Source organism: Parabacteroides sp. 52 (assembly GCF_010500925.1).
Taxonomy (GTDB): domain Bacteria; phylum Bacteroidota; class Bacteroidia; order Bacteroidales; family Tannerellaceae; genus QVMG01.
Window position 1 is genome coordinate 1 of record NZ_QVMG01000005.1, and the last position, 115343, is coordinate 115343.

At 42.7% G+C, this 115343-nt stretch carries 92 protein-coding genes, 1 tRNA gene and 1 pseudogene (1 of these 94 running past the window's edge); 46 read left to right on the forward strand and 48 right to left on the reverse strand.

Going from position 1 to position 115343, the window contains the following annotated elements:
• Positions 1 to 100: 100 nt before the first annotated feature.
• Both D0T51_RS04625 and D0T51_RS04630 read left to right on the forward strand, forming a co-directional pair.
• Positions 101 to 850 (forward strand): annotated as a pseudogene (locus tag D0T51_RS04625) (efflux RND transporter permease subunit); the annotation flags it as partial.
• Positions 851 to 854: 4 nt separating this feature from the next.
• Complete coding sequence (locus D0T51_RS04630) at positions 855 to 2126, forward strand: TolC family protein (protein ID WP_163725834.1); 1272 nt, start codon at positions 855 to 857, stop codon at positions 2124 to 2126.
• A gap of 166 nt (positions 2127 to 2292) precedes the next feature.
• Here the strand turns inward: D0T51_RS04630 and D0T51_RS04635 are convergent, their stop codons facing one another.
• Entirely contained in the window at positions 2293 to 3561 is a 1269-nt protein-coding gene (locus tag D0T51_RS04635; protein WP_163725837.1) for a hemolysin family protein, read from the reverse strand.
• A gap of 165 nt (positions 3562 to 3726) precedes the next feature.
• Between D0T51_RS04635 and pheS the strand changes: the two genes are divergently transcribed.
• From pheS to D0T51_RS04650, 3 genes are all read left to right on the forward strand, one after another.
• Positions 3727 to 4746 (forward strand): phenylalanine--tRNA ligase subunit alpha, encoded by a 1020-nt coding sequence (gene pheS, locus D0T51_RS04640; protein WP_163725839.1) that lies wholly within the window; start codon positions 3727 to 3729, stop codon positions 4744 to 4746.
• Positions 4747 to 4837: 91 nt separating this feature from the next.
• Positions 4838 to 5476, forward strand: coding sequence for an endonuclease III (gene nth / locus D0T51_RS04645; RefSeq protein ID WP_163725842.1), 639 nt, complete (start codon positions 4838 to 4840; stop codon positions 5474 to 5476).
• Complete coding sequence (locus tag D0T51_RS04650; RefSeq protein WP_163725845.1) at positions 5473 to 6360, forward strand: hypothetical protein; 888 nt, start codon at positions 5473 to 5475, stop codon at positions 6358 to 6360. The genes nth and D0T51_RS04650 overlap by 4 nt, the downstream gene beginning before the upstream one ends.
• 8 nt (positions 6361 to 6368) lie before the next feature.
• Here the strand turns inward: D0T51_RS04650 and murB are convergent, their stop codons facing one another.
• Positions 6369 to 7379, reverse strand: a complete 1011-nt coding sequence (gene murB, locus D0T51_RS04655; protein ID WP_163725847.1) for a UDP-N-acetylmuramate dehydrogenase — start codon at positions 7377 to 7379, stop codon at positions 6369 to 6371.
• Between the two features lie 85 nt (positions 7380 to 7464).
• Here murB and D0T51_RS04660 point away from each other — a divergent pair, with 85 nt between their 5' ends.
• From D0T51_RS04660 to D0T51_RS04675, 4 genes are all read left to right on the forward strand, one after another.
• Complete coding sequence (locus tag D0T51_RS04660; protein ID WP_203583322.1) at positions 7465 to 9561, forward strand: M3 family metallopeptidase; 2097 nt, start codon at positions 7465 to 7467, stop codon at positions 9559 to 9561.
• A gap of 98 nt (positions 9562 to 9659) precedes the next feature.
• Positions 9660 to 10094, forward strand: coding sequence for a dCMP deaminase family protein (locus D0T51_RS04665; RefSeq protein ID WP_163725850.1), 435 nt, complete (start codon positions 9660 to 9662; stop codon positions 10092 to 10094).
• A gap of 8 nt (positions 10095 to 10102) precedes the next feature.
• Complete coding sequence (locus D0T51_RS04670) at positions 10103 to 11827, forward strand: S41 family peptidase (RefSeq protein ID WP_163725853.1); 1725 nt, start codon at positions 10103 to 10105, stop codon at positions 11825 to 11827.
• Positions 11784 to 12314 (forward strand): 5-formyltetrahydrofolate cyclo-ligase, encoded by a 531-nt coding sequence (locus D0T51_RS04675; protein ID WP_239056684.1) that lies wholly within the window; start codon positions 11784 to 11786, stop codon positions 12312 to 12314. Before D0T51_RS04670 ends, D0T51_RS04675 begins: the two co-directional genes overlap by 44 nt.
• Positions 12315 to 12374: 60 nt before the next feature.
• Here the strand turns inward: D0T51_RS04675 and D0T51_RS04680 are convergent.
• Positions 12375 to 12445: transfer RNA gene (locus D0T51_RS04680), tRNA-Gln, on the reverse strand.
• A 218-nt stretch (positions 12446 to 12663) separates the two neighbouring features.
• Here D0T51_RS04680 and rsfS point away from each other — a divergent pair.
• From rsfS to D0T51_RS04695, 3 genes are read left to right on the forward strand one after another with little or no spacing between them, the layout of a single operon-like run.
• The gene (gene rsfS / locus D0T51_RS04685) at positions 12664 to 13023 is read left to right on the forward strand and encodes a ribosome silencing factor (RefSeq protein WP_163725859.1); all 360 of its coding nucleotides are present in this window, start codon (positions 12664 to 12666) and stop codon (positions 13021 to 13023) included.
• A 28-nt stretch (positions 13024 to 13051) separates the two neighbouring features.
• On the forward strand, positions 13052 to 15094 hold the full coding sequence (gene ftsH / locus D0T51_RS04690; protein ID WP_163725861.1) for an ATP-dependent zinc metalloprotease FtsH: 2043 nt from the start codon (positions 13052 to 13054) through the stop codon (positions 15092 to 15094).
• A 48-nt stretch (positions 15095 to 15142) separates the two neighbouring features.
• Complete coding sequence (locus D0T51_RS04695) at positions 15143 to 15976, forward strand: phosphatidate cytidylyltransferase (RefSeq protein WP_163725865.1); 834 nt, start codon at positions 15143 to 15145, stop codon at positions 15974 to 15976.
• Here D0T51_RS04695 and D0T51_RS04700 read toward each other — a convergent pair.
• On the reverse strand, positions 15963 to 16610 hold the full coding sequence (locus D0T51_RS04700) for a porin family protein (protein WP_163726114.1): 648 nt from the start codon (positions 16608 to 16610) through the stop codon (positions 15963 to 15965). The two genes, D0T51_RS04695 and D0T51_RS04700, sit on opposite strands and share 14 nt — an antisense overlap.
• Before the next feature lie 207 nt (positions 16611 to 16817).
• Between D0T51_RS04700 and D0T51_RS04705 the strand changes: the two genes are divergently transcribed.
• Positions 16818 to 16985: a DUF362 domain-containing protein gene (locus D0T51_RS04705; RefSeq protein WP_163725868.1), complete on the forward strand. Its 168-nt coding sequence runs from the start codon at positions 16818 to 16820 to the stop codon at positions 16983 to 16985.
• A gap of 108 nt (positions 16986 to 17093) precedes the next feature.
• Here D0T51_RS04705 and D0T51_RS04710 read toward each other — a convergent pair whose 3' ends face one another.
• Entirely contained in the window at positions 17094 to 17444 is a 351-nt protein-coding gene (locus D0T51_RS04710) for a DUF3276 family protein (RefSeq protein WP_163726117.1), read from the reverse strand.
• A 221-nt stretch (positions 17445 to 17665) separates the two neighbouring features.
• On the opposite strand from D0T51_RS04710, the gene nusB reads away from it, so the two are divergent.
• The 5 genes from nusB to D0T51_RS04735 all read left to right on the forward strand — a co-directional run bounded on the left by nusB (position 17666) and on the right by D0T51_RS04735 (position 21077).
• Entirely contained in the window at positions 17666 to 18592 is a 927-nt protein-coding gene (gene nusB, locus D0T51_RS04715) for a transcription antitermination factor NusB (RefSeq protein WP_163725871.1), read from the forward strand.
• Between the two features lie 59 nt (positions 18593 to 18651).
• Complete coding sequence (yajC, locus tag D0T51_RS04720) at positions 18652 to 18975, forward strand: preprotein translocase subunit YajC (RefSeq protein WP_163725874.1); 324 nt, start codon at positions 18652 to 18654, stop codon at positions 18973 to 18975.
• A gap of 10 nt (positions 18976 to 18985) precedes the next feature.
• Positions 18986 to 19990 (forward strand): YbbR-like domain-containing protein, encoded by a 1005-nt coding sequence (locus D0T51_RS04725; RefSeq protein WP_163725877.1) that lies wholly within the window; start codon positions 18986 to 18988, stop codon positions 19988 to 19990.
• Positions 19983 to 20567, forward strand: a complete 585-nt coding sequence (gene coaE / locus D0T51_RS04730) for a dephospho-CoA kinase (protein ID WP_163725880.1) — start codon at positions 19983 to 19985, stop codon at positions 20565 to 20567. The genes D0T51_RS04725 and coaE overlap by 8 nt, the downstream gene beginning before the upstream one ends.
• An 84-nt stretch (positions 20568 to 20651) precedes the next feature.
• A complete protein-coding gene (locus D0T51_RS04735) occupies positions 20652 to 21077 on the forward strand; it encodes a DUF5606 domain-containing protein (protein ID WP_163725883.1) in 426 nt (141 codons plus the stop codon).
• Positions 21078 to 21202: 125 nt separating this feature from the next.
• On the opposite strand, the gene lon is transcribed toward D0T51_RS04735, so the two are convergent.
• Positions 21203 to 23659: an endopeptidase La gene (gene lon / locus D0T51_RS04740; protein ID WP_163725886.1), complete on the reverse strand. Its 2457-nt coding sequence runs from the start codon at positions 23657 to 23659 to the stop codon at positions 21203 to 21205.
• A gap of 196 nt (positions 23660 to 23855) precedes the next feature.
• Here lon and D0T51_RS04745 point away from each other — a divergent pair, with 196 nt between their 5' ends.
• Complete coding sequence (locus D0T51_RS04745; RefSeq protein WP_163725889.1) at positions 23856 to 24569, forward strand: tRNA1(Val) (adenine(37)-N6)-methyltransferase; 714 nt, start codon at positions 23856 to 23858, stop codon at positions 24567 to 24569.
• Here the strand turns inward: D0T51_RS04745 and D0T51_RS04750 are convergent.
• Positions 24554 to 25525 (reverse strand): diacylglycerol kinase family protein, encoded by a 972-nt coding sequence (locus D0T51_RS04750; protein WP_163726120.1) that lies wholly within the window; start codon positions 25523 to 25525, stop codon positions 24554 to 24556. The genes D0T51_RS04745 and D0T51_RS04750 overlap by 16 nt on opposite strands.
• A 191-nt stretch (positions 25526 to 25716) precedes the next feature.
• On the opposite strand from D0T51_RS04750, the gene D0T51_RS04755 reads away from it, so the two are divergent.
• Positions 25717 to 26904 carry a pyridoxal phosphate-dependent aminotransferase family protein gene (locus D0T51_RS04755; RefSeq protein WP_163725892.1) on the forward strand — a complete coding sequence of 396 codons (1188 nt, stop codon included), beginning with the start codon at positions 25717 to 25719 and terminating at the stop codon, positions 26902 to 26904.
• Between the two features lie 356 nt (positions 26905 to 27260).
• Here the strand turns inward: D0T51_RS04755 and D0T51_RS04760 are convergent, their stop codons facing one another.
• Positions 27261 to 28106, reverse strand: a complete 846-nt coding sequence (locus tag D0T51_RS04760; RefSeq protein WP_163725895.1) for a phospholipase A — start codon at positions 28104 to 28106, stop codon at positions 27261 to 27263.
• A 152-nt stretch (positions 28107 to 28258) separates the two neighbouring features.
• On the opposite strand from D0T51_RS04760, the gene D0T51_RS04765 reads away from it, so the two are divergent.
• Complete coding sequence (locus tag D0T51_RS04765; RefSeq protein ID WP_163725898.1) at positions 28259 to 30055, forward strand: DNA mismatch repair protein MutS; 1797 nt, start codon at positions 28259 to 28261, stop codon at positions 30053 to 30055.
• A 22-nt stretch (positions 30056 to 30077) separates the two neighbouring features.
• On the opposite strand, the gene D0T51_RS04770 is transcribed toward D0T51_RS04765, so the two are convergent.
• Positions 30078 to 30869 (reverse strand): M48 family metallopeptidase, encoded by a 792-nt coding sequence (locus D0T51_RS04770; protein ID WP_163725901.1) that lies wholly within the window; start codon positions 30867 to 30869, stop codon positions 30078 to 30080.
• Positions 30870 to 31028: 159 nt separating this feature from the next.
• Here D0T51_RS04770 and D0T51_RS04775 point away from each other — a divergent pair, with 159 nt between their 5' ends.
• A complete protein-coding gene (locus D0T51_RS04775) occupies positions 31029 to 32300 on the forward strand; it encodes a mechanosensitive ion channel family protein (RefSeq protein WP_163725904.1) in 1272 nt (423 codons plus the stop codon).
• Positions 32301 to 32419: 119 nt separating this feature from the next.
• Here D0T51_RS04775 and D0T51_RS04780 read toward each other — a convergent pair whose 3' ends face one another.
• The gene (locus D0T51_RS04780; protein ID WP_163725907.1) at positions 32420 to 33370 is read right to left on the reverse strand and encodes an NAD-dependent epimerase/dehydratase family protein; all 951 of its coding nucleotides are present in this window, start codon (positions 33368 to 33370) and stop codon (positions 32420 to 32422) included.
• 185 nt (positions 33371 to 33555) lie between these two features.
• Between D0T51_RS04780 and kbl the strand changes: the two genes are divergently transcribed.
• Complete coding sequence (kbl, locus tag D0T51_RS04785; protein ID WP_163725911.1) at positions 33556 to 34746, forward strand: glycine C-acetyltransferase; 1191 nt, start codon at positions 33556 to 33558, stop codon at positions 34744 to 34746.
• 69 nt (positions 34747 to 34815) lie between these two features.
• Complete coding sequence (locus tag D0T51_RS04790) at positions 34816 to 35664, forward strand: histidinol-phosphatase (protein ID WP_163725914.1); 849 nt, start codon at positions 34816 to 34818, stop codon at positions 35662 to 35664.
• Between the two features lie 45 nt (positions 35665 to 35709).
• On the opposite strand, the gene D0T51_RS04795 is transcribed toward D0T51_RS04790, so the two are convergent.
• From D0T51_RS04795 to D0T51_RS04890, 20 genes are all read right to left on the reverse strand, one after another.
• Complete coding sequence (locus D0T51_RS04795; RefSeq protein ID WP_163725917.1) at positions 35710 to 36705, reverse strand: glycoside hydrolase family 130 protein; 996 nt, start codon at positions 36703 to 36705, stop codon at positions 35710 to 35712.
• The gene (locus D0T51_RS04800) at positions 36702 to 38594 is read right to left on the reverse strand and encodes a sodium:solute symporter family protein (protein WP_163725920.1); all 1893 of its coding nucleotides are present in this window, start codon (positions 38592 to 38594) and stop codon (positions 36702 to 36704) included. The genes D0T51_RS04795 and D0T51_RS04800 overlap by 4 nt, the downstream gene beginning before the upstream one ends.
• Positions 38595 to 38649: 55 nt before the next feature.
• The gene (locus D0T51_RS04805; RefSeq protein ID WP_163725923.1) at positions 38650 to 39534 is read right to left on the reverse strand and encodes a hypothetical protein; all 885 of its coding nucleotides are present in this window, start codon (positions 39532 to 39534) and stop codon (positions 38650 to 38652) included.
• Between the two features lie 124 nt (positions 39535 to 39658).
• The gene (gene lsrF, locus D0T51_RS04810) at positions 39659 to 40531 is read right to left on the reverse strand and encodes a 3-hydroxy-5-phosphonooxypentane-2,4-dione thiolase (RefSeq protein ID WP_163725925.1); all 873 of its coding nucleotides are present in this window, start codon (positions 40529 to 40531) and stop codon (positions 39659 to 39661) included.
• A gap of 72 nt (positions 40532 to 40603) precedes the next feature.
• Positions 40604 to 41218, reverse strand: a complete 615-nt coding sequence (locus tag D0T51_RS04815) for a DAK2 domain-containing protein (RefSeq protein WP_163725927.1) — start codon at positions 41216 to 41218, stop codon at positions 40604 to 40606.
• Between the two features lie 4 nt (positions 41219 to 41222).
• Positions 41223 to 42236, reverse strand: coding sequence for a dihydroxyacetone kinase subunit DhaK (locus D0T51_RS04820; protein WP_163725929.1), 1014 nt, complete (start codon positions 42234 to 42236; stop codon positions 41223 to 41225).
• Between the two features lie 30 nt (positions 42237 to 42266).
• Positions 42267 to 42581 carry a hypothetical protein gene (locus D0T51_RS04825; protein ID WP_163725932.1) on the reverse strand — a complete coding sequence of 105 codons (315 nt, stop codon included), beginning with the start codon at positions 42579 to 42581 and terminating at the stop codon, positions 42267 to 42269.
• A gap of 43 nt (positions 42582 to 42624) precedes the next feature.
• Positions 42625 to 45075 (reverse strand): cytochrome c biogenesis protein CcsA, encoded by a 2451-nt coding sequence (ccsA, locus tag D0T51_RS04830; RefSeq protein ID WP_163725934.1) that lies wholly within the window; start codon positions 45073 to 45075, stop codon positions 42625 to 42627.
• 95 nt (positions 45076 to 45170) lie between these two features.
• A complete protein-coding gene (locus D0T51_RS04835) occupies positions 45171 to 49148 on the reverse strand; it encodes an SUMF1/EgtB/PvdO family nonheme iron enzyme (protein WP_203583325.1) in 3978 nt (1325 codons plus the stop codon).
• Between the two features lie 69 nt (positions 49149 to 49217).
• Positions 49218 to 49928, reverse strand: a complete 711-nt coding sequence (locus D0T51_RS04840) for a hypothetical protein (protein ID WP_163725940.1) — start codon at positions 49926 to 49928, stop codon at positions 49218 to 49220.
• Between the two features lie 41 nt (positions 49929 to 49969).
• Positions 49970 to 51064 carry an endoribonuclease L-PSP gene (locus D0T51_RS04845; RefSeq protein ID WP_163725942.1) on the reverse strand — a complete coding sequence of 365 codons (1095 nt, stop codon included), beginning with the start codon at positions 51062 to 51064 and terminating at the stop codon, positions 49970 to 49972.
• A 57-nt stretch (positions 51065 to 51121) separates the two neighbouring features.
• Entirely contained in the window at positions 51122 to 52897 is a 1776-nt protein-coding gene (locus D0T51_RS04850) for a YncE family protein (RefSeq protein WP_163725945.1), read from the reverse strand.
• Between the two features lie 9 nt (positions 52898 to 52906).
• On the reverse strand, positions 52907 to 53716 hold the full coding sequence (locus tag D0T51_RS04855; RefSeq protein ID WP_163725948.1) for an IclR family transcriptional regulator: 810 nt from the start codon (positions 53714 to 53716) through the stop codon (positions 52907 to 52909).
• A gap of 152 nt (positions 53717 to 53868) precedes the next feature.
• Entirely contained in the window at positions 53869 to 55179 is a 1311-nt protein-coding gene (gene thrC / locus D0T51_RS04860) for a threonine synthase (protein WP_163725951.1), read from the reverse strand.
• Positions 55176 to 56384 (reverse strand): cofactor-independent phosphoglycerate mutase, encoded by a 1209-nt coding sequence (locus tag D0T51_RS04865; protein ID WP_163725953.1) that lies wholly within the window; start codon positions 56382 to 56384, stop codon positions 55176 to 55178. The genes thrC and D0T51_RS04865 overlap by 4 nt, the downstream gene beginning before the upstream one ends.
• Before the next feature lie 101 nt (positions 56385 to 56485).
• Positions 56486 to 56830: a four helix bundle protein gene (locus D0T51_RS04870; RefSeq protein WP_163725956.1), complete on the reverse strand. Its 345-nt coding sequence runs from the start codon at positions 56828 to 56830 to the stop codon at positions 56486 to 56488.
• A 122-nt stretch (positions 56831 to 56952) separates the two neighbouring features.
• A complete protein-coding gene (thrA, locus tag D0T51_RS04875) occupies positions 56953 to 59394 on the reverse strand; it encodes a bifunctional aspartate kinase/homoserine dehydrogenase I (RefSeq protein ID WP_163725959.1) in 2442 nt (813 codons plus the stop codon).
• 340 nt (positions 59395 to 59734) lie between these two features.
• Entirely contained in the window at positions 59735 to 60664 is a 930-nt protein-coding gene (locus tag D0T51_RS04880; RefSeq protein WP_163725961.1) for a DMT family transporter, read from the reverse strand.
• Between the two features lie 380 nt (positions 60665 to 61044).
• Entirely contained in the window at positions 61045 to 61518 is a 474-nt protein-coding gene (tnpA, locus tag D0T51_RS04885; RefSeq protein ID WP_163725963.1) for an IS200/IS605 family transposase, read from the reverse strand.
• A gap of 342 nt (positions 61519 to 61860) precedes the next feature.
• Positions 61861 to 62457, reverse strand: a complete 597-nt coding sequence (locus D0T51_RS04890) for a hypothetical protein (RefSeq protein ID WP_163725965.1) — start codon at positions 62455 to 62457, stop codon at positions 61861 to 61863.
• Positions 62458 to 62723: 266 nt separating this feature from the next.
• On the opposite strand from D0T51_RS04890, the gene D0T51_RS04895 reads away from it, so the two are divergent.
• Positions 62724 to 63779: a mechanosensitive ion channel family protein gene (locus tag D0T51_RS04895; RefSeq protein WP_163725968.1), complete on the forward strand. Its 1056-nt coding sequence runs from the start codon at positions 62724 to 62726 to the stop codon at positions 63777 to 63779.
• A 118-nt stretch (positions 63780 to 63897) separates the two neighbouring features.
• On the forward strand, positions 63898 to 64641 hold the full coding sequence (locus tag D0T51_RS04900; protein ID WP_163725971.1) for a copper homeostasis protein CutC: 744 nt from the start codon (positions 63898 to 63900) through the stop codon (positions 64639 to 64641).
• On the opposite strand, the gene D0T51_RS04905 is transcribed toward D0T51_RS04900, so the two are convergent.
• Positions 64625 to 65911, reverse strand: a complete 1287-nt coding sequence (locus tag D0T51_RS04905; RefSeq protein ID WP_163725975.1) for a serine dehydratase subunit alpha family protein — start codon at positions 65909 to 65911, stop codon at positions 64625 to 64627. The two genes, D0T51_RS04900 and D0T51_RS04905, sit on opposite strands and share 17 nt — an antisense overlap.
• A 154-nt stretch (positions 65912 to 66065) precedes the next feature.
• On the opposite strand from D0T51_RS04905, the gene D0T51_RS04910 reads away from it, so the two are divergent.
• Entirely contained in the window at positions 66066 to 67121 is a 1056-nt protein-coding gene (locus D0T51_RS04910) for a class I fructose-bisphosphate aldolase (RefSeq protein WP_163725978.1), read from the forward strand.
• Between the two features lie 75 nt (positions 67122 to 67196).
• Here the strand turns inward: D0T51_RS04910 and D0T51_RS04915 are convergent, their stop codons facing one another.
• A complete protein-coding gene (locus D0T51_RS04915; protein WP_163725981.1) occupies positions 67197 to 69305 on the reverse strand; it encodes a M3 family metallopeptidase in 2109 nt (702 codons plus the stop codon).
• Between the two features lie 244 nt (positions 69306 to 69549).
• On the opposite strand from D0T51_RS04915, the gene D0T51_RS04920 reads away from it, so the two are divergent.
• On the forward strand, positions 69550 to 71322 hold the full coding sequence (locus D0T51_RS04920) for a glycosyltransferase family 39 protein (protein WP_163725984.1): 1773 nt from the start codon (positions 69550 to 69552) through the stop codon (positions 71320 to 71322).
• A gap of 96 nt (positions 71323 to 71418) precedes the next feature.
• Here D0T51_RS04920 and D0T51_RS04925 read toward each other — a convergent pair whose 3' ends face one another.
• Positions 71419 to 72795 carry a DUF1080 domain-containing protein gene (locus tag D0T51_RS04925; protein WP_163725987.1) on the reverse strand — a complete coding sequence of 459 codons (1377 nt, stop codon included), beginning with the start codon at positions 72793 to 72795 and terminating at the stop codon, positions 71419 to 71421.
• Positions 72796 to 72974: 179 nt separating this feature from the next.
• Between D0T51_RS04925 and D0T51_RS04930 the strand changes: the two genes are divergently transcribed.
• Positions 72975 to 73613, forward strand: coding sequence for an HAD family phosphatase (locus D0T51_RS04930; protein WP_163725990.1), 639 nt, complete (start codon positions 72975 to 72977; stop codon positions 73611 to 73613).
• A 66-nt stretch (positions 73614 to 73679) separates the two neighbouring features.
• Here D0T51_RS04930 and D0T51_RS04935 read toward each other — a convergent pair whose 3' ends face one another.
• The 3 genes from D0T51_RS04935 to D0T51_RS04945 form a co-directional block, all read right to left on the reverse strand.
• A complete protein-coding gene (locus tag D0T51_RS04935; protein ID WP_163725994.1) occupies positions 73680 to 74180 on the reverse strand; it encodes an outer membrane beta-barrel protein in 501 nt (166 codons plus the stop codon).
• Positions 74181 to 74208: 28 nt separating this feature from the next.
• Positions 74209 to 75861, reverse strand: coding sequence for a C69 family dipeptidase (locus D0T51_RS04940; RefSeq protein ID WP_163725997.1), 1653 nt, complete (start codon positions 75859 to 75861; stop codon positions 74209 to 74211).
• Between the two features lie 377 nt (positions 75862 to 76238).
• Positions 76239 to 76778, reverse strand: a complete 540-nt coding sequence (locus D0T51_RS04945) for a pyruvoyl-dependent arginine decarboxylase (protein WP_163726000.1) — start codon at positions 76776 to 76778, stop codon at positions 76239 to 76241.
• 252 nt (positions 76779 to 77030) lie between these two features.
• On the opposite strand from D0T51_RS04945, the gene D0T51_RS04950 reads away from it, so the two are divergent.
• A complete protein-coding gene (locus tag D0T51_RS04950) occupies positions 77031 to 77606 on the forward strand; it encodes a superoxide dismutase (protein WP_203583323.1) in 576 nt (191 codons plus the stop codon).
• Between the two features lie 106 nt (positions 77607 to 77712).
• Here the strand turns inward: D0T51_RS04950 and D0T51_RS04955 are convergent, their stop codons facing one another.
• The 4 genes from D0T51_RS04955 to D0T51_RS04970 all read right to left on the reverse strand — a co-directional run bounded on the left by D0T51_RS04955 (position 77713) and on the right by D0T51_RS04970 (position 82807).
• Positions 77713 to 79215 (reverse strand): MBOAT family protein, encoded by a 1503-nt coding sequence (locus tag D0T51_RS04955; RefSeq protein ID WP_239056692.1) that lies wholly within the window; start codon positions 79213 to 79215, stop codon positions 77713 to 77715.
• A 104-nt stretch (positions 79216 to 79319) separates the two neighbouring features.
• Positions 79320 to 80717 carry a GDSL-type esterase/lipase family protein gene (locus D0T51_RS04960; protein WP_239056686.1) on the reverse strand — a complete coding sequence of 466 codons (1398 nt, stop codon included), beginning with the start codon at positions 80715 to 80717 and terminating at the stop codon, positions 79320 to 79322.
• Positions 80692 to 82140: a hypothetical protein gene (locus tag D0T51_RS04965; protein WP_163726006.1), complete on the reverse strand. Its 1449-nt coding sequence runs from the start codon at positions 82138 to 82140 to the stop codon at positions 80692 to 80694. Before D0T51_RS04965 ends, D0T51_RS04960 begins: the two co-directional genes overlap by 26 nt.
• A 67-nt stretch (positions 82141 to 82207) precedes the next feature.
• Entirely contained in the window at positions 82208 to 82807 is a 600-nt protein-coding gene (locus D0T51_RS04970; RefSeq protein ID WP_163726129.1) for a rhomboid family intramembrane serine protease, read from the reverse strand.
• A 380-nt stretch (positions 82808 to 83187) separates the two neighbouring features.
• Here D0T51_RS04970 and D0T51_RS04975 point away from each other — a divergent pair, with 380 nt between their 5' ends.
• From D0T51_RS04975 to D0T51_RS04995, 5 genes are all read left to right on the forward strand, one after another.
• Positions 83188 to 83754: a 3'-5' exonuclease gene (locus tag D0T51_RS04975; RefSeq protein ID WP_163726009.1), complete on the forward strand. Its 567-nt coding sequence runs from the start codon at positions 83188 to 83190 to the stop codon at positions 83752 to 83754.
• An 8-nt stretch (positions 83755 to 83762) separates the two neighbouring features.
• Positions 83763 to 84779, forward strand: a complete 1017-nt coding sequence (locus D0T51_RS04980) for an N-acetylmuramoyl-L-alanine amidase (RefSeq protein ID WP_163726013.1) — start codon at positions 83763 to 83765, stop codon at positions 84777 to 84779.
• A 122-nt stretch (positions 84780 to 84901) separates the two neighbouring features.
• Complete coding sequence (locus D0T51_RS04985) at positions 84902 to 86140, forward strand: anaerobic sulfatase-maturation protein (RefSeq protein WP_163726016.1); 1239 nt, start codon at positions 84902 to 84904, stop codon at positions 86138 to 86140.
• A gap of 3 nt (positions 86141 to 86143) precedes the next feature.
• Positions 86144 to 87685 (forward strand): TldD/PmbA family protein, encoded by a 1542-nt coding sequence (locus tag D0T51_RS04990; RefSeq protein WP_163726018.1) that lies wholly within the window; start codon positions 86144 to 86146, stop codon positions 87683 to 87685.
• Position 87686: 1 nt separating this feature from the next.
• On the forward strand, positions 87687 to 89006 hold the full coding sequence (locus D0T51_RS04995) for a TldD/PmbA family protein (protein ID WP_163726021.1): 1320 nt from the start codon (positions 87687 to 87689) through the stop codon (positions 89004 to 89006).
• Positions 89007 to 89098: 92 nt separating this feature from the next.
• On the opposite strand, the gene D0T51_RS05000 is transcribed toward D0T51_RS04995, so the two are convergent.
• Entirely contained in the window at positions 89099 to 89308 is a 210-nt protein-coding gene (locus D0T51_RS05000) for a heavy metal transport/detoxification protein (RefSeq protein WP_163726024.1), read from the reverse strand.
• Between the two features lie 199 nt (positions 89309 to 89507).
• On the opposite strand from D0T51_RS05000, the gene D0T51_RS05005 reads away from it, so the two are divergent.
• The 3 genes from D0T51_RS05005 (at position 89508) to D0T51_RS05015 (ending at position 92044) form a co-directional block, all read left to right on the forward strand.
• The gene (locus D0T51_RS05005; RefSeq protein ID WP_163726027.1) at positions 89508 to 89954 is read left to right on the forward strand and encodes a YhcH/YjgK/YiaL family protein; all 447 of its coding nucleotides are present in this window, start codon (positions 89508 to 89510) and stop codon (positions 89952 to 89954) included.
• A 6-nt stretch (positions 89955 to 89960) separates the two neighbouring features.
• Positions 89961 to 91625 (forward strand): AMP-binding protein, encoded by a 1665-nt coding sequence (locus D0T51_RS05010; protein WP_163726029.1) that lies wholly within the window; start codon positions 89961 to 89963, stop codon positions 91623 to 91625.
• 83 nt (positions 91626 to 91708) lie between these two features.
• Positions 91709 to 92044 (forward strand): YegP family protein, encoded by a 336-nt coding sequence (locus tag D0T51_RS05015; protein ID WP_163726032.1) that lies wholly within the window; start codon positions 91709 to 91711, stop codon positions 92042 to 92044.
• Between the two features lie 98 nt (positions 92045 to 92142).
• Here D0T51_RS05015 and D0T51_RS05020 read toward each other — a convergent pair whose 3' ends face one another.
• The 3 genes from D0T51_RS05020 to proS all read right to left on the reverse strand — a co-directional run bounded on the left by D0T51_RS05020 (position 92143) and on the right by proS (position 97198).
• Positions 92143 to 94278: an alpha-L-fucosidase gene (locus D0T51_RS05020; protein ID WP_203583324.1), complete on the reverse strand. Its 2136-nt coding sequence runs from the start codon at positions 94276 to 94278 to the stop codon at positions 92143 to 92145.
• Positions 94235 to 95587, reverse strand: coding sequence for a dihydroorotase (locus tag D0T51_RS05025; protein WP_163726036.1), 1353 nt, complete (start codon positions 95585 to 95587; stop codon positions 94235 to 94237). Before D0T51_RS05025 ends, D0T51_RS05020 begins: the two co-directional genes overlap by 44 nt.
• Before the next feature lie 129 nt (positions 95588 to 95716).
• On the reverse strand, positions 95717 to 97198 hold the full coding sequence (gene proS / locus D0T51_RS05030) for a proline--tRNA ligase (RefSeq protein ID WP_163726039.1): 1482 nt from the start codon (positions 97196 to 97198) through the stop codon (positions 95717 to 95719).
• A 212-nt stretch (positions 97199 to 97410) separates the two neighbouring features.
• Between proS and D0T51_RS05035 the strand changes: the two genes are divergently transcribed.
• Complete coding sequence (locus tag D0T51_RS05035) at positions 97411 to 98220, forward strand: alpha/beta hydrolase family protein (protein WP_163726134.1); 810 nt, start codon at positions 97411 to 97413, stop codon at positions 98218 to 98220.
• A 184-nt stretch (positions 98221 to 98404) separates the two neighbouring features.
• Here the strand turns inward: D0T51_RS05035 and D0T51_RS05040 are convergent, their stop codons facing one another.
• Positions 98405 to 100615, reverse strand: a complete 2211-nt coding sequence (locus D0T51_RS05040; protein WP_163726137.1) for a glycoside hydrolase family 3 C-terminal domain-containing protein — start codon at positions 100613 to 100615, stop codon at positions 98405 to 98407.
• 304 nt (positions 100616 to 100919) lie between these two features.
• Here D0T51_RS05040 and D0T51_RS05045 point away from each other — a divergent pair, with 304 nt between their 5' ends.
• The 7 genes from D0T51_RS05045 (at position 100920) to D0T51_RS05075 (ending at position 111275) form a co-directional block, all read left to right on the forward strand.
• Positions 100920 to 104816, forward strand: a complete 3897-nt coding sequence (locus tag D0T51_RS05045) for a two-component regulator propeller domain-containing protein (protein WP_163726042.1) — start codon at positions 100920 to 100922, stop codon at positions 104814 to 104816.
• 132 nt (positions 104817 to 104948) lie between these two features.
• On the forward strand, positions 104949 to 105890 hold the full coding sequence (locus tag D0T51_RS05050; protein ID WP_163726045.1) for an ROK family protein: 942 nt from the start codon (positions 104949 to 104951) through the stop codon (positions 105888 to 105890).
• 284 nt (positions 105891 to 106174) lie between these two features.
• Complete coding sequence (gene mdh, locus D0T51_RS05055) at positions 106175 to 107116, forward strand: malate dehydrogenase (protein ID WP_163726048.1); 942 nt, start codon at positions 106175 to 106177, stop codon at positions 107114 to 107116.
• Between the two features lie 301 nt (positions 107117 to 107417).
• The gene (locus tag D0T51_RS05060) at positions 107418 to 108266 is read left to right on the forward strand and encodes a prephenate dehydratase (protein WP_163726140.1); all 849 of its coding nucleotides are present in this window, start codon (positions 107418 to 107420) and stop codon (positions 108264 to 108266) included.
• Positions 108241 to 109425, forward strand: coding sequence for a pyridoxal phosphate-dependent aminotransferase (locus D0T51_RS05065; protein WP_163726052.1), 1185 nt, complete (start codon positions 108241 to 108243; stop codon positions 109423 to 109425). The genes D0T51_RS05060 and D0T51_RS05065 overlap by 26 nt, the downstream gene beginning before the upstream one ends.
• A gap of 9 nt (positions 109426 to 109434) precedes the next feature.
• Entirely contained in the window at positions 109435 to 110505 is a 1071-nt protein-coding gene (locus tag D0T51_RS05070; protein WP_163726055.1) for a bifunctional 3-deoxy-7-phosphoheptulonate synthase/chorismate mutase type II, read from the forward strand.
• Positions 110502 to 111275 carry a prephenate dehydrogenase/arogenate dehydrogenase family protein gene (locus D0T51_RS05075; RefSeq protein ID WP_163726058.1) on the forward strand — a complete coding sequence of 258 codons (774 nt, stop codon included), beginning with the start codon at positions 110502 to 110504 and terminating at the stop codon, positions 111273 to 111275. The genes D0T51_RS05070 and D0T51_RS05075 overlap by 4 nt, the downstream gene beginning before the upstream one ends.
• Positions 111276 to 111389: 114 nt before the next feature.
• On the opposite strand, the gene D0T51_RS05080 is transcribed toward D0T51_RS05075, so the two are convergent.
• From D0T51_RS05080 to D0T51_RS05090, 3 genes are all read right to left on the reverse strand, one after another.
• Positions 111390 to 113744, reverse strand: a complete 2355-nt coding sequence (locus tag D0T51_RS05080; RefSeq protein ID WP_163726060.1) for an ABC transporter permease — start codon at positions 113742 to 113744, stop codon at positions 111390 to 111392.
• 141 nt (positions 113745 to 113885) lie between these two features.
• Positions 113886 to 114566 (reverse strand): ABC transporter ATP-binding protein, encoded by a 681-nt coding sequence (locus tag D0T51_RS05085; protein WP_163726063.1) that lies wholly within the window; start codon positions 114564 to 114566, stop codon positions 113886 to 113888.
• Positions 114567 to 114766: 200 nt separating this feature from the next.
• Positions 114767 to 115343, reverse strand: the end of a protein-coding gene (locus tag D0T51_RS05090; protein ID WP_163726065.1) for an ABC transporter permease. The gene runs 1787 nt beyond the window's last position; only the last 577 of its 2364 coding nucleotides appear in the window; its start codon lies beyond the right edge, outside the window; it ends in the stop codon at positions 114767 to 114769.

The following is a 115343-nucleotide window of genomic DNA, read 5'->3' on the forward strand; positions in this document are numbered from 1 at the left end:
CAACCTCAAAAACAACTACAAAAATGACCTCGTTGTGAAACACAACTTTAGGGGGTCACTTTGAATTGGCCGAAGGGGGTCACTTTCGATGGAATTTCCACTTACCTCCGCTTCGGGAGCCATGATCCCTCTCTCCGCTGTGGCGGAGATCAAAACCACGACCGGTCCGAGTATGATCTCCCGCGAGATGAATCAACGTTTTACTACCGTGCGTATGAATCTGCGTGGAAAAGATCTGAGCTCGTTCGTTCGGGAGGCTGAATCGAAGATCGAAAAGCAAGTCGTGTATGACCATAGCCAATTCCAGTTTCATTGGGCAGGCCAACTGGAGAATCAACACCGGGCCTTTGGTCGTTTAGCCGTGATCATGCCTATCACATTGGCCGTGATGTTTCTCTTGCTTTTCTTTGCCTTTGGTACGTTCCGCCAGGCTGGTTTACTCATCGGGATGTTGCCACTGGCTGTTTTCGGAGGTATGTTGGCCTTAGTGGCACGCGGAATGACTTTCAATGTATCATCGGCGGTAGGATTTATCGCTCTTTTCGGGGTATTTATCCAAAACGGGGTGATCATGATTTCCCATATCAATGTATTGAGAAAAAAAGGCATCGCCCTGAAAGAGGCGGTGATCTCCGGATCGTCACACCGGTTGCGTCCGGTATTGATGACTGCAACGGTAGCGGTCCTGGGTCTCTTGCCTGCCTCTCTCTCTACCGGTATTGGCTCCGACGTACAGCGTCCGCTGGCGACAGTCATTGTCTACGGCTTGTTGTTCGGTACCATTCTCATCCTGTATATATTACCTGCTTTTTATTATATATTGGAAAAGAAAAACAATAAAAAGATATAATCCTATGAAATATATAAAATCAATACTTACAGTCTATTTCTGTTTCCTGTCTCTTCTCTGTCATGCACAGGAAAAGCAACTATTGACATTCGACACCTATCTCCATAATGTCCGAAAGGCCAATATCGACTATTTAGTAGAAAAGTACAATGTAGACATTGCCCAGGCGGAGGTGAAAGCCGCCAAGGTCTTCCCCGACCCCGAACTATCGGTCAGTTATGCGAACAATCAGAACTGGAACCTCGAAATGGGTTACGGTGTGGATGCCGAATTAAGTTATACCCTGGAATTGGGAGGTAAACGAAAGGCACGGGTGCGGGTAGCCCAAAGCGAAAAAGAAATGACCGAAGCCCTGTTGGAAGATTATTTCCGCAACCTGCGTGCCGACGCCACTCTGCATTTCCTGACGGCGGTAAAACAACAAAAACTATACGAAATACAACAGGAATCGTATAGGCAGATACTTGAACTGGCAAACGCCGACAGCCTGCGATTCCGCATGGGATTGATTACGGAGACCGATGCCCGCCAGTCGAAACTGGAAGCAGCCACCATGCGTAACGAAGTATATGCAAGCGAAGGGGATCTGCGAGAGGTATTGGTTCGACTCTTATTATTCCAAGGCCATACCAACCAGGCCATACCCGACTCCATCGTGGGTACCCTCGATTACAGGATACGGTATTTCGATTTATCCACACTCATTACAGCGGCACAAAACAACCGGGCCGACCTGCAAGCGGCTTTGAAATCCAAAGAAGTATCCCATAACAACCTGCGATTGGCAAAAGCCGACCGGGCCATCGACCTGGGATTGAGTGTCGGGGCGGGCTATGCCTCGATCGTACGCAATGAGATCGCACCTGCCCCGGAGTTCTGGGGCGTCACCGCCGGTGTCACTATCCCTTTGAAATTCTCGAATGCCAACAAAGGAGCCTTGCAGGCAGCCCGGCTGACGGTCGAACAAAGTAAAAAACAATACGAGGCTGTCGAACTTCAAATACATACGGATGTGATGCAGGCATACAATACATACACGACCGAATGCCGTAAGATTGAACAATTCAATACCGGCCTTTTGCAGGATGCCCAAACAATCCTTGAAAAAAAGATCTTCAGTTACGAACGGGGAGAAACCAGTATACTCGAAGTCTTGCATGCCCAACGCACGTATAACGAGATACAGGTAAGCCATACCGAAACACTTTTCGCCTGCGCGGCTGCCTTGATTGAACTGGAACGTGCCTGTGGCATATGGGATATTGATTCAGAATAAGTCCTTTTTTCCGGGAGTATTCTGTTGCCGATGGGCATCGGCAATATTAACGATGCTGTTCAGCAATATTGACGAACACGTTCAGCAATATTGCCGATGCCCATCGGCAACAGAATATTCCGACTTTTTTTGAGATTATTTCTATTCTTTTTCTTTTCTCAATCCTTCAATCCGTCTTGTAAACCAACACTTTATCTATACGAGCCCCATCCATATCTACAATTTCCAGCAAAAAATGCATCCACATCAACGTTTCACCAGTATGTGGCACATGTTCTAATATTTCCAGAATGAGCCCGCTTAAGGTGTTATAATCATGATCCGAATAAAGTTCTTCCAGATCAAAGTATGCCAGAAAATCATAAAAAGAGAGTTGCCCATCGACCAGCCAGCTGCCATCGGACCGTTCAATGATTTCCAGTTCTTCTCCCACCTCAGGCATTTGTCCGATCAGCCCCTCCAGTATATCTTTCATTGTGACAATGCCTTGAATCCCCCCAAACTCATCGGTCACAATACCATACTTCACCCGTTGTTGTTTAAACTGAGCAAGGGCATTGTATACACTTTGATTCTCCGGCAGATATTCCGCCGGACGAAATACCTGTTGCAAAGAAAAACTAGGCTCGTCGATATGTAAAAACAGATCTTTCAAAGAAACAACCCCTATCAGGTTATCCAATTTTTTCGACGCAACCGGATAAATATCAAAAAGGTTTTCCTGCACTTTCATACGAATCGTTTCCACTGGATCTGCCACATCCAACCAGATCAAATCACTCCGGTGTGTCATAATTGAACCTACATTCCGATCGCCCAGGTTAAAAACCCGTTCCACGATGTCCTGTTCAACCTCCTGCACTTCTCCACCATCTAGTCCCTCTTTCACAATGGCTTTTATCTCTTCTTCCGTCACTCTGTTTGCTTCCGAGTCATGTATACCGATCAGTTGAACCACTCCGGTAGTACTTTTCGACAATAACCAAACAAAAGGAGAAGCAAGCATAGAAAGCAGATTCATCGGTTTGGCGATCGCCTTAGATACCGTTTCAGCCAACCCCATACCGATACGTTTGGGAACAAGCTCTCCAAAAATCAAGGTCAGGTAAGTGACAACAACCACTATGGTTGTCTTGGCAATAAAAAAAGCATAAGGTTGTAATATAGAAATTTCGGCTATAAGAGTGGCCCAGTCAGCAGCAAAAGCTTCTCCGGAATAAAGACCGGTCAGGATACCGACCAAAGTAATACCTATCTGAATGGTCGAAAGGAAGCGATCCGGTTCGTTAGCCAGTTGCAAAGCCGTCCGGGCTGATGTATTTCCTTTCTTCGCTTCTATTTCCAACCGGGACTTTCGGGCAGATACTAAGGCTATTTCCGACATCGACAACACCCCATTGAATAAGATAAGCCCTACAATAATCACTATTTCCATTCTTTCTATTGATTGCTTTATTTGGATACGAAACTTTCAATCGCTTTTTTCATATAACATTCCAAGGGTAGATTAGTTGGCTATACAAAACAAAAAACATAGCCGAAACGATTGCAGTATAAAAAGAAAGACCTAAATTTGCACGTTAAATAAAAGGATACAACAATGCTTGATAAAATTAAAGCTCTCCGTCAGGAAGTGGAGAATATGAAGGCGGCGAATGCTGAAGAATTGGAAGCTTTACGAATTAAATATCTCAGTAAAAAAGGGGAGATATCCCTGTTAATGAATGATTTTCGTAATGTCGCTGCAGAACAAAAACGGGAAGTAGGTAAATTTCTGAACGAACTCAAGGAAAGTGCTCAGGAACGAATCAATGAACTCAAGCAAAGTTTTGATAACACACAAACATTCAACGACGACATCGATCTGACCCGCACGGCTTATCCGGTGGAATTAGGTACCCGTCATCCGATATCCATTGTCAAAAAAGAAATTTGTGATATATTCAGCAGTTTGGGATTCTCTATTGCTGAAGGTCCGGAAATTGAAGACGACTGGCATGTGTTCACTTCCTTGAACTTTGCACTGGATCATCCGGCTCGGGATATGCAGGATACCTTTTTCATCCAGCACAACCCGGATGTCTTACTACGCACCCACACCTCTTCGGTACAAACGCGCGTATTGGAAAAACAACAACCTCCCGTTCGCATCATGTGTCCGGGACGTGTGTATAGAAACGAAGCGATTTCTTACCGTGCCCATTGTTTTTTCCACCAGGTGGAAGCATTATACATCGACAAAGACGTATCTTTCGCCGATCTGAAACAAGCCTTATTATTTTTTGCCAAAGAATTATTTGGCAAAGACACACAAATACGTTTACGTCCCTCCTATTTCCCATTCACGGAACCTTCTGCCGAGATGGACATCTCCTGTAACCTCTGCGGAGGCAAAGGCTGTCCGTTCTGTAAACATACAGGCTGGGTAGAAATCCTGGGATGCGGTATGGTAGACCCCAACGTGCTTGACAACTGTGGCATAGACAGCAGTGTTTATTCCGGTTATGCATTGGGTATGGGCGTAGAACGCATTACTAATTTAAAATACCAAGTGAAAGACCTACGAATGTTCTCAGAAAACGATATCCGTTTCCTGAAACAATTCGAATCGGCCAATTAAGTTGTAAAGCCTGAAAATCATTACCATTTCCCGGATCCATTCACTTGGATCCGGGAAAAACACAAGAGGAAGAACCGTTTCCTGTTTTCTTATGCGAAAAGAAGAACGTTACAAAGGGGTTATTCATTGGTTCAAAGAAAATGTGCCAATAGCAGAGACTGAATTACAATACGACAATCCATACCAACTGCTTGTTGCTGTAATTTTATCAGCCCAATGTACGGATAAACGGGTCAACCTGGTTACCCCTCCTCTATTCGAAGCATTTCCCACACCCGAAGTAATGGCAGCCTCTTCTGCGGAAGTGGTATATGAATACATCCGTACTGTTTCTTATCCTAACAATAAAGCGAAACACCTGGTAGGAATGGCCCGGGTGTTGATAAAAGACTTTGGCGGTATCGTTCCTTCCGATGTGAACGAATTACAAAAACTACCCGGGGTAGGCCGGAAAACTGCCAATGTCATTGCCTCTGTCGTTTACGATCTGCCTGCAATGGCCGTCGACACCCATGTATTCAGGGTATCCAACCGGATCGGATTGACGAACAACAGCAAGACTCCGTTGGAAACAGAAAAGGAATTGGTGAAACATATTCCCACCGAATGGATATCCAAAGCACATCATTGGCTCATACTGCATGGACGGTACACCTGTATCGCCCGCAAACCCAAATGTGACAGCTGCGGATTAATACCCTGGTGCAAATACTTTCTGACACAAAAATGAAAAACGGACAAAAAGAAATAACTGTTGCCATCGTAGCAGCTGTTATTCTTTTAACAGCTGTTTGGGTTTTCTTTGATCATATCCGGGAAAAACAAAAAAACGAAGACATTCATCTGCAAAACCTGATTGCTTGCAAACCGGATGCGGTATGGGTCGTTAACCGTCCGCAGGCATTGTCTACCTGTATCCAGGCGCAGGCAGACCTATTCACGCCATTCACCTCTTCTGTGCCGGACGTTTATTTATCTCTCTGGCAGCAGTTTGCCTTTCCTTCCGTCCTTTCGTTTCATCCACAAGGCGTCCTCTTTTATGCCCAAATGGGAAAGGGCGAATTGGAAGAAATAGAAAAAAAGATTATCACACCTCTTTTTCATTCCTTCCAGCCGACATTCCAGAAAAAGGATGCGATAAACCTTGTCTTTTATCCGGATACCGCACATCGTTTTTTCGGGTATTATTACCACCAGGGAGTATGGGTTGCCAGTTACAGCCATAAACTCCTGGAAGAGACGGCTAAGAAACAACAAAACAATATAGATACGGTAGGTTTTGGTTTGGATTCGGTATTTACTACTTTAGACCGGAACGTGCCTCTGAATGTATTGTTTGCCACCCATGGTTCCGAATGGCAACAGGAAGCCAAAGGGGATTCTTCCTCTTGGCATCTCACAACCCCTTGGTGGGTTACAGACGTATTTTCGAATGAAGGAAATATATGTTTTCATGGCAGATTACCCCTGTCATTCACAACGGACTCCGCGAGTCTCTCTCTGGCAGACACGATAAACGCCCGCTTTTCCGCCCGATTCCCGGCCCTGCAGTTTACAACACAGATTGATGGGGAAACAGATGATATCTTTTATACGACCTGCTGCCCTTTATAAGTGGTTTTTTATCCGACATATCTCACTTCCGGCATGATCTCTATACCGAACTTTTGGGAAACAGCCATACGGATACTTTCAGCCATTAAAGCAATCTCATTGCCTGTAGCCTCTCCATAATTAACAATTATCAATGCCTGTTTGTCATAAACTCCGACAGAGCCATAACGTTTTCCTTTGAAGCCACATTGTTCTATCAGCCAACCGGCTGCGATCTTTACCATCCCTTCCGGTGCCGGATAAGACGGTATAGTCGGATAAGTCGCTTTCAATTTTTCAAAACATTCCGTTGATATGACCGGGTTCATAAAGAAACTACCGGCATTTCCCAAAACAGCAGGATCCGGAAGTTTACATTCCCGGATACGAATTACCGCCTCACGCACAAATATAGGTGACAAAGTGGCATCTTCCAGTTCCGCCCGGAGCTGTCCATAATCTATATGATAAGAAGGTGTTTTCTCTAAACGCAAAAGGATATGGGTGACAATATGCGGATCGTTCTGTTCATTCTTAAAATAGCTGTACCGGTAGGCATAAGTACATTCGGCACGGCTGAATATCCGTTTCTCAAAGGTTAATTGGTTATAGGTTTCTACCCTCTCTATCACATCTTTTATTTCTACCCCATAGGCTCCGATATTCTGAATGGCAGCCGCTCCGGCTTCTCCCGGAATATGCGAAAGATTTTCTATCCCTCCCCATCCGTTGGAGGCGGCATAAGCCACTACGTCATCCCATATTTCAGCGGCACCGACACGAAGCAAAACGACATCATCCCGGTCTTCAACAACTTCTATTCCTTTGATTTGCGAATGCAAAACAATTCCGTTATAATCATTCAGAAACAACAGGTTACTGCCTCCTCCGATATGCAGGGACAGAGACTCCTGGAAATACTCGTCATGCAATATTTTTTCCAGCTCTTCTACTGTTTCATACTCCATAAACCAACGCGTTTTTACCGGCAGGTGGAAAGTGTTATAGGCCTCCAAAGAGTAGTTTTCTTCAATTCTCATAGACTATTTTATTAATGGCAGACAAAAGTAGTTATATAATCTTTTAATTTTCTACTTTTGTACGATTCTTTAAACAATTAATGCCATGAAAAGATTATTGTATGTAATAGTAGGACTAATAAGTATGATACAAATGACAGAAGCTAGCAGCAACCCTTTTTTCGGGAAATATAAAACACCTTTTGAGACACCTCCTTTTGATAAAATCAAAACAGCACATTATGAACCTGCTTTTGATGAAGGGATCCGGTTATTAAATAAAGAAATCGAGCAAATCGCCAACAACCCACAACCTGCTACTTTTGAAAATACAATCGTGGCTCTTGAACGAAGTGGTGAGTTATTGGACAAGGTTAGTTATGCCTTTTTCAATGTATTGAATGCGGAATCCAATGACGAGATGATGGAAATATCTCAACGGGTTTCACCGAAGCTATCGGAAAGCTCCAATAATATCTATCTGAATGATAAACTATTTATACGGGTTCAAACGATTTATAATCAAAAAGAACAGTTGAACCTGTCTACGGAAGATGCCAAATTATTGAATGAGACGTTTGAAGCCTTCAAAAAACAAGGAGCTACATTAAATAAAGAAGACAAAGACAAATACCGTCAGCTAAGTACAGAACTCAGCCTGCTTACCCTTCAGTTTGACCAAAATGCATTGAAAGACAAAATCAGATTTGAAATGCTGATAACAGAAGAGGAAGAACTGTCCGGACTTCCGGAAAGTGTTCGCGAGGCAGCTGCTACTTTAGCCAAAAGTAAAGGGAAAACCGGATGGCTTTTCAACTTATCTGCTCCCAGCTATTCTCCTTTCATGCGTTATTCGGACCTGCGCCCTTTGCGGGAGAAGCTTTACCGCGCCTATATGAGTGTAGGAAACAAAGGGGATGAATTTGATAACCGAGAGATTATAAAGAAAATTGTAAATATCCGCCTGGAGATTGCCCGATTAATGGGAAACAGCAATTTTGCAGAATATAAGTTGGAGCATACAATGGCTAAAACACCGGCGGCAGTATACAACCTATTGAACGAACTATTGGATGCATACAAACCGACTGCAATCAATGAATATAATGCAGTGCAAGGTTTTGCTATGGGGATGTCGAAAGAGAATATAACCGTGATGCCCTGGGATTGGTCGTATTATTCCGAAAAGCTGAAAGATATCCGCTTTCAGGTGAATGACGAAATGACGCGTCCTTATTTTGAACTGAATCAGGTAAAAAAAGGGGTATTCGGACTGGCTACCCAATTGTATGGCATCACCTTCAAAGAAAACAAAAAAATCCCTGTTTATCATCCGGAGGTAGAGGCTTATGAGGTATATGATGAAGAGGGTCGTTTTCTCTCCATTTTATATACGGACTTCCATCCAAGAGACGGAAAACAGTCGGGTGCATGGATGAATAGTATGAAAGCCCAGTACCATGACAGTAAAGGGAAAAACTCTCGTCCCCAGGTGATCATAGTGATGAATTTCACCCGCGCGACAGAAACCAAACCTTCACTGCTTTCTTTCGACGAGGTAAACACCTTCTTGCATGAGTTCGGACATGCCTTGCATGGCATGCTGGCCAACGGAAAATATGCCAGTCTTTCCGGCACAAGCGTCTACAGAGACTTCGTTGAACTACCTTCCCAAATCATGGAAAACTGGTTGACAGAAAAAGAATATCTGGACCAGATTGCAGTGCATTATGAGACTGGAGAAAAAATCCCACAGGAATTAGTACAAAACCTGGTGGATGCTTCTAACTTCAATGTAGGGTATACCTGCTGCCGTCAGTTAAGCTTCGGTATGCTGGATATGGCCTGGCATACATTGACAACTCCTTTCGAAGGAGATGTGACCGCTTTTGAAAAACAGGCATGGGCGCCAACAAATATTCTGCCTGAAGTAGAGAGCGCACTGATGAGCAGTAGCTTCGGACATATATTCTCAGGAGGGTATGCTGCCGGTTATTATGGATATAAGTGGGCGGAAGTACTCGACTCTGATGCCTTCTCCTTGTTTAAAACCCATGGTATATTCGATAAAAAGACAGCCCGTTCTTTCCGGGAACATATTCTGTCTAAAGGAGGAACGGAAGATCCGGCAGTCCTTTACAAGCGCTTCCGGGGACAAGAGCCTACCATTGAGGCTTTATTGATTAAAAATGGAATTAAATAAGGAGGGATCCGTTCCTCTCAAAAAACGTTCCATTTCGATTTTTAACTCTCAACTATTTATTACCTTTGCGAATTGGTTTTGAGACAAAACAAAGAAGAATGTCAGAGAAAAAAGAGAAACAACAAGAGTTGGATAAACGGTATTTGCGCATGGCTTCCGTATGGGCTGAAAATTCTTATTGCAAGCGCCGGCAGGTAGGAGCCTTGATCGTAAAAGACAAAATGATCATTTCCGATGGCTATAATGGGACTCCTTCCGGTTTTGAAAACATCTGTGAAGATGAAAACAATATGACCAAGCCCTATGTTTTACACGCGGAAGCAAATGCTATCACCAAAGTGGCCGCCTCTTCAAACAGCAGCAAGGATGCGACTATTTATGTTACATCGGCTCCTTGTATTGAATGCGCCAAGCTCATTATCCAGTCTGGTATCAAACGCGTTGTTTATTCGGAAAAATACCGGATGGAAGACGGTTGTATCTTACTCGAACGTGCCGGCATATCGGTTGAATATATTGAGATTAAAGAATAAGTTATTGTATGAATAAAAATAGAAAACTATCCATTTGGCTCCCCGTCATTATCGTTGCAAGTATTGCTTTCGGAATTTTTGTCGGGAATCACTATGTGAATCTGTCAAAAGGAAAGAGACAAGGATACCGGGTTGGCAATAAGATCAGTGCTATATTGGATATTATCCATGCGCAATACGTAGATACGGTGGACATGCCCCAATTGATAGAAGGCACTATTCCCAAGATATTCAGCGAATTGGATCCGCATTCGGTTTATATCCCAGCGGAAGAAGCTCAAACAGCCAATGAAGACCTGGAGGGTTCTTTTAGCGGCATTGGTGTATCTTTCAATATGCAAACAGACACCATACTGGTCATCAGTGTTATCAGTGGCGGTCCGGCAGAAAAAGCAGGACTACTGCCTTTCGATCGTATCATTACGATCAATGATTCTATTTTTTCCGGAAAGAAAACCAGTCAGAATCAGATCATGCGTACTTTGCGGGGGACCAAAAACAGTACGGTCAAACTGGGTGTAAAACGAGGAACCGCTGAGGATCTGCTTTATTTCGACGTGACGCGGGGAGATGTTCCGGTGCATTCTGTCGATGTGGCCTACGAAGTAAGTAAAGGGATCGGATATATAAAAACAAGTAAGTTCGCACGAAACACTTACAACGAGTTTATTACCGCCATCGCTCAATTGAAACAAATAGGTTGCAGTTCATTTATTATTGACCTTCGTGGTAATACAGGAGGATATATGGATGCGGCGATCCATATGATCAACGAATTTATGCCGGAAGGACGCCTTATTGTTTATACCGAAGGTAAATCCTTTCCGCGATCGGATGTGTTTGCCAATGGAACAGGGACCTGCAAGGAAGATCCGATCATCTTATTAACAGACGAATCTTCTGCTTCGGCCAGTGAGATTTTTGCAGGAGCCATACAGGATAATGACCGCGGACTTATCATCGGCCGGCGCACCTATGGAAAAGGATTGGTACAAACGCCTATCACGCTGAACGATGGTTCTGAAATACGATTGACCATTGCCCGGTATTTCACTCCTTCCGGACGAAGTATCCAGAAAGAATATGAATTGGGAAAAGGAGATCTCTACGACCAAGATATATACAATCGATATATGCATGGTGAGTTCGACTCTGTCGACAGCATAAAATTAGATGATTCTTTGCAATTCAAAACCCTGCAGGGACGAACCGTATATGGTGGCGGAGGTATTATGCCGGATATTTTCATTCCCCGCGATACGACAGGTATTACTTCTTATTTCACCCATATTATTAGTACAGGAGTACTCTATTTATATGCACTTGAGTACTCCGATAAGAACCGCCAGAAACTATCGGCATTCAATAGTTGGGATGAACTTTATACTTATCTGCAAAGTCAATCTTTGCTTTCTGATTTTGTAAATTTCGCTGAAAGCCAAGGTATTAAAAGAAGACCTACTCTGATTTATATATCCGGCAAACTGATAGAAAATCAGCTCCAGGCTTATATTGTGCGGAACTTCTTTGACGAGGCCGGTTTTTATCCGATTTTCCAGAAAGAAGATAAAACTTTATTACGGGCCATTCAGATCTTAAATGAGGGTAAATCTTTACCTACCTCTGAACTTATTCAAAAAGTGACTGATGGAAGAAATCTACAAAGCCAAACAAGTCTTTCGACAAAATATGGCTTGTCTAAAGAAAGAGTATTCGAAAACCTGGTTGTCTGAACAATCGGCAAAAGCACTGGCTCTACTGGAACAAACCGATTTTTTTCAGCGTGCCCATTGCATTGCTCTTTATCATGCGCTTCCGGGAGAAGTAGAAACGGCTGATTTTATTGAAAAATGGGCACCCCAAAAACAACTATTACTGCCTCTTGTTGACGGAGAGAATCTAAAGCTCCTCCCCTATACCGATAAACAATCTTTACAAAAAGGAGCTTATGGCATTTTAGAACCTGGAGAAAAGCCGGGTTTCTCTGTGGATGAAAATGAAATAGATCTATTGATTGTTCCCGGAATCGCATTCGATCGTCAAGGCAATCGCCTGGGACGCGGTAAAGGATATTATGACCGCCTTCTTTCCTCTCTTTCGAATCCGAAGATAGGGCTTTGTTTCAGTTTCCAACTTCATGAGCAAATTCCCACGGAAACTTTCGATATACAAATGGATGGAGTGATTACAGAGAAAGAAGTACTTTTCAAACAAGTCTAAAAAACACAGAGTACACCCCATAAAAAATCCGCCATAACAGCATCTGTTACAGCGGATTTGTTGTTCTACCAGGGCTCGAACCTGGAATTTCAGGACCAGAATCTGACGTGTTACCATTACACCATAGAACAATGAATGCAGACATTCAAAGAAAGTCCTTTTCAATTCGAGTGCAAATATAAATACTTTTTCAGAAGTAACAAAAAAACCTTTATTTTTTTAGTTGTTCCGAACATTCACACGGGCAATGTGTTTAAAGAGTATAGCTTCAATAATTATGTACTGAAAAGCCAAACGATACAAAATTAAAACTATCTTTGCAACTTCGAATAATAGTGAATAAAACTAGATGGATCAAACGAAAGAATTAGTAAAAACAGTCGTTGCAGGACTGCAAGAGAAGAAAGGCAAAAATATTGTAATTGTAGACTTGACTCAATTTTCAGGAGCCATAAGTCAGTATATGGTCATTTGTGAAGGGAATACGCCCACACAAGTTTCTGCTTTATCTGACTCAGTTTGGGATTTTGTCCGCAAAGAAGCAAATGAAAAACCCTTGTCGATAGATGGAAGCCAGGGAGCCGAATGGATAGGCATGGATTATGGCACAGTTCTTGTACATATATTTTTACCGGAACGTCGGGCTTTTTATAACCTGGATCATCTCTGGGCAGATGCCCAAATGACCCGTATTCCCGATATTGATTAAAATTGTAATAATTTAGCAAACCATCAACATGGAGAATAAAAATAATATCCCCAATAAGACACCGAAGAGCAACAAGCCAAAGATGTTTCGTTTTAATCTGTATTGGATGTATGCGATCATCTTTATCATACTTGCTACTCTTCTCTACACATCAGACGATTCCACCTCGCGTGAACTGGGCTGGACGGAGTTCCAGCAACTCACCAAAGAGGACGTGTTTGAAAAAATGGTCGTATACAATAAGAAAAACATGGTTGAAGCTACGGTTAAACCCGGAAAGAAAGCCTTGGTTTTTAAAGGGGATACCTCCAAGTTGGGTACAATGCCCAAGGCATACACCAAAATACCTTCTCCGGATAAATTCACCGACTTCTTTGAAACGGCTGTAACAGAGAATCATATCAAAACAGAACTGCGTTTTGAAGAAGGAGAAGATGCAATCTGGAATTTCTTGATTAGCACAGGCCCTTTCCTGTTGATAATCGTAGTATGGATTTTCCTGATGCGGAGAATGTCAGGTGGCGGTGCCGGTGGTGCCGGAGGAGTCTTTAGTGTCGGCAAATCAAAAGCTCAATTATTCGATAAAGACAACGACCGGAAAGTTACCTTCAAAGATGTAGCCGGTTTGGCTGAAGCCAAACAGGAAGTTGAAGAGATCGTGTCATTTCTTAAAAACCCCGGAAAATACACCGAATTGGGAGGAAAAATCCCCAAAGGCGCCCTTTTGGTTGGCCCTCCGGGAACAGGAAAAACATTATTAGCCAAAGCAGTTGCCGGAGAGGCGAATGTTCCTTTCTTTTCTTTATCCGGTTCTGATTTTGTCGAAATGTTTGTAGGTGTAGGTGCCTCCCGCGTACGTGATTTATTCCGACAAGCCAAAGAAAAATCCCCCTGTATTGTTTTCATTGATGAAATCGATGCGGTAGGACGGGCACGTGGGAAGAATGCCAATATGAACAGCAACGATGAACGGGAAAATACATTGAATCAATTATTAACTGAGATGGATGGGTTTGGCTCCAACAGTGGGGTAATTATCCTGGCAGCCACGAACCGCGCCGACATCTTGGATAAGGCACTTTTACGTGCCGGACGTTTCGATCGGCAGATACACGTAGAATTACCAGACCTGAATGAACGCAAAGAAATATTTGGGGTACACTTACGTCCGATCAAAATAGACGATACTGTCGATGCCGATTTCCTGGCTCGTCAAACACCCGGATTCTCTGGTGCAGACATTGCCAATGTATGTAACGAAGCGGCGCTGATAGCTGCCCGGGGAGGGAAAAAGTTTGTTCAGAAAGAAGACTTTATGAATGCCGTCGATCGTATTGTCGGAGGGCTGGAAAAACGCTCTAAGATCACCACAGTAGAGGAACGACGGAGTATTGCTATACACGAAGCCGGGCATGCCTCTATCAGTTGGTTATTGGAACATGCAAATCCCTTAGTAAAAGTAACGATTGTGCCCCGTGGGAAAGCCTTAGGTGCTGCCTGGTATTTGCCTGAAGAAAGACAGATCACTACCCGGGAACAGTTATTGGACGAAATGTGCGCCACCTTAGGAGGCCGTGCTGCCGAAGAACTTTTCATCAAGAAAATTTCGACAGGTGCTTCCAACGACCTGGAACGGGTTACCAAACAAGCGTATGCCATGGTGGTTTATCTGGGTATGAGCGACAGGCTTCCTAATCTGAACTATTACGACTCAACCGGTCAAGACTGGGGGTTCACCAAACCGTATAGTGAAGAAACGGCTAAAATGATAGACACCGAGGTGCAACATATCATAAATGAACAATATGAACGGGCCAAAAAGATCCTTTCGGAACATGCAGAAGGTCATAATAAATTAGCCCAGGTATTACTTGACCGGGAAGTGATTTATTCGGAAGATGTTGAACAAATTTTTGGAAAAAGAGCTTGGGTCTCTCGTTCGCAAGAGATCATGGATCTGAAAGAAAAAGAGAAAAAAGAAGAAAATACGGATAATGAACTGACAGAGACAGGAGAAGACAGTATTTCCCAAGAGAACACAGGAAAGACAACTTCCGATTCTAAAGAATAATATAAATAAATTTGCAAGTAAACCCATCATCATAAAAAGTATATTATCTTGAAAAACCTGGTCATACGAGCTTTAACAGGTATAATATTTGTTACACTCATCGTCAGTTCTATTTCTATTCATCCCTTTTCTTTTCTTGTTATATTCAGCTTGATTACAGCTTTAACTCTATGGGAATTCTATGGATTGGTTAAACTTCACGATAGCGCCCCCATCAAAAAGACGATTTATTCACTCGGAGGCGTTTATCTCTTTGGGGCCACCTTTATATATGCCAACGATTTGATTAATGGGATTATTTTTCTTCCCTATATTCTTTTCCTGATAAGCGTACTGGTTGCTGAATTATACGATAAAGAAAGTAATCCTATAAAAAACTGGTCATTCACAATCTTTGGGCAGCTCTATTGTGCTGGATCCTTTTCTCTTTTGAATTTCATTGCTGCTATACCGAATACCCCCGGAGAAATTATCCATACCCCCCTTTGGGTCCTGGCGATATTTGTATTCATATGGTTAAATGATACCGGAGCTTATCTGGTTGGAAGTCTTTTGGGTAAACATCGTTTATTTGAACGTATATCCCCTAAAAAATCATGGGAAGGATTCTGGGGAGGATTGGTCGTAGTCCTTCTTTCCTCACAAGCTTTTGCCGCCTATATACAAGAAATAAGCTGGTACAACTGGTTGGGATTATCCTTTATTGTTGTGATATTTGGTACCTGGGGAGATTTGGTTGAATCACTCATGAAACGAACACTGGATGTCAAAGATTCGGGAAACATACTACCGGGACATGGGGGTATGTTGGATCGTTTTGACAGTATTCTATTGGCTGTCCCTGCCGCATACATCTACATAGAACTATTTATTCGAAATTAAAGGTTAGAATGACCATGCGAGAAGTCGCTTTGGATAAAGCATCTGTATATTTTATCAATTCTTTATCTGTTAAGTCTGTTCGATTCTTTTCTAACACATCTGCCAATCCAAAGCAGAATTTAAGTTCCGGACAAAACTTGAAAAAAGGAAGATAAATATCACAACCTATGCCAAATTCCAATCCATAATCAATGCCTTTCATCAAAAGCGGATGTCCTTTCTTTCGTCCGATATCCAAGGCACCATATATACCTCCAATCAAATAAGGACGGTAGTTATTCAGGCGGAAAGCACTGTATTTTATATCTACAGGCAGAGTCACATAAGTGGAGCGAACATTGGTTCTATATTCCACCTCCGAATTTTGCTCCCGAAAAATAAACTTCTTATCTCCAAAATGAAGGGAAGGAGATACCCGTAAGTTAAAATAAGGGTTTAAATACATATCCCCTATCACACCCACACTAAAACCGGGTGAATAAGAGGGGATCTCTGCAAACCAGATTTCTCCGTTGTTCATCACTCCATTTTGAGTCAACAACAAATCCTGCGAATGAATCCCTACATGAAAGCCCAGATGATACAATTTCATATCGGCATAGGGCTGGTTCTTCACTCGCTCCACTTGTGCCATCATATTTGAAAAAGTCAGGCACATAATTGTAATAAAAAAGAATATTCGTCTCAACCTTTCAACAGTTTTGAATAATATAACGGGGAAGCTTCCAAATTATTGCCAAAAACAAATATTTGAAGAAAATAAGAGTGCATATGTTTTATATGTACAAAGAATATCCTATTTTTGCACGACTATTAGTTATCAATTTTAAAGTTTACAAAAATGGCTTACGTAATTAGCGACGATTGTATTGCTTGCGGTACTTGTATTGACGAATGTCCGGTAGGAGCAATTTCAGAGGGTGATATTTATGCTATCGATCCTGAAATGTGTACTGATTGTGGAACTTGTGCGGATGTATGTCCCACAGAAGCAATCCATCCGGCATAACAAGCTTATAGCAAAAGAAATAGGTCTCGGTTAATAATTAGACCTAAAAATAACGGGCTGTTCTTTATTGAAAAGAACAGCCCGTTATCTTTTTATCTTTGTTCTCCTTTAGAAGTCAATATCCAATTTGATGTCATCTGCCGACCCATCTTCCCCGTCTTCCATACCACTATCCATAGACTGGTTGCGTTGTTTGATATAATTAATCACTTCATGCATTCCATCCATAAACTTCTCAAAATCTTCTTTGTACAAAAAGATCTTATGTTTTTCAAAGGTAACCTGAGCACCATCTTTAGACTGCACCTTTTTACTTTCAGTAACAGCCAGGAATAAGTCATCCTTTAAATTCTTTTTAACATCCAAATAATAGATACGTTTTCCTGCTTTTATGGCTTTAGAGTACAGTATCTCTTTGTCGCCACCTTCAACATGCGATTTTTTATTCGATTCTTCCATGACAGCTCCATTCGTTAAAATTTCTTCCCATTTTTCATAACTAGCTTCAAATATGTGCATTTTTTTTAAAATAACAACTATTTTTACCAAATAAAACTCATTCTCTTTACACCATATAAACCCTATTTTGAAAAGAAACGAATAAAATCACTTTACTCCGCGTGTATTATCAAAAGAATCCCTACCTTTGTGGTCAATAAAACAAGAAGTTCCTTCAAACAATGATCAACAGAGTTTTAATCCGAATTAAGGTTTTACAGATAGTCTATTCTTTCTATCAAAACGAAAACGGAGATATCCAAACAGCTGAAAAAGAATTACTCTTCAGCTTACGAAAGTCGTATGACTTATATCACTACTTCCTACTTCTTATTCTTGACGTCACCAACTTACATGAACGCATCCTGGACAACCGTAAGCACAAATTAGTGCCAACGGAAGAAGATAAGAATCCGAACACCCGATTAATGAACAATCGTTTTGTTGCCCAGTTGGCAGAAAACAAAGAACTGCAAGAATACTTGTCAGCCTATAGTATTTCATGGGATAACGATTCGGATTTTATAAAAAACATATTGGATTTAGTATTGACCTCCGAATCCTACGCAGCCTATTTGCAAAACCCGGAAGATTCTTACGAAACCGACAAAGAGTTCTGGCGTGCCTTCTTTAAAAAGCATATTTGCGGCAACAAAATGGTGGAAGATTTTCTGGAAGACAAAAGCATTTACTGGAACGACGATATTGATATCGTTGAAACATTCACCTTAAAAACGATCAAACGCTTCGATGAGAAAAAGGGAAGTAAGCAAAGCCTTTTGCCCATGTTCAAAGACGAAGAAGACAAAGAGTTTGCAATCAAATTATTCCGACAGACATTATTGCACGGCAAAGACTACCGGGAGCGGATTGACAAACATATGAAGAATTGGGAAACCGAACGTATCGCCAATATGGATTTAATCATTATGCAGGTAGCTCTGGCTGAAATCATGAACTTCCCAACGATCCCTATCAATGTAACCCTGAATGAATATATTGATGCGGCCAAATATTACAGTACTCCCAAAAGTGGCACATTTATCAATGGAATACTTGATTCGATCGTACAGGAGTTAAAAAAAGAAAAGGTATTATTCAAAGATTAAGAATAATACTTACATTTGTATTATAAGCAAGTAGATATTAACTAAAAAGGATATAACAGATGAGTATATTAAGTATTTTGCTTCAAGCACCTGTTGCAGGTGGTGTTGGCGGTGGACAATGGTCCGGCATATTAATGATGGTAGTGATCGTAGCCATTTTTTATTTCTTTATGATCCGTCCCCAACAAAAAAGACAAAAAGATATCCAAAAAGCACGTGAAGCATTAAAAGCCGGAGATAAAATCGTTACTGCCGGAGGCATTTATGGTAAAATCAAAGAGATTGGTGATGTCTATATGTTAATCGAAATTGCAGATGGAGTACGTATCCGTATAGATAAAACATCTGTTTTTGCTTCTACAGAAGACGCCCAACAGAAATAACACTGATATTATGTCACGACTTGAACAATCACTCAAGTCTGTCCGGAGAAAGATTAAAGCCTTTTTATATCGTCAAAGATGGAAAGAGGCATTAATCTTTTTCTCATTTCTACTTCTTTCTTTCGGATTCTGGTATCTGCAAAGCCTGCAACAGGAATATGAAATAGAAATATCCATTCCGGTCAGATATAAGAACGTACCTCCAGATATTACTTTTACCGACACTGTTCCTCACAAAATTATTGCACGGGTAAGAGACAAAGGAAGTGTACTCTTAAACTATACCTTTGGACGCACCTTTACTCCTATCGAGGCGAACATGAAAAGTATGCCCAAAGACAAAGGGGTAGTGACAATTGAACGAAAAAATATCGAAAGTGATATCTATAAACAATTGTTGACTACGACCACATTGATCGGCTTTGATCCGGCACATATCCACCTAAACTATAGCAAACAGGCTGAAAAAGAAATACCTGTAAGGTTTGACGGAAATATCAGTCCGGCTGCGGGTTTTCAACAATCCGGAGACCTATTGATCAGTCCGTCTGTAGTGCAGGCATATGCTGCGGATGTTGTTCTTGACACTCTCAAAGAAGTAAAAACAGTCTTTACCCATATATCTAAAGCCGATAAAACAATGACCCGGATCATCTCTCTGCAAAAAACAGAAGGCATTGTTTACAACCCCGAATCGGTCTCTATAACCATACCGATTGAAGAGTTCACGGATAAAACACTGGACATTCCTGTTATAGTAAGCAATATTCCGGACGATTATACGGTCCGTTTATTTCCGGCAACCGTAAAGGTTACATGCAGTGTGCCTTTATCCCGTTTTAAGGATTTATCCGAAGAGCAATTCTTTATCCAAATTCCTTATATTGAATTGGAACAAAACATCACTGGAGTTATGCCCATTGAATTGACTGAAAAACCGGATTGGGTACAATCGACCACCATAACCCCGAATAAAATAGAATTTATCTTAGAACAATTCCGCTCCAATGATTAAAGTAGGATTAACGGGGGGTATAGGTAGTGGAAAGACAGTAGTAGCTTCTTTACTGGAATTGATGGGTATCCCCGTTTATATAGCCGATGAAGAAAGCAAACGACTGACAGACACTTCGCCTTCTATCCATGATAAACTAACCGCTATTTTCGGAGAGAACATATATACCTCTTCCGGATTAGACCGTAAACTATTGGCTTCTTATATATTCAATGATACGGAATTACTTCATGCAGTCAATCAGATTATTCACCCGGAAGTGAACCGTCACTTTTTAAATTGGGCTGCCCAACAAACAACTGACATCTGCGTCATCGAATCGGCCATCTTATTTGAATCCGGATTTGATAAAATCGTAGACATCCGCCTGATGGTGTACGCCCCTTTGGAAATAAGAATCACCAGAGCCTGTCAACGCAATTCGGACATTAGCCCCCAAGAAATAAAGAAGCGCATAGAAAACCAACTTCCCGACGAGCAAAAAAAAGAATGGGCAGATTATACGATTCTGAACGATAACATAACTGCCTTAACCCCTCAAGTACAGGATTTTATTTCGTTTATCCGCAGTCGCTAAAAGGTTTTCTTCTTCATTTTGTCCAAAAATTCTATAGTTTGTACTACATTTGCAGCTTTAAGTTTAACACAAAAAGAGATTATTATGTTGAAGACTATTCTGTCTATTTCAGGAAAGCCCGGATTGTATAAGCTGATTTCTCAAGGGAAAAACATGCTGATCGTTGAAGCATTAAGCGATAAAAAAAGAATACCTGCATATGCTAAAGATAAAATAATATCTTTAGGGGATATCGCTATTTATACGGAAGAAGAAGAAGTTCCTTTATACGAGGTACTTACAGCAATAAAAGAAAAAGAAAACGGAGGAAAGAGCGCCCTGAATCCCACCGGTGCTAAACCGGAAGATTTGCGTGCCTATATGGCAGAAGTGCTTCCTTCTTTTGACCGCGAACGGGTACACCCCAGTGACATCAAAAAACTGATCAGTTGGTACAATCTGCTGACAAAGAACGAATTAACAAACTTCAAACCCGAAGAAAAAGAAAAGGTAGAAGAAACGGATAAATAAAACAGCAGTTTACCCGCTATAAAGAAGTATATCCTTGGTTATATACTTACAAATCTAAAAAGAATAGGAGGAAAATAAAACATTTTCCTCCTATTCTTTTTTTACTCTTCTATGTTAATCCCGATTTAAAATAGCGGATTCTTTATTTTTTCTTTCATCAAAGCCAAGTCGACCACTTCGTGAATGTCTTCCACATAATGAAATGTTAGGCCTTTCAGGTAGTCCGCTTTTATTTCTTCCACATCTTTTTTGTTTTCCTGGCAAAGCATAAGTTCTTTGATACCTGCTCGTTTGGCTGCCAGGATCTTTTCTTTGATGCCACCCACAGGAAGCACTTTTCCCCGCAAGGTAATCTCCCCTGTCATGGCGATATTACTTTTCACCTTACGTTGTGTAAAAGCCGAAACCAAAGAGGTCACCATCGTTATACCGGCACTCGGCCCATCCTTGGGAATCGCTCCTTCAGGAACATGCACATGCACATTCCAATTTTCAAACATTTCTTCTGAAATACCAAAGCGGTCACTATGGGCATGTACATACTCAAGTGCCAACATGGCAGATTCTTTCATCACATCCCCCAGGTTACCGGTCAATGTCAGTTTGGATCCTTTCCCTTTGCTCAGGCTTGATTCCACAAAAAGAATAGCTCCTCCTACCGCGGTCCATGCCAAGCCTGTCACCACTCCGGCATATTCATTGCCTTGGTATTTATCACGCGTATATTCGATAGCCCCTAAATATTCATGGAGATCCTCCGGATTGATCTGCGTCGGTATTACTTCATCCGAAGCCATTTTGCGGGCTAACTTACGCATGATCTTTGCAATCTTTTTATCCAGTTCCCGCACCCCACTCTCACGTGTATACGACTCTACGATGACCTGCAATGTCTTTTTAGGCAATTTGATCGCTTTTTTAGGTATACCATGCGCCTCCAGTTGTTTGGGCACAAGGTGTTTGGCCGCGATCTCTACCTTTTCTTCCATAATATAACCACTTACTTCGATCAATTCCATGCGATCCAATAAAGGTTGGGAAATGGTATTCAGGTTATTGGCAGTAGCCACAAACATAACCTTACTCAAATCATAGTCGATATCCAGGTAATTATCGTGGAAAGCGTTATTCTGTTCCGGATCCAGTACTTCCAACAAAGCCGAAGCCGGGTCTCCTTTAAAATCACTTGACACCTTATCTATTTCATCCAGGATAAACACCGGATTGGAAGAACCGGCTTTCAATATGTTCTGTATGATCCGCCCACTCATTGCCCCGATATAGGTACGCCGATGACCTCGTATTTCGGCTTCATCATGCAGTCCGCCTAAAGACATACGTACATATTTACGATTCAATGATTCTGCCACGGATTTACCCAAAGAAGTCTTCCCTACCCCCGGAGGTCCATATAAACAGATGATGGGAGATTTCATATCCCCTTTTAATTTCAATACGGCCAGATGCTCTATGATACGTTCTTTCACCTGCTCAAGCCCATAATGATCCCGATCCAATACCTTTTCTGCATGTTTCAGGTTAAAGTTATCCTTTGTATATTCATTCCAGGGAAGGCTGAGAATGGTTTGTACATACTGTGTCTGAATCGAATAATCGGGGGACTGAGGATGCAAGCGTTCCAATTTACGCAATTCTTTTTCAAAGGCCTCTTCTACTGAGTCCGGCCATTTTTTGGAGGCAGCCTTTTTTCGAAGTTCATTGATTTCTAACTCGTTGATATTACCTCCCAGTTCCTCCTGTATCGTCTTTATTTGTTGTTGCAGGAAATATTCCCGTTGCTGTTGATTGATATCCTCCTGCGTCTTCATCTGGATAGCCGCTTTCAACTCGATCAACTGGTACTCCCTGTTTAAGATGAAGAGCAAACGATAAGCTCTCTCTTTCAGGTCGTCTATCTTCAATAACTCTTGTTTTTCCTCCGCTCCTACCGGCAAATTACTGCAAGAGAAATTCACAAGGTATAATATATTCTTATTGTTTTTTATAGAGAACATCACTTCCCGCGAGGTCGGATCGCTGGATATACCCAACATCTTTATTGTCAAATCTTTGATTGTAGACAAAAGAGCTTCAAACTCCCGGTCGCTTTTCTTCGGTACCGAATCTTCCAGAATGGTAATTTTCCCACTAAGGAAAGGCTCCGTTTTCGTAATTTCTTTTAATTCAAAACGTTTTCTACCCTGCAAGATCACAGTTGTATTGCCATCCGGCATTTCCAATACACGCACAATGCTGGCCACGACACCTATCGGATACAAGTCCTCCAACCCAGGCTCCTCCGTGTCCATCTGTTTTTGGCAGACAACACCTACCATTTGTTTCTTTTTTACCGCTTCGCGTACCAGGCGCATGGATTTGGCCCTGCCGACAATAACCGGCAAAGCCACACCCGGAAATAAAACCATATTACGCAAAGGTAAAATAGGGAGCTGCTCTCCTATCTTTTCAAGGCCTTGTGAAAAATCATCATCCACATCACAGTCCATGATAACCGGCATAACCATATTATCCATATCATCTAACATAAGATAGGGGTTCTCTAATTTTATTTTGTCTTTCATACGTCATTATTATTTTTTATATTTCGGTCGTATGGAACTCGCACGCATGTTATCGCCTTGGGCGAAACAGTTTGAATGACTCGTTTCATATTGTCTTTAAATGGAATAATGTAGAGATACATCAATAAACGTGCCAAAGTTACATCTTTTCAGTCAAATCTAATTACTTTTGCAAAGTTGATTATACATAAGAGCGATGGCGAATCCCTTTTTCCAATTCAAACAATTCACCGTTTACCACGATAAATGTGCCATGAAAGTAGGTACGGATGGGGTATTACTGGGTGCATGGACACAAACAGCAGAAGCCAGAAACATCCTGGATATAGGGACAGGCACAGGACTAATCGCCCTGATGTTGGCCCAACGTACCACTGCCATCATTGACGCAATAGACATCGATGCCGACGCTTGTTTACAAGCCAAAGAAAACAGTCAGGCCTCTCCTTTTTCCGATCGTATCCATATACACCACCAGCCGTTGGCCTCATTCAAAAAGGGAAAAAAAGAAACATACGACCTGATTGTATCCAATCCTCCCTACTTTGTACATTCACTCAAGTCACCGGAAGAAAAACGCAACCTGGCACGGCATACAGAGAGTCTCTCTTTGGAAGAATTGATCGGCGACAGCAAAGAAATGTTGTCCCCTTCGGGACGCATATGCCTGATCCTGCCTTCCGACCAGGAAGAAATACTCAGACAGACAATAGAGCGGCATACATTATATATAAGAAGGAAAACCCATGTCATTCCGGTTTCCGGAGGAACGGTTAAACGTATCCTGATCGAATTATCAAAAACTCCTGCCGTACATATCGAAACGGAAGAACTTGTATTGGAAGAAAAACGGCACCAGTATACCCCTCAATACACTGCCCTGACCCAAGCCTATTATCTGAAAATGTAAGGAAGCCGCTTGTCAAAGAAACGAGTCACTTCCCCGAATAAATGATACACCTCTTCGGTGAAAGAAACCGTATCCGGAATATAGACCTTCAACGACTGAGGCATCACCGAAAGATGTATCTCACGCCCCGCTTTTACCGGTTCTCCATCCAAATGCATCACCCCCGGTTTCTGTCTGACAATGGTTATATCCTGTCCCTTGAACGACTTTATTTTACTATTCCGGTCTATTTGCCGGGTAAACAACTGAATGGCCAAAGGTGCAATATCCAAGGGAGTGAAAGGGGACAAAATCGTTATATTCATCTGCCCATCCTGTATATTCGCATGAGGAGCAATGAATGCATTATTTCCATATTGAGAAGCATTGGCGCAAGCAACCAAAAAGGCTTTTTCCTGGATCGTCCGGTTGTCGATCATCAACTCATAGACTTCCGGTTTATAACTTAAATATTCTTCCACCGTATTTTTGATGTAGGTGAGCGAACCACGATGTTTTTCATTGGCGAACTTCTGACTGACCGCCGCATCAAAGCCTACTCCGCAGGTACAGAAAAAGACTCTGTCATCCGCCTTGCAGCTATCGATAGCCGAAACCCGTCCTTTGACAATCACTTCCAAAGCCCGTTTCACATCCATGGGGATATGTAATTCACGGGCCAACCCATTGCCCGACCCCTTGGGAATTATCCCCAATACGGCCTCAGAGAACAACATCGACTTGGCGACTTCATTGACTGTTCCATCTCCTCCTACAGCCAAGATCGTATTGGCCCCCGCATCAATCGCCCGACATGTCAACTCACTGGCGTGTCCGGCATACTCCGTAAACGAAATCGTTAAATCGGCTTTATCCTTGGAAAAAACCTCTTCAATCATCTTAGGTATTTTGCGTTTCGAACCCACACCGGAGATTGGATTTATGATTGCATGCACTTTTATTTGTTGTTCCTCCATCATAGCATTTTTTACATCGAGACAAAAATAGTGCTTTTACAAAACTTTTATATCATTTGGTCCACTATAAGTTATTTTTTACTACTTTTGCGCCTGGATTTGTCAATTCATTTACAAATTGGTATAGACAAACGGCGTTCATTATAGAACAATAACAAAAATAGCGAGAAAACTTATTCTCTTTTACGAATATGAAACTTTTACAAGAGAAACTAGCAAAGTATGACGCTCCTCAAAAAGCCATGGCTGCAGGAATTTACCCATACTTCCGGAAAATAGAAAGCGATCAGGATACAGAAGTTATTATTGATGGAAAAAAAGTCCTGATGTTTGGTTCTAATGCTTATTTAGGACTCACCAATCACCCCAAAGTCAAAGAAGCGGCCATTGATGCCATAAAGAAATATGGTACCGGATGTGCCGGCTCCCGTTTTCTCAATGGTACATTAGATCTGCATCTTGATTTGGAAAAACGCCTGGCTGAATTTGTAGGCAAAGAAGATGCCATCGTCTATTCTACCGGGTTCCAGGTAAACTTAGGAGTCGTTTCCTGTCTTACGGGTCGGGAAGATTATATATTGTGGGATGAATTTGATCATGCATCCATCATTGAAGGACATCGTCTTTCATTCTCCACAAAATTAAAATACAAACATAACGATATGGACTCGCTGGAGAAACAACTCCAAAAATGCGATCCGGACAAAATCAAACTCATTGTCACCGACACCGTATTCAGTATGGAAGGAGACGTAGCTGATCTTCCCGCTATCGTTGCTTTAGCTAAAAAATACAACGCTTGCATCATGGCGGATGAAGCACACGGCTTAGGGGTTTTAGGAGATCACGGGAGAGGTGCCTGTAACCACTTCGGCGTCACCAAGGATATCGACCTGATCATGGGAACCTTTAGTAAATCATTCGCTTCTATCGGAGGATTTATTGCCGCAGACAAAGAAATAACAAACTATATCCGTCACAACTCCCGCTCGTATATCTTCAGTGCCAGCAACACTCCAGCCGCTACAGCTGCTGCCAATGCTGCCTTAGATATCATGTTGAGCGAACCGGAACGTATCGATCATCTGTGGGACTTAACTCATTATGCTCTTGACGGATTCAGAAATATGGGTTGTGAGATAGGACATACGTCTACCCCTATCATTCCTCTTTTCATCCGGGACAACGATTTGACCTTCCTCGTGGTAAGGGAATTATTCGAAGCCGGAATATTTGTCAACCCGGTAGTAACCCCTGCTGTGGCACCGGAAGACACCTTGATTCGTTTTTCTCTCATGGCAACCCACACCAAAGAGCAATTAGACATCGCCCTTACAGCCATTGAAAAGATATTCAAGAAACACCATATCATTAAGTAAGTACGTAATAGATACCGACATAAAAAGCTATCCTGCCTTCAGGATAGCTTTTTTTATGCCATCCCCCTCCCCTTTTCCTGCCCACCTGCTTCCTGAAGATGCTCGAAACCCCTTTGAATGGAAAGCGGATCAACCCCGGAATCGCTATTTGCGGGGAGAGGTTGTTTGAATTCTTTATAGAAAAAATGCAAGAAAATAAAATTGCTGATAATCGTCGACACTTGTGCTGATATATGTCGACACTTGTGCTGATATATGTCGGCACTTGTGTCGATATATATCGGCATTTTTATTTTCCCCCTGTCATATACCCCAGTGCCTATATATGCCACCGTCCACAAAGACAGTCCACAGCATCAAAAAATACTAAAATCCGAGGGTTTGATAACGAATCCAAGTCGCAACATACTCTTATACTGGTTATATTCCAACAGGTTTTCCCCATACCCATTATAATATTGGAGAAAGAAGTACTGGTTTTCCGTTTGTTTAAACTTATAGCTGATTTCGACTTGTGAGTTGAAACTCATCTTACTGTTTCGTTTGGTAAATAAGGCTGATATATTGAATCGTTTATTATTGGTACGAAAAGTTGTTGCAAACTGGAAGATACCGTTATATTTCAGAATGTCTTTATTATTGCGGCTATCTATAATAGGAATCCATATTTTCGCTTGTGTTTCCCAATTTTTATTGAGCATGATAGAAGTAGCCAGGGTCACCTTATTCCAGCTTCTCGAAAAGATACTGTCTTTCCCATTCGATTCGTGCTCCAACATCAGATAGCCTTTGCCGATATAATTATCCTTATACACAATCAGATGTCCCAATCCTATACCCGGATTAAAGTTCATTTCGCGCATAGGCAGTGACTTCTGAAACACATTCCAGAAGTTCTTTTGTGTATATTGAATAAACAGATAGGTATCGAAAGGCAACTTACTGCGTGTGATACGCTGAGAGATACTGAGTTGAAATTTCACATCCGAATTGATGGCAGTAGGCTCTGAACCAATGGGAATGCCTCCGATTATATAATTATCCTTGAAGAGGGTAAAATAGGGCTCTTTGTCCAACACCGCCCTGACACTATCGGCATTATAGTAGCGGACAGGAGGTATATTATCCAATATCTTATGTTTCTGGGCAAAAACAATCTCGACAAAAGAAAGAAACAACAAAAAGAAAACGCATCTCTTCATAGAACCATTTATTTTGTGAATCGCTTCAAAATTAATTAAAAATGAAGCATCTCATTGGCTCTCTTTATAGATTTTATAGTCTTTAACTCAACTCATAGCAATATGTAAGCCGGGTATACGCCTGTATCTTGCTTTTTCTTACCTTTGCGTACATGGAAAAAGTATATACTTATTACACAGAAAAGATAGAAGCCTCTACCCGGCAATTGAATGATTTAAAAAAGAAAATGCATGTATTGGGAAGCATACGCCTGATTCTGGTCCTTGCCGCTCTTATCAGCTGTTGGATTTTCCGGCAAGAGAGCGGCTGGGTGATCACCGGCATCTTAGGCTTATATGCCCTTCCTTTTACCCTATTCATGGTCTACCATAACCGACTGCATACAAGAAAAACATATACGGAAACAAGTATTTTATTGAATAAGAATGAACTGAAGGCATTGGATTATGATTTTTCCGCCTTTGACGGAGCTGCCGAACATAATAAGGCGGAGCACTCTTTCAGTCTGGATCTCGATCTTTTTGGAGAACGTTCGTTATTTCAATCCTTGAACCGGACAGTCACCTCTTCGGGAAAAGAACTATTGGTGGAATGGTTTCTAAACCCTTTCACCTCCAAAGAAAAAATACAAAAACGACAGGAAGCCATTACAGAATTGGCATCCTTCACAGAATTACGCCAGCATTTTTATGTAACCGGCTCGATAAAAACCCCAAAGAATCCGAATCCTTCTCTCTTGGAATCGTTATTCCATGAAAAAACTCTTTTTATTCAAAACAGGCTTTGGAAGACACTCATATGGGTGGTGCCATGTGTATGGACGATCCTGTTAGCCGGCGTATTTTTGAATCGTATAGACGAAGTTTTTGCCGGACTATTCTTTTGTATGGCATTCCTTATTGCTTATATAAAAACCAAAGACATCAATCATCTTTATCATACGGTGAATAAGATGGAGGATATATTCTCCGTTTACTCAGACTTAATGAAAAATATAGAAGGGGATCTGTTTCAGGCAGAAGAACTCAGGGATATATCCCAAAAGCTGACCGACAAAAACGGAATCACCGCATCGTCGGCAATCAAACAGTTATCTAAATACATCGGTGCACTGGATCAACGTTTCAGTCTGGCCGGTATCCTCCTGAACCTATTCTATCTGAGAGACATTCGCCATGCCCTTGCTCTGGAGCAATGGCGAAAGACCTACCGGGAAGACTTCGGACGTTGGTTAAATGCCCTGGCCCACTTTGATGCATACAGCTCCCTGGCCGGATTCGCTTTCAATCATCCCGATTATATATATCCGCAGATTACCGATGTTTATTTTCAAATGGAAGGGAAAGACTTAGGCCATCCCCTGCTCCACCGCGATATATGTGTTAAAAACGATATAGATATCCGTCAAAGCCCTTATTTCCTGGTTATAACAGGAGCCAATATGGCCGGTAAAAGTACTTATCTGCGAACAGTGGGGGTCAACTATCTGCTAGCCTGCATCGGAGCTCCTGTTTTTGCCACGGCACTGACTGTTTATCCGGCTCAGTTAGTGACCAGCCTGCGTACCTCGGATTCGCTGGTGAGTAACGAATCTTATTTCTTTGCCGAATTGAAACGCCTGAAAATGATTATCGACAGGTTGAAAGAGGGAGAAAAGCTTTTTATCATACTGGACGAAATTCTCAAAGGCACCAACTCCGTCGATAAACAAAAGGGCTCTATCGCTTTAATGAAACAACTCGTCTCTTACAAAGCCTGTGGTATCATTGCCACCCACGACCTTGTATTGGGTACCCTCGAAGAAGAATTTCCGGATGAAATAAAAAACTACCGGTTTGAGGCAGATATAAAAAAGGATGAATTAGCCTTTTCTTACCGGTTACGTGAAGGAATAGCTCAAAATATGAACGCTTACTTTCTGATGAAAAAAATGGGGATCACTGTTTAGCGTCCCCACTCCTTTTTTGATTTTATTTTCTTTTATACTTCTCCATCTCCGGAAGATAACGTTGGATATCACTGATACGCTGTCCTCCACTGGGGTGTGTACTTAAAAACTCAGGGACACTTCCTCCGCCTCCGGCAGACATCTTTTCCCAAAAATGGACGGCAACCTGCGGATTGTATCCGGCCATGGTCATCAGGATCAATCCCATATAGTCGGCTTCCGATTCATGTTTGCGGGAGAAAGGCAATATAACACCGACCTGCGAGCCCAAGGCATATACACTATTCGCTACTCCTTGAACCGCTTCGTTCTTCTGACTGACAGCCAGTCCCACCAAGGCTCCTCCGTATTGAGTAAGTAATTGTTGACTCATACGTTCGTTACTGTGTTTGGCTACGGCATGAGCCACTTCGTGCCCCATGACAACAGCCAATTCGTCGTCCGATGTAACGATCTTCATCAATCCTTCATTGACAACAATCTTTCCACCCGGCATACAAAAGGCATTCATCTCCTGATCCTGCACCAGATTAAATTCCCATGAAAAGTTTTTTACTTCCTCCGCCAACCCGTTTTCTTTCAGATAAGCTTCTGTCGCTGCAGCAATCTTTTTACCTACACGCACAACCTGGTCTGTTTGGGTTTTACTTGTTGATTTTTTAGCCGTCTTCATATATTCACCATATTGTGAAAGGCTGGAGGTTAACACTTCTTGTTCCGAAACTAACATCACTTGTCTACGCCCTGTAAGAGGCACTGTGGAACACCCTGTCAGTAGCAAAAACGCTACGAATAAACTCAATACATTCTTCATAAATATCTTTTCCTTTTATGCTTAATACTATGCGGATGCAAATATAACACATCCCCATTTATATATGACAATTTTATTAAAAAAGTGTTTGATACAGAGGATAAAGCTGCTTTGTTTCTCTATTTTTTATAGCTTTGCACGATACTAAAATCAGAAAAAATGAATAATATGCAAGAATGGATTACAGAAACACTCCTGGAGTGGGGAATTATTGAAAGTACAGTGGGATATTGGGACAATATTATCATTTTATTACTTATCCTCCTTTTGGCTTTCGTAGTCGATTATGTATGTAACCATATAATTATCGGTATATTCAAACGCATAGCCGTACGTACAAAGACAGACTGGGATGATTTGATTCTCGACCGGAAAATCATTCATAAGATAATCAACGTCATTCCTGCCATCCTGATTTATATCTTATTGCCTATCGCTTTTGCGCCTTGGGACAGTCCAATCATCTTATTACTGTTGCAAAAAGTCTGCAAGATCTATATCATTGCCGTCTCCTTGCGTTTCATCAATGCTTCTCTGAACCTGGTCAATGAGTTATATAACCGCCGGGCGGCTGTTACAGGCAAATCCATCAAAGGATTTATACAAGTCATACAGCTCCTCCTTCTGTTTATCGGCATAATCCTTATTATTTCCATACTGATAAGCGAATCCCCGGCTAAACTATTTGCCGGCCTGGGAGCTTCTGCGGCCGTGTTGATGTTGGTATTCAAAGATTCCATACTTGGATTTGTCGCAGGCATACAATTATCGGCCAATGATATGTTACGTCCGGGTGACTGGATCACCATGAACAAATACGGGGCAGACGGTACAGTCATAGACGTTACCCTGAATGCCATTAAAGTGAGGAACTTTGACAATACGATCGTAACAATTCCTCCTTATTCTTTGGTGAGTGACTCATTCCAGAATTGGCGGGGCATGAGTGATTCGCCCGGCCGACGCATCAAACGTTCGATCAATATCGATATGAACAGTGTCCGCTTTTGTACGCCCGAAATGTTAGGAAAATACAGAAAGATAGACTTACTCACCGAATATATCGACCAAAAGGAAGCCGAGCTCCGTCAATATAACGAAAAGAATCAGATTGATAATAGTATCCAGGTGAATGGGCGTCGTCAGACAAACCTGGGTGTTTTTCGCGCCTATCTGGAGCGTTATTTACGCAATCATCCGGATGTAAGTAAGGAATTGACTTGCATGGTGCGTCATTTGCAACCTACAGAAAAAGGGATTCCTATCGAACTGTATTTCTTCTCTGCCGAAAAAAGATGGATATTCTATGAAAGTATTCAGGCCGATATATTCGATCATATCCTGGCTATTATCCCGGAATTTGGACTGGAAGCTTTCCAAAATATATCAGGAGCAGATATCCGGGCATTGAATCGTCAAACAACGGCATAAGAAAATAACGAATCACCCCATCTGAAACCTTCCACTATTTACCGGGGTGATCCGGATTTCCTGCAATAAAAAAGGGTTGCCCACTACGGACAACCCTTTTCTTTATCTATCGAACGGAATTATACGAGACGCTCTTTCAGTTTCGTTATCATATCCTGTGTCATGCGATCCAGGTCATATTCCGGCTTCCATCCCCATTCTTCACGGGCGCATGTATCATCCAATGAGTTCGGCCATGAATCAGCGATAGCCTGTCGCAAAGGATCCACCTTATAATCGACTTTCAATTCGGGAATATATTTACGGATATTGGCCGTAATAATTTCAGGATCAAAACTCATGGCTGTCACATTAAAGGAATTACGATGCACAAACTTAGAGGCATCGGCTTCCATAATCTCTATCGCCGCACGCAGCGCATCCGGCATATACATCATATCCATAAATGTTCCGGCAGCAATAGGACATTCAAAGGTCTCCCCTTTCACTGCGGAATAATAGATATCCACGGCATAATCGGTAGTACCTCCACCGGGAGGAGTTACATAAGAAATCAATCCGGGGAATCGTACCGAACGGGTATCCACACCAAAACGGGTGAAATAATAATCACTCAATAGTTCACCGGAAACTTTTGTTACTCCATACATTGTTTTGGGATTACGGATCGTATCCTGTGGGGTATTGTCTTTCGGTGAATTGCTTCCGAACACTCCGATCGAGCTGGGGGTAAAAACGGCACAACCCGATTCACGAGCCACTTCCAATACATTAAAAAGCCCATCCATTCCTATCTTCCAGGCGAGTTGTGGCTTTGCTTCTGCAACAGCAGACAAAAGGGCAGCTAAATTGTAGATCGTGTCAATCTCGTACTTGGAGATGGTTTCGGCAATTTGCTTTGCATTTGTAATGTCTACAACGGCAGATGGACCGGTTTCCAACAGTTCACCTTTAGGTTCTGCGCCAGGAATATAACCGGCTACTATATTTCCATTGTAAATACTTCTTAATTTCAAGGTCAATTCCGAACCAATCTGTCCGGTAGAGCCTATCACTAAAACATTTTTCATTCGTTGACGCGTTTATGATTGTTAAGTTTTTTTCGCGACAAAGGTAGATAGAATTAAATAGTTTGCGTCTTTTTTCTTCTTTTTTTTCATGCAAGTATGAGAAAAAAGTAAGACCTTTGTCGGGTGAGTTGATACGGAATATAGTACCAATCAGAATCTATTATACTAACAAAAAAACAAAACGTATGTACGGAAAAATGAAAGAATTTCTGACAGCAGAACTGGAAAATATCCAGGCTGCCGGATTGTATAAAAACGAACGTATTATCACCACCCCGCAACGGGCTGATATCGAAGTGAAAGGCGGTAATCATGTATTGAACTTTTGTGCGAATAATTACCTGGGACTTTCTGACAACAAACGTCTGGTTGATGCGGCTAAACGCACCTTGGATACACATGGATACGGTATGTCTTCAGTTCGTTTCATCTGTGGCACACAAGATCTTCACAAAGAGTTGGAAGCTGCTATTTCGGATTATTTCAAAACAGAAGACACTATTCTCTATGCGGCTTGTTTTGATGCAAACGGAGGTTTATTCGAACCGTTGCTTTCTGAAGAAGATGCTATCATCTCCGATGCATTAAACCATGCTTCCATCATTGATGGAGTCCGGTTGTGTAAAGCCAAACGCTACCGGTATGCCAATGCGGATATGGCAGACTTAGAGCGTTGTCTACAGGAAGCACAAGCACAACGCTTCCGCATCATTGCCACAGACGGAGTCTTCTCTATGGATGGGAATGTAGCCCCTATGGATAAGATATGCGCTTTAGCAGAGAAATATGATGCCCTGGTGATGGTGGACGAATCACATTCGGCCGGAGTAGTTGGTCCTACCGGACGGGGAGTAGCCGAGCAATTCAACAGTTACGGGAAAATTGATATTTTCACTGGCACATTGGGTAAAGCTTTCGGGGGTGCCATGGGAGGTTTCACTACGGGTAAAAAAGAAATCATCGATATATTGCGTCAGCGCTCACGTCCTTATCTCTTCTCTAACTCATTGGCTCCGGCTATTGTTGGTGCCAGCCTGGAGATGTTCAAGATATTGAAAGAAAGTGATGCTCTTCACAGCAAACTAATGGAAAATGTCACCTATTTCTGTGAGAAAATGATGACAGCAGGTTTTGATATAAAACCAACGCAATCGGCTATCTGTGCGGTTATGTTATACGATGCTAAATTGTCTCAGGACTTTGCTACTCGTATGCAGGAAGAAGGTATATATGTGACCGGTTTTTATTATCCGGTTGTACCGAAAGAGCAAGCCCGTATCCGTGTGCAATTATCGGCAGGTCACGAACGGGAACACTTGGATAAAGCCATTACCAGCTTTATAAAAGTAGGAAAAGAACTCGGTGTTATTCAATAAATAAAAGAAGAGATAGTTGACATTTCCCGTCAACTATCTCTTCTTTCAATCTATTCCCCAAACAGATTCATGCAGTTAAGCAACTATCACAGTCATTGCACCTTTTGTGACGGTCGAAGCAGTCCGGAAGATTTTCTGAAATTTGCCCTATCCAATGGATTCAGAGCCTATGGGTTTTCCTCCCACTCTCCCCTGCCTTTTGAAACATTTTGGAATATGTCGAAAGTCGACATGCCGGAATACCTGGCGGAGATTGATCGGTTAAAGAAAAAATACGACAAACAGATAGAGGTGTATGTCGGTCTGGAGATCGATTACCTGGATCAGACTTTCAATCCATCCATTCCTTATTTCCAGGAGCTTCCTTTGGATTATCGTATCGGTTCCGTTCATTTTTTACCCCAATCTTCTAATCTATTAGAAGAGAATATGGTATGCATTGACGGGCCCTATGAAGAGTTTGCACAAGCCATAGACCGGTCTTATGAGGGGGATATCCGTAAAGTGGTAGAACATTACTATGACTCCACACTGAAAATGGTGAACGCCGGAGGCATTGATATTGTCGGGCATCTTGATAAGATTTATCAGAACGGACACCGTTATCCGGGTTTTTCATTCGAGGCCAGTTGGTATAAAGAGGCTCTTTATGCCTGCATCGACCTTATCGCTGAAAAAGGATTGATGGTGGAAATCAACACCAAAAATATGCTACGCAAACAGCAGTCTTTCCCGCATGTACACTATTATTCTTTGTTACAAGAAAAGAATATACCCATCATGGTTAATTCAGACTGTCATTTCCCTGATTTGGTGAATGCCGGACGCATAGAAGTCTTTTCTCTGCTCCAAAAAGCCGGATTCAAATCCACCCGTGAACTCATAAAGGGCCAATGGCAGGATATCTCTTTGCATTAACAAATACCCCAAACATTGGCCTAATTCCAAACGATGTTAAATCAATTACATCGCATTTTTCTTTGTAAACTCAATTATCTCATCGATATATCCAAAACACAATCCGGTAACCGTATCGGCACAGCCATAATAAATGGCTATCCGGCGCGTTTCAGGATCGTGTAAAGCGGCACAGGGGAAAGTCACATTCGGTACATCTCCTACACACTCATACTCTTTTTGAGGAGAAATCAGATAAGGACGTGAACGGTATTTTACTTTCCACGGTTCATCCAAATCCAGGATGGCCGCTCCAAAACTATACACATAACCGTTACAGGAAAGCAATACCCCATGGTATATAAGTAACCAGCCTTCCGATGTTTCAATAGGAATAGGACCGGCTCCGATTTTCATGCTTTGCCAGGCGCTCTCCTCGAAAGGCGAAGGGGCCATCACATGACGATGTTTACCCCAGAAACACATATCGGGGGATTCGCTGAAGAATATATCTCCAAAAGGGGTATGTCCGTTATCACTCGGACGACTCAACATGGCATAATTGCCCTTGATCTTACGAGGGAACATCACCCCGTTCCGGTTAAATGGCAAAAAGGCATTTTCCAGTTGATGAAAAGTCTCGAAGTCATACGTATAAGCCACCCCTATTGTCGGTCCGTAATAACCATTACACCAAGTTACATAATAACGGTCTTCGATGAAACAAACACGCGGATCATATCCGTAAACAAACTTGCCTATCTCTTCGTCTTCCGATTCAAATTCCAGTTTCGTTTCCGAAATATGCCAATGAATGCCATCCGCACTGAAACCGACATGTAAACGCATACGCCGGCAAGTGTCATCACAACGAAACACCCCGGCATAACCTCCTTTGAAAGGGACAACCGCACTGTTAAACACACTATTGGATGTAGAAATGATATCACGTGGAATCACCGGATTTTCGGAATATCTCCATAAAACCGCCTTGCTGTCTGCCGGGCGATCCTGCCAGGGCATATCAGGAAGCGGGGCTCCTTCTATTTTTAAGTCATTCATGATTGTATATTTTTTTCTTTCAGATTAATTTCGCTCATTAACATATCATATTCTTTTTCTTCTTTGTTCATCTTATCATACCAGTTTTTCTTCAAAATCAATGTTGTAATACCCAGAATGAGTATAGAGGTAAACAAGGGGAATCCCTCTTTAATCACAATATACATCGGTATGATAGTCAGACAAGATTGCCAGAGAATGCCTACAGCTATATTGAACATATCTCTTTTGAAATGTGTATTTCGTTTTACCTGTGGATAACGTTCGCAGGCTTTTGTGGCAACAGGTCCCCAAAATCCCCAAGGACGTACCCGAATGTAAAAATCAATAAGTGTCTCTTCATCGGTCGGTTCTGTTAATAATGTACCCACTATACATCCGATAAGAGAGACTCCCATCAATACGGGGAAATAATACAAAGGCAATGTATGGGGAAAAAACTGAGGTACAATCATAGCAGCCACAATACCGACCAACATCCCCCAGAAATAACCGTATCCATTGAAACGCCACCAATGCCATTTCAATAAGTTCGCAGCAATATAACCTCCATACAATGCCGAAACGATCCATTGAAGAACCGAATTAATATTCAATACAAAAAATCCTATAACCGTGCTGATGACTACCACAGATACAGAGATAATATAACTCGCCCGGATCTGCGTTTTATTTGATGCCTTCGGATTGATATATTTCAGATATACATCATTCACCAGATAAGCGGGTGCTGCATTGACTGTGGAAGCAAATGTTGACATAAATGCTGCCAACAAACCGGCTAATAATAGTCCGGCCAATCCAACAGGAACAAATTCGCTGATAGCCCGTGGCAATATTGTTTCAAAATCGACAGCCGATCCCATGGCATTGAAGTCGTCACTGAAAAAAACAATAGCCAGGACTGCGAATCCCATAATCATAAGGTAACGGGGAATCAACAAAATAACCGGGACGGAACCACTCATTAAAGCGGCTTCCTTAGGACTTTTACAAGCCAAAATCTTCTGCATATCGTAATTCGGTGCCGGACCGGCCATGCTTAAAAAGACTCCTTTGAAAAGCATCATCATGACAAAAACGGTGAACAGGTTATATTGGTCAAGCGCCATTTTATCCATGACAGAAGGTATGAGGTTACTCCAATCCAAATCGAGTGTCCATCCAAAGAAAGGAGAATCCCAACCTGCTGGTACATGGGCGGCCAACATATCCGGACTGACCTTCATCATGGCAATAGCAGCTATCACGACACCTGCCACTGTCATAATGCCAAACTGTACCACATCTGTCCACACAATGCTCAGCATACCTCCTAACATCACATAAAAAGTAGCAATAGTCGTAAAGAATATACCATACAAATGAGGCACATATTCAGGAGCCACATCAAAGGGTACAAACTGAGAGACAACTTCCCAAGGGAAGAATATCTCCATGAATTTACCGATTCCGATAAACCCATAACTCAAAAAGCCCAACACCCCTATAACCGCATAGAGAATCACTACCGTATGCGATAAATTAGCACCTCTCCCATATCCAAACCGGGTTCGAATCCATTCCGCACCAGTCAACACATTGGAACGGCGTAACCAAATGGATAAGTAGACCATCAAGAAAATCTGATTGAAGACCGGCCAAAGCCAGGGAACCCAAAGACTCTTAAGTCCATAGACAAATGCCAGGTAAACCATCCACATCGTACCGGAAATATCAAACATACCCGAAGCATTGGATAGCCCCAACATATAAAAAGGCAGTGTTTTTCCCCCCAGAAAGTAAGAGTCAAGGTTTTTGGAAGCCCGCTTCTTAAGCACCAATCCGATAATAATCATTACGACCAGGTAGAGTGCAATGATCAATACATCAATAAGTTCTAAATTCATACTATTTAATAGTTTAGATCGTTCAGTTAACAGTCTGACAAAGGTAAACGAATTATCAAAGAGGGCAAATAGCCGAAATCATCCCAAACGAAGCGTTGTCATTCAAGTTCCAGACCATTTTCCCCGAAGCATCCAACTCTATTAACTGAGGAGAATTAGCTTCCGAAGCATTCTTATCATGCCCCTGCCAGTTACATATATACAATCCTCCGTCTTTCGTCGGTTGCAATTGGGCAACAAAGAAGAGAGTAACTCCATCAATGTCTTTGGCATTCACTTTACGGAGAACTTCTCCTGTTTTATAATTCAATTCTATATAAAAGTGAGAATCACCACATCCAACCAACCAGTTGCCATTAGGTAGAGGAGCCATTCCAAAAGGGCTTCCCTCTATCTTCACAGAATGGAGTACTTTCCCTGCAGGGGAAACCTCCCATATTTCAGAAGCTCCAAGAAGTGGAATCATATAGTTCCCTTGTTCATTTTTAGTCACTTGCCTGAATTGGGAATGAGGCCTTTCCAATTTTGTTTCAAATTCGGTTTGGGATACGATCTCTCCTTTTGCGTTCACCTCCATTAGCACCGTTGGGGTACCACAGCGTCCTAACAGGCAATTCCCATTCGGCAAAACCTTTGCTGTTTGTATTTCCGTACCCTGCGGGGCTTCTATATTCCATATTTCTTGTTTGTCATAAGTGACCAGTTTGGCTCCCCGTCTATAAGAAAAAAGGATATGTCCCTCAGGAGTCATTGCAACCGAATTACACTCCCACCCTCTTTCCAATGGGTACTCCCATTCTACTTTTTTTGTTTCTTTATCTATAATAACTATCTTATTCCATCCGGAACCAGCTAATAATAAACGGTCTACTTTCTTTTCTGCCATAACATACATGGCAACAAACAAGGTCATTAACAATAAAACAAGTCTCTTTTTCATATCGTATCGGGTATAAGAAATAACTTTATCGTTTTAAATCTGTACAGATTTGTAATTGCATGGGAAGCCCGCAGCAAAAAGGGTGTCTCCAAGGTACAACCTTATGAAACACCCTTTTATTTTTTTATTTGGATAAATCCAAAAACAATTCATGTCCTTGATCAGGAGTTAAGCCATCATGCACTACCGCATGCACAGCCTGAATCATAGCAGCGGGCGCATCGCTTTGGAAAACATTACGTCCCATATCTACACCTGCAGCACCATCATTAATTGCATTATAACAGAGTTCCAATGCCTCTTTTTCCGGTAATTTTTTACCTCCGGCAATAACAACAGGTACCGGACAAGCCGCAGCTACTTTTTCAAAACCTTCACAATAATAGGTTTTGACTATATTGGCTCCGTTTTCTGCACACAGACGAGAGGCTAAACCGAAATAACGGGCATCGCGGGCCATCTGTTTACCCACAGCAGTTACTCCCATTACCGGAATATTGTAACGACTGCCCAAATCAACTGCCTTATACAAGTTGGCCACTGTTTTAGCTTCATAAGCACTATCACCAATAGACAACATTACAGCCATAGCGGATACATTCAAGCGAATAGCATCTTCTATATCTATCAATACATTGTCATTCAATTCGGTCAAAATAGAAGTGCCGGCATCCGAACGAAGACAAATCGGTTTGTTCACATTTGCCGGAACAGAAGATTGTAAAATACCACGCGTACACATGATACAATCAGCATATTCAATAAGAGGAACGATATGCAAATCGATACGTTCCAAACCGGATGTCGGTCCCATAATAAAACCGTGGTCAAAAGCCAACATTACAGACTTTCCTGTTTTCGGATTAAAGATACGGGACAATCTGTCCTTCATCCCCCAGGGTAAATTTGCCGCTCCTTTCACATGAAAAGTCTGAGAAGAAGAAGCAATACCTAAACCAAAGTCTGCACCTTCACGTAAATCATCTAAATCTGCCATATTTTTCTTTTTTCAAGAAGGAACTGTTTCCCTTTTGCATACAGAAACAGTCCTTCTTTGTATTATTAATTATTACAATGCTTCTGCAAATGCGGCAAACATACAACTCCAAGAAGTCGCACCGCTATCAGCCGATCCGATAGAACGTTCCCCGTAATTACGGGCACGTCCGAAATTTGCTTTCATCTGCACAGTCTCTTCTGCCCCTTTCAAAGCTGCATCAGCTCCTGCCTGCAGGATTTCTTTAATATCCGCCGAAGAGGAAGCTTGCATCGCTTCTACGGCTGGAATTAAAGCATCCATCATGGTTTTGTCTCCCCGTTTGGCCTGCGTTTGTTGTTGTACATTGGCAAGCCCTCCGGCAAACATAGCCTTTACACCGGCAGCATCCAATTCGGTTCCCTGCGCATGGTCACTCATGCCCAAAAGGAATGCGCCTAACAGGGTACTGGTCGAACCACTTACTTCAAGCATTACCCCCATCCCCATATCTCCCAACATGGATTTAAACTCAGTACCGTTTTGAGCCGCTTTGGTTACTGCCGTAAAAGCTGTCACAATAGCTGTTCCATGATCACCATCACCTATGATCGCATCCAATTGGGAAAATTCATCTTCCCGCGCTTTGATACGGAGAAGCGCATTATTCAGCATGGCTTTAAAAGCCTCAATGGTCAAATTCGTCATCTTTTTATTTGCCTATTGTTGTCCAATAAGGAGCATCCGCCTGTTTCTTAAAATAGTGAATATGATCGTTATCCAAGATGCCTATGATCATCTGAAAACCAGCTTGTTCCTGTACAGTCAGGATTTCCTGAATGCGGGATTCTGCTATTTCCATACCGCGTGCAACCAAGTCTTTATAAGCCTTACGGAAAACAATATTCAATTCCATCTGAGTAGTGGCACCGACTCCATTAATGATAAGCATTAACTTATCTCCGCTTTTTGGTTTCAGCTTCTGACACAATAGGTCTACCATCTGGGCTGCTGTATCATCTGCTGACACCAAGGCTCTTTGACCACCTCCGCCTTCTCCGTGTTGTCCCATGCCTATTTCCATGATACCTTCCGGTAGATCAGAAATAGTTGCATTATTTTGCGGGTGCGTACAAGAACGCATAGCCACAGCCAGCGTTGCCACATTCTTATTATAGCGTTCTCCTATTTCAATCAATTCATCCAATGATTTACCTTCTTCTGAGGCAGCTCCCAATATCTTGAATAAAGGAACACAACCGGCCAAGCCCCGACGATCATCGTCCGAAGCATCCAAACCGGCACTGATATCATCGTGTGTCATGATGCGTTTTACCTTTATACCTGCCCGTTCAGCCAGTTGGCAAGCCATATTGGCACTCATCACGTCACCCGCATGATTCAATACTACCAACAATATACCGACTTCACGTTTCATCAATTGTAAGGCCTGGAATAAACGTTGAGCTCCTGGTGCGGCAAATACATCTCCTACCACCGAACAGTCGAGCATACCTTCACCCACGAATCCGCTTAATGCAGGTTCATGTCCGGAACCTCCTAAAGTAACAATCGCTACTTTCTCTTCACTTTTGGGGTTAGCACGTACAACAATGTTTTCGCCTCCCATTTTTACTTTGTCACTATATGCTAATACATACCCTTCCAATAACTCTGGAGTCACCTGCATAGGGTCATTGATAAACTTCGTTTTCATTTCAGACATTTTGTTTTTTCTTTATAAGGTTTATATTTCTTACTTAATTTCCATAATTTCTACAGCAATACCTTCTTCTTCTATAAAAGCGATAGTCAGGTGTTCATCACATACAGCCGGGCCAAAAATCACTTTTTTCCCTTCCAGTTCTTTGGCCAGGTCAGGTACTGTATAAGCCATATGTGTTTCTTGCTGTACCAACTCAGGCAAACAGCTACCTTCTTCAAACTTCAGCCATTCTATTTTGTTTGGGCTTTTACTATAGTCGGTTAACCATACACTCAAACCTTCATTATATACAGCACCCTCTTTTTTCTCTGTAGTGATAATTCCTACGTGATTAAATGTTCTCATGATTCTTTCGATTTAATTATTAATATTAAGTTATTTCCTATTTTTATCTTTCATCTATCCCAATCGTCTTTTTATACTTCCACCGGGAAAAAACAGCCAGTATCGACACTATAATAGCAGCTCCATACAAATAGATAAATATATTATTTACATGATCATTCTGTCCATAAGAATGCATTCCGCTCAAAAAATAATTGACTCCGAAAAAGGTCATCAATACAGAAGCAAACGACAATACGGACATTAGATTAAATAACCAGGGATTATCCCATTTTTTCACCAGACGTAAATGCAGCGTAATAGCATAAACAACCATTGTGATCAACGCCCAGGTTTCTTTCGGGTCCCATCCCCAATAGCGTCCCCAGGATTCATTCGCCCAAACAGCTCCCAAAAAAGTACCTATAGTCATTAAAGCCAGCCCTATCAATAAAGACATTTCATTTATTATGCTCAATTCACGTATTCGTACAGAAAATAGGACAATATTCTTTGCTTTAAGGAAAAGTATCATAACCAGGTTGGTCAAACCGATCAAACAGCTAATGCCAAAGAATCCATAAGCTCCGACAATAACAGCCACATGAAACATCAACCAGGGGGACTTCAACACAGGCACCAAAGGATTGATTTCCGGATCCATCCAGTTTAATCCGGAAACAAATAAAATAATACCTGCAAATAAGGTAGCCAGTGAAAAAGTGACAGGACTGCGTCTTGCAAACAACAAACCGGCAAACACAGTTGCCCATGCCACATAAACCATTGTCTCATAGGAATTACTCCAGGGTGCATGTCCGGCAATATACCAACGGACACCCATACCAGCCATATGAAAAAGAAAGACAATAAAGACTCCGGTTCCCAAGAGCCACGAAATATACTTCATGCCTCTCTCCTGTTTAAATAATGAGACAAAAGAGAAAATGAGCATAAGTCCCCCAAGGATAAGATACCCTTTTTTACATTGCCGGAAAATATCCATCCGGTTATAGTGAATCTCCGCCCGAATACGTTTAGGATTTATATCCAGGGTTTTATTTTTTGCTTTCTGATAAGTATATATCATTTCGACAATCTCATCTGCTTTGGACCAATCTCCACTTTGCAAAGCACCCTGTATTTCTCCCAGGTACCAGGGAAATATCTGGGAAACAAAGAGAGAGTCTTTTCCTTGAAAACTCGAAAGATCATCTCCGGGAGCATACCAGGTATGATTGGGATCATCTTCCTGGGGGAAAAGATTCAGCATCTGATGATTTATCAACTGATGCATAATATTCACCTTCTCATCCAATTTCATCAGATCTTTATCAAAAGAACTGCGTTCTGCCGGCATTTTATTATAGGCATCTTCCAAACGTTGTTGAAGTTTGTAATTACCTTTATCATCAAACATTTCAATATATGCACACATCCCCTTCGACAAATTGAAGTGAGAGGACAATTCTTCATTCGACTGTATGATAAAGGGGACACGCATCCACATATCCGGCAAAGTAACCAAACTGATAAGAAACTGATCAGAGTTGAGTGTTCCGATTTTATCGGACTTATGCAATTTTCGTAATATTTCAGAGGAAAAGGTATTCACCGGAAGCATACGTCCGTTGGAGGACTGAATAGGTAATTCACTGAACTTAGCTGCATGCTCTGCTTCTATCGCATATTTTTGTATCGTAGCGAACATAGGGGAAGGAATCTCTTGGGCAGCCAAAGAAGAACACATACCAAAGACAGATAAACACAGAAGAGTCATAAAAGTCTCCTTTCGTAGCTCCTTTAAACGACGGCTTAAATACATAAACCGCGTATGTTTCCCTAATAGACTTAACACGAGTCCCGCCAATAACAACAGATAGCCCGTATAAGTAATATTTCTTCCCGCCACATCCTTATTTACAGATAAGACAGTTCCTCCCTCATCCTTATCATAAGAAGCCTGAAAAAAACGATATCCTTTGACATCCAGTATATTATTCATGTAGACTCTCTCCTTACGGGTTTCCCCATCCACATGTACCCATAGTTCACTCTCGTAAGAAGACGGACTGGAAGAGCCGGGATAACGAGTCAATGTAAATTTGATCAATTCAACTTCAAAAGGTAAGGTTTTAAAATAAGTATCCTTTGAGGTTCTAATAGCTATTCGATTATTCGATTCACCCTCACGCAGGTGCAGGATACCTTCTTCTCCAAAAATATGAGAGACCAAAGCTCCCAATAAAATAACAATAAAAGCAGAATGAACAAATATCATCCCCCACTTTTTCTGTTTCCATACCTGACGTTTTACGACAACCGTAATAAAATTTACGACCAGTAGGAATTGCAACAGAAAAAAAAGAGGAGAATAATAAACCATTGCCTTGGCAGCCAAGGTTCCATGATACTTTTCAATAAAAGTAGCGACAGCCAAACCTACGGCATAAACAACCAATAAAACAATCGTTGTAAGGTAAGAAGAGAAGATTTGTTCAATCTTTGTTTTCATATTATTCTTTTTAAAAGTTGGAAGTAAAATGCAAAAAGCAAAAATAGATATATTATGCAAACCTTTCGTTCTTTTACTTCCAACTTCTATACAATTTAATCTTCAATAATAACCCGGAAACCCACATTATATACACGTTGCCATGGATAATATGCTTTTCGTGCATATGCTGTTGAAAATTTAGGCCTTTCTATATAAGATCCTCCACGAGCCACCTTAAATTCGGAGGCTACTTTTGACTTTTCTTTATATGGATAAGGCAAATAATCCGAGCGGGTCCATTCTGCTATGTTTCCATGCATACTGTACAAACCAAATGGATTGGCTTCGAACTTTTTAGAATCTGTCTGGATCATATATCCGTCATCTACATTTTCTGCTTTGGGCAGATAAGTATAATACGGATACCAGAATGCTTTTTCCGACATCGGTTGTGGGTCAACACCACTTACGGCAAACTTATTGGTTGTTTTATCTGCCAGGTTTTCCTTCACACCGAAGTCTGCATTCAGATCACCATACCAAAAGTCCTCGTCACTACCTGCGCGGCAAGCCCATTCCCATTGTGCTTCGGTAGGCAATGTAATATTCAAACCGGTCTTTGCACTCAGCTGTTTACAATATTCCATAGCATCCTGATAGCTCACACGAATAACAGGTTGTTCCGGTAAGTTGGCCGGATATCCTGCATTCACATGGTCTTTCCACAACTGATCGACATAACGACTGTCATGATTCGGATAGATTACATTATACTGTGCATTGGTGATCTCTACCTCGGCCATCCAGAATGCTTTATTAATATTTACTTTAGCAGTAGGATAGGCATCGGATTCACCATTGTAACTACCCATTACAAACTGACCGGCAGGAATACGTACAAATGTCAATTTCACACCAGGTGCAATCTCTATTTCTTTACGTGTTTCTGTTTCTTTTGCCAACATGGATTTGATTTCTTCTGTTCCAAAAGGCCAACCTTTCACCTTAAGCACCTTTTCTTTTACAGGAGCCACCGGTTTCGGTTTCACTGGAGCAATCTCCCCTTTCGATTTCAAGTAATCGGCATAATCGGCAATTTCTTTCTTCCAGTCAACCCCCATATCACAGGCATATTTATTCATCAATTCGATACGGCGATCAATCTGCGGATATCCTTTGTAAGGGAAAGTTTTAATTGTATCTGCATTGAAATATCCCTTATCGGGAGCATTATAGTCAATCCATTGATACAACTTACGCCATTCCGCATCTGTCAGTTCCACATTGTAGTGTCCTTTTTTCAACACACGCACCAATTCACTGGTATTCGCATGATATTCATAAGGTTGTAAAACAATAATATCCGCTTCCGGTCCTTGACGATGCACATATGGATGCAGGTTCAAATAAGATGTTCCATACCCACGTTTATCTTTTGTTCCTCCACGCAGATCAAATGCCTTACGTTCACCTGTGTGACAGGTTATACAGGCCCGATCCAGAATAGGTTGTACTTCCAAATCAAACGTAAACGAGCGAACGCCCCCTTCCGGTAACGTCAATGGCTTGGGTGCCTTCTGCGAAGCAATTACACGTTTGGGAATAGGTATCTGATTCTGATCCTCATGACAACCTATACAAGAAACGACCTCACCCGGCTGTCCAGTAAACCAGCTACGCATCCACTGCACAGCCGCTCCCTTTTCATCTACCGGTTGGATAGAGACCGGTGTATTTGCCGGAATTTTGAATATAACAGAACCATCTTCTTCTACCGGAACAGTACCCAGAAAGCGTTTGATATCCCAACCACTCTGAATACCATGCCAGTTGTGGTCAGATGTTGTTTTTAAATAAGCATATTCATAGGCATGCAGACGAAGTTCTTTCACCGTACCCTTCGGTATATCACGTAAGCCTTCTCCTTCATAGATATCCTGAATAAAGACAGTCGCCTCTTTTTCATTCAACTTCACCCGATCCGGAATAACCGGAGGAGTCTGAGTCTTACGCACGACAATAGGACTAATGTATCCTTCACCTTCTACTTTCTGTAAGCAAGTCACATTATCAAAGACATCGACCAGATAAAGTCCCCACAGGTCATCCGGAGTCAGCTTCGCTGCAACAAGGAAATATTTGTCATCCAGAGGTGTCGGTTTAATAAACTGCGGCCACACACCATTGACCAGTTCGTCTTTGATCAACTCTACGATCGGACGGTTGCGGAATGGTATTTCCTGTATCATACCAGCAGCCCCTTTACGTGCTTTGGTCGGATCAAACAAAATCAGACGTCCTGAACGTGCCACACCATGATGGCCGGAAATGATTCCGGAAAAAGCAGAGGAATGTCCCGGCAAGGGTTGAATGTCGAATGTTGAGTTCGGAAACATATTTCCACTCCCCCATAAAGCTTTATTCTCTGTTCCATCCGGATTCATATGCATCACAATACGCGAATAATAATGTGTAAGATCGGTATATTCCCAACGGGTATACATGACACGTCCGTTATGCATAAGTACCGGATTCCAGTTTGCATCCTGGTCGAATGTCAGACGACGCATATTCTTTGTCTTCGGATCATACAGAACCATATTTCCTACAGGATCAGAACCACTGACACAAGGAACACCGTGGTAACCGATGTTAGAGTTTGCAATTATTCGTCCGTCAGGCAACCATGTACCATCATAAAATTCCAAGTCGGGTTCAAGCATTTCTATTATCGGTTTGCTTTCGCTACCGTCTAGTCTTGCCTCGAAAAGATTCCAGCGGTTATCCGGCATCAGCGTGGTAAACATCACCTTTTCACCATTCCAATGCAACTTCAGGTCAGCTATCGAACCGGTTGTTTCCGGTTTATAAACCGGACGCATTTGTATGTCCCCACGCAGATTGGTCAATTCAACAATTTCTGCATTGAAGCCCTTTCGGCGTGCTGATTCCTGGTTGCTCCAGTTATTTGCCTGCGTTCCCAATTCAGGTGCCATCGCACGACGGGCACGATTACCTAAAATATAACGGGAGGCGACCACCTTATCCCCATCCAATAATGGATTGGCAAACAGGATCGTTTTTTTGTTTTGAAGAGCCTTCTCGGCAGCAGCTAATGCCTCTGCATCTTCTGTATAGATTCCATCAAAACCTTTTTTCACCAGACTCTCCAGTTCATCCATGAGTGATTGATAAGTGGCTGCATCAAAATTCTTCATGCGTTTCATATCGGCAAAAGCCAAATGAATAGCCTCCATATTCAACCATTCCAGATCCCCCTGAAGTGTATACACATAATACATCCGTTCATACAAATTCAGGTAAGCACGTATCTGATTGTCTATATTTGTCTCTTTTTCAACAGCCGCTATAGCTGCCTTAAAATGATCATTCTTCTTCAACTTATCCAATAAAGCAAGAACAGCTGTTCTCTCCACAGAAGCATCGGTAGCTGTCAACCAACTCTCCAGTCCATCCAGGTTCAATGAGAGTTGACTCAGTTCCACAGGAAAACGTTCCATTAGCTTGGCTGCTTCCTCCTGTGGGTACATATTCACAATCCGGAAATAAACGCTGCCTACAGTCGATTGATCGGCAATACCGACCTCTGCTTCAAAGCGTATATATTCCTTGTTGACATCAAAGATCATCACTCCATCGGCATGACAAAGTACACTATGATCATACTTCACCCCTCCCATTGTCATGGGACGGCCATATAGATCCTGATTTTTACGGATATTACCCGAGCCACTTCGCCAGAAAGAGGGATCCAACTCATCCAGCCAAACAGATGTTCCGTCGGCTTTAATCAATTTGGCATTGCCCCATGTACCCCAATCCCAATCATTTCCATCAGGACCTGCCGAAGTCATCAAGACCAGTTTATCCTGCCCTGTGATATCTGCAGCAATAGGCACCGCTTTTTCTTTTGCTTTGATCCAGGCCGACTCTACCGGCATTCCGGCTTTCGTCAATATAGACCGCAATTCTTGTTTTTGTTTAATAGCTGCATCGATCCAATTTTCCGGTTTTGCTTGCTTCTTTTGTGCAGAAGCAAACAAAACAGAAAAAAGGAGTATCGATACCATTAATATTTTTTTCATGTATCTATTATAGGTTATACAATGTGGTTTATAACGAATTTACTTAAACATCATTTATAGAGAAGCCTCCGTATTGGAGAAACGCAAACCTGCACCATCATGGTAAGAAGCCCATTCATCCACAATCGCTCCTTCCGGACCAGCCATCAGGAAATGGAATGATTCTTCTTTCTTCAGATGTACGATATCACCCACCTTTTGCACAACGAAACTTTTACTTTTGATCGGTCCATGTTTCATCGGAATAACAGGTGCATTAGGTGTTTCATCTCCGATTTCTGAGAAGTTATAACACCAACCCTTTGTCACCATCCAGCTTTCGAATTTAGGTGCAAATTCCGTCTTCACATGTGCATGTTCCGGTATCATCTGTCCGGGCAACAAATAAATAGCATGGGCAAAATAACTATGTTCCTGGTCATTTACCCAGAACACACCACCCATTCCTAAGTTTTCAAAATCACCCAAACCAAAGTCTACTACCCAGAATTCCTTCTCCATAAAATCGGTAAAAGGTAGATCATAGAACTTTAACATGTCTTTCATCGCTTCAATAGCTACCGCTTCATTAAATTTGCCGTCTGTATAAAAATCGGCGTTTGTGTACTTTTTAGAATACTTCATTTCTTTTTTATCTTTACAATTAGTATCTGCGCAACAGCTTTCTTCGTTCGCTGCCGTCTTATTTCCACCAGCAGAACAAGAGATCATAGAGAGGACAAATATGCCCATACAGAGAGATTTGATTACATTCTTTTTTTTCATGATTTCATAAGTTTATTAATAGTAAATTATTTATGTTATTCTTATTCGACAGCAATTCCTTCAATCTCTATCAAAAGCTCATCCCTGCATACATCCGCCCACATATAAGATATAGGTATATTCAATGCATACATATCCATCAACCGAACGGCTTCTTCATAATCTTCGGGATATTTGAGATATACACGGAGTAATTTAATTGTAGCATCGTTAATCAGCTCCATTATATTCTCCATAGTAATCTGCAACTGTTTCTCCAGCCCGACACCATGCAGACTTTCTTCTCCACGAATAGCTGCCGTTCCCGAAATATAGACCAAACGCCGGTCTCCCAAAGTCAGACTTTTTGCCCGTTCAAATTTGGGTGTTGTTTTTTGGTTGCATGCATTTTCCAGTACGTTCTCCGAATAGGCATGTGCTGCCACCTGTAATTTATTATCAATAGCCGTAACAAAAGCCTCTTTATCCCGAAAAACGACAGCATCCAAATCCACCAAAATCCCACCCAGGTTGGCCCCAATACCGGTAGCCGCAGGATAACCCTTTGTCCACTTAGACTGGGCATAATAAGCCGACCGGGCATTATTAAATGCCTGATAATGCTGATCTTCTCCTTCGAATGACGTAATCCGTTCTATATAATTCCACTGACGGGTGATCTGTTCTATCGGAAACTGCTCTTTCTCAAGCACCGCCTCCACTTGATCAAATACATCTTCTGATTGTTGTTGGATACTATCTTGTTCGACTTCGCCCTGAAATCCTCCGGCAAAAAGAAATCGACCGACTGCATTCTCCAACACCACATAGGGATTCTCTTCTAACGAACGAAAATGGATCCTGTCATCCGGATCAGGCAATAGACTATGCACTTCGACAATCAATGGTGCATCCAATGGAGGTTGCGACACATAACTAAGGGTCGGTTGGGCTTCCCCAAAGTGTTTATCTACTTTTTCTCGCAACAGACGTTTGCGCGTTACATATTCTTTATTCGAACTGGGTGTTCCGAAAAAAACCAAGCGTAATACCACCTCATGGCTCGGTATCTTTGCCAGCAATTGCTCCACCATAGCGGAAAATTCATTTTTTTCCGCCGTATAGATATGATATTTTATTTTATCGCAATAATTCATTTTATTTCTTTTTCCTCTTTTCCCTTGAGACGTTCTCAGGTTATCGTTCTATTCGGATTAAAGAGAATTTACATATTCAGTCAATGCTTCTATGTCCTTTTTCGACACTTTTTTATCAATTCCATGTTTATGGATTTCAAAGACATCCTGCATCGTCGCCGCCCTGCCATCAAAAAGGTAAGGAGCAGTACGCCATACCTCCCGCAAGGTGGGTGTATCCCATCCGGCATCAAACTCGATATCTTCACCAATACGATATAATTTACCGTTAGTATAGTATGGTCCACTATGACAATCACCGCATTTCAATCGTTCAAACACTTTACGTCCCTCTTTGGCTTTTTCTGAAAGCTGCCCATTTACCAGATAAGGACTTGGCACGGCTTCCAAACCTTTCAGATACACATTCACACATTCCAGTGATTCTTCATCCAGATTATAAAATTGAATATGTGTAAATCCGGCCTCTACAGCCACTTCGGCTTTCGCGCGAATACCGGATATCATACAAGGAGGTGTCACATGACTATAAAGCAGACTCTTGCAGTTTTTGGAATTCCCCACACCATCATTCATTAAATCCCAGTTCATTCCATCCATACGCCCATCTCCCGGGTGGCATCCGTTACAACTCTGCCAGTTCTGAAAACAATTGGCTGCATCGTTAAAGAACTTCTCTCCTTTTTCTGCTGCCGACTCTGTACGACCCGGGTTTATATCCGTAGATGTAACAGTCAATGTCTGTACATCCAACACATTCAATATATCCGCAAAATAAGTCGGAACGATTAATTTATCGTCCGTCAAAGTCATAATACGAGGGCCATTCCCTGTCATCGGTATTCTTTCACGCATACCATACAAAAAGCCCAGGTCATAATCCAGAAGTTCTTTATTGGGGTATTTTTCAAATTTATCAAGCATGGCTTTATGGTCGATCACACTCACTTCATGTGTCCCCGAATGGGCCACAAAAATAGAGGTTTCGTTACATAGGATATCCCAAACACCGGCTGCTCCACGTTCCGGTTCATCCACCAGAATCGCTCCGGCAAATGTTTGTTTTTCCGTATCTATTATGCTAAATGCACTTGTATTCATCCACCCCTGTTGCAACTGAGAGGTAGGAACGGTGAAGCGTCCGAGATTATGAGACACATATACATATTTTCCGTCAGGAGTCACACAAATACCCCGTAACGCATTGCTTCCGTTTGCCAGCGGTATATCCTTTACTTTTTTGAATGTTTGCCTGTCAATGACTGAGACACAACAGGTCACAACATCCAGGTCCGCCCGCTGAGCCGGCAGAAAGTTCGTGACATATAAATATTTTCCATCTTTACTAAATACGGCAGACTTCGGTTCACGAAGCACCTGCACGGTCCGTAAAACCTTATAAGAGACCGGATCAATCTCACTCACCGTATTAGCAAACTGATTACATACATATATATATTTCTTGTCAGGTCCATAAATCGGGTAACAGCTTCCCGATCCGGTAGGTATAGTCGCTTCGATCTGTCCCGACTTCAAAGAAAGAATTTGCAAATTTCCTCTCGATTCAAAAGTGGTGATATACACTTTATCCTCTCCAAGCAAAAGACCGGTTGGTACCTCATTCAACGGATAGGAACGAAGCAACACCTTTCCATCCGGAGAAAACACATCTATGCGTTTAACTCCTTTTTGAGAAAGATAGAGTTCCCCTTTCTCATTCATTTGAATACCTGTCGTAAAAAAGGGTGAATGATCCGCCGCTGCTAGTCCCAGACAACAACAGAGCAAACATCCCATCCATAAACTTTTAATCTTCTTTGTGTGTGTTTTCATAGATTTGATTTATCTTTTTTGCGTTTTGCTATATCCCAACTCATTGGATATCTGAACAGCCACCTCTTTTATTGCTATAACTGATGTCTGTATAGTTTCTCTTGTCAATCGGTCTTTGGGACCCGATATCCAGATAGCCCCACAGGGGTAACCGGTATAATTAAAAACCGGGGCACCTATACATATTACACCACTCATTTCCTCTTCGTTATCCAAAGCATACCCTTTCTCGCGCACCTTCTCTAATTCATCCAGATAATCTTGTCGGTTCGTAATCGTATGGGCATTATATCGCGCAAACTTCATATAAGAGAGATAACGTTCCCGTACCGTATTGGGCAGATAAGCCATAATCGCTTTTCCGGGTGCGGAGCAGTGCAGTTCAAAAGGTTTGCCGGGTGAAAGCATAAAACGAAAGGTATGATGCCCCTGTGCCTGTTCTATAAAAATACCTTTCTCATCCCCCAGGACCCCAAAACAGGCAGTTTCTTTGACCCTGTCCCGGAGATCACGCAGGCGCGGAACCACCGCTTCCAGTAAATTATGTTCATTTAACGAACGAAAACCCAGATTAAGGATCTTCATGGAGAGTTTATAACGTTTATTATCTTCGTTATACAACAGATAATCCAAACGTACTAAAGTATTCAGAATACGGTAAGCTGTAGTCTGTGAAATATCTAAGGCTAACTTTATCTCCTGCAACGACTTCCCATCCGGACGAAGAGACAAATATTCCAGTACAGCAATGCCTTTCTCTAGATTGGGTACCTTGTAATTGTCCTCGTTCTTTTCCATATTTGGAAGAGTTGTTTTCATATTTGAAATAATGTTTCAGATTTAAATCAAAAATAAAAGACAACTCGAAAGAAGCAGGATTAAATATCTAAAAAGACGTTAAGTATGCTTTATAACACATCATGCAACAAAAAAAAGGAAGAAATAAAAAATTTCATTTCTTCCTGATACGATTATTGCGCGAGTAAATACTTTTTGAAAGTAAGAAAGTTTGTATCTAACTCCACACTTTGTTTTTCACCTTTCATAAAAGCCTGTAACTTAATTGGTATATCTATATCCGATGCCAAGATCTTATCTACCGTACCTTTAAATTTGGCCGGATGTGCTGTTTCAAGGAAAACACCCGATTCTCCCGCCTGCAATCCTTTCTTCAACGCCTGATAAGCACAAGCCCCATGTGGATCCAACAGATAGTTTTCTTTTTCAAAAACCTGCTTTATGGTAGAAGCAATCTCTTCATCCGTAAAACGATACCCGGATATAAGACGTTGTATATTTTGCCAAACATCCCCTTGGGAAGCATACAAGTCCAGGATACGCGCAAAATTGCTCGGATCACCCACATCCATTGCATTGGCGATCGTTGCCACAGAAGGCCGTGCCGTATAAACACCTGTATGCAGGTATTCCAAAAACACATCATTTCGGTTATTGGCTGCAATAAACCGTTTTATAGGTAAGCCCATCCGATGAGCGAACAATCCGGCTGTAATATTTCCAAAGTTTCCGCTTGGCACACATACCACCAGGTTGTCTGCCTTTCCGATTTTGTCTAATTGGGCATAACTATTGAAGTAATAAAACGACTGAGGTAAAAACCGGGCTACATTGATTGAATTAGCCGAAGTCAACATCATATGTTCATTCAACTCTTCATCCATAAAGGCGGATTTGACCAAAGCCTGGCAATCGTCAAAGGTACCGTCTATCTCCAATGCCGTTATATTTTGTCCGAGTGTAGTAAACTGACATTCCTGGATAGGGCTTACTTTGCCTTTGGGATAAAGCACATAGACATGCACTCCTTCTACTCCCAAGAAGCCGTTTGCCACAGCGCTACCTGTATCTCCGGAGGTAGCCACAAGTACATTGACTTGTTGGATACCCTCTTTCTGCACAAAATAGCCTAACAAACGAGCCATAAAACGAGCACCCACATCTTTAAAGGCTAAGGTTGGTCCATGAAATAACTCCAAACTATATATAGTCTCTGTTACAGGTACAACAGGGGTTTCAAAAGAAAGGGTTTCTTTCACTATACGATCCAGGATATCCGGCTCTATATCTTCTGCAAAAAAAGCACGTGCCACCACACAGGCTATTTCATGGAAAGACATATTTTTCAGATTGGCAATAATATCCTGATCCAATCTATTTATACGTTCAGGCATATACAGGCCTTTGTCTCCCGCCAAACCTTTAACCACAGCTTCTTCCAGAGAAGCAAGTGGCGCTTTCTTATTTGTACTGTAATATTTCATTTCTTCAATAATTCTTTCATAAATTGATCATTCTCTAAAACACCGTATTTCCCTTTCAACACCGATTGTTCATCATAACAGGTGACATTGTCCGGTTCTTCTCCCGGTTTATACAAGATAAAAGGAATCGGCTTGTTCGTATGTGTACGTAAGGCACAAGGCGTCGGGTGATCCGGTAAGATCGCTATAGCCACAGGTTCATCCCACCTTTGCAATTCATCATAGATTATTCGCACAAGCCGTTGATCCAGGTACTCGATAGTCTTTACTTTCAACTTTACATCGCCCTCATGTCCGGCCTCATCACTTGCCTCTATATGAAGATAAACAAAGTCATTCGTCTTCAAGGCCTCCAAAGCCGCCTTGGCTTTTCCTTCATAATGGGTATCATACAAACCGGTAGCACCCGCCACCGGTATATTTTGTAGTCCGGCATAGACGCCTATTCCCCGTATTAAATCAACAGCCGAGATAACAGCTCCTTTCTCAAACCCATACATATCCGGCAGGGTCTGCATAGCCGGACGATAGCCGGGAGACCAGGGCCATATACTGTTTGCCGGATCTTTCCCTTCTGCTATACGTTTCTTATTCACCGGATGCTCCATCAGTATCTTTTGTGACTCCAGGATAAGTTCATTCAACAGCCGGGCCGTTTCTTCCGCTTCGGCCACCTCCGGTTTGATTAATAACGGCCGGAAAGGATGAAGAGGCACATCATGAGGAGGTGTACAATGCAATCGTTTGTCTCCTTTTTTAATCACCAACAGATGTCGGTACGAAACCCCTGTATGGAATTTCACCCGTTCCGTTCCCAATCTTTCATTCAGGTATTGAATCAACTCATCGGCCTCTTCCGTATGTATATGTCCGGCAGAGTGATTCTTCAGGATCTCTCCTTTCACGCATATCAGGTTGCAACGCATAGCCATCTCGTCGGGTTGCAGTTCCACCCCTATACTGGCCGCTTCCAACACCCCTCTTCCTTCATACACCCGTGGGAGATCATATCCTAAGACAGCCAGGTTGGCCACCTCACTACCCGGATGAAACCCATCCGGCACCGTTCGCATTTGACCGGTAACGCCCATAGAGGCCAATTTGTCCATATAAGGGGTATGCGCAAATTGCAAAGGCGTCTTATACCCTAGTGCCTCAATAGGCTCATCGGCAGCACCGTCGGCAAGAATTATTATGGTTTTCATAATAATTCGTTGAATTGACAATTGACAATTGACAATTGACAATTGATAGTTTGCCTAGTTAATGTAATTTTAAAGTTTGGATATTTTTGTTTCATTACATTTTATTTTTTACTTGACCTAACAATACATATAGTAAGTCTGACTAATTCCTGACAATCATTTATTATAGAATCATATTCAGAATCAGACAAATAGCCTGTATCCTTTAACAACATGATCCAATACTCTGATTCATTTGCCTCTTTCAGGGCAATATTCATCTTATTCACAAAGTCAGCCCGGGATTGCGCATGTTCGGCTTCCCGAATCAATGCTCCTATGGCCGTTCCCGAACGCAACAACTGCTTAGACAACACAAATTCTTTTCTCTTACACAAAGCCTTATATAGCTTCACAATCCGTATGGCAAAGCCATAAGACTTTTGCATAACAACATTCTCTTTCATAGTTTCTAATTTTGGTTCTACAATTCTCTTTTATTTGGGTTTTTGATTTCTCAAATGTTGAATTTTCAACCCCAATCTATTCATTGTCAATTGTCCACTGTCAATTTTCAATTTCTCCATCGCTAACGGATGTTAGCGATGGAGATGATGTCCGAGAAAACCCCCGCCGCCGTCACATCCGCTCCGGCGCCATAACCTTTGATCATCATAGGGTATTCGTTATATCTTTCGGTGGAGATCATGATGATATTGTTGCTGCCTTCCAATTCATAGAAAGGGTGATGACTTTCTACCTCCTGTAAGCCGACCTCACATACTCCCCGGTTCATGGAAGCCACAAAACGAAGGTGTTTCTTTTCATTGGCCAGCTTCTGACGCCGGGTTTCAAAGGCTTTATCCATTTCCTGCACATTAACCCAGAAGTCTTCCAACGATCCTTCGAAATAAGCGGCCGGCAAAAGCGGTTGTATCTTCACATCTTCTTGTTCCACCTTATAACCGGCTTCCCTGGCCAGGATAACCAATTTGCGCACCACGTCTTTCCCACTCAGGTCGATACGCGGATCCGGTTCAGCATAGCCCGCTTCTTTGGCCATAAGGATGGCTTTGCTAAAAGGTATATCTGCCCGGATCGTATTGAAGATATAATTGAGCGTACCGGATAATACAGCCTCCAACTTCAAGATATGATCTCCACTGTTGCGAAGGTCATTCATCGTATTTATAATAGGTAGCCCCGCCCCTACGTTGGTTTCAAAGAGGAACTTTATATCTCGCTTACGGGCCGTTTCTTTCAGGTTTATATAATTCTCGTACGACGAAGAGGCCGCAGTTTTATTGGCTGCCACTACCGATACGTTATTATTCATCAATGTTTCATACAGGCCTGCCACTGCTGCATTGGCTGTGCAATCCACAAATACCGAGTTAAAGATATTCATTTGGGAAATCTCTTGACAAAGTATTTCCGGAGTACAAGCCATTCCTTCGGCTTTCATATCCGCCACACAGGTCTCCAGGTTCAGTCCTTCCCGGCAGAACAAAGCCTTTTGGGAGTTAGACACCCCTACGACTCTCAGTTTCAATCCGTTTTTCTCCATCAGTTTAGGTTGTTGGATACGGATCTGCTCCAATAGGTTGCCACCTACTGTTCCGACACCGGCGATAAAAAGATTCAACACTTTGTATTCGGACAGAAAAAAGGAATCATGAATAGAGTTTAATGCCTTCCGTAAGTATTTATGCTTGATAACAAACGAGATATTTGTTTCCGATGCTCCTTGTGCACAAGCAATCACACTGATACCAGCACGTCCCAAAGTACCGAACAACCTTCCGGCAATGCCCGGTGTGCGTTTCATATTTTCTCCGACAATAGCGACTGTGGCCAGGTCTTTCTCTGCTGTCATATCACTGATCTCTCCCAAAGAACGTTCCAGGGCAAATTCGTCATTGAGCACCTGCACAGCCAGATCTGCGTCCGCATTACGCACGGCAAAAGTGGTATTATTCTCGGAGCTGGCCTGAGACACCATAAAGACACTGATGCCATTTTTAGCCAAGGTCTTGAATATACGATAGTTCACCCCAATCACACCGACCATACCCAGGCCTTGCACTGTGATCAGACAGGTATCATTGATAGAAGAAATACCCTTGATAATCGCTTTCCCTTCCTCTTTGACTCTTTCTTTGGAGATATACGTACCCCGGGCTTCCGGATTAAACGTATTGCGGATACGGATCGGGATATTCTTATGATATACAGGATAAATCGTCGGAGGATAAATAACTTTAGCACCGAAGTTACAAAGTTCCATTGCCTCGGTAAAGCTCAAACGGTCGATCACATAGGCAGAGCTAATCACCCGCGGGTCGGCGGTCATAAACCCATCCACATCCGTCCATATCTCCAGGATAGAAGCATCCAATGCGGTTGCCAATATAGAAGCCGTATAATCGGATCCCCCGCGTCCCAGGTTCGTCACCTCTCCTGTCTCTACACTGGTAGAAATGAAACCAGGCACAAGAGATACCTTGGGCAGGGGAGTAAATATCTCCTGAATCAGTTTATTGGTTTGTTCAAAATCCAGGATATGCTTATTGAACTGCGGCCGTGTCTTTATAAATTTACGCGCGTCAAACAGTTTCGCCTCCTCGATGACATGGGCGATAATAACCGAAGAGAGACGTTCACCGTAACTCACGATCGTATCCGACGTTTTGGAGGAAAGGTCATTGATCAAATAAACACCTTTGAAGATATTTCCTAACTCATCCAAGAGAGACATCACTTTGGCCTGCACTTCGTCACGTACTTCTTTATCGGGGATAACACCCTCTATGACATCCAGGTGACGGGTAACGATTTCGGCATATGCTTTTTCATACGCTTCGTCTCCTTTAGAGGCCATTTGTGAGGTAGCCAATAGCTTATCGGTTATACCTCCTAGGGCAGAGACGACAACAATGACAGGCTCTTCTATTGCCTCTACAATCTTCTTTACATTCAATATGCTATTGACGGAACCTACGGACGTTCCACCGAATTTTAATACTTTCATTGTATTCAAACTATTTTGTATGGTTGAAAAGAACCGGATAATACCGGGATAATAATAAGGATGCAATATTCAAATTGCAACAACGCAGGGCCTGGCCTCTGCCATTGTTATTTGTAGATTCTTACCCCCCAGGGGGTCATTAATGCCCATGTATAATATGCCAGGCTGTAATCCATCGTTTGTAGTCTCGTATTATATTATGTGGACAAACTTACATATTTTTTTTCATATGCAAACTTTTTTGGGGAAATAAGTGACATTTTTAATCCTTTGAATCCATTTTTCATCACTTATTGTTTTTTCAAAAGGATAAAATCTTCCTTTTTTTTCAGATCAACCCCTACTTTTCTTTTTTTTCTCTTTCGATATCGGCACGACTCTTACTTTGAGTTACCATATAGACTCCGACAAAGACAAATACGGCAGCAAGTAATTTCTGTAAGCTGAAACTATCCTGCCCGACAAGTACAGCGATAAAAGAGGCAACAACCGGTTGGGCATAATTATACATACTGACGGTAGTCGGACGAATGCGCTTCAATGCCATCGGTATAAGTAAATAAGGAATGAACGTTGCCCCAAACAATACATAGAATATGGCTGTCATTTCTTTATAGTCGGGAACCGCATGATGGAAAGCCGGCGACTCCAGGATATGATTAAAAGAAAAAGGCATTAACAGAAGGGTGGCAAACAAAAACATCCACTTCATAAGGGTCACAGAGGAATAACGTTCGGTTAAAGGTTTGGACAACACCAAATAAAAAGAATAAGCGAATCCGCTTGTCACAATCATCAGGTTACCACTTAAACTACTGACACGCCCTGTCCCGGTATCCACCGATTGAAGAATCAACAATACCGCTCCTGTCACACCGAGCAAAACCCCCAAAGCCTTCTGCCGCGTGATCGGTTCTTTCAGGAGGATAGCAGCTAAAATCATCACGAAGATAGGGACAGCGGTGGCTATAATAGAGGCATCCACCGGAGAGGTCGTATTCAAGCCTTGAATAAACAATCCCTGATTCAATGCAATCCCGCAAAACGAGCAGATAAACAAAAGCCTGATATCCTTTAAAGGCACTTTCTCCTGTTTGACAAACAAGGATGTAATCCAGAACATCACACAGGCAAAAGCCATACGCATAATAGTAAGGGCTTCAGGCGTTAAATGTGCCGGAAGAAGATACTTGGAAATAGGCATATTGATAGCAAACAATACGTTGGCTATCAGAATAAGGACATGTCCTTTTAGCTTCTCATTATTCATGCAACACCTTTCTTCTTTGTTTCACGACAAAGGTAGTCTTTTTCTATACAATGCCTCCCCCTTAACAGCGAATTAAATGCACTCTTCCCCCAAAGAGTAAGCATAACAACAATGTATCCCGAAAGGATCACCCATATCAACGATATATCCCGAAGGGATCACCCATGTCAACGATGTATCCCGAAGGGATCACCCATGTCAACGATGTATCCCGAAGGGATTTCATGTGAATAACCACGGGATGCACATCCCGTGGTCAAGACCTAAGCTACAACGAGCCCTGAAAGGGGTCAATAACAGTATCCTATTCACCCCCTTCGGGGCTGAGGAAGACCACACACCCATGAACCACGGGATATACATCCCGCGGTTATTCACAGTCAACCCCTTCGGGGATGGGAGGAAAAGCCAGGTAAATATCGATCGTCTATTTCTATATCAAATTCGGCAAGTAGTTTCTTGTATTCTTCTTCAAAAGAAATGCCTTTATGATGTTCACGTTGTTTGCGGATATAGTTTTCTACCTTCTCTTTATCACGCCAAGTATATGTAAAGGCGGCATATCCTTCCGCCCAGCCACTAAAATAGGGAAAAAGGCCAGAGGAGGATAACCAGGTAGAAGTTGCACGCTTGATATCTCTTACATAATCGGCTAAAGCAATGGAAGGATGTAAACTGGAAAGGATATGGATATGATCTTCCATGCCATTGATACGGTATAAAACACTTTTCTTTTGCTTGATTATCCCCCATATATATTTATATAAGACCTCTGAATGTTCAAGGGATAAAGTCGCATTACGCTTTTTTGTACAAAATACAATATGATATAAGATTTGCTTGTAGCTTGACATTGATGTTAAGGTTTTAAGGTTTCAATAAATACAAATATACAAAAATTCAGAATTCACAGCTACGATATCTACAAAATAACACAAGATTACAAACCTATCCCGAAGGGATCACCCATGGCAACGATATATCCCGAAGGGATCACCCGTAACAACGATGTATCCCGAAGGGATTTCATGTGAATAACCACGGGATGCACATCCCGTGGTCAAGACCTAAGCTACAACGAGCCCTGAAAGGGGTCAATAACAGTATCCTATTCACCCCCTTCGGGGCTGAGGAAGACCACACACCCATGAACCACGGGATATGTATCCCGCGGCTTTCACAGTCACTCTTTTCTTTCAAGGAGTAAGGGTATAGATTTTTCGGTGTTTCTTTCCGGATAATGTCAAAAAGCCTTCTGCACAGAAAGTGTCTAAATCCTTTTCTGCCTGGTAACGGGAACAGTCTTGCAGTTGCGAATAGGCCAATACATAGATATAGACATTGTTTTCCAAGTAATGTTTCAGTTTCTTTTTCCGTTCCTCCAAGGTGAATTTCTTTTTCTTTAACCCACTTTTATCTACATAGATCTCTGTCCATCTGATCCTTTTGCGCAGGGTCGGACTGGGTCGGAAATTCACACCGTTTACCGCCACCTTTAGTTCCATTTCCCCGTTCTCATTCGTTTCTGTTTCTGTCGCCATCGACAAGGAGAAGATGCCCACCTCTTCCATATCCAACGTATAACCTTCCCGCAATGACTCCCCGATATAGATAGCAATTCCATCTAATACAGCTTTGATCTGTGCCGAATTAATTCCTTTTCCATACAGGGTATCACAGATTTCACTCAGTCTTCGGATTCCTTTGGATTGTACTCTCGCATGAAATTTTTTTTCAGTTTCCCCACTTGTGGTTGGTTGGGGTGTTTCGTAAATACCTACATGTACTTTCATAGTTGTTTGGTGTTATAATGATGTGCAATATCGCCGGAAATAAAATGGCTGATGATTGTCAGCAATTTTGCCGATAATCGTCGGCATTTTTGCTGATATATATCGGCACTTATGCTGACAAATATCGGCAAATATATTTACCGGCAAAAAAAGGAAAGTATATTCTTCAGCATATTATATTCACTTCTGGGGCATGGGCAGAACTTTTTGTAAGGAAATATAGTTTCATTGTATTAACTTTGTCGTCTCTATCTAAAGATAAGTATATGCTGGAACAATTTGTTTGGGGAAATACAGTTGAGAACTGGGCTATTTCCGTTGGTATTGTTTTGGGAACAATGTGTGTCACTAAAATTGTTTCCCTGTTCAATAAAAAAATATTATACAAAATAACCCGTAAGACACAGAGCAAGCTGGATGATATCATCTACGATTCGCTGGAGTCACCCATCCTTTTCGGTATTCTATTGTTAGGTATATGGATTGCTTTCCATCGGTTGGAACATGCAGAAAACACTCTCAAAGCAGTGGATGGGGCCTACCGTATATTGGTTGTATTGAATATCACCTGGTTTTTCAACCGTTTGTTTAACAGTCTGATCAATGTCTATTGGATCCATCCGTCGGATCATTCATCAAAAACCAGAAGACAAACAGCCAAAATGATGCCGGTAATCAAACGGGGTATTTTAATCCTTGTCTGGATTATTGGAATCATTACGGCTCTTAGCAATGTGGGAGTCAATATCAGTGCCCTGATAGGCACCTTGGGGATCGGAGGTATTGCTTTTGCCCTGGCTGCACAGGATACGGTAAAAAGTATATTTGGTGCATTCACCATCCTGACAGACCGTCCTTTTAATATCGGAGATACGATCCGTATCGATAGCCATGAGGGCACAATCATCGATGTGGGTATCCGCAGTACGAAGATGCGGAATTATGATAAACGGATTATCACTTTTCCCAATTATAAAATCATGGATGCATCCATTGTAAATATCTCTGCCGAGCCGATGCGCCGGGTGGTGACCAAGCTCGGGTTGACTTACGACACTCCACCGGAGAAGATGCAGGAAGCGTTGGAGATATTAAGAGCGATTCCGGGAAAAGTAGAAAACGCCACCACCAAAGAGGTCATTGCCAACTTCTCGGAGTTTGCCGATTCGGCCCTTGTGATCACCTTCATCTTCTTTATCGAAAAGAAAGGCAACAACCAGAAAGTAACCTCCGATGTCTATATGGAGATATTAAAAGACTTCAATAAGGCTGGACTGAACTTTGCTTTCCCGACGCAAACGATTTACGTAGAAAAAGAATAATAGATTTCCTTCAGATTTCATATTCTCCCTGTCTAAAGCTGAATGGCAAGAACTTATCACAAATTGTGATAAGTTCCCTGAGAATATTCGTACCTTTGCAAACGAAAAGAAGATACAGATGAAACGAACGATCGAGATATGTGCCAATTCGGCTCAGAGTTGTGTAGAAGCAGAACTTGGAGGAGCCACCCGCGTCGAACTATGTGCCTCTATTCCGGAAGGGGGAACGACTCCCAGTTACGGAGAGATAAAAACGGCACAGGCATTGACATCTACCCTTAAGATCCATGTGATTATTCGCCCGAGAGGGGGTGATTTCCTGTATACCCCGGCCGAAATACAATCCATGTTGCAGGATATTGAGTTATGTAAACAATTGAAAGTGCAGGGTGTTGTTGTCGGATGCCTGACCCGGGAAGGCGACATTGACGTGGCATTATTAGACACCCTGGTAAAAGCCGCCCAACCTCTTTCTGTTACTTTCCACAGGGCTTTCGATGTGTGCCGGGATCCTTTCGTTGCCCTGGAACAAATCATCGCGGCTGGATGTGATCGTATCCTTACTTCCGGTCAACAACCGACTGCGGAAAAAGGGATCCCACTCATCGCCGAATTGGTAAAACGTGCTGCCGGGCGCATTATTATCATGCCCGGATGTGGAGTTCGGGAAGATAATATCGAGCGTCTGGAAGCGGAAACCGGTGCCAAAGAGTTTCACACATCCGCCCGAAGTATAGTATACAGCCGGATGGAATATCGCAATGAGAATGTACCCATGGGGAGTAGTGCCGTTTCTTCTGAGTTTGAAACGGTGGAGACAGACCACAAAAAGGTAATGCAAATCGTCACTTCCCGGTCATAATACCCAATACCATACGGTCGGTTTCTTCCATGCCTTGGGAGCCTATAACGGATAAGTTGGCCACCGACTTATCCACATCTTCGTCAATAATACCTTCGACACAGCTGACTACCTTATCCTCCATAGCCATCAAGGCGGAGAGCATAGCGGTGGAGACTCCGCTGGATACCTTCATGGCACAACTCGGTTTGGCTCCATCGCATATCATTCCGGTCAGATTGCCAATCATATTCTTGATGGCATAAGAGACTTGCTCTTTCGTCCCTCCCATCAGATAGGTAATGCCACAGCTTGCACCGGTAGCAGCGATCACACAGCCACAAAGAGCGGATAGTTTGCCCAGGTTTTGTTTCATGTAAATGACTGTCAGATGACTTAACATCATGGCACGTGTCAGCTCCTCCTGCGTACATTGCACATCCTGCGCAAAAGAAAATACCGGCAAGGTAGCAGCAAGTCCCTGGTTTCCACTTCCCGAATTACTCATCACCGGAATCATAGCCCCATCCATACGGGCGTCACAGGCAGCGGCTGTCAAGGCCAACATACGCGTATAGGAGGATTCGCCCAACCACTTTTTACCCTTTTCGCCACAGACTATTTTCCCTACCGTATGTCCAAAGTCACTTTGCATGGACGCTTCAGCTATTTTCCGGTTTAACTCTGCTGCCTCCATAATGAAAGCAATCTCTTCCAAGGCCGTCTCTGTGGCAAAGGCAAATACCAGATCAAAGGTTAAGGCTATGTCTTTCGGTTCTTGTGTTTTTTGTTCGTTTGAGGTAGATTTTCTTTTATCCGTCCATACGATACCGTTCTTTTCTACAAAAACAATATCCGTATGGTTAGACGCGATGATCACACGGCTACTGTCATCTCCTGAGACACAATAGATTTCTATATATAATTTCTCGACACCTTCTTTCAGACCGATGGATATATTTTTAGATTCGACCATTCTTTTTCCTTTCTCCAAAGATTCGGGTGTCAGGTCACGCAATACTTCCAGGCCATAAGCCGATTTACCTACAATAGTCCCCAGGGCAATGGCAATAGGAAGCCCTACCATCCCCGTTCCGGGAATCCCCACTCCCATTGCATTCTTTAAAACATTGCCACTTAATCCGACTTCTATCTTTTCCGGCATTTTGCCTAAGACCTCTGTTGCCTTGGCTGAAGCCAGAGCAACAGCCATAGGCTCCGTACATCCGATGGCAGGAATAACCTCCCGCTGAATGAGTGCTATTATTTGTGATTTCGTTTGTTGATTCATAGGTCTGACGTTTCGTTTTTTTCTTATTGGCGCAAAGGTAATGAAGATATTCCACTCTCACACATACCCAAAGACACTTCCACCACAAAAACAAACAACTAAAAGAGGATGTATACTGTTATCACTATAAAGTAATTAACTAAAAAACTTCATTATGGATACAAACATTATCAAATTATTGGGAGATAAGAAAGACTATTATCTCAACCATACATGCCGAACAATAGATAAATCATTGATACACATCCCCTCTCCTACCTCAATAGAAGACATCTGGGTTAATTCCGACAGAAACATACGTACACTGAACAGCCTGCAGACAATATGGGGACACGGTCGTTTAGCAAATACCGGATATGTTTCTATTTTGCCGGTAGACCAGGGAATAGAACATACAGCCGGTGCTTCCTTTGCTACCAATCCTATATACTTCGATCCGGAAAACATCGTTAAACTGGCTATCGAAGGAGGATGCAACGCGGTTGCTTCTACATTTGGCGTATTGGGTATGGTAGCGCGTAAATATGCTCATAAGATACCCTTCCTCGTCAAACTCAATCACAACGAATTACTCAGTTATCCCAATACCTACGATCAGATATCGTTTGGTACTGTAAAAGAGGCCTGGAGCATGGGGGCTGTGGCTGTGGGAGCTACCGTCTATTTCGGGTCTGCAGAGAGCCGTCGTCAACTGGTAGAGGTGGCAGAAGCCTTTGCCTATGCCCACGAGTTAGGTATGGCTACCGTTTTATGGTGTTACCTGAGGAATCCGGCCTTTGTGAAAGAAGGAGTAGACTATTATGCAGCAGCCGATCTTACCGGACAAGCCAATCATTTGGGAGTAACGATCCAGGCGGATATTGTCAAACAAAAACTTCCGGTAAACAACGGTGGGTTTACCGCCATTAAGTTCGGTAAGATAAATGAAAAGATATATACTGAACTAACAACCGAACATCCAATTGATCTCTGTCGTTACCAGGTAACAAACAATTATATGGGACGTATCGGATTAATTAATTCCGGAGGTGAATCACATGGCGCAAGCGATCTCGCTGAGGCTGTCAGGACAGCTGTTATAAATAAACGTGCCGGAGGAATGGGACTGATCAGCGGAAGGAAAGCATTTCAAAAGTCGATGAAGGACGGTGTCGAACTGCTTCATACGATCCAAAATGTATACCTGGAGCCGGAAATAACAATCGCCTAACCCACTCAGACATAAAAAAAGGTCTTGCCAAACATAAGCAAGACCTTTTATCTAATTTCAATTATCTATTTTCAATTACTTCAACCCTCTATTCTTCAACAGAGCCTCTGTATTCGGTTCTTTTCCACGGAAATGAATATACATATCCATGGCATCATCAATACCACCAGGTGTTAATACATAATTACGGAACTTAGTAGCCGTTTGCGGATCGAAAATATCTCCAGTTTCCGTAAATGCCTGATACGCATCCGCATCCAACACTTCAGCCCAAATGTAACTATAGTATCCCGCAGTATATCCGCCACCCATCGTATGATTAAAATAGGTCGAACGATAACGCGGAGGTATTTGCTTTAACAAACCTCTATCTCCCAATACCTTGTTTTCAAAAGCAACGACATCAAAGTCTGCCGGAACATCTTTTAAGACATGGAAATCCATATCCAGTAAAGAAGCAGCCAAATACTCGACAGTAGCAAATCCCTGTCCATATTTGCCGCTCTTATCAAGCTTTTCGATCAAATCAGCAGGGATTACTTCACCTGTCTCATAATGTTTGGCATATACTTTCAATACTTCCGGTTCGAACACCCAATGTTCCATAATTTGTGAAGGAAGTTCCACAAAATCCCGAGGAACACCTGCTATACCATAATAATGAACATCTCTGAAAAGACTATGTAAGGCATGTCCGAATTCATGGAAAAGCGTCTCGGCTTCATCTGCGCTCAACAAGGCCGGTTGCCCCGGTGCCGGTTGACTAAAATTACACACATTCGTAACGATAGGAACCACACGTTTTCCATTTTCATAAGTCTGGGAACGATAGGCACCACACCAGGCTCCTCCTCTTTTGCTGGCACGTGGGAAGAAGTCCATGTATAACAAACCAAGCAAGGTGCCGTCTTTGTCTTTACATGCAAACACCTGGGCTTCCGGGTGAGACAATGGCATCTCTTTCAATTCACTGAAAGTAATACCATAAAGTTTATTGGCCACATAAAAGGCACCATCACGCACATTCTCCAACTTAAGGTAAGGACGGATCTGATTTTCGTCCAGGTTGAATTTAGCCTTCTTCGCTTTTTCAAAATAATAACGCCAGTCCCAGGCTTCCGCTTCAAAGGACTTGCCTTCTTTGCGGATCTCTATTTGTATATCCGCCAACTCTTCTTTGGCTTTCAACAAAGCCGGAGCCCAAAGCTCGTTTAATAAATCATACACATTCTCTGCTTTTTTCGCCATACGGTCTTCCAAAGCAAAGGCTGCATAGGTATCATATCCTAATAAATGGGATTTCTCCAAACGTTTAGCTACCAGCTCTCTTACGATTTGTTTGTTGTCAGCCTCATTATTATTATTGCCTCTCATGATATATCCTTTGAATATCTTCTCCCGCAAGTCGCGATTATCAGCATATTGCAAGAAAGGCATTACACTGGGATTGTGTAAGGTAAACAACCAACCCTCTAAGCTATCTGCCTTAGCGGCCTCTGCTGCATTGGCAATCAGGCTCTCGGGCAAACCGGAAAGGTCTTCTTCTTTCTCTATCACCAATTTGAAGTCAACCGTTTCTTTCAACATATTCTGTCCGAATTTCAGTTGAAGCATAGCGATTTCGCTATTCAACTCCCGCAACTTAGCTTGGTCTTCTGCAGACAAATTAGCCCCGCCACGCACAAAACTCTTATATGTCTCTTCCAATAATTTGGCTTCTTCCTTATTCAAGCCCAATCCTTCTTTTTTGTCATACACAGCCTTGACGCGTGCAAACAATACCGGATTCAACCGGATATCATCACCATGTTTGGAGAAAAGAGGAGACATCTCCCGGCTCAAAGCCTCCATCTCGGCATTTGTATTAGCCCCGCTCTGTCCGCCAAAAACGATACGTACCTTGTTCAATAACTTCCCACTCTGATCCATTGCCACAATGGTATTCTCAAAGGTCGGCTCTTCCGGATTATTACAAATTGCCTCAATCTCTTTCACCTCTTCCTCCATACCTTGTAAAAAGGCAGGTTTGTAATGTTCCATTTTTATCTCTTCAAAAGGAGGTACACCATAAGGTGTGGTGTAATCTGATAAAAATGGATTACCCTGAGTACCAACCTTTTTATCCGATGCCCCACTAGCACTTACTAAAATAGCCAGACCTGCTGCCATAATCAATTGTTTCATTTTTGTTTAAATTTTGGGGATATTAAAATTAACGCCAAAGATAAGATATATTCATCGAACAGCAATGCTAGCCTACCGCCTTTCTATTCATGCACAAAAAACCTGTGGGGGAATAAATAAGCTTTAGTCGATTTATAATTTGATAAATTTTACTAATAAAGAAAGATAATCCAACAAAAAACCGTTCTTTTGCAGTCTAAACAAAAACGTTAATAATCAAAAGAAAGCTTTCTGAAATAAGTCTATGCGCACATCATTTCTTCAAGATCTTTATTTACAAAGACCAGTCACATTTACTGTTCTTATTTGCATTCTCTCCGTTTTACCCTGGATTGCTATGGGCGATTTTTCCACCAAAGGGGAGCCTCGAGAGGCTGCTGTCGCCATTTCTATGCTCGAATCAGGCAACTTTATATTACCGACTTCCTATGCAGACGAGTTTGCATACAAGCCACCTATGGCACATTGGTTAATGGCTCTCTGTTCCTTGCCTCAGGGATATGTATCCGAATTTACATCCCGCCTGCCTTCTGCTTTGGCTTTTATCGTATTAATCGGCTTTATTTTAGCTTTTTTCGGTAAACGGGTAAATAAGTTTCAGGAAGCATTCATCGCCACTTGCTTATTGATAACCTGTGCAGAGATACACCGTGCCGCCATGACGACCCGTGTGGATATGTTATTGACCATGTTTATGGTAGTCGGATTGATTCAGCTTTACCGATGGGAAGAGTTCCAGGAATTAAAAGGATTACCCATCACAATCCCCCTCTTATTGGGGTGTGCCGTACTGACAAAAGGCCCGGTGGGAATCATACTTCCTTTGTTTGTCTTTGGCGTTTACCTTTTGATTTTAAATAAATATAGGTTCTTCACTATTGTAAAGGCTTTATTTTATATCGGTTTATCCTCCTTATTCCTTCCTATGCTTTGGTATATTGCAGCCTGGCGACAAGGAGGAGAAGAATTTTTAAACGTTGTAATAGCCGAAAATTTCGGACGCTTCTTTCATTTGGAAACTCCACTTATCGACTATAAACTAGGACATGAAAATGGAGTTTGGTATAATTTTATGACCTTAATGGTTGGTTTTATTCCCTGGACATTCCTATTCATATTCTCTCTCTTTGCTTTAAAAATACATAAACCGAACTCATCGTTAAAAGCAATATGGAAAAAGGCTTGGACACGGATACGTTCCATGGAGAAAGTACGGCTCTTTAGCTTGGTTGCCTTGGTTTGCATCCTGTTCTTTTACTCCATTCCTTCAAGCAAAAGAAGTGTCTACTTAATGCCTGCCTATCCTTTTATCGCTCTTTTCCTGGCGCAGTACATGATTTACCTAGCAGAATATAAGACCAAAGTCGTTCGCTTCTTTGCCGTATTTATGTTTACTGTCGTATCCATCGCCACACTGGCTTTAGGTTTGACAATGGCCGGTTTAATTCACCCGGTAAGCCTGGTAGAGCCATACAGCCAGGAGGCACATGTCCTATATACCGTCGAAACGATCACAGGTATGATTACTTCCCCGAATCTACTTACAATAAGTATATTTATCCTTTTATTTGCATCCGTATGTACCCTGGGGTATCAAATGTTTCGAAAGATCTATATCAAAATCTTATACGCCATCTTTGCTTTGATGTTCTGTGTGAATCTATTGATCGACGGGGTTATCATGTTAGGCGAACGCAGAAGTAAGACGACCCGGTTCTTTGCCGAACAAATAAAAAAAGACTACCCGTTAGGAAAGGATAATGTGTTTGTGATGAACCATCCTTTGGAGTATAAAAACCTGTACAGCCTAAACTTCTACCTGGGGGATATCTTTCATAATTTCGAAGAGGTGCAACCTCAGGAAGGATTCTTTCTTTCCGGAGACAAAGACTTAGAAAAGGTAATAAAGAAATACGAAGACCTGTATACATTCACCCCTCTTACCTCAACAGAACGTGAAGTACAGGAGGATGTACGCCAGATAGTGGTGTTGAGTCGTTTTATCCGCAAGCCCTGATATTCTATAATAAAAAGAGACCGACGGTCATTCAACCGGCGGTCTCTTCACTCCAACAGGAAGTTGTATTATCGCTTATTCGTATTGCAATACTATTTATTTCAATTCTTTGATCTTGATGCTACGGAATGCAACCTCATCCCCATGATCTTGTAAGAGGATATGTCCCTGGGCAGCTTCCCCAAAACGTCCATGTTCATTGTATGCCGGGGCAGCGTATTTACTTCCTTTCACTGCTTCACGAAAAGCTTCCGATCCGCGTTCATATTCCAATGTTTTAAAACCATTCAACCAGTGCTCCACATGATTATTCGGATATACTTTTACAATTGCCTGGTTCCACTGTCCTACGCCATTGAAACGTTTGTTCTTGGCAGGAATAAGATCATACAAACTGGCTAATGTACGACTTCCTTCAAAAGAGGTATACAATTTAGCATCCGGATGAAGTTTGTCATCCAACACCTGGTATTCCACACCATAAGCCGAACCGCTTTTCTTTTCGGCTTCGGTCACAAAATATTTAATACCGCTATTCGCTCCAGCAGTGATTTTAAATTCTACCATTAATTCGAATGCAGCATATTCATCCTTGGTTACGATATCTCCTCCATGGGTTGATTCACTACCATCTGTTTTTAATACAATAAACTGTCCGTCTTCAACCTTCCATCCGGATTCCGGGAAATGCTCTTTATGCGCACCCCGCCATCCTTCTGTACTTTTGCCATCAAATAAAAGTTTCCATCCATCCGCTTGTTCTGCCTCCGTCAAGGTGTTAGGAATCCGATTTACTTCAGGAGCCAAGGTACCCTGCATACGTTCTGCCTCCAGATTTTCTGTCTTTATACGGATGTTACGCCATTTGATTTCTTTTCCGTCTTTTGAATCGTCGTTGCCAATACCATGCACCTGAAAAGCGATAAGCCCTTTGGCAGTTTCTTCATCGTAAAGGTTGGCCGTATTCACGCCGTTTAACCAAATGCGGATATTGTTTCCGATCGCTTCAATACGAAATGTATTCCAATCTGTTTTTTTATAAGCAGCCTGTCCTGCCGGGTTATGGGTCAATGTAACCAACCATCCCCGACGGGCTTCATCGTATATACCTCCACTCCAAGCTCTGTCGGAAGGATCCATTTCACATTGATAACCATGTACACGGCCATTCTGATAATCTGCCCGGCTTTCACTGCGGAACTGGACTCCTGAATTTAAAGAAGGATCACACCAGGCTTCAAATTCAAGGATGAAATCACCATAATCCTGTTCAGTTGCCAGAAAACTATTGGGTTGACCTTTCACGGATGTACCGACAATACATCCATCTTCCACCCGGTAAGGAGCTTCCCCATTCAATTGTTTGAATCCGGTAAGATCTTTTCCATTGAACAATTTTTGCCAACCATCATTGGGCTGACAACTACACAGCCCTATCAAGGCTGTGAAGGCTAACATAAGATACGTTTTCATTTTACTTTTGAGATTTAAAAAAAATTATGTTTTAAGATACAAAATAACAATTGTGTACGCACACAAAGATAGAGCATTTTGAATAATTACATACTATTTGTCGAGCATTTATTAAAAAAAGGAAGAAGAGAACGCAAATAGAGCGTATCTTTGTAACAAAATATAAACTTGTAAAGAATATGTCAGAAAGAAAAACCGCACTATTTGATTTCGATGGTGTTCTTGTGGATACGGAACCTATTTACGATATTTTCTGGAACGATGCAGCGGAACGTTATGGATTGGGGATCCCGCATTTTGCCGAGGTAATAAAAGGGCAAACGATGTCCCATATAATGAAAACCTATTTTTCCTCATACTCTGAAGCGTTCCAACAAAAAGTCCGGGATGAATCTTCCGCTTATGAAAGTCATATGCCCCTCCCCTTATTTCCGGGTTCACTCGAATTCTTACAGCTCCTAAAAAAAGAAGGTGTATCCATAGGGTTAGTAACCAGTTCCGACCAATGCAAAATAAACAGAGCTTTTCAACTTTATGACTTGCAAGGAATGTTCGATACGGTTGTCACTGCCGACCGGATAAGCGAAGGCAAACCCAATCCGATGTGTTATCTCCTGGCGGCATCCGACTTAGGGGTTGCTGCCGAGAATTGCCTTGTCTTTGAAGACTCCTTTGCTGGTATACAGGCAGGCAATGCCGCTGGCATGCGGGTTATAGGCCTGAGTACGACTAACTCTGCCGAATCATTACAAGACAAAGTATACGAAGTGATTCCCGACTTCAGACAGGTTTCTTTCGAGAAATACCTCCAATGGTAAAAAAGAAAAATGGCTCTCCTGTTAAAAAGAGAGCCATTTCTTTATCTAAAGGATTGGAGATGTATATCAAAAGTTATATCCTACACGGACAGCAAACAATGCCTGATCCATATCCTTTATAATATTGTACTTTACTTCCAAACCGACCGTTATCTGTTTCGTGGCATACACTTCACCACCCAAACCGATATTGGCCCCTACATACGTTTCGTTCGCACTTATTTCTGAGGCCTTACCTGTTAAATCCCAATAATACCCGGAAGCATTCCAATACGACAAACTCAGACCTGCTAAAGGATAAAAACCAAACATATCGCTTAGTTTCACCACATAATGCGCATTCATATCCAACACCCAAGCACTTAAGCCATCGTTTTTCACCAAATGGGTGATAGACGGTCCCAGTCTGAATTCATCGGTAATATTATACCGGTAATCCACTCCCAAAGTGGCATTTTTCCATTCAAAGCCATATCCTACATTAAAACCAAAAGAGGATTGTCCTTTTTGAGCAAAAACACCCAGGCTAAATACACTCATCATAACCAAAATAACGAATCTTTTCATACCTTTTTTCTTCATTAAACGTTTCACTTTATTGTATCTCTTTCACTTTCAGACGATCACCGGCCGAACGAACGATATTCCGATAATACTCCTCATCATATCCAGGGAAATCCGGAGAAGCAGAGAGTCCATAACCATTCGTTTTAAAGGAACCGTTCTCTTCTTTCTTTTTATTTCCATCTATATATTTCACCAAGAGGTATTCTCCTAATTTTTTCCAACGTGCAGTAGCATCATCGGCCGTGGTCGTACTAAACCAGGTTAAGAAAGTTCTGGCTTCCTCCGGGTTCTTATTATATAATTCGGTAGCCGCTTTATCAATTGCAGGCAAGACAGCCTGAAATCCACCTTCCAGTTCCTGCTGTACTTTACGAATATCTTCGATCATAAAACTGTATTTATGATAAGCCATATTCGCCACCCAGTTATGTATCCAGAAAGCAGAAGTCCAGGAAAACGTCATCATATCCCCATTGCCTACGCGGTAACAATCGGGAGCATCCAAGATGGAGCAATAAAGTGGAGTAAACACTGCCATATCAGCATCATCCACACCAAACCAAAGCACTCCCCCAATAGCATCCGGCAACCAGTTACGCATCTGAGGGACAATCACAAAACCTGTTTGTTGCGTAGCAATAGCACGCTCATTGAGGTAAGTTTCTCCGTCCACTTCAAAATTCATCGGACGCCAACGATAAGGCACTTTATACGGACCGGCCCCGGCATCTTTTGTCATATCCAGGTCGGTTCCTTCGTAATGGTCACGCATAGCATTTTGTACATCTTGTACGGATAATTTACGATTCGGCTTGATATACAGCGGCATCGGTTCTTTAGTCGGATCTCCTTTTATAAAATCCGTATAGGTATCCATGCCCGGATCATATTTACGGAAGAAGGACCACACACGGGCATCACAAGCACGCAAGCCACCGAAGTCATAGGGATTATACGCTTTGGCAAAACGAAAGTCCTTATCTTTTCCTGTGAAATATCCTTTTTCACGGGCAAAAGAAACGACATCCGCAGAATAAAGACAGTTTTCTTTATCATCAAAAGGTATTTGTTGGATACGTGATTGATTGGCATGTCCCGATATACAATCGTCCGGTATACGGATAGCCACCCATACAGCCCCTTTATTACCTGGTCCTTTCCCGATAAGTTCCATTATCCAGGCTTCATTTTTGTCTGCAATAGAGAATGATTCCCCGCCACTGCAATAGCCATAATCGCGTACCAATCCCGTCATAACCTGAATAGCCTCGCGGGCCGACTTTGAACGCTGTAAGGCTATATAAATCAAACTACCATAATCAATGATCCCGGTTGTATCCTGCAATTCGGTACGTCCTCCCCAGGTACTTTCTGTGATAGCCACTTGATATTCATTCATATTTCCTATAACAGAATACGTCTGTTCCACTTGCGGTATTTGCCCCAATGGTTTACCTGTATCCCATTCTGTTACCTGCAACATACTGCCTTTCGGCCAGGTTGCCGCAGGCCAACGATAAAGTTCTCCATACAAGGTATGTGAGTCAGCCGAATAACTGATCATCACCGATCCGTCGACAGAGGCTTTTTTACCCACTAAGACTCCGGTACAAGCCATTATTTCCCAGCCTGCAAACAAGATCATACACAACACAAGTGCAATTCTTCCTTTTTTTCTCATAATAACTCTCTTTTAACGCCTAAGCAAATAACAACATATAGGTAGTATCACCCACGTAGACATAGAATAATACTTTCATTTTCACATACACAAAAGTAAAACAAATATCGGGAGATGAACTTATTTGCTAAAAAAATTAAAAGAAAGAACCAACATGTTTGCAAATATGACGAATAGTGTATATATTTGTACTTTCATAGTTAAGGTTTTGGTTAAATGTAGAGGGGGTGACTTGTGAAAGCCGTCCCTTCATTTTTTTATATACCTCCCCTTTCTATATATCCTCAGCCCTTCCCATGATCCATTACAGACAAAAAAAACCGCCTTCTCATAAGAGAAAACGGCGTATAGATCTGTATAGTAACCAAATAAAGAAATCAATCTTCTATCTCCGGTTGGATAAAATCAACAAAGCAAAGGGCAGCCAAAGCTGTTCCATATCTTTTCTCGATAGTAATTCCTTCGGTTATAAAGTTCAATTCACCCAAATAATACGCACCGTATGTTTTCTGATGAAGATCATTGATGACACGAATCAAACGTGATTCCAATTCTTCAATACGATAGCGGCCACTTACTTCACATACAAGTCCACCCACTTTTTCGTCAAAGTTTTCATCCTTGTACATCCAGGCGTACACCACACCGGCAGAAACAAACTCATCCTGATACCCATGCGATACAGCCATGATGGTTTTCATCTCTGAGCCAAACGGCGGAAGATCGAGTTCATCCATCGTAGCCAGATGTGCCGTTGCCGGGAGAACAGACGAATAAGTCATAATGTTAAAATCCGAAATACCGGCATCATAAAGAGCCATATGATAGGAACCTGCATGTTTTTCGAGGTCCGAATCACCGCTACCTTTTGTTATAAAAAAGGTATTTGGAATCAAATTTCCAATTTTCTTTACCATCTACGAAACGTTTAACAAATTAATAAATATTATTGAGCGCACAAAAGTAGTAACTTATTCGATATTATTTACTTTACAAATGTAAAAAACACCTATCCATTCCTATTTTTCCCTCTCGATTGAACAAATCAAAGCATCCTCCTGTTAAGATTATAGACTCAAACTTAAACAAAGAATAAAATGATTGTACTATTGTTGAGTGTATTATTGTCAATATCAAACAGTCAGATCACAACTAAAAAACAAGAAATCATGAAATTTGAATTAGTAAAATTACCGTATGCTTCCGATGCCTTAGAGCCGGTTATCAGTAAACAAACCATAGAATTCCATCACGGGAAACATCTATTAGCTTATGTAACCAAGCTGAATGAACTTATTGTGGGTACGCCTTTTGAGAAGGCTTCTTTAGTAGAGATCGTCAAGAAATCCGAAGGTGCCATCTTCAATAATGCCGGACAGGTGTTAAACCATGAATTGTTTTTCACCCAGTTCTCTCCGACGGGAGGAGGCCGGCCGGTAGGCAAACTGGCAGAAGCCATCAACCAGACCTGGGGATCATTCGAAAACTTCCAGAAAGAATTCGAAACAGCCGGCGTAGCCCAATTCGGTTCCGGCTGGGTATGGCTGGCCAAAGACGAGAAAGGGAAATTATCGATCCACAAAGAAGCCAATGCAGGCAATCCGGTAACCCAAGACCTCACTCCTATCTTAGGATTCGATGTATGGGAACATTCCTACTATCTGGATTATCAGAACCGGCGTGCCGACCACCTGAAAGAACTTTGGAAGATTGTGGATTGGGATAAGGTAAACCAAAGATATTAAAATAGCAAAGGCGACTGTGTGTAAGTTTATGTTCGTTTTTAAGAGCCGTCCGGATATCCGGGCGGTTTTTTTTGTATTCAGGACTTAGGCATATTATTCTTTCCTTTTAAAACTGGAAATAAATAAAAGGCTGTACTCCGGCACTTTTCAGCTGGATAACAATAAAAATCATAAGAACCAACAAAAGAGCTTGCACCAATAAAGGAGAACGGGTAACCACCCCCTGCACAGCCAAATCCAACCGTTTGGGCGTAAAATGCAGTATATATCCCAAAAGCATCAAGAAAAACACCCCTTTGTAGCCACTGACAAACTGCACAAACACCTCGGCATGAAAGTTTGTAAATATCTGCGATAGCATTTCTCCCACGACCTGCATGGAATGTGCCCGGAATAAGATCCAGCCAAAACAAACCAGGTGAAAAGTAAATAAAATCCCCCCAATACGTCGCCAGGCAGGCATTTCACTGCCCAGTTGCTTAAAGCTGGAGAATCGTCCCATCACAAACTTATGAACAGCCAATGAAACACCATGCAAGCCGCCCCAGATAACAAAATTCATCGAAGCACCATGCCATAATCCTCCCAACAGCATCGTAATCATCAGATTGACATAGGTACGTATCTTCCCTTTCCGGTTCCCCCCTAAAGAGATATAAAGATAATCTTTCAACCAAGAAGACAGGGAGATATGCCAACGCCGCCAGAATTCGGTGATGGTAGCCGACTGATAAGGCGCATCAAAATTCACATTAAAACGGAAGCCTAGCCACAAAGCAATACCAATAGCCATATCCGAATAGCCGGAAAAATCACAATAGATCTGCAAGGCATATCCATATACCCCCAACAGGTTCTCCACCCCGGTATAAAGCAAAGGAGCGTCAAAGATACGATCCACAAAGTTCATACTGATATAATCCGAGATAACCGCCTTCTTGAACAAACCACATAAAATAAGGAAAAGCCCTTCCCCAAACTCTGCCCGGGAAACCGTCAGTTTCTTATACATTTGCGGGATAAAGTCACGCGCACGCACAATAGGCCCAGCCACCAACTGCGGGAAGAAAGACACATAAAAGACATAATCGATCCAACGGGATAAAGGTTGAATCCGTCCCCGGTACGTGTCGATAACATAACTGATACTCTGGAATGTAAAAAAAGAAATACCTACCGGCAGAAATATATCCAAGCGTTCATAGGGTATTCGCTGTAAAGCGGTATTTCCCAAAAGCCCTCCCAAGTCGTTGGCAATAACAACCAGCAACTCATACAAGAAATTAAAATATTTGAAATAGGCCAACATGCCCAGATTGATGCAGAGACTGAGAACAACCCCTATTTTTTTCTTCGTCACCGTAGAGGCCTGTGTCACCCATTGGGCTATAAAAAAATCGGAAGTCGCCGTAAAGACCAACAATAAAAACCAGATACCACTGCTCTTATAATAAAAATACAAAGAGAAGAGGGTCACATAAATAAAACGTGCCAACCGGTGTTTACGCAGGCTTATATAGAAAACCAGAAAAACAATAAAAAGAAAGAAAAACAATCCGCTGCTAAACAACATCGGAGCCTGTCGATGATAAACAAACAAATCGCCCATATTCTCCCAGGAGAAACGAAAATCATCCGCCGAAAAGAGCCCCGCCCATCCTGATCGCAAGCCTTCCATTCGCTCTATTATAGTATATAATGTATGCATCTTTTTTATTCCTCAATTATCGGGGGAAGCTCTTTTTCTGCCTGAAGGTTATACGTCTTCAGTAAAGCCCGGTAAAGTAATTCCCCCTGGTCGTAATATCCTTCTTTGGTAAAATGTATCCGGTCGCGCCCCATAAGTTTTTTATTGAACCATTTTTTATGGGAGTTCTTGCCACCTGTGGCTGTAAACAAATCCCAACAAGCGATTCCTTCCTCTTGTGCGATACGCACAAGTGCCTTTGCCGCCTTTTCCACATTCTCGTTGCGTACATAAGTGCGTTTCTTATTCACCGTCACCCGTTTATAGCACTCTGCCGGAGTAGTCAATAAGAAAGCGGTATGTGGCATCTCCTTTTTCAACAAAGAGACAAAAGAGCGTACCTGTTCGGCAAATACCGCCTGACTGAAGCGGCGACCGAAAGTCTCATTCGTCCCCAGGGAAATAATCAACAGAGACGGGCGCAACACGGCCAATTGGCGGATATATTCCCTATCGGTATAATGCACAAACATAGAGCCATTCACCCCGATGGAATGATACAACAGTCCCGATCCTCCATTGGTCAGGTTAAAACCGAAATACGTATTTGTAAAAGAAGAAGCCGGCAACAAAGTATCCGTTCCCTGTTTCCTCCGCGTACTATGCAGTTGCAACGAGTCGGTCAAACAAGGAAGCCTAAACGTATCGGCCAAAATCCCCGGCACACACACCTCATTTGCCCATCTCGTTTCGACAAGATCTTTCCAAGGGCCTGTCGGTAACATCGGCATCGATTTTTCAGCACGATAAAAGACGGCCTGATTGAATGTATATCCGGCGCCATTGACCGGTCCGATAGACACATCCAGGTTGATAGAAGGAGAAGCCGACTGTACTCCGATGCCCCCGATACCGGTAACGGTCTTTTTATCTCGCTGGATACAACGCCCGGCCACCCATTCACGCACGACTGAAGTAATATAATAATCATCCGGTTCATTCACCTTACTGAGTTTCAAAGGTGCAATCCATCCACGCCCAGCATTGCCGAACTGCTGCTGCAACCGTCGCATCACCCTGCCGGGATAATAACCTGCCTGTATATGCGAATCTCCCAAATGAACGACCGTCACCACCGTATCCTTTCGATCCAATAACATCGATAGTTCCGAAAAAAACGGCTCCAACGAATGGGTAGGATCAATCACCAGACAAAGAGAATCGATAGAAGGAATACTCACCGGAGCAACCGAATCCAACGCCACCCTTTGCACGCCTCTCTTTCCAACCACCGAGTCGGTGACTTCGACCTCTAACGAGACAGAGGCATAGGCAGATACCTGCACGCCTGTGAGGAACAGAAGAAGCACTGCCCACAGACAAAAAGGAAGGAAGCGATCAATGTAACGCATGTTCTGCCTCATCGTAAAATTCTTTTTCCAACAACAACGCATGCATCAACGCACGAGCCAACTCTTTCCCTCCGCGGAAGCCCATATGGGTATAATCTTTGCTGGCCCAGTTTTTTTCCACATACTGCACCATACTGTTTTCTCCTCCCATAGCACCAAACATATTCCAAAAAGGAATAGCCGAGCGTTTAGCTATCTGCCGCTGTGCATGTATCATCGCCAATACTTCCGGCATGGTTTCAAACCGCCCATCCACCTGATGACTGCGGTCGGTCACGCTTAACAGAAGAATGTCTGCCTGCGGGAAACATGCCTGCAAATGAGCAACGACCTTCACCATCCGTTGACTATACCATCCGTATTCAATCATATCTTCACTGACCACATTCAAGCCGTACTGTAATACAATCAGGTCGTAAGGACGTATCTCCGTCAGTTCTTTGCAACGTTCTTTATGCAAACGATCCAATATCATACCGGAATTTCCGCGAAGCGAAAAGTTATCTACGATCACACCGGATTCATCTTCCAAGGCGACTCCCAACGCCCGGAAACCTTCTGTTTGGCTAAAAATATATTCTACCTCCCGGATATCCCCCGTCATGATATTCTGTGTGATAGCTGTCGTGGGTGGCAATACCCGACTCAAGGTATCCGCTTCCCCATTCAATACCAATTGCATCCGGGTCTTTTCATTCTGCTCATAGAGTAATTTGACAGAAGACACCTCCGTCAACGAAGGATAACGCAGACTGTTCTTTAGAGAAAGCCGGGCCCCTTCTTTGTCCGGTTCAAACAAAGTACCCGACAATACATAAGCCTGTTCCTGGTCGTTGAGCATCGACCACGTCTTCCATCCCTCCATCTTCTGCCCCACGGTAGGACGAAACTGAGCCGTCACCGAAGACATCGGCACAAAACCTACGCCTCTCCCCCCGAACTCTTTCTGTAGCGCTGCACGAAAATCGGCCACCAGGATATCTCCTTCAATAAAAGAATCCCCCATAAAAGCAATACGGACAGGGCGTTTCATCTCATGCCTTTTGTTCAAAGCCATAAAGAAACGTTTCAAACCTATATGTCCGGGAGAATAATCTTCGATATGCGTACCCGATACATCGGCCCCTTCTACGGCATAAGCCGCCTTGTATAAAGAATCGCGTAAGGCCAAGGCGGTCGAATCGATGCCTGTCGATTGCATCACAGACTCGCGGATAGCCACCGTATCGACGACGACCGTATCTGCTTGCTGCAAGAATTGTTTGATAGAATCTAAAGAGGCTTTGGCCGGTTTTACCCGTATATCCGACAATAAATCGACTTTTTTTATTTTATAACCGAACATTTCGTCCGGTAATGCATAGAGAGCCACACACACCAACAAGGCAATCAATAAAAGAGCCAGTACTCTTCCTAAATTATCTTCTTTATCCATCTATCTTTTTACTGTCTTCAATTTTCGGCAGCAAAGATAGTTATTTATACAAAGAACCGGCTTTTATTCAGAGACCGAAATGGGATAAAAAGGCAGGCAACAAGCCGGGCTCCAAGAAAAGAGGATAAAGAAAGCCAAAAATCGCCCCATAAAAATGTGCCTTATGATTGATAGAGCCTCCCCCTTTCCGGACCATATACTGGCAATAGATCAGATACAGAACCCCAAACAAAATACCGGGCACAGGCAGGATGGCAAACAATAAAACGGACCGCCAGGGATTGAATAATATATAAGCGAACAACACAGCCGAGACGGCTCCGGATGCTCCGATGGACACATAATTGGGTTGGTTCTTCTTTTGCAGCAAATCCGGGATGCTGGCAGCTAATATGCCTCCCAAATAAAGACCGATAAAAGCCAATGGACCGAATCCCATATAACCGAACATACGCTCCATCTCCGTTCCAAAAGAATAAAAGGTAAACATATTCACCAATAAATGCAGAGAGTCGGCATGCACAAAACCATGGGTAATCATTCGGTACCACTCTTTATTTCGTACCACCCGATACGGAACAAAAGCCAACTTCATAAAAAGGTTCGCCTGGGAAAAACAACTGAAAGAGACAAAGAGAGTCGTTATTATTATCAGATAGGTCATCATAAGCTCATTGTATTTGCCTGCAAACATACATAAAATCCCCTGTTTATTGCCTTTTCCCGGTATATAACCGCGGCTTTTTCCGCAAACAAATAAAATTGCCGATAATCGTCGACACTTGTGCCGATATATGTCGACATTTTTGCTGATATATGTCGACATTTTTGCTGATATATATCGGCATTTTTAATCCCCCCCTTTTTAACTTATCTAATCTAACTCCTTTGACTCCTCTAACTCCTTTAACTCCTTTAACTCCTTTGACTCCTTTGACTCCTCTAACTCCTTTCCCTTTGTTTTGTATACAAAAAAACAAAGAGATAGTATCGTATGAATATTCTTCTTATTTTTGTCTGGAATAATACGACTTCAAAAAAACACAAATGAAATTACTTTTCTTTGATTTAGAAACAACAGGGGTGAAGTATTGGAGAAACGGTATACACCAGATAAGCGGGGAGATTGTTATTGATGGAGAGACCAAGGAGTTCTTCAACTTCAATGTGCGCCCCAACCCGCAATGCGATATTGAAGAAGAGGCCTTACGTGTTTGCAATGTGAGCCGGGAACAGATAATGGCCTATCCTCCCATGCATGAGGTATATACGCAATTTGTAGAAATGCTTTCCCGCTATGTCGATAAGTATAAAAAGGAAGATAAATTTTTTCTGGTAGGATATAACAATGCGTCCTTCGACAACAATTTCTTAAAAGCATTCTTTGTCCAGAACAAGGACAATTACTTCTACTCCTGGTTTTGGGTAAATTCTATCGATGTAATGGTTTTGGCCAGTCTCCATCTGGCGGAAAAACGGCATACGATGCCCGACTTCAAATTGGAAACCGTCGCCAGGCATTTAGGAATCGCATTGGATGCAAGCAAGTTACACGATGCAGCCTATGATATCCAATTAACCAAAGAGGTATATCAGAAGATGGGAAAAATGTAAAGACAGGGATGAAAGGCTGCATACTACTCTATATCATCTTCCTTTTATTCAATTGTTACCCCTCACAGGCACAAGAAAAAGCACTGCCCAAAAGAGGTGATGGCATCGTCACCTTCCTGCGCCGACACAACCGGTCGGAAGCGGTGTATCAAAAAGAATTCATCGAGCTTAACAAAGGTAAATTCGGGAAAAACAATACCCTGCAATGGGGCGTTGCCTACCAACTGCCTCCTTTAAAAACCCAAACCGCCTCAGCCCCTTCCCCGAAAAAACCCTCCTCCTCCCCTAAAAAAAAGCAGGAACCATTGTTTGGCAAAAACCTGGCATCCTACGAAATCCTCTCCACCGAACTCAAAGGAGCCTGTTTTTATGTCGTCTGCGGACATGGAGGACCGGATCCGGGAGCCATCGGCAAAATGGGAAAATACGAACTGCATGAAGACGAATACGCTTACGACATAAGCCTGCGCCTGGCACGTAACCTCCTGATGCGGGGAGCCCTTGTCTATATCATCATACAGGATGCACAAGATGGCATCCGGGAAGAACGTATCCTGAAAAACAGCAAACGCGAAACATGCATGGGAAGCCGTATCCCGCTTAACCAAATCGAAAGGTTGAATCAGCGTTCTAACAAAATCAATGCCCTCTACCACAAAGACAAACCGGCCTACAGCCGGGCAATATTCATTCATATAGACAGCCGGAGCAAACACAAAAGCACCGATGTGTTCTTTTATCACTCCAACAGCCGCGAGAGCCGGAGCCTGGCCCTTACGATGCGCAATACCTTTTCCCAAAAATACAGGATACATCAACCCAACCGGGGATTTACCGGATATGTGGAACACCGCAAACTACATGTTTTAAACAAAACCCAACCCACCTCCCTCTTTGTGGAATTGGGAAATATACAAAACAGCTATGATCAGCAGCGTATCGTTTTAAACAACAACCGCCAGGCATTGGCCAACTGGTTATGCGAAGGTTTTATCCTGGATTATAAACATTCGCGCAAAAAATAAAAAACAAAGAATCCTTTTATAAAGGAAAGGAATTCCTTGCATTTTATGCCCTTTTATTACTTTTTAAATCCATTACTTTATTACCTTTGTCTGCCTGAGAAAATGAAAACGCTATAATATCAATGAATAATACCGTCATTTCACCCTTTGCTAAACCCATGTATGTAATGCTAAAGCCAGCCGGTTCGGTATGCAACCTGGCTTGTGAGTATTGTTACTATCTGGAAAAAGGCAAGTTCTATCCGGAGGTGAAAAACCAGATTATGTCGGAGCAACTATTGGAAAAGTTCATCCGGGAGTATCTGGAAAGTCAGACCATGGCGCAGGTACTCTTCACCTGGCACGGAGGAGAAACACTGATGCGTCCGATCAGCTTTTATAAAAAGGCATTGGAATTGCAACATAAATACGGTAGAGGCCGGCAGATAGACAATTGCATTCAGACCAACGGGACCTTGCTGACAGAGGAATGGTGCCGTTTCTTTAAAGAGAATAATTTCCTGGTAGGTGTCTCTATCGACGGTCCCCAGGAGTTTCACGATGAATACCGCCGCAACCGGCAAGGCCTTCCTTCTTTTTACAAGGTGATGAAAGGCATTCAACTGTTGAAAAAATACCAGGTAGAATACAATGCCATGGCGGTTGTCAACGATTACAACGTGGATTATCCGCTGGAGTTCTACCATTTCTTCAAAGAGATTGATTGCCATTATATACAATTTGCTCCTATCGTGGAACGGTTGGTGCAACATACAGACGGAACCCAACTCACTTCTCCCGAACAACAGGATGCGCGGATCGAATTGGCTCCCTTCTCCGTCGATCCGGAGAAATGGGGCAACTTCCTTTGTACCCTCTTCGACGAATGGTTGAAAGAGGACGTTGGTACCTATTATATCCAGTTGTTCGATTCCACCCTGGCCAACTGGGTGGGAGAACAGCCGGGGGTATGCACGCTGGCACGCCAATGCGGACATGCCGGGGTTATGGAATTCAATGGAGACCTGTATGCATGCGATCATTATGTTTTCCCGGAATACAAACTGGGGAATATACATACACATACATTAACAGAAATGATGTATAGCCCGCGTCAACTCCAGTTCGGCGCAGACAAACACGAGAAGTTACCGATGCAGTGCAAGAGCTGTAAGTATCTTTTTGCCTGTAACGGAGAATGTCCCAAGAACCGGTTCCTGCATACGCCTGAGGGCGAGCCCGGCTTAAACTATCTTTGCAAAGGGTATAAGCAGTTTTTTGCACATGTAGCACCCTATATGGACTTTATGAAAAAAGAATTATTAGCTGAACGTCCCCCTGCCCATGTGATGCAGTGGGCCAAGTCAGTAAATAAACAGTAATTTATGAAATATAACAGACGTGATTTTATTAAAACAGGAGGTATGGTCATGCTTGGTTCCTTAGCGTCTCCTTCGCTTTTTGGAAATGCTTTGGCTCATGGAGGCAAAGTAGATCAGGCCACCGGAATTATGTATGCCCTGAATCATTTTGGGGTGAGTGAAAACGACTTGAAAAAAGTATTGACCGCTGCCCTGGAGAAAGGGGGAGATTATGCCGATCTTTATTTCGAGCATTCTTTTCGTAACAATGTAGGCTTACAGGATGGTGCGGTGAACCGGGCCTCTTCCAATATCGACTTTGGAGTGGGTGTCCGCGTATTGGCAGGCGACCAGACCGGATATGCCTATGTGGAGAATGTCACCATGGAGGAAATGTTAAATGCAGCTCGCACGGCTGCACGTATTGCGACAGGTACCGTTTCTGCCAAGAAACCGGTGGATCTGACCGAGAAAAAGGATAAAGGTGACTATTACAGCATACAAACATCCTGGGATGAGATTGCTGTCAAAGAGAAAATGCCTTACCTGCAGAAACTCAATGATAAGATATTCGCATTAGACAACCGGGTAAATAAGGTAATGGCCTCTTTGGGGGATACTACCTCGCATATTTTCTTTTGCAACTCGGAAGGTTTGATGTATTACGATTACCGCCCGATGGTAACCCTGAGTGCTATGTGTATCATGCAGGAGAATGATAAGATTGAGAATTCATACGCCGCCCGTGCTTTCCGTATGGGTACCGAATTCCTGACCGACGAATTGATCGACGAAGTTGCCCAGGAAGCCATAAAGAAAACCTCTATCCTTTTCCAGGCAATCAAACCCAAAGGGGGAGAAATGCCGGTCGTTATGGGCGCCGGAGGATCGGGTATCTTATTACACGAAGCCATCGGACATGCTTTTGAAGCCGACTTCAACCGCAAGAACACCTCTATCTTCTCCGATCTGTTGAATAAGAAAGTTTGTAACGAACATATCAACGTGGTCGATGACGGTACCATTCCTTTCAACAGAGGATCTGTTAATGTGGACGACGAAGGGGTAAACGGACAAAAAACATATATCGTCAAAGAGGGTATCCTGACCAGTTACCTCCACGACCGTATCAGTGCGCAACATTACGGTATCCCTTCTACCGGAAACGGACGTCGGGAATCCTTCCGTCATATGCCTATACCGCGTATGCGTGCAACCTATATGGAAGCCGGCAATGTGACTGAAGAAGAGATGATCTCGACTGTAAAGAAAGGGATTTATGCCGCCACCTTCACCAACGGACAGGTGCAGATCGGGGCGGGTGACTTCACCTTCTTTGTCAAAGACGGTTACCTGATCGAAGACGGTAAACTGACCCAACCGATAAAAGATATCAATATCATTGGCAATGGCCCGAAAGCGTTGGCTGATATCACCATGGTGGGTAATAATTATAAAATGGACAACGGAACCTGGACCTGTGGGAAAGACGGACAATCCTGTCCGGTTACCTGTGGTATGCCGTCGGCCTTAGTAAGTAAATTAACGGTAGGAGGAGAAAGCTGATATGATATCAAACGAAAATAAAAAACTGGTTCAATGGGCCATGGAATATGCCCTGAAAAACGGCTGTCAGGCTTCACGCGCCAGCCTGTATTACGGATCGAACACATCCTTTGAAATAAGGGATATGAAGATAGACCGTTTGCAACAGGCCTCAGAAAACAGCCTGGGCATCAACCTCTATGTAGACGGACGATATGGTTCGTATTCTACCAATCGCCTGAATAAAGAAGAACTGGAGAAATTCATAAAAGACGGCATCGATGCTACCCGTTACCTGGCAGAAGACAAGGCACGGACATTGCCTGACGCCTCTTTGTATTACAAAGGAGGAGGTGCGGATTTGCAATTAAATGATCCGAACTTCAATGCCGTTCAACCGGATGATAAGGTTGCCCTGGCTATGGGTACCTGTGATGAGATGATGGGAAAAGACGAGCGTATCATTTCTGCCAACTCTTCTTACAGCGACGGCAAGGACTTCCGTTATATGGTGGCCAGCAATGGTTTCGAAGGAGAAACATCCAGCACCTATTTCAGCCTGGTGGGCAGCGTCAGCATAAAAGGAGAAGGCGAAGCCCGTCCGGAATCTTATTGGTATGATTCATCTCTTTACTTTGACGCTTTGAAGAAGAAAGGTATCGGAACGACTGCCATGGAACGTGTGCTCCGTAAACTCGGACAAAAGAAAGTGGCCTCCGGCAAATACAAGATGGTGGTGGATAACGTCAATAGCTCGCGTCTGATCTCTCCCCTATTGAGTGCTTTATACGGTTCGGCCATTCAACAAAACAACTCTTTCCTGTTGAATAAATTGAATGAAAAAGTGGTCGGTGACAATATCACTATCATAGACCAACCGCATCTGGTGAAATCATTCGGTGCCCGTTACTTCGACGGAGAAGGGGTGGCTACCAAACAAATGCCTATTTTTGAAAAAGGGGTGTTAAAGACCTACTTTATCGACACATACAATGCCAATAAGATGCATATGCAACAGACGATTTCTTCGCCTTCCATCCTGACAATGGAGTTAGGCACCAAAGATGTAAATGGACTGATACAAGGCGTTGACAAGGGTATTCTTATTACCGGATTCAATGGAGGTAACAGCAACAGTACAACAGGGGATTTCTCCTATGGTGTGGAAGGCTTCCTCATTGAAAACGGCAAACTGACACAGCCTGTTTCGGAAATGAATATTACGGGGAATGTATTATCTCTGTGTAATAACCTTCTTGAAATAGGAAACGATCCGCGTATGTCGTCCAGTTGGCGTATTCCGTCTTTACTCTTTGACGGAGTTGATTTCAGCGGACTATAATCTGTTCGGATAAAAAGAAAAAGGGACTGTTCCATTTTACTGGGGGACAGTCCCTTCTTTTATCAGGGGCATATTTGCTTCTGCTTTAGCCGTTACTGTACTTGTTCCGCTCTGAAGCCGGCATCAGCCAATGCCTCAATAATAACTGCCGGCGCAACATCGGCCGTTACATGTAATAACTTATCTGCAGCGTCCAGATCCAATGACCATTCATTCTCTTTTATTACCTGGCTCAATTTGATACGCATAGCGGATTCGCAACCGCTGCATTTTGCATTTGTCTTAAAAACCATTGTATCCATAATTCATTTTTTTAAACATTTATAGAGTAGGACAAAGATACAAGATAAATAGATCTCACCTATTTATCGCAGAATATTTCGTTTTAACAACTTTCGTCTCTTCACATTTGTTATATTTGCAAAATATAGGATGCACCTTGCTTCTAAACAAACAGGCTGCATAAAAAACGAATTGTTATACAAATTAATAGAAACCGCCATGATTCATGATTCATTAAAGAACACGGAGTGGACAGAAAAACTTCACCCCCTATTTAAAAAAGCTTTTGATTATATCAACTCTACGGATTTCAACTGTGTGGAAGACGGTAAATATGAAATAGACGGACAACGGCTGACAGCCTCCGTAGTCAGTATTACCGGCAAAGACGAACAAGACGCCAAACTGGAAACGCATGATAAATTCATTGACATTCAACTGCCCTTGGCTGGCGTTGAGACGATCGGATGGAAAGCCGGTAACAAACTTCAAGAAGTATCTATTCCTTACAATGCAGAAAAAGACATCACCTTTTTTGTAGACCGCCCGACAACATATACCAAAATATATCCGGGGGAATTTGCTATTTACTTTCCCGCAGACGGACATGCACCGGCTATAGGACAAGGAGCTATACGAAAAGTGATCATCAAAGTGGAGGTGTAAAATACTATGGAAAACCGTTTTCTGGGATTAATTGAAAGAAGTATAAAAATACATTGGGACCTGCCTGCCTTTACCGATTATAAGGGTAAGACTTACTACTATAAAGACTTTGCAGAAGAAATAGCCAAATTTCATATTTTATTGGAAGAGGCAGGAGTCCAAAAGGGAGACAAAGTAGCGATTGTCGGGCGTAACTCTTCCCATTGGGCTATTACCTTCTTCGGAACCCTGGCTTACGGTGCTGTAGCTGTGCCTATCCTGCACGATTTTAAACCGGATAATATCCACCATATTGTTAATCATTCCGAAGCAAAGGTCGTATTAGCCGCTTTAAGCAATTGGGAAAATATGCATGAAGAGATGATGCCGGAGGTGAAACTCTTTATGTTGCTGGATGATTTTTCGATCCTCAAAAGTAAAAATAAAGAAACAATACGTGTACGCGAACGTATCAATGAATATTTCGGTAAGAAATATCCACGGGCATTCACCCCGGAAGAGGTGAAATATCACCTGGAGTTGCCGGAGGAACTGGCCGTATTAAACTATACCTCAGGAACCACCAGCTTCTCCAAAGGGGTTATGTTGCCCTTCCGGAGCTTATGGAGCAATACCCAGTTTGCTTACGACCGCCTTCCTTTCATCCATGCCGGTGATAACATTGTTTGCATGTTACCCATGGCTCATATGTATGGATTGGCTTTTGAGATACTGAACTCGGTCAACAAAGGATGTCATATACATTTCCTGACACGTACCCCAAGTCCGAAGATTATAGCAGAGGCATTTGCAAGAATCAAACCGACACTGATATTGGCCGTGCCTCTCATCATTGAAAAAATAGTAAAGAATAAGGTTTTCCCTCAGCTTGAAAAACCTCTTTTTAAATTGTTATTGAAACTGCCTCTACTTGATAAAAAAGTATTTCAGACAATTGCCAACAAACTATATGAGTCGTTTGGTGGTAATATGAGTGAGATCGTTATCGGAGGAGCCGCACTGAACAAAGAAGTGGAAAGTTTTCTGCAGACGATTCGTTTCCGCTACACGGTCGGATACGGGATGACGGAATGTGGTCCTTTGGTGGCTTACACACAATGGGACAGCTTCAAACAAGGTTCCGTAGGACAGATTGTTGACCGGATGGAAGTATGTATCGATTCAGACGACCCGGAGAATAAAGTCGGAGAAATCATGGTGCGCGGCATGAATCTGATGTTAGGTTATTATAAAAATGACGAAGCGACAAAAGCAGTCATGATGCCGAATGGTTGGATGCGAACAGGGGATCTGGGAACATTAGATGCGGATGGTTTCCTTTATATACGCGGACGAAGTAAATCCATGATCCTTAGTTCCAACGGACAAAACATTTATCCCGAAGAAATAGAAGACAAGCTGAATAATATGTTATACGTCTCTGAGTCGATCGTTATCTCTCAAGCCGGACGTTTGGTCGCACTCATCTATCCCGACTGGGAACAGGTAGACAAAGCAGGCATCCAGCATGCCGAGATTGAAGCCTTGATGCAGAAGAATATAGATCAGTTAAATACGGAGATACCGGGATATAGCAAAATTCATTGTTTTAAATTGTATCAGGAAGAATTTGAAAAAACTCCCAAACGCAGTATCAAACGCTATTTGTACCAACCGGCTGAAGAAAGCTAAAGTCATAAAAAACAAGAGCTATTGAACTTATTCATCGGAGGAAGTGTTGTATGAATACATTTAATTATATAATACTTCATATTATGGCTAAGTTTGAAATAACAAAAAGAAAAAACGGCGAATTTCAATTCAATTTGAAAGCAAACAATGGGGAAATAATCCTTACCAGTGAAGGATACATTGTCAAAAAAAGTGCGATTCAAGGAATTGCCTCTGTCAAGAAAAACAGTCAACAGCCTATTCGTTTTGAAAAGAAAAACTCTTCCAATGAAAAGTTCTTCTTCAACCTGAGAGCAGGCAACAACAAAGTCGTGGGAACAAGTCAAATGTACAAAAGTGAGGCAAACAGAGACAAAGGCATTCATTCCGTAATGCAAAATGCTCCCCTAGCAGAAATTGTAGATTTAACACTTGACTAAGCCCCCACCAATCATAAAGTAATAAAGTAAAAGGGCTGTCCATTTCAAAATGGGCAGCCCTTTTGTTATTCACCGGAAGATAGTCTCCAGGTTCTTTCTTACTTCGTATAAACCCCTATCTCGGCAACCGTATACACTTCGCCCGGATGGGTCAGTTCGATAGCTTTCAATTTCATATACCGAGCCTCCACGGGTTGATCAAATACCACTTCCTGGGCAATCGGATTATTCTGTATATTAGGGAATACGCCAGCGGGTTTGACTACCGACCATTCTTTATTATCCTTGCTGACTGCTAATAGATAACGATAAATATTCGGAGCATCCGTCCGGTTTGCCGGCGTATAGACAAAACCTTTTAACACAAGCGATTCACCCAAATCGATTGTCAAAGGAGAAGAAGAAGGGATTCTGGCTACCGTATTTCCCTTCCCGTCTATAGCTCTTCCCGCCATTTGATCTTCAGGAGCAATCACTTTCCATTTAGCCGGAGCTATACCATAACGAACCGTTGCAATTTCACTTTGCTTACGGTTACCATCAATCATAGCAATGGCACGTACGACGCCCCCTTCAGGCAGGGAAAAAGGAGCTTGGTAACGGATAGAGGAGGCAGTCGGTTCACTGCCATCCAAGGTATAATAAATGACCGGATCGTCACTTATACAACGCATCGTCACTTCTCCCTCTTTGTTTCTCTCCATAGAAGGAACAGAAAGGAATTCAACAGCCTTAAACAATCCAATCCGTGTCAGGACCGGACAGGCGAGTGCTTCCTGTATAGTCAACCGGATCTTCTGGGCCTTTACTTGCGGAAAACAGAGAATCCGTTTATAACCTATCGTTGTTCCTTCTGAAAGCAGCTCCCAGTCTTTCGTTGATTCGTTCCACACATCCACTGCAAACTTTGCCACACGCTGTCCCAACGGAATATATTCCTGCAAAAGAAAGCGATTGAAAGTTTCAGCTTTCGGCAAATGAATCTCAATTGAGGCAGTCAACTGACCGTCATTCGTAGCCCAATAGCTATCGTAGTTTTCCTGCAAAAGGTTACTGACCTTATACCCCCTTCCTCTTGTATGAGAAGCCGTCAAGGTAGCCCCTTGTATCAGATCCTGTGCAAAGCTTTCATCTATCACCTGTTTGAATTCCATCAACCGGATAGAGTCGTTCGCATGAATACGTCCTTCCCGGTTGGGCGGAACATTCAATAACAGGTTTGAATTTCGTCCAATAGAAGAATAATAGATATCAGTCAGTTGTTCTACTGTCTTCACCTTCTCATCGGTACTCGGACTATAAAACCAGCCCGGACGAATAGAGACATCTGTTTCTGCAGGCACCCAGGCTTTTCCTTCTTTATCTCCACTGTTCAATACCGACGAGGCAGGAGCATCAAGACCTGGACCAAAACCTTCCACATTCAATGTAGACCAATTGGTCTCCCCCGCTATTCCCCTTTCGTTTCCCATCCATCGGCAACCGGGACCTATATCACTAAAGATAATTGCCTGTGGTTGATTCCGGTATACCGTTTCATGAAAAAGAGGCCAATCATATACTTGTTTCTTTCCTTTATGGGCATCCCCATTGGCCCCATCAAACCATTGTTCAAATACTTCTCCATATTGCGTCAGTACCTCATTTAAGGTATTGGCAAAGATCTGATTATACTCCGGTGTTCCATAAGCCGGATGATTCTGGTCCCAGGGCGATAGATACACACCAAACTTCAGTCCATATTCTTTACAAGCGTCGGATAATTCCCGCAGCAGGTCGCCTTTACCCTCTTTCCAAGGACTTTCACGCACCGTATGTGTACTGAAGTTGCTGGGCCATAGACAAAAACCATCATGGTGTTTGGCCGTAATAATAATACCTTTCATCCCGGCCGCCTTCGCTGTTGCTGCCCATTGCCGGCAATCCAGGTTCGTCGGATTAAACACCTTCGGATCTTCTTTTCCATCCCCCCACTCTACATTCGTAAAGGTGTTCGGTCCGAAATGAATAAACATATAATATTGCATATGTTGCCATATCAACTGATGCTCTGTCGGTAACGCCCCATAAGGTTCCGGTGGTGCAACATCTGCCACACAGCCATTGAATAAACTCAAGCAGGCAGCCGATAGCCCTATCGACCGCAGGTAATTCATCGTTCGTTTTTTTCTCTTTTTATTCATCGTATGTTCAGATTGCATTATATCGTACTTCCATTCCGCGTACTTCTTCATTGATTATTCCTTCATCGTACACCAATTGACCATTCACAAAGGTCTTCCACACTTTATGCGGGAAAACATGGTCTTCAAACGGTGACCAACCGCATTTATATAAAATATTTTCTTTATTTACCGTCCAGGCATTTGCCGGATCTACCAATACCAGGTCGGCATAATATCCCGGACGTATATACCCCCGGCGATCGATACGGAACAAATCAGCCGGAGCATGTGCCATTTTCTCGACCACCTTCTCATACGTAAAACAACCCGCGGAAGCCATCTCCAGCATGGCGACCAGCGAATGTTGTATCAGAGGGCCTCCGGAAGCCGCTGTCAGGCAATTGCCTTCTTTCTCTGCCGGCAAATGCGGGGCATGGTCTGTTGCCACAATATCCAATTTATCCGTATGTACAGCCTCCCGAAGTGCAGTCCTGTCCGCCAGCGTCTTTATGGCCGGATTCCATTTGATCCGGTTCCCCAAACGGGCATAATCAGAATCTTCAAACCAGAGATGATGCACACAGACTTCTCCTGTAATCTTCTTCTCTTTCAGGGGAAGTTTGTTGTCCAACAAACTCATCTCCCGGGCTGTCGACAAATGCAGTATATGAAGTCGGGCCTGCAGCCGCGTAGCCAGTTCGACCGCCTCTGCGGAAGATGTATAACAGGCCTCTTCACTGCGTATCTTCGCATGAAAAGAGATATCCAATTCCTTTCCGTACAAATTCGTATAATATTTTATATTGCGTTTGATAATCTCCTCCTTTTCCGCATGCACGGCAATCAACATATCCGCCTCTCCAAAGATTCGCTCCAGGCTTTCCTGCTGATCGACTAGCATATTGCCCGTAGAAGATCCCAAGAACAGTTTCAATCCGGGAATACGGCTTTTATCCAAATGGCGGATCTCTTGCATATTATCATTTGTTCCTCCGAAGAAAAAAGAATAATTGGCAACCGAAGTCTCCGCCCCTCTCTGCAATTTCCATTCCCATGCCTGCCGTGTTGTCGTTTGCGGGTTGGTATTAGGCATATCCATAAAAGTAGTAATACCCCCGGCTACGGCCGCCCGGCTTTCACTGGCGATATCTCCTTTATGCGTCAATCCGGGCTCGCGGAAATGCACCTGATCGTCAATCCCTCCGGGAAGAAGCCATTTTCCACGGGCATCTATTACCTCAGCACCTGCAAGAACGGATGGGTGGGGCGTTTCATTTTCATATACAGCGGCAATCGTATCCCCGTTTATCAATACCGAACCTTCATAAGAACGTCCTTCGTTGATGATACGGGCATGCTTTATCCATATTTTTTTCATACGTCATTCTTTATTTACAGAAAGACAAAGATAGTTATTTTCGACCATGAAACATAGGCACACGCATTTTGTCGCATAAAAAAAGGCTGCCAGAATCACTCCTGACAGCCCTCCTATATAGAGAGTTGATTAATAAGCCCGTGCAAACAATACCCGTTGGGCGGAAGGTTTTCCTGTCACCATACACTTACCCGGAGTTTTATCTCCTTCCAAAGGAATACAACGGATGGTCGCCTTCGTCTCGTTCTTAACCTGTTCTTCTGTTTCAGCTGTTCCATCCCAATGGGCAAGGATAAAGACACCTTCTTCTATCTTCTCCTTGAACTCTTCGTATGTATCGACTGTGATCGTATGCGAAGCCCGGTTATCGTATGCTTTCTGGAAAATATTTTGTTGAATATCCTCCAATAAGTTTTTCACGTATGCTTCTATGCCCTCACAGGAGATCGTTTCTTTTTCCAGTTTATCCCGGCGCATAACCTCAATGGTATTGTTCTCCAGGTCGCGTCCGCCCATAGCTAAACGCACAGGTACCCCTTTCAATTCATATTCGGCAAACTTCCAACCTGGCTTTTTATTATCGGCATCATCAAACTTCACCGACACGCCCATTGTTTTTAACTTAGACACGATACCGGAAACCTTTTCACGGATCTGTTCCAATTGTTCCTCGCTGCGATAGATAGGAACGATCACCACCTGAATAGGAGCCAACAAAGGAGGAAGAACCAAACCATTATCGTCTGAGTGAGCCATAATCAATGCACCGATCAAGCGTGTCGAAACGCCCCAGGAGGTTGCCCAGGCATAATCCACCTTTCCTTCTTTATCGATAAAGGTGACATCAAACGCTTTCCCGAAGTTCTGCCCCAGGAAGTGTGAGGTACCGGCTTGTAAAGCTTTTCCATCCTGCATCATCGCTTCAATCGTATAGGTATCAACAGCTCCGGCAAAACGTTCGCTTTCCGATTTCACCCCCTTCACCACAGGCATCGCCATGTATTGCTCCGCAAAGGTAGCATACACCTCTTGCATTTTACGCGTTTCCACTTCCGCCTCTTCGCGGGTGGCATGCGCCGTATGCCCTTCCTGCCAAAGGAACTCTGCCGTACGTAAGAACAAACGCGTACGCATTTCCCAACGCATGACATTGGCCCATTGATTGACCATTATCGGCAGGTCACGATACGATTGTATCCAATTGCGGTATGTATTCCAGATAATCGTTTCCGATGTCGGACGAATAATCAGTTCTTCTTCTAATTTAGCAGCCGGATCTACCACCACCCCTTTCCCATCGGGATCATTCTTGAGACGGTAATGAGTAACCACGGCACATTCCTTCGCAAAACCTTCTACGTGTTGGGCTTCTTTGCTTAAAAATGACTTGGGTATCAACAAAGGGAAATAGGCGTTCATATGACCGGTTTCTTTGAACATATCGTCCAATACACGTTGCATCTTTTCCCAGATGGCATATCCATATGGCTTGATAACCATACATCCACGTACGGCAGAATTTTCCGCCAGATCCGCCTTTATGACCAAATCCTGATACCATTGTGAATAATTTTCACTTCTTTTGGTAAGTTCTTTCAGCTCTTTTGCCATTTTTCTTTTATTTCTAAATTAGACTCTGTTTCTTTATCTATAATGGGTGGCAAAGGTACGAATTATTTGTTTATAGCCTATGTTATAAACTGATTTACTCACCTTTCAATCTATTTACAGAATATAGGATGCGGTTCGGCAATCCTTTATGAAAATAAATTTTCCTTTCGGATTGCACTCACCTTTCACTATATTTGCCAAAAAAACAAATGATGAAAACAGTGTATCCCCTTTTAGTTCTTTTCTTCTTCTTTTCGGCATCCCTGCAAGCTGCTATCGTAGATACCCTTCAGGTTGAGAGTCATATGATGCATAAACCAATAGAAGTAATCGTCATCGCGCCCCAAAACCAAGAAAGTCCCAGTCCGGTTATTTATCTGTTGCATGGATATAGTGGGAATGCCCAAACATGGATCGGTATGCGCCCGGACCTGCCTGAAATAGCAGATAAACAGCATCTCACTTTTGTTTGCCCCGACGGGAATAACAGTTGGTATTGGGACAGTCCCCAAGATCCGTCCTATTGCTATGAGACCTTTGTGTCTAAGGAGTTAGTATCTTATATAGACTCCCATTATGCCACGATAAAAGCCAAAGAAGCCCGGGCTATTACGGGCTTAAGCATGGGAGGACACGGAGCCTTATGGCTTGCTTTCCGGCATACGGATGTATTCGGTGCGGCAGGCAGTACAAGTGGTGGGGTAGACATTCGTCCTTTTCCCAAAAACTGGGAGATGCGTAAACACTTGGGCGAATGGGCGGAGAATAAAGAGGTATGGGACAAACATACGGTAATCAATCTGGTGGACCAACTAAAAAAGGGAGACTTGGCTTTGATTATCGACTGTGGATATGACGACTTTTTCTTTGATGTAAATACGCATTTCCACGCCCGCTTAGTGGCAAACAAAATCGATCATGATTTCCTGGTACGTCCCGGAGGCCACACCGCTGCTTATTGGAAGAACTCCATTGATTACCAGATACTGTTTTTCCAAAAGTTCTTCTCTAAAGAAAAATAAAAAGGAGTAATCTCACCCTATTTGCAGTCAAAACAACCGTTTCATCGTTGCAAAAACACGGGATATTTTAGTGTTGATAGCTATCGTCAGTAGTAACGATAGCTATCATTAGTAGTGACGATAGCTATCATCAGTACTGACGATAGCTATCAACACTAAAATAACTCCCCGAAAAACCGGGAGGTTATTGCCATTCAAATTTCACTTTTCCCTGAATAGCCACGGAAGAGCTTCCTATCAATGCTTCAAAGGAGCCCGGTTCCGTCACCCATTCTCCCCGTTGGTCATCATAAAAACATAAAGCCTCTTTATCGATAGTGAAAGAAACTTCTTGTTCTTCTCCTTTATCCAGGTATACTTTTTGGAAGCCTTTCAATTCTTTCACCGGCCGGGGCAAAGAAGATTTCATATCACTGACGTAAAGTTGGACCACCTCTGCTCCTGCCCGATCACCTGTATTCTTTACCGTCACGGTAAAGGTTATCTTATCCGAAGCCGTTATTTTATTTTTATCGGCAGTAACTTTTCCATATTGAAAAGTGGTATAACTCAGTCCATGTCCAAAGGAGAATAAAGGTTTGATCTTTTCTTTATCCGCCCAACGGTATCCGACATAAATACTCTCTTTATAGGTTTCTTCCCCCTTTCCCGGATATTCCCCTAATGCATGGGCACTATTGTCCGTCAGTTTCACAGGAAAAGTAAAAGGCAATTTCCCCGAAGGGTTGACATCTCCCACCAAGACAGAGGCTATTGCATTTCCAGCTTCAGAGCCCAAATACCAAGCCTGTACCACGGAAGGCACTTCATTGACCCAAGGCATAGCCACGGCATTGCCTGAAATAAGAACCACAGCCATGTTTTTATTTACCTTAATCAATTCACGTATCACCCGATCTTGCCCGTAAGGCAAATCCAGACTTGCCCGGTCATTCCCTTCGCAGTCTTGTCCATTGTTCTTATTCAACCCACCGATAAAGAGAACCACATCGGCCTCTTGGGCCACTTCACAAGCTTCTCTTATCAGTTCTTCTGCAGAGCGATTATCCACCAGGTTCTGTCCTGTTCCCAGACCATCCTGTGCCTTAGAGGCTTCTCCCGTATAACCACGGGCATAGACTACTTCCGTCTGAGAAGTTGTCAAGCGGTTTTTAATACCTTCCCAGGGAGATACCTCATACTTCGCCTTCAACGAAGAGCTTCCCCCTCCCACTGTCATCACCTTCAGGGCATTCTCCCCTATGACAGCCACCTTCCGGGTTTTCTGAAGGTCGATGGGTAATACATTCTTTTTGTTTTGAAGCAAAACAATACCTTCCTGCGCGATCTGACGTCCTGCCAAACCATGTTCCTGTGTAGCGAATGAGCCAAACGGACGTTCGGTATCCATCGTCGTACGGAAAGCCAGCCGAAGAATATTGCGTACCTTTTGATCAAGCACTTCTTCTTTGATCTCTCCCGATTGCAAAAGGGTCAGGAAAGGTTTAGCCAGGTAATAATTGTCATAAGCATTGCTGGCACCTTCCGTCAATCCATCCGTCCAGGTTCCGAATTCCATATCCAACCCATTGTAAGCCGCCTGTTTGGTGTCATACACACCCCCCCAATCGGATACGACCACTCCGTCAAACTTCCAATCCTTACGCAGGATATCATTCAACAGGTATTGATTGTGACAGCAGTATTCCCCTTTATACTTATTATACGCCCCCATGATAGCCCAGGCTCCTCCTTCCTGTACAGCGGCTTTAAAGGCGGGCAAATAGATTTCGTGTAAAGCCCGGTCGTCGACAGACACATTCACCTCATGCCGGTCTATCTCCTGGTTATTCAAGGCGAAGTGTTTCACACAAGCAGCCACGCCATTCTTTTGCACCCCTTGAATATAAGGAACTACCATACGGGAAGAAAGGTAAGGGTCTTCGCCCATATACTCAAAATTACGTCCGTTCAAAGGCGTTCGGTATATATTCACTCCAGGTCCCAAAAGCACATTCTTATTCCGATAACGCGCTTCTTCCCCTATTACTTTTCCATACAGAGCCGACATTTCCGTATTCCAGGTTGCCGCCAGGCAGGTCAAAGCCGGAAAAGCGATACAAGAGTCGTTCGTCCAGGAGGCCTGATCCCATTCATCCCAAAACACCTCGGCACGGATTCCATGAGGGCCATCCGTCATCCAGTTTTCAGGTATCCCTAAGCGGGGCACCCCGGCGGAGCTAAATTTGGATTGGGCATGACAAAGGGCTACTTTCTCATCCAACGTCATACGCGCAAGCGCATCTTCTATACGTTCTTCCATGGGTTTTCCGGCATCCAGATAAACCGGTTTTTGTTGTGCAAACACAGGCGAAGCCACCAAGAGGGCGCCCAATACAATTGCGGTAAATTTCATTTTCCTCATACTATTAATCGTTTATACTCAAAAATTGTTATCCTACTTTTTTGCCGGTTCTTTGATAAAGGAAAGGAGAGATAAAACACCTAAAAACAGCTCTTGTTTTTTACTCATATTCATTAGGGTCGAAATAAAAAAGAAAGAACCAGACAAACAACCTTGCAAATATATATTTTTTTCACTCTGAAAAAGCTGTAGCCCTTGATTCTAACAGATAACAATACTTTTTTGATAATTATTAAACCTTTTTTCTCAACTATAATACGTAGTATTGCAGTCGAAAAGGGCACAAACAAAATTCATGAGAAAGCCACAACTAATCATACTACTCTTTCTTATCTGTTGGGGAAAGATATTTGCCGGATCTTTCCGGCATTTAAACAGAGAAAATGGATTAAGTAGCCGACAGGTCTTTCAGGTAACCCAAGACGCCTCCGGTTATGTATGGCTATTCACCCATATGGGCGTCGACCGCTATGACGGCAGTGAGTTCAGACATTATAAGTTGGACCCGACATGGGAAGCCAAAGACCATATCCTATCCTCCACCAGCATGAATTGTGACAGACAAGGCAATGTATGGATATCGATAAAGAACGGATATGTTTACACCTATGATAAAAAGACGGATACATTTGTCTTAAAGATAAATTTGTCCGACTATTTCCCGGAGCCTCCCGCATTGAACGATCTCTTATTCGACACAGAGGATCGTTGCTGGCTCTGTCTATCCACCGGTCTTTATCGGTTCGACCTGAACACCAGCCAACTCCTGCCTGTCGAGGCGTTTTCAAATGAAAATATAACAAAGATCATACAAACGCAGAACCAGGAGTTCTTTATAGGGACCCATAGCCATCTTTACACATTCAAAAACGCTCCGGACTCAGCCCTCTCTCCCCAAAGAGTCACACTCCCGAAAGAGGTACGGATCGAAACATTGTTTATGGCCTTCGGTAAGCTCTATGTGGGTACATTTTCTGACAGTGCTTTTGCCATAGACCTGCACACGGGCCAGATAACCTCCTTCGCCGATTGTATACCGGCCGTTCCTATCCGCGCATTTGCCTCGGCAGGAAAAAACGACATCTTTGTCGGAACGGACGGCTCCGGCCTCTACCGTATCGCTGCCGATACGGACACATTACTTACACGTTATATATCCCAAAAAGATGAAGAAGGTAGCTTAAGCGGAAATACCATATCCGATATGTTTGTCGATGAGCGCAATTGTGTATGGATCAGCACCTCAACAAATGCCATCAGCATACTCGACCCAGAGCAGCCTGATATTCAATGGATAAAGCATGAATACGGGAACTCTAATTCGCTGGAGTCCAATCACGTGAACACCCTCCTGCAGGATTCCGACAGAGACATATGGTATGGGACCAACAACGGAGTAAGCCTCTACCGAAATAAACAAAAGAAATGGACTCATTTCCTGGATGACAAAGGAGGAAACACAGACCATTCCTCTGTGGTTCTTACCCTTTGTGAAGATAAAGAGAAAAATATCTGGGTGGGAGGATATGGTATTGGTGTTTTTCGTATTCAGAAGGCTAACGGAACAATTGAGAAGATAAAAAAAAGAAACAATCCCTCCGAACAGGGTATTTCTACCGATTATGTATACTCCATTTATGCGGAAGGCGAGAATATATGGTTCGGAGGCATCGAAGAAGACTTGACCAGGTACAATATAAGGACAAAAACCTATACGTATTATCCCATCAATTGCATTGGAGACATCAAACCGGGGAATGACAATCTGTTATTGCTTGCCGGTTGTGGCGGATTGGCCTTTTTCAATAAAACCAATGGAGAAACACTATGGCTTAAAAAGTTCAATGAGACGACCCTGCATTATCCCATTCGTTGTCTTATACAAGCATCCTCCGGCCATATATGGATGGCGACAGACGGAGAAGGGCTTATCTGTTTCAACCCCACTACCAAAGAATCCGAGATTTATACAACGGAAAACGGATTGGGCTCTAATGCCATCAACAGCCTGTTGGAAGACAATGGAGGAAATATATGGTTTACAACAGAAAAGGATTTATACCGCCTGCATGCACAGACTCAAACAATCACCAATATGAATGAAATTTCAGGAACCGGATGGGGGCATTTCAATCCCAACGCCTGCCTGAAATTCACCAATGGGGATATAACCTTCGGTACAGCCGAAGGGGCCGTCCGCTTTGCTCCCGATTTTAACATGGAGCAGGAAGACCGGATACAGGTTATCCTGACCGACTTCAAACTACTTTATGAATCGATTCAGGCAGGCACAGAAGGAGCTCCTCTGGAAAAAGCGATCAACGAGACTTCAGCCGTGTCCCTATCGTATATACAAAACTCTTTCTCTATCTCTTTTTCTTCGATCAATTTTGTGCGTCCGCATCAGATAGCCTATACGTATAGGCTGGAAAACTACGATACCGACTGGCGCCAGGCCGGTTCCATGCACACGGTCGATTATATGAACCTGAAACCAGGCAAATACCTCTTCCAACTCAAAGCGGTCAATAAATATACCCAAAAAGTGTTGGGGGAACGTTTCTTGGAGATACATATCGGTAAACCATTCTGGGCATCGGGATTAGCCTATTTACTTTATGTCGTACTCATCGTTTGGGTTATCCTATTGTTTATCCAATACGGAAGAAACAAGATCGCAAAGCATAATGCCAAAGAAAAGATTCGCTTTTTCATCGATATAGCCCATGATATACGCACACCGGTGACACTTATAAAAGCACCATTGAGCGAATTGGAGACACAGGAGAACTTGTCCGAAGAAGGGAAAAAGTCGCTTTCCATAGCTACAAAAAATGCCGATAAATTGTTTTTGATGGTGACGCAACTGCTCGACCTCCAGAAGGCAGACCTGGATGCCGAAAAGATGATCCTGGCACCACAGGATCTAAACCGTTATATGCAGGAAAAAGTGACCGCTTTCCGTATGGCTGCTATACAAAAAAACATAGACCTCCTTTTAAGGATCGACCCTCTTTTTCCGGAAGTATGGTTTGATAAAGGGAAAATGGATAAAATCATGGATAATATGCTTTCCAATGCGATCAAATATACGGAAGAAGGTTTCATATCCATTATAGCTAAACATACGCAGAACAAATGGACAATAGAGATTCAGGATACAGGCATTGGCATCCCGGCAAATGAACAGAAGAACCTGTTCAAACAGTTTTACAGAGCCGAAAATGCCATTAACTCAAATGAAAGCGGCTCAGGTATCGGCTTGATCCTGACCCAAAAATTGATGCAATTGCATGAGGGTAGTCTGACATTCTCCAGCACAGAAAACAAAGGTTCTTCTTTCATACTCACTTTCCCGTTAAAAAGGAAGTTGGCCAGACCTATTGAAAAAACACCCGAAGCAACAGATCTCTCCCCAGATGCATACACCTCCTTTACCCCTACCGGGAAAGAAGTATTGTTACTGGCCGAGGACAACGACGATATGCGTGAATACCTGACCGATAGTCTTTCGAAAGAGTATCAGGTCGTCAGTGTCACAGATGGGAAAAAGGCCCTGGAGCTGGCAAAAGAAATCAATCCGGATATTATCATTTCCGATATACTGATGCCTGTTTTACGGGGAGATGAGATATGCCGGATCCTGAAATCCTCTATCGAAACAAGCCATATCCCCTTCATCCTGTTGTCGGCATTGAGTGAAAAAGAAAATGTTATTATGGGATTGGAAGCCGGTGCAAATGATTACATAATCAAACCTTTTGACTTTAGCGTTCTCAAAGTCCGCATACGTAATATCCTTCAGAACAGAGAACAATTACGCAAAACCGTACTTTCTCCTGATGCCGAAATGGAAGATACCGATTATGCCACTTTGTTAGACAAAGAGTTTCTTGACAAAGCGATCCGCATCATCAATGCCGAACTGAATAATCCGGACTTTTCCATCAATGACTTCTGCCGTATGTTGGGCATGAGCCGAACTTCCGTATATAATAAGATAAAGAGCCTTACAGACCAGGGGCCTAACGACTTTATACGAATCATCCGCCTGAACAAAGCCAAAGAATTACTCCGTTCCAAAAAGTATACGATCAGTGAAGTAGCGTATATGGTGGGCTTTTCAGATCCTAAGTATTTCAGTACCAGCTTCAAAAAACAATTCGGAACCAGCCCCAGCAAAGCGGAATAATACCGGTTTAACAAGAATTCAACCTTTTTTGTCAGCAATTAAACCTCTGCCAGGAGCATTGTATGTAGTATTGCGAAGAAAAACAATGGCTACCATTTGTTATCAATGCAAATAAAATAAAGTCTAACAGAAATGGATACGTATTTAGCTCTTGACATGGGAGGGACCAAACTATTGATCGGCGAATTGGATAAGCGGGGAAATATATTGAAGTATAAAAAATATGACTCCGGATACTTCAACCAGCAGGCCGCATTAACCATTATAAAAGAGTCATTAGACGACTATATAAATACGGTAGGATGGACAAAAAACAAACCCATAGCCATGGGCGTCGGGTTGATCGGACGTGTCGACCCCGTTCAGGGCATATGGCTACAGATCGACCCCTCCCGAAGCCAACCGATACCTTTAGCCAAAGAATTGGTTGACTTATACGGTATCCCCTGTCAGATCGACAATGATGTGAAAAGCGCGACACGGGCAGAACGGCATTTCGGTTTCGGACAAATATCCAAGAACTTTATCTATATAAATATAGGAACAGGAATCGCTGCCGGATTCGTTGTCAACGGAAGACAGATAAGAGGCAGCCACTTCAACGCCGGCGAGGTCGGACATACGCAGGTTGGTGTTAACGTAGGTATTCGGTGCGGTTGTGGACGCATGGATTGTGTGGAACGCATAGCCTCCGGCATTGGCTTCGATCAATGTGCACGGTTCTTAAACCAACAGATGGAAACCAAACTCCATATTCCTACCGATTCGGGAGAACGTATCCTTGTCAATGAGGTATTTGCATTGAGTCAGAAAGGAGATCCTTTATGCGTACAATTGGTGGAGAATGCCTCACAGGCATTGGCCAATCTGATTATGAATCTGGTAAGAGTAAGTGATCCGGATACTGTTGTTTTAGGCGGAGGCATTGTCTCGGATGGCTATATGCACAGCCAGATACTAGAGAAGCTCAACCCTACCACGATTCGTTTTGTAAGTAACGGAGTTGTTCTCACGAAGCTCAACCCGGACTTCATCGGATTGATGGGAGCCGGTGCCGTCGCCATGAATGTATAAAATGAAAACCATCCATTATAGATGTATTACAAAAAGGAATCAACAGACCACTAATGTGTAAAAGCGAAACCAAAACCGCTGCTCAAGACACGGAAGAATCCCTCTTCCGTGTCTTCTTTTTCTCCCCTCCTCTTTCTAACCCTGTGAACGATTTAGCGATATTTAAGATTGTATCTTACAAAATATTTATGGAAAAATTTCTTTATTGAGCAATACATCGTACCTTTGTCTGGTTCTTAATGAATGAGAATTTTGTAACGTAAAACATATAAAACGAATTAATTATGTCTAAAGTAACAGTTGTTGGCGCCGGTAATGTAGGTGCTACTTGTGCAAATGTTCTTGCCTTCAATGAAGTGGCAGACGAAGTAGTAATGCTGGATGTGAAAGAAGGTGTTTCTGAAGGGAAAGCAATGGATATGATGCAAACAGCTCAACTGCTGGGTTTTGATAGTACAGTAGTCGGTTGTACCAATGATTATGCCCAAACAGCCAATTCAGATGTTATTATCATTACTTCCGGTATACCTCGTAAACCGGGTATGACACGTGAAGAATTGATCGGTGTAAATGCCGGCATTGTAAAGAATGTAGCGGAAAGTGCTTTAAAATATTCTCCCAACGCTATCCTGGTTGTTATCTCTAACCCAATGGATACAATGACTTACCTGGCATTGAAATCATTAGGCTTACCTAAAAACCGTATCATCGGTATGGGAGGTGCTTTAGATTGTTCTCGTTTCAAATATTACCTGGCTCAGGCTTTAGGTTGCAACGCAAACGAAGTGGAAGGTATGGTTATCGGTGGTCATGGGGATACAACTATGATTCCTTTGGCTCGTTTAGCTACTTACAAAGGAATCCCTGTCAGTCAACTGCTTAGCAAAGAAAAACTGGACGAAGTAGTAAAAGCAACCATGGTAGGTGGAGCTACACTGACTGGTCTTTTAGGCACTTCTGCTTGGTATGCACCGGGTGCTGCCGGAGCATTGGTGGCTGAATCCATCATCCACAACCAACGGAAAATGATCCCTTGTTCGGTTGCGTTGGAAGGTGAATATGGCGAAAGCGATATCTGTATCGGTGTTCCTGTAATCTTAGGAAAGAACGGTATCGAAGAAGTGGTTAAACTCGAACTGAATGCAGAAGAAAAAGAATTATTTGCAAAAAGTGCAGCAGCTGTTAAAGCAACAAACGCTGTATTGAAAGAAATCAATGTATTATAATATTTTTCACTTTTTGTTTGCATATTCAAAATAATGCCTACTTTTGTAGCCAACAAATAGACAATTGAAAGAGATGAATCAATTTAGCTTTACATACTTTTATTTTTACTTTTATTTTAGCAGAATAAAGGCAGGAATTTGTATGTAAATAATTGATGAATTGAATATCAATAAATAAAATAGAAAGTCCTGCCGAATACGGTGGGACTTTTTTTTATGTCATAAACAACAGAACAGATTCAATGGGATCAGACTCTTCTGCATTTGAAGAGTGATCCATTAAATAGAAAAAAAGAGGATGATGACAAAAAAGAAAGTAGCCATTCAAGGAATAATTGGTTCCTATCATGATATTGCTGCCCGTAATTACTTCGAAGAAGAAGAGGTGGAGATTATCGGTTGTGATACCTTCCGGGAAGTGATCGCTTCCGTCAAAAAGGATCCTTCAGTAACAGGGCTTATGGCCATTGAGAACACGATTGCCGGAAGCCTGTTGCAGAATCATGAATTGATACGTGAAAGCGGACTAAAGGTTATAGGAGAATACAAGCTGCGGATCTCCCACTCCCTGGTTGCACTCCCGGGAACCTCTATCCAAGAGATAGAAGAAATCAACTCCCACCCCATTGCATTGATGCAATGTACCGAATTTCTGGATACCCTGCCACATGCTAAGGTAGTAGAAAAAGGCGATACGGCCATGAGTGCCCGCAGGATAATAGAGAAACAATTAAAAGGACATGCCGCAATCTGTAGCAAATGGGCCGCACAGATATACCATATGGAGGTATTGGCCGAAGGCATTGAAACCAATAAACGAAACTTTACCCGTTTCCTGGCGATTGCCGACCGCTGGAGTGCTGAAGAGTCCATGAGAAAAGATGAAATCAACAAATCTTCTGTTGTTTTCGCTCTTCCTCATACAGCCGGTAGCCTTTCCAAAGTATTGTCTATCCTTTCCTTTTACGACATGAATCTTTCAAAGATTCAATCCTTGCCTATCGTGGGGCGTGAATGGGAATACCTCTTCTACATTGACCTTACCTTTACCGACTATACCCGCTACAAACAAGCGTTGGATGCCATTATACCATTAACAAAAGACTTTAATATATTAGGAGAATATGCAGAAGGAAAACAAAGTGTGTAAGATTCAACCCGCAACACGCGTAAGTAACGTACAGGAATACTACTTCTCCAAAAAACTGAAAGAAGTGGCGCAAATGAATGCTGCCGGAAAGAATGTCATCAATCTGGGTGTTGGCAGCCCCGATCTTCCTCCTTCGGAAGAGGCGATTGATGCTTTATGTCAACATGCTCACAACTCATACGAACATGGTTATCAACCCTATATGGGCATACCGGAACTTCGTAAAGGTTTCTGCGACTGGTATAAAAAATGGTATCAGGTTGAGATCGATCCGAACACCGAAATACAACCTCTGATAGGATCAAAAGAAGGCATCCTACATGTCTCTCTGGCTTTTCTGAATCCGGGAGACAGCGTATTGGTACCCAATCCGGGATACCCCACCTACACCTCTGTAAGCAAATTGGTGCAAGCCCATATCATTCCTTATGATTTAAAAGAAGAATCCGGATGGATGCCCGATTGGGAGGCATTGGAAAAAATGGATCTCAGCAAAGTGAAACTGATGTGGATCAATTATCCGAATATGCCAACAGGAGCCAATGCTACGATGGATTTGTTTGAGAAATTGGTTAACTTTGGGCGTCGCCACGGTATCATTATCTGTAATGATAACCCGTACAGTTTCATTCTGAATGATCAGCCCCTGAGTATATTAAGTGTGCCGGGAGCCAAGGACATATGTATCGAGATGAATTCCATGAGTAAATCGCACAATATGTCCGGATGGCGTATAGCAATGCTGGCAACAAATGCTCAATTTATCCAATGGATACTGAAAGTAAAAAGCAATGTCGACTCCGGTCAGTTCAAGCCGATGCAATACGCTGCCGTGGAGGCATTAAACGCTCCGAAAGAGTGGTATGAGACAGTGAACAAAACCTATCGCAAACGGCGTGTCCTGGCCAGCCAGATTATAGATGCGCTCGGATGTACATACGACGGGAGCCAGGTTGGCCTCTTCCTTTGGGCACGTATACCTGAAACCATGGAGAATGCAGAGGTTTTGGCTGACAAGGTTTTGTATGAGTCAAATGTATTTATCACGCCCGGATCCGTCTTCGGAAGCCAGGGTAAAAACTATATCCGAATCTCTCTCTGCTGTAATGAAGAGATATTCGAGCAAGCATTAAACCGGATAAAAAAAATAATTAAATAAGATATACAGATGAAAATGGAATTAGAATCAATCGTTTTGCCGGGTATCGACCCGAGCCGCCCCATCGTCATATCAGGCCCTTGCAGTGCAGAAACAGAAGAACAAGTGATGCAGACAGCCAAAGGACTTGCTGCCAGAGGCATCAAAATATTCCGCGCAGGGATATGGAAACCCCGTACCAAACCCGGAGGATTCGAAGGTGTCGGCACCCTGGGTTTACCCTGGTTGAAACGGGTAAAAGAAGAAACAGGCATGTACATAGCTACCGAAGTAGCTACCAAAGATCATGTTACCGAAGCACTCCAAGCCGGTATCGATATGGTATGGATCGGAGCACGGACAACAGTGAATCCATTTGCCGTACAGGAGATAGCGGACGCATTGAAAGGTGTCGACATACCTGTTCTGATTAAAAACCCGGTCAATCCGGATCTGGAATTATGGATCGGTGCTATCGAGAGAATCTATGGTGCCGGCATCCGTCGGATCGGAGTTATTCATCGTGGGTTCAGCTCATATGATAAAAAGATATACCGTAACCTGCCTCTTTGGCATATCCCGATCGAACTGCATCGCCGGATGCCAGATATTCCGATATTCTGTGACCCCAGTCATATTGGTGGCAAACGCGAGCTCATCGCTCCCCTCTCCCAACAGGCGATGGACCTGAGTTTTGATGGTTTATTGATCGAATCCCATTGCAATCCGGATGCTGCGTGGAGTGATGCCTGTCAGCAAATCACACCGGAAGTATTGGATTATGTACTCAACTTATTAGTCATCCGGGATGTCCACCAAACAACTGAGAATTTAAGTGAACTGCGTCGACAGATTGACAATATAGATGAACAATTATTGGAGTTACTGTCCAAACGCATGCGTATCTCCCGGGAGATTGGTGTGTACAAAAAAGAACATAATATGCCGATTCTCCAATCTCCACGTTATAATGAGATACTGGAAAAACGCTCTGATATGGGAGAAGCCCTGGAACTCAATACCGATTTTGTGAAAGAAATATTACAGGAAATACACGAAGAGTCTGTTCGTCAACAGATGATAATCATGAATCAACAATGAAAATACTTATCCTGGGTGCCGGAAAGATGGGATCTTTCTTCACCGACCTGTTGAGCTTCGACCATGAGGTCGCTGTACTGGAAAGCGACCCAAAACGAATGCGCTTTATTTACAACGCCCTCCGCTTTCAACACGTGGAGGAGATTGCAACGTTTGCTCCTGAACTGGTCATCAACTGCGTTACATTAAACTATACCATAGAGGCTTTCAAAAATATATTACCCTACCTGCCTCCTTATTGTATTATCTCCGACATTGCCTCGGTTAAAACAAATCTGAAAGAATTCTATGAACATTGTGGCTTTCCTTATGTGTCTACCCACCCAATGTTCGGTCCTACTTTTGCTAATTTGGGTAACCTGGCCAAAGAAAATACCATCATCATTTCCGAGGGTGACCATTTAGGTAAGATTTTCTTTAAAGACCTATATGCCAGCCTGCATTTGAATATCTGTGAATATACGTTCGAAGAGCATGACAGTGTTGTTGCCTATTCCCTGGGAATACCTTTTGCCTCTACGATTGTCTTCGCAGCCACAATGAAACATCAGGATGCTCCGGGCACTACTTTCAAACGACATATGAAAATCGCCCGGGGACTCTTCTCCGAAGACGATTATCTACTGACGGAAATCCTCTTCAATCCCCGTACTCCTAACCAAATCAAACGGATACAGGAAGAACTCTCTTCTTTACAGGATATCATACAAAAGAAAGACTCCGAAGCCATGAAAGCCTATCTGAAAAAGATTCGGAAAAACATTGAATAGTAATGACAAATAACGATTAACGATTAGAGGTTAGTGATTAGTGGTTAGTGATTAACCCAAAAGTCTTACCGCTTGCGCCATTAATCACTAAACACTAACCACTAACCACTATTTTTATTCCGTTTTGATCGAGTCCACCGGATTGGCATCGGCCACGCGCCAGCTCTGGAAGGTAACGGTAGCGATGGTGATAGCCGTGATCAATAGGAAGGAGAAGAGGTATATCCACCAGTACATGGGCGTGCGGTAAGCAAAGCCTTCCAGCCAACGCGATACGGCATACCAGGCAATAGGCGCGGCAATGACAAAACAGATCGCCAGGATCTTCACATAGCGGCTGTTAAACATTGCCAGTATCTGTCCGGTTGTTGAGCCCAACACCTTGCGCACACCAATCTCTTTGCGTTTGTATTCGCTCTCGAACACCACCAGACCAAACACACCAACCAGCGAGATCAATACAGCTATCAGGCTAAACCAGGTGATCAGCGAGGTGATCCGTTGCTCTTTCATATAGACATAGTTTATTACATCATCGTAGAAAGTCACATTAAAGATATAGTCGGGAGATATTTCTTCCAGTTTGGCTTGCACCATCTCCATCTCTTTGAATATATCCGAGCCTGCCTTTATCTTTATATACGCCCACTCGTTTTGCCAAATGCGATAGTCCTGGTCGCCTATCAGGTAGAATGCCATGGGTTCGATAGCTTTACGCATTGTGGTTACATTCAGGTCAGGAATAAATCCTATCACTTCGCCATCATCGCTAAGTTTGTCCCCTAATGATAATTCAAGATCCTTTTTAGCCCTTTCATTAAAGAGAAAAAACAAATTGTCCGATTTCTTATCAGAAGGCAGGAAGTTACGTCCTTCGAGTAGTGGGATATTCATTGTCTCCAGGAAATCAGTGCCCACAGCAATTGCCTGAAACATGACTTTTCTTTCGCTTATTTCACGCATCCAGGTAGAATGTATATCAGTCCCGGAGAGAAGAGTCCCGGCATAGCTGACACTCTCTACCGCAGGCGACTCCTTAAGCTTGTTCGTGAAGGTCTGCAGAGAATTGCGCACATCGTTATTCAGGTTTGCCACAATCACCCTATCTTTGTCGAATCCCATAGCTGATCGCTGCATGAAACCTACCTGTAGATACATAAACAGAGCCACAATGATCAAGGCAAAAGAGGCTACAAACTGAACGCCTACCAAAGCATTGCGCAACTGTCGTCCTTTAGGAGAAAGACCAAAAGAGCCTTTTAATACTAAAGCCGGTGCAAAAGAGGTCATATAAAAAGCTGGGTAGACACCGGCTATAAGACCGACCAACAGGGCAATAATCCCTGTACCGATAAGGATATCCGCATGCCCGCCAAGCGTCATATCTGCACTTATTATCTGTGAGACGGAAGAGGATGCGAGCAGATGCGTAAAGAAAAGAGCCACTCCCCAGGCCAATAGACAGGTCAGTATGGCTTCAGCCACTAACGATTTCCGCAAGTTCTCGTCTGCCGCCCCTAATACCTTCTGCGTATTGATACTCTTGATACGCAAAGGAGTGAGTGCGATGCTGTAGTTTGTAAAGTTGATCACTGCGATCAATAGGATCACAAAGGCAATCGCAAGAAGAACAGCGATGGTCGAATAGCTGGTCTTTTCTGTTACTTCGTCAAATTCGGTATGTGTATTAAAATGTATGTCGCGTAAAGGAACTATTTTATAGTCAACCTGAAGCCCTAACGTTTGTTCAGAGCTCTCTTCCTTTTTCTTCGCACAAAACTCATCTAATATATGTTGGAAATCAGTGCCGGGTGATACGCGTACATAGCCGGCATAATTAAAGTTTCCCCAGTTATCGTTATTCTCCTTATCATTCATTTTCCGGTGAATCACATTTTGCATACTGCTGTTTGTCGGAAAATCTTTATACACGCCTCCGATAGTCCATTGCTGTCCTTCGTTCAGTAGTTGTTTGTCGATAGCCGATTCCTCTCCGAACACTTTGTTCGCCAGGCTTTGTGGAATCAGTACAGTGTTGGGTTCATGAATCTTATCGATACTACCCTCTACCATATCGAACTGAAAAACACGCATATAATCGAAGGAAACACTCTTTATATTTCCTTTAAAGGAGTTTCTTATCCCCCCTTTTTCAACAACAAAAGGCCAATCATTCATCGCCTCCATTCCGGAACTAACGGCTGCAGCCTCGACGTATGGCGAAAAAGCTTTCAACCCTTCCAACAACGGGCGTGGCACTATTCCTAACTGACGGCCTTCAAAGCGAGCTTCCACCCGGTAGATATCATCGGTATTCGGGTCTTGACTATCAAATTTCAGATCCCATAAGACCTGCATCATAATGATGATAATAGCCGTAAAAGCAACGGAAAGACCTAATACGTTAAGCAATGTCGCCATTTTGAAGCGGCGGATTACACTGAGGAAATTGCGGATAATTGTTTTCATAAGATTGAAGAAGCCCCTTTAACCTCCCCAAAGGGTAGGCTTTCAAAGCGTATTTAATGTGATAGTTTCTGTAATTCTCTCTTCAAAGCTCCCTTTCTTCCTCCCCTCTCTTGTGCTGGGGGGAGGCCGATAGGGTCGTTATCAAATAAACTCACTCACAGAAGAAACGACACTACCGTCGAACAGGTTGATTACGCGGTGTGCGTAGCTGGCATCATGTTTGGAGTGAGTCACCATAATGATGGTTGTTCCTTCTTTGTTCAGTTCTGTCAACAGATCCATCACTTCCAAGCCGTTCTTCGAGTCGAGGTTACCAGTCGGCTCATCCGCTAAAATCATCTTGGGGTTGGAAACGACAGCGCGGGCGATGGCGACACGCTGTTGTTGTCCTCCGGAGAGCTGCTGGGGGAAGTGGTGCGAACGGTGACTGATATTCATTCTTTTAAGTATATCGTTCACCATTTGTTTGCGCTCAGAGGATTTAATATTCAAATAAGTAAGGGGTAACTCTACATTTTCAAACACATTCAATTCATCAATCAGGTTAAAGCTTTGAAAGACAAAACCAATATTCCCTTTCCGTACTTGGGTACGTTCTTTTTCTTTTAAATGTCCTACTTCCAGTTCACCCAGGTAATAATCTCCTGATGTTGGGTTATCCAATAGACCTAAGATATTCAACAAGGTCGATTTACCACAACCCGACGGTCCCATTATCGCAACAAACTCTCCATCCTTCACTTCTAAAGAAACATTGTTCAATGCGATCGTTTCTACTTCTTCCGTACGGAACAATTTACTTAAACCTTCAATTTTAATCATGACTGTATTCTTTTAAAAATTTATTATCGTTTTACTTCTCTCGTTCCAAATAGCGTGCCAAAATAGTTATAGTACTGTTTTATAACAAGATAGATAAAAGGCTATTTTTCTCCTCTGTCCAAAAATTAGACAATGATGTATAATTATTAGACAAATCAAGTCGATTTGTTTGTGTCAACAAGTGAATATTCAGGGCAGATTCACTCCGTCCGTAGATACCTGACCGGGTTTTCATTGGCGATATGCCAGGTCCGGAAAGTTACACAAGCTATGATACCTGCCAGAACCATAAAGGCGCAGGAAGCAAAGAGGAAAAAGTCGAGTGGGATCTTTACCGCGAATTGTTGCAACCATTGAATACCGACAATATATGAGATGGCTAATCCCATTAATAAGGCGGGGATGGCAATATATACAACGCCTTTAGTGATAGTGGTTAACACACTCAATACCTGTGCTCCTACAATTTTACGAATCGCTATCTCCTTCTTTCGACGGTTGATCTCATCCTGAGTGAAACCGATCAGGCCTAAGGCGGTGATCAATAAAAGAAAGAGGGAGGCACCCAATATAGAGTTGCGGTATAAAAGTGCATCCTGGTAGTTTTGTGCCAACAATACATCGTAATCGATAAAGAAAGCATTGGGTTTCTCTAATAACTCACGCATCATCGTATTGATCTTTGTCACAACCGCCTCGTCGGTGTCGTGAAGTTTGACCATCACCCGTTCCCATGCGAACAGCCAGTTTTCTTCTCCCATATCCAACGGGAAGAAA

Coding starts and splice junctions, on each gene's coding strand:
- D0T51_RS04630 (WP_163725834.1), top strand. CDS start 855: ATGAAATATATAAAATCAATACTTACAGTCTATTTCTGTTTCCTGTCT.
- D0T51_RS04635 (WP_163725837.1), bottom strand. CDS start 3,561: ATGGAAATAGTGATTATTGTAGGGCTTATCTTATTCAATGGGGTGTTG.
- pheS (WP_163725839.1), top strand. CDS start 3,727: ATGCTTGATAAAATTAAAGCTCTCCGTCAGGAAGTGGAGAATATGAAG.
- nth (WP_163725842.1), top strand. CDS start 4,838: ATGCGAAAAGAAGAACGTTACAAAGGGGTTATTCATTGGTTCAAAGAA.
- D0T51_RS04650 (WP_163725845.1), top strand. CDS start 5,473: ATGAAAAACGGACAAAAAGAAATAACTGTTGCCATCGTAGCAGCTGTT.
- murB (WP_163725847.1), bottom strand. CDS start 7,379: ATGAGAATTGAAGAAAACTACTCTTTGGAGGCCTATAACACTTTCCAC.
- D0T51_RS04660 (WP_203583322.1), top strand. CDS start 7,465: ATGAAAAGATTATTGTATGTAATAGTAGGACTAATAAGTATGATACAA.
- D0T51_RS04665 (WP_163725850.1), top strand. CDS start 9,660: ATGTCAGAGAAAAAAGAGAAACAACAAGAGTTGGATAAACGGTATTTG.
- D0T51_RS04670 (WP_163725853.1), top strand. CDS start 10,103: ATGAATAAAAATAGAAAACTATCCATTTGGCTCCCCGTCATTATCGTT.
- D0T51_RS04675 (WP_239056684.1), top strand. CDS start 11,784: ATGGCTTGTCTAAAGAAAGAGTATTCGAAAACCTGGTTGTCTGAACAA.
- rsfS (WP_163725859.1), top strand. CDS start 12,664: ATGGATCAAACGAAAGAATTAGTAAAAACAGTCGTTGCAGGACTGCAA.
- ftsH (WP_163725861.1), top strand. CDS start 13,052: ATGGAGAATAAAAATAATATCCCCAATAAGACACCGAAGAGCAACAAG.
- D0T51_RS04700 (WP_163726114.1), bottom strand. CDS start 16,610: ATGGCACAAGTGGAGCGAGTGAAGAACCAGCCCTATGCCGATATGAAA.
- D0T51_RS04705 (WP_163725868.1), top strand. CDS start 16,818: ATGGCTTACGTAATTAGCGACGATTGTATTGCTTGCGGTACTTGTATT.
- D0T51_RS04710 (WP_163726117.1), bottom strand. CDS start 17,444: ATGGAAGAATCGAATAAAAAATCGCATGTTGAAGGTGGCGACAAAGAG.
- nusB (WP_163725871.1), top strand. CDS start 17,666: ATGATCAACAGAGTTTTAATCCGAATTAAGGTTTTACAGATAGTCTAT.
- yajC (WP_163725874.1), top strand. CDS start 18,652: ATGAGTATATTAAGTATTTTGCTTCAAGCACCTGTTGCAGGTGGTGTT.
- D0T51_RS04725 (WP_163725877.1), top strand. CDS start 18,986: ATGTCACGACTTGAACAATCACTCAAGTCTGTCCGGAGAAAGATTAAA.
- coaE (WP_163725880.1), top strand. CDS start 19,983: ATGATTAAAGTAGGATTAACGGGGGGTATAGGTAGTGGAAAGACAGTA.
- D0T51_RS04735 (WP_163725883.1), top strand. CDS start 20,652: ATGTTGAAGACTATTCTGTCTATTTCAGGAAAGCCCGGATTGTATAAG.
- lon (WP_163725886.1), bottom strand. CDS start 23,659: ATGAAAGACAAAATAAAATTAGAGAACCCCTATCTTATGTTAGATGAT.
- D0T51_RS04745 (WP_163725889.1), top strand. CDS start 23,856: ATGGCGAATCCCTTTTTCCAATTCAAACAATTCACCGTTTACCACGAT.
- D0T51_RS04750 (WP_163726120.1), bottom strand. CDS start 25,525: ATGGAGGAACAACAAATAAAAGTGCATGCAATCATAAATCCAATCTCC.
- D0T51_RS04755 (WP_163725892.1), top strand. CDS start 25,717: ATGAAACTTTTACAAGAGAAACTAGCAAAGTATGACGCTCCTCAAAAA.
- D0T51_RS04760 (WP_163725895.1), bottom strand. CDS start 28,106: ATGAAGAGATGCGTTTTCTTTTTGTTGTTTCTTTCTTTTGTCGAGATT.
- D0T51_RS04765 (WP_163725898.1), top strand. CDS start 28,259: ATGGAAAAAGTATATACTTATTACACAGAAAAGATAGAAGCCTCTACC.
- D0T51_RS04770 (WP_163725901.1), bottom strand. CDS start 30,869: ATGAAGAATGTATTGAGTTTATTCGTAGCGTTTTTGCTACTGACAGGG.
- D0T51_RS04775 (WP_163725904.1), top strand. CDS start 31,029: ATGAATAATATGCAAGAATGGATTACAGAAACACTCCTGGAGTGGGGA.
- D0T51_RS04780 (WP_163725907.1), bottom strand. CDS start 33,370: ATGAAAAATGTTTTAGTGATAGGCTCTACCGGACAGATTGGTTCGGAA.
- kbl (WP_163725911.1), top strand. CDS start 33,556: ATGTACGGAAAAATGAAAGAATTTCTGACAGCAGAACTGGAAAATATC.
- D0T51_RS04790 (WP_163725914.1), top strand. CDS start 34,816: ATGCAGTTAAGCAACTATCACAGTCATTGCACCTTTTGTGACGGTCGA.
- D0T51_RS04795 (WP_163725917.1), bottom strand. CDS start 36,705: ATGAATGACTTAAAAATAGAAGGAGCCCCGCTTCCTGATATGCCCTGG.
- D0T51_RS04800 (WP_163725920.1), bottom strand. CDS start 38,594: ATGAATTTAGAACTTATTGATGTATTGATCATTGCACTCTACCTGGTC.
- D0T51_RS04805 (WP_163725923.1), bottom strand. CDS start 39,534: ATGAAAAAGAGACTTGTTTTATTGTTAATGACCTTGTTTGTTGCCATG.
- lsrF (WP_163725925.1), bottom strand. CDS start 40,531: ATGGCAGATTTAGATGATTTACGTGAAGGTGCAGACTTTGGTTTAGGT.
- D0T51_RS04815 (WP_163725927.1), bottom strand. CDS start 41,218: ATGACGAATTTGACCATTGAGGCTTTTAAAGCCATGCTGAATAATGCG.
- D0T51_RS04820 (WP_163725929.1), bottom strand. CDS start 42,236: ATGTCTGAAATGAAAACGAAGTTTATCAATGACCCTATGCAGGTGACT.
- D0T51_RS04825 (WP_163725932.1), bottom strand. CDS start 42,581: ATGAGAACATTTAATCACGTAGGAATTATCACTACAGAGAAAAAAGAG.
- ccsA (WP_163725934.1), bottom strand. CDS start 45,075: ATGAAAACAAAGATTGAACAAATCTTCTCTTCTTACCTTACAACGATT.
- D0T51_RS04835 (WP_203583325.1), bottom strand. CDS start 49,148: ATGGTATCGATACTCCTTTTTTCTGTTTTGTTTGCTTCTGCACAAAAG.
- D0T51_RS04840 (WP_163725940.1), bottom strand. CDS start 49,928: ATGAAAAAAAAGAATGTAATCAAATCTCTCTGTATGGGCATATTTGTC.
- D0T51_RS04845 (WP_163725942.1), bottom strand. CDS start 51,064: ATGAATTATTGCGATAAAATAAAATATCATATCTATACGGCGGAAAAA.
- D0T51_RS04850 (WP_163725945.1), bottom strand. CDS start 52,897: ATGAAAACACACACAAAGAAGATTAAAAGTTTATGGATGGGATGTTTG.
- D0T51_RS04855 (WP_163725948.1), bottom strand. CDS start 53,716: ATGAAAACAACTCTTCCAAATATGGAAAAGAACGAGGACAATTACAAG.
- thrC (WP_163725951.1), bottom strand. CDS start 55,179: ATGAAATATTACAGTACAAATAAGAAAGCGCCACTTGCTTCTCTGGAA.
- D0T51_RS04865 (WP_163725953.1), bottom strand. CDS start 56,384: ATGAAAACCATAATAATTCTTGCCGACGGTGCTGCCGATGAGCCTATT.
- D0T51_RS04870 (WP_163725956.1), bottom strand. CDS start 56,830: ATGAAAGAGAATGTTGTTATGCAAAAGTCTTATGGCTTTGCCATACGG.
- thrA (WP_163725959.1), bottom strand. CDS start 59,394: ATGAAAGTATTAAAATTCGGTGGAACGTCCGTAGGTTCCGTCAATAGC.
- D0T51_RS04880 (WP_163725961.1), bottom strand. CDS start 60,664: ATGAATAATGAGAAGCTAAAAGGACATGTCCTTATTCTGATAGCCAAC.
- tnpA (WP_163725963.1), bottom strand. CDS start 61,518: ATGTCAAGCTACAAGCAAATCTTATATCATATTGTATTTTGTACAAAA.
- D0T51_RS04890 (WP_163725965.1), bottom strand. CDS start 62,457: ATGAAAGTACATGTAGGTATTTACGAAACACCCCAACCAACCACAAGT.
- D0T51_RS04895 (WP_163725968.1), top strand. CDS start 62,724: ATGCTGGAACAATTTGTTTGGGGAAATACAGTTGAGAACTGGGCTATT.
- D0T51_RS04900 (WP_163725971.1), top strand. CDS start 63,898: ATGAAACGAACGATCGAGATATGTGCCAATTCGGCTCAGAGTTGTGTA.
- D0T51_RS04905 (WP_163725975.1), bottom strand. CDS start 65,911: ATGAATCAACAAACGAAATCACAAATAATAGCACTCATTCAGCGGGAG.
- D0T51_RS04910 (WP_163725978.1), top strand. CDS start 66,066: ATGGATACAAACATTATCAAATTATTGGGAGATAAGAAAGACTATTAT.
- D0T51_RS04915 (WP_163725981.1), bottom strand. CDS start 69,305: ATGAAACAATTGATTATGGCAGCAGGTCTGGCTATTTTAGTAAGTGCT.
- D0T51_RS04920 (WP_163725984.1), top strand. CDS start 69,550: ATGCGCACATCATTTCTTCAAGATCTTTATTTACAAAGACCAGTCACA.
- D0T51_RS04925 (WP_163725987.1), bottom strand. CDS start 72,795: ATGAAAACGTATCTTATGTTAGCCTTCACAGCCTTGATAGGGCTGTGT.
- D0T51_RS04930 (WP_163725990.1), top strand. CDS start 72,975: ATGTCAGAAAGAAAAACCGCACTATTTGATTTCGATGGTGTTCTTGTG.
- D0T51_RS04935 (WP_163725994.1), bottom strand. CDS start 74,180: ATGAAAAGATTCGTTATTTTGGTTATGATGAGTGTATTTAGCCTGGGT.
- D0T51_RS04940 (WP_163725997.1), bottom strand. CDS start 75,861: ATGAGAAAAAAAGGAAGAATTGCACTTGTGTTGTGTATGATCTTGTTT.
- D0T51_RS04945 (WP_163726000.1), bottom strand. CDS start 76,778: ATGGTAAAGAAAATTGGAAATTTGATTCCAAATACCTTTTTTATAACA.
- D0T51_RS04950 (WP_203583323.1), top strand. CDS start 77,031: ATGAAATTTGAATTAGTAAAATTACCGTATGCTTCCGATGCCTTAGAG.
- D0T51_RS04955 (WP_239056692.1), bottom strand. CDS start 79,215: ATGGGCGATTTGTTTGTTTATCATCGACAGGCTCCGATGTTGTTTAGC.
- D0T51_RS04960 (WP_239056686.1), bottom strand. CDS start 80,717: ATGAGGCAGAACATGCGTTACATTGATCGCTTCCTTCCTTTTTGTCTG.
- D0T51_RS04965 (WP_163726006.1), bottom strand. CDS start 82,140: ATGGATAAAGAAGATAATTTAGGAAGAGTACTGGCTCTTTTATTGATT.
- D0T51_RS04970 (WP_163726129.1), bottom strand. CDS start 82,807: ATGATGACCTATCTGATAATAATAACGACTCTCTTTGTCTCTTTCAGT.
- D0T51_RS04975 (WP_163726009.1), top strand. CDS start 83,188: ATGAAATTACTTTTCTTTGATTTAGAAACAACAGGGGTGAAGTATTGG.
- D0T51_RS04980 (WP_163726013.1), top strand. CDS start 83,763: ATGAAAGGCTGCATACTACTCTATATCATCTTCCTTTTATTCAATTGT.
- D0T51_RS04985 (WP_163726016.1), top strand. CDS start 84,902: ATGAATAATACCGTCATTTCACCCTTTGCTAAACCCATGTATGTAATG.
- D0T51_RS04990 (WP_163726018.1), top strand. CDS start 86,144: ATGAAATATAACAGACGTGATTTTATTAAAACAGGAGGTATGGTCATG.
- D0T51_RS04995 (WP_163726021.1), top strand. CDS start 87,687: ATGATATCAAACGAAAATAAAAAACTGGTTCAATGGGCCATGGAATAT.
- D0T51_RS05000 (WP_163726024.1), bottom strand. CDS start 89,308: ATGGATACAATGGTTTTTAAGACAAATGCAAAATGCAGCGGTTGCGAA.
- D0T51_RS05005 (WP_163726027.1), top strand. CDS start 89,508: ATGATTCATGATTCATTAAAGAACACGGAGTGGACAGAAAAACTTCAC.
- D0T51_RS05010 (WP_163726029.1), top strand. CDS start 89,961: ATGGAAAACCGTTTTCTGGGATTAATTGAAAGAAGTATAAAAATACAT.
- D0T51_RS05015 (WP_163726032.1), top strand. CDS start 91,709: ATGGCTAAGTTTGAAATAACAAAAAGAAAAAACGGCGAATTTCAATTC.
- D0T51_RS05020 (WP_203583324.1), bottom strand. CDS start 94,278: ATGAAGAAGTACGCGGAATGGAAGTACGATATAATGCAATCTGAACAT.
- D0T51_RS05025 (WP_163726036.1), bottom strand. CDS start 95,587: ATGAAAAAAATATGGATAAAGCATGCCCGTATCATCAACGAAGGACGT.
- proS (WP_163726039.1), bottom strand. CDS start 97,198: ATGGCAAAAGAGCTGAAAGAACTTACCAAAAGAAGTGAAAATTATTCA.
- D0T51_RS05035 (WP_163726134.1), top strand. CDS start 97,411: ATGAAAACAGTGTATCCCCTTTTAGTTCTTTTCTTCTTCTTTTCGGCA.
- D0T51_RS05040 (WP_163726137.1), bottom strand. CDS start 100,615: ATGAAATTTACCGCAATTGTATTGGGCGCCCTCTTGGTGGCTTCGCCT.
- D0T51_RS05045 (WP_163726042.1), top strand. CDS start 100,920: ATGAGAAAGCCACAACTAATCATACTACTCTTTCTTATCTGTTGGGGA.
- D0T51_RS05050 (WP_163726045.1), top strand. CDS start 104,949: ATGGATACGTATTTAGCTCTTGACATGGGAGGGACCAAACTATTGATC.
- mdh (WP_163726048.1), top strand. CDS start 106,175: ATGTCTAAAGTAACAGTTGTTGGCGCCGGTAATGTAGGTGCTACTTGT.
- D0T51_RS05060 (WP_163726140.1), top strand. CDS start 107,418: ATGACAAAAAAGAAAGTAGCCATTCAAGGAATAATTGGTTCCTATCAT.
- D0T51_RS05065 (WP_163726052.1), top strand. CDS start 108,241: ATGCAGAAGGAAAACAAAGTGTGTAAGATTCAACCCGCAACACGCGTA.
- D0T51_RS05070 (WP_163726055.1), top strand. CDS start 109,435: ATGAAAATGGAATTAGAATCAATCGTTTTGCCGGGTATCGACCCGAGC.
- D0T51_RS05075 (WP_163726058.1), top strand. CDS start 110,502: ATGAAAATACTTATCCTGGGTGCCGGAAAGATGGGATCTTTCTTCACC.
- D0T51_RS05080 (WP_163726060.1), bottom strand. CDS start 113,744: ATGAAAACAATTATCCGCAATTTCCTCAGTGTAATCCGCCGCTTCAAA.
- D0T51_RS05085 (WP_163726063.1), bottom strand. CDS start 114,566: ATGATTAAAATTGAAGGTTTAAGTAAATTGTTCCGTACGGAAGAAGTA.